This window comes from Neisseria shayeganii (assembly GCF_014054965.1).
GTDB lineage: Bacteria > Pseudomonadota > Gammaproteobacteria > Burkholderiales > Neisseriaceae > Eikenella > Eikenella shayeganii.
This window is the reverse complement of sequence record NZ_CP059567.1, coordinates 1,914,047-2,023,113: the sequence shown is the minus strand read 5'-3', so window position 1 is coordinate 2,023,113 and position 109,067 is coordinate 1,914,047. Positions and strand designations below refer to the sequence as shown.

Genomic DNA, 109,067 nt, shown 5'->3' with positions numbered 1-109,067 from the left:
AAGGTGCACAAAGAAGTGGCGCGTTTGGACGAGCAGGGCTATCAGATCATCATGATCGGCCATGCCGGCCACCCCGAAGTGGAAGGCACCATGGGCCAGCTGTCGCCGGGCGCCATGCTGCTGGTGGAAACCGTGGAAGACGTGGCCAAGCTGGCCGTGCGCGACAGCGAAAAGCTGGCTCATGTAAGCCAAACCACCTTGTCGGTGGACGAAACGCGCGACATCATTGAAGCGCTGAAAGCCCGTTTCCCGCACATCCGCAGCCCGCATAAAGAAGACATCTGCTACGCCACCACCAACCGCCAAGAAGCGGTGAAGCAACTGGCGGCCGACTGCGATATCGTGATAGTGGTGGGTTCGCCCAATTCCTCCAACAGCAACCGTTTGCGCGAAGTGGCCGCCCTGCGCGGCGTGGATGCCTATATGGTGGACAATGCGGGCTACCTGAAAGCCGAATGGTTTGCCGGCAAAAACCGCGTGGGCGTGACCGCGGGCGCGTCGGCGCCGGAAGTGCTGGTGCAGGAAGTGATCGCCACCATCCGCGGCTGGGGGCACGAAGCGGTTATCGAAGGCGAGGGCGAGGCGGAAAGCATTGTGTTTGTGCTGCCGAAAGAGCTGCGCTGATTGCCTTATGGATATGCAAGAGGCTACCTGAAAGGCTTTCAGGTAGCCTCTTTTGTTGGCGACTGCTTCTTAGGGCATCGGGCGGATGGTGAGAATCTGCTTGCTGTGGCCGAAGGGGCCGTGCAGGTCGTGCAGCACGCTGCTGGTGAGGCCGATGCCGTCGCTGCCGAACTGCTGGGTGGTTTGCAGACCGAGCCAAGCGCCTTGCGGACGGCGGTAGAGGTGGATTTGTAGGTCGATATTGGGGAAGGCCCAATCGCGGGCGGGCAGGCCGGTGCGCGGCACAATGCCGTTGGCGGTGTCCACCAAGCCCATCAGGCGCACGAAATCGTCGGTGGGCTCTCCTTCCACCATATCGGTTTGGTTGGTGAGCCAAACCAGGCCCTGGCCGTTGCGCCGGCCGCCGTCGCGCAGGCTGATGGAGCGGATGTAGCCGCCTTGCCAGTGGCCCATGTCCGGAAAATCGGGCAGCTCGTGCGGCAGGGCGACCGGGGTATCTTCCAAGCCGGCCACCGCGCGGGTGTCGCCGGTTTGCATGCGCCAGGCGCGGGCGGTAAGACAGGGGCGGCCGCCGGCTTCCATTTGCGCTTCGACCAGCTCGATGGTGCGGCCGGGGCGCAGGGTGCGGGTGACGATGCTGAATTCGCCGAAGGGAATCAGGCCGAGGATGTCGAGGCTGATGCGGCCGATGCGCAGATGATCGGCCGGGGCGTGGCGTTCGAGCTCGCGGGTGAGCAGGCCAGTGGCGGGCGCCATGTGCTGCTCGTGTTCGTTCCAAGCGCCTTGGGCGTGTTCGGTGCTGCGGTAATGGGCGACGCTGCTGCCGTCACTGCGCTGTTCGCGGCCGATGGCTTGGTAGTAGGCGGGCATGGTTTCTCCTTGTGAATAAAGCGGGGCTTTGTGGTCTCAGCCTGTGGCCGATGGCGCGGCAGGCTACCTGAAAACGGCAAGCGGTAGTCGGGCCGGTACTTAGCGGCGGCGTACCATTTCCCAGGCGGTCTGCACGGCGGCGAGCAGGCTGCCGCCGTCGGCACGGCCGCTGCCGGCGAGGCTGAGGGCGGTGCCGTGGTCGACCGAGGTGCGCACGAAGGGCAGGCCGAGGGTGATGTTGACGCCTTGGCCGAAGGAGGCGTATTTCAATACCGGCAGGCCTTGGTCGTGATACATGGCGAGCACAGCGTCGGCCTCCTGCAGCATAAAGGGTTGGAACAGGGTGTCGGCGGGGAAGGGGCCGCGGATGTCGCGGCCTTGGCGGCGCAACTCGGCCAGCTCGGGTTCGATGATGTCGATTTCTTCGCGCCCCAAATGCCCTTGTTCGCCGGCGTGCGGGTTGAGGCCAGCCACCAGAATCCGCGGTGCGGCCAGGCCGAATTTCCGCTGCAAATCATGATAAAGAATGTCGAGCACCGAGCGCAGCAATTGCCGGCTGAGGGCGGCGGGCACGTCTTTCAGCGGCAGGTGGGTGGTGGCCAGCGCCACGCGCAAGCCGCCGCCGGCCAGCATCATCACCACTTGCGGGGTGCTGCTTTTGTCGGCCAGGTATTCGGTGTGCCCGCTGAACGGCACGCCGGCGTCGTTGATGATGCCTTTGTGCAGCGGGGCGGTGACCATGCCGGCAAACAGGCCGCTGCGGATGCCGTCGTAGGCGCGGTCGAGCAGGGCCAAAACATAGGCTGCGTTGGCGGCATCCAACACGCCGGCCCGGCAGGGCGCGTGTAAGGGGGTGTGCAGCACTTCCAAAACGCCGGCGGGGGGGGCTTGTTCGGGGCGAAAAGGCCGGATGGCGGTGTTGAGGCCGAGCATGCGGGCGCGCTCGGCCAGCAGCTGTTGGTCGCCGAGCACCACGCAGCGGCAGGGCAGCTCGGCGGCGGCCAAGCCGAGACAGATGTCGGGGCCGATGCCGGCGGGTTCGCCGGAGGTAACGGCCAGAATGGGCGGGGATAGAGGCATGGGGCTACCTGAAACACAGTGATGAAGGCAGGAGAGGGTTTCAGGTAGCCTGCGCTCGAGTGGGGAGGCTACCTGAACACCGCCCGCCCGCGATGGGGCAAGGTATAGACGGCCAGGCCGGTATGCGTATGCTGGGGCGTTATTGTTGCGCCATTGGGGCAAACAGACAAGCGGTTTGCCCGCAAAGGAAGAGCCGGTTTGGCGTGCCGTGGCGCAAGGGGTGGCGGTCGGTTAGAATGTTTGCAAAATTTTGCCGCCCTCAGGCAGCCGGTTTGGCCTGGGCAGTGTGGATGATTTAGATGGACTGGCACAAGTTGGCCGCCAAGGTGTGGGAGAGATGATGCAAAAAACAGAAAAGCCGAGTTTGGCGGCGGTTTTGATTGTCAAAAACGAAGCTGCCGAGTTGGCGGCTTGTTTGGATACGGTGGCCGGCTGGGTGGATGAGATTGTCGTGTTTGATTCGGGCAGCACGGACAATACGCGAGAGATTGCTTTGCGCTACGGTGCGAAGTTCTATATGCAGCCGGATTGGCAGGGTTTCGGCCGCCAAAGGCGTTTGGCCCAGCAGTGTGCAGACAGCGATTATGTGTTTTGGTTGGATGCCGACGAGCGGGTTAGCCAGGCTTTAAAGTTGTCGGTGCAGCGGGTGCTGTCGCAGAACAAAAGCAATGTTGTCTATCGGGTAAACCGGCTGAACCACATATTCGGGCGGGCCATACGCCATTCTGGGTGGTATCCAGACAGGGTGGTGCGCTTATATCCCAAGGCATTGACTCAATATAGCGAAGCGGCGGTGCATGAATCCGTGGAAATTCCGGATGGGTGTGAAGTGTGTGATTTGGATGGGGATTTGATTCACTATACCTATCGGGATTTAAACCAATATTTGCGTAAATCCGCCCATTATGCCGATTTATGGTCGCAGGAGCGCCTGGCGCGCCAGCAGAAAGGGAGCCTGTGGGGCGCGGTGCTGCATGCGCTGGGAAACTTTTTCAAAATGTATGTTTTGAAAGCAGGGTTTTTGGACGGGCGTTACGGTTTTTTGCTGGCTGTTTTGTCGGCGCAATCGGTATTCGCCAAGTATGCTGCTTTGTGGTTGAAGCAGCAGGCCAACCGCCGTGCGCATATGGTGTTGCTGAGTCTTGCCAAAGGGTTTGGCGGAGGGGAGCGGCAGGCCGAGCAATTGCTGCGGGCGCTGCTTGAACAGTCCGGCGGTCGGACGGAGCTGGCATTTTTCGGCCGCAGGCAGGGTGAGCTGGCGCGGCGGTTGGCAGAGGGTTTGCCCGATGTGCGGCGCTTGAGCGGGTGGCGGTTATTGCGGTTGCTGTGGGGGCGGGAAAAGGTCGTCATTCACGCTTACGACGGCCGGAGCGTCCACTTGGGGGCCGTGCTGAAACTGTTAAGCGGCCGCCCTTTGGTGGTCACGAGGCATGTCAGCTTTCCCCTGAAGCGCCGTTTGTCGAGATGGAGTTACCGCTTGGCAGACAGATTGGTGTGTGTGAGCCGGCAAATAGAAAATACCATGCGGGTTCACCATCCGGCTTGCCAAACCGTTTACGGCTGTGTGGGCCGTTTGGAGGAGAATCTTGGTTTTGAAAAGACTTGGTTTGGCCCGCCTTCTCAACGACTGAAAATCGGCCATATCGGCAATTTCCAAGCGGTTAAAAACTTTCCGCTGACGATTGACTTGGCCAAGTTGCTGCCTGAAGCGGATTTTTATTTGATTGGTTCGGGGGAATTGGAAGAAGACCTGAAGAAACAGGCGGCCGGTTTGCCCAATGTATATTTTGTGCCGTTTACGCCTTATATGGGCAGCGTGTTGAAACATTTGGATGTGCAGATTGTGCCTTCTCATTCGGAAGGGTTGTCTATGGTGATTCTGGAGGGTTTTCAATACGGCGTGCCCGTTATCGCCCATGCGGTGGGCGGCATTCCGGAAATTGTTGCTGACGGCGAAACCGGCTGGTTGCTTGCAGATAATCAAGCAGAAGGCTACCTGAAAATATTGCAACATATTGTCAAGCATCCTGAGCAGCTGGCCGTATGCCGCGACAAGATTTTGAAAAATTGGGCCGCCTCTCCTTTTTCGTCAGAGCGGATGGCTGCCGAATACGAGGGCATTTATCGCCAGTTGTGGGGCCAAACCTAGGGCGTTGTGTCAGCATGCTCTGTTGGTTGGTAAAGCAGGTGCAACGGTGATTACCTTGCACCTGTCTTGTTTTCCGCTTATTTCCCGTCAGGACAATGCAAAATGGCCGCAGATGGGGGTTTTGCAAAGGTCTCAGGCTATCCGGCATACAGCACGAAAATGGCTGGCCGTTTGTGCAGATCGGGCAGTTGCGGCAGTTTTTTCCAGTCGGCCACGCTGCGGCTGACGATGGTTTGGCTCGGCAGGGTGAGGTCGCAGGCGGCGGTGAGGCGGGTGGCGGGGTGCAGCGCGGAGAGGGCGTCGGCCAAGAGGGCGTTGTTGCGGTAGGGCGTTTCGATGAAGATTTGGGTTTCGTTTTGCTCGCGCGAGCGTTTTTCCAGGGCTTTCAGGTAGCCTGTGCGTTCTTGTTTGTCGGTGGGCAGATAGCCTTTGAAGGCAAACGATTGGCCGTTGCTACCGGAAGCCATCAGGGCGAGCAGGATGCTGGAGGGGCCGACCAGGGGTTGCACGGCGAATCCGGCCTGATGGGCCAGCGCCACCAGCTGTGCGCCGGGGTCGGCCACGGCGGGGCAGCCGGCTTCGCTGAGCAGGCCGAGGCTGCGGCCTTGGTGCAGCGGTTGCAACAACTCGGGCAGGCTGCGCGGGTCAGTGTGTTCGTTTAAGGTGCGCAGATTGAGTTCGCGGATGGGGGTGTGCACGCCGAGGTGTTTCAGGTGGGCGCGGGCGGTTTTTTCGGCTTCGACGACGAAGTCGGTCAGGCCGGTAATCTGCGCCTGCTCTTGCGGCAGGAGGCAGGGGGTGTCGGGCGTGCCCAGCGGGGTGGGAATCAGATAGAGGGTGGGGGGCATTTCAGGTAGCCTTGTGCGGGGATGGGGTTGGATTTACAGCACGTCGATGCCTTCGGCATGCAGGAAGTCCACCAGTTTGAACACCGGCAGGCCGATGAGGGCGTTGGGGTCGGTGCTGTCGATGCGCTCGATCAGGGCGCTGCCCAGACCTTCGCTTTTGGCGGCGCCGGCGCAATAAACGGCGTCGGGTTCGCGTTTCAGGTAGCCTTCGATTTGCGCGGCGCTCAGCGGGCGCATGTGTACCACGGTGTGGTCGGTGTGCTGCTGTAGGCGGCCGCTTGCGCTGTTGAGGAGGCAGAGGGCGCTGTAAAATTCGATGCGGCGGCCGGATAATTCGGCCAGCATTTGTTGTGCTTTGGCGACGCTCATCGGTTTGCCGAGCTGGCGGCCGTTGCACCAGGCCACTTGGTCGGCGCCGATGATCAGGTGTTGCGGATAAGTTGCAGCCAGCGAGCGGGCTTTGCCGCAGGCCAGGCGCAGGGCGGTGTCGGCGGCCGATTCGCCCGGCAGCGGGGTTTCGTCGCAGTCGGGGCGGGCGGTATCGAAAGGCAGGCCGAGGGTGCGCAACTGTTGTTGGCGGAAGACGGAAGTGGAGGCCAAAATCAGGGGGAGCGGTGCAGACATGACGGCGGAAACGGAGCGGATGGGAAAGTGAAAAACATTTGACGCTAAAGCGGCAAAATTATATCATGGCGCGTTTATGTTAGACCCTATTTTGATTGATCCGGCCGCGTTTGCGCGCGAGCGGCAGAGCTTGGAAGGCGAAGTGGCGCTGGCCGATTTGCACGAGCGGGTGGCCGCACACGAATACCTGGCTTCCAATGAGGCCAAGGTGGCGTTCCGTTTGCAGGGCGGTGTGGACCGCTGGCAACGCCCTTATTTGGATTTGGCGGTGTCGGCCGATCTGCCTTTGGTTTGCCAGCGCTGTCTGCAGCCGATGTCTGTGGCTTTGGATGAGCAGGCGCACATTGTGCTGTTTGCCGACGAGGCGGCTCTCGATGAAGCGATGCTGGCCGACGATGAGTTGGAAGGCATGCTGTTGTCGCCCGAGCTGGATGTGGCGGAGCTGCTGGAAGACCAGCTGCTGATGGCGGTGCCCTATTCGCCGCGCCATGAAGACTGCAGCAATCAGGCATTGGCGGACATCAATCAAAACAACAAACCCAATCCTTTTGCCGTTTTGGCAGGGCTGAAAAACAGCCGCTAAGTATTTTTATTTTCAGGAGCTAGACATGGCCGTTCAACAAAACAAAAAATCTCCCTCTAAACGCGGTATGCACCGTTCTCACGATGCGCTGACTGCGCCTGCTCTGTCTGTGGACAGCGCCACCGGCGAAGTACACCGCCCGCACCACATTTCCCCCAACGGCATGTACCGCGGCCGTAAAGTGGTGAAAGCCAAGGACGAATAAGGCCTGATTGAAGGCAGCAAAAGCCAGAAGATTGCCCGTGCAATTGCTGGCTTTTTTGTATTCGGGCCGTTGCATTCGGCCGCACAGCGTTTCAGAACGAGGAAACCATCATGCCGGAAAAAATTTGGTATACCTACGACGACATTCACCGCGCCATCCGAAATCTGGCGGCAAAAGTGCAGGCATCCGGTACGGCCTACGATGCCATGATCGCCATCGGCGGCGGCGGTTTCATCCCGGCACGCATGCTGCGCTGCTATCTGAATATCCCGATTTATGCAGTGACCACCGCTTATTATCTGAATGATGCCGATTACGGCACACGCAATGAAATCAGCAAAATCCAATGGCTCGATCCGCTGCCGGAATGCCTGAAGGGTAAAAACGTGCTGGTGGTGGACGAGGTGGACGACAGCCGCGTAACGCTCGAATTCTGCCTGCGCGAGCTGCAAAAAGAAGATCTGGGCGTGATCGGCGTGGCCGTATTGCATGAGAAAATCAAAGCCAAAAAAGGCGTGCTGCCCGAAGGCTTGCCCTATTTCAGCGGCTTGGTAACCGAAGATTTGTGGATCAATTATCCGTGGGATGCCGAAGACATCGACGCCCATAATGCGCAGGCAGCGGCCGGCAAAGCGTCGGCCTGAGCGCTTTCATGTGCCTGAAACGGTTTTCAGGTAGCCTGAAGCGGCGCCGGGGTTCCGGCGCGACCAAACAAAACATGCACACGCTGTCCGGCATTCGGACAGTATTCGAACAGCAAGATGGATAATGCAATGATTACACTGGCAGTAGATGCCATGGGCGGTGACGAGGGCCTGCAGGTTACCCTGCCGGCGGTGACCGCATTTTTGGCCGAAAAAACCGATGTGTCGCTGGTGTTGGTGGGCGACGAAGCGCGTGTTCGGGCCGGTCTCGGCTCGCAGGCCGACCATCCCCGTCTAAGCATCGTGCATGCCGCCGAAGTGGTGGGCATGGACGAAGCGCCGCAGTCCGCATTGAAAAACAAGAAACATTCTTCCATGCGTTTGGCGGTGCAGCAGGTGAAAGACGGCCACGCCCAGGCGGCAGTGTCGGCCGGCAATACCGGTGCGTTAATGGCCACCGCCCGCTTTGTGTTGAAAACCCTGCCGGGCATCGACCGGCCGGCGATTGCCAAGTTTATGCCGTCCAAAGGCGGCAGCCTGACCTTGATGTTGGATTTGGGTGCCAATGTGGATTGCACTGCCGAACAGCTGGTGCAGTTTGCCGTGATGGGCGGCGAGCTGGTGGGTGCGTTGTATCCCGAACGCGGCCACCCGCGCATCGGCCTGCTCAATGTGGGCACCGAAGACATCAAAGGCAGCGGCGTGATTAAGGAAACCTACACCCTGCTGAACAACAGCCCGCTCAATTTCGTCGGCAATGTGGAAGGCAATGCCGTGTTTGGCGGCGAGGTGGACGTGGTGGTGTCCGACGGTTTTACCGGCAATGCTGTGTTGAAGGCCATTGAAGGGGCGGTAAAGTTTATCGGCGGCGTGATTAAAGAAGAGTTCAGCCGCAGCTGGCTTAACAAATTGGGCGCCTTATTGGCCTTGCCGACCTTGAAAGGTTTCAAAAACCGCTTGGACCCGCGCAAATTCAACGGCGCGATTTTCCTCGGCCTGCGAGGCATTGTGATCAAAAGCCACGGCGGCACCGATGCGGAAGGCTTCCGTTATGCTTTGTTGGAAGCTTACCACGAAGTGAAAGCCGGTTCGATGGCGAAAATCGAGCAGGGCGTGGCGGCCCAGTTGGCTCAGATGGAAGCCGCCAAAGCGGCGGCGGACGCAGCCGAATAGGCTACCTGAAAGCTTTGTGGCGAGCCTGTTGGCGCAACTTGACGGGCAGAGAATGGAAATGCTGCTTTGAGGCAGACAAAACCGCCGGCAGCGCCTACAATACGCGTTTTCGATTTTGACTCTAAGCACTATGACCTACGCCAAGATTCTCGGTACCGGCAGTTATCTGCCCGCCAAACGCATGAGCAATGACGATTTGGCCGAAATCGTTGAAACATCCGACGAATGGATTACCGCCCGCACCGGCATCAAGGCGCGCCATATTGCCGCGGCGGACGAAAAAACCAGCGATCTGGCCGCAGCAGCGGCACAACAGGCCCTGCGGGCCGCCGGCGTATCGGCGGAGGACATTGACCTGATTATTGTGGCCACCGCCACGCCCGATATGCAGTTTCCCGCCACCGCCACCATCGTGCAGCAGAAACTCGGCATCCACGGCTGCCCGGCTTTCGACATGCAGGCGGTGTGTGCCGGTTTTATGTATGCGCTGACCACGGCCAATGCCTACATCAAAAGCGGCATGGCGAAAAATGCGCTGGTGATTGGCGCCGAAATTTTCAGCCGCATTGTGGATTGGCAAGACCGCCGCACCTGCGTGTTGTTCGGTGACGGCGCCGGCGCGGTGGTATTGGGCGCATCTGAGGAAGCGGGCATTTTACACAGCATTCTGCGGGCCGACGGCCGCTACGGCCATCTCTTGCAGGTGCCCGGCCAGATTGCCGACGGCGGTATTGAGGGCCTGCCGTTTGTGCAGATGGACGGGCAGGGCGTGTTCAAATTTGCCGTAAAGGCCTTGGCCAAAGTAGGCGAAGAGGTGATGGCCGAGGCCGGCATCGGCGCCGAACAGGTGGACTGGGTGGTGCCGCATCAGGCCAACTACCGCATCATTGAGAGCACGGCCAAACACCTGAAACTGAGCATGGACAAAATCATCCTCACGGTGCAGGAGCACGGCAATACGTCCGCCGCGTCGATTCCGCTGGCTTTGGACCAAGGCATCCGCGACGGCCGCATCCGCCGCGGCCAAACCCTGCTGCTGGAAGGCATCGGCGGCGGCTTTGCCTGGGGCGCGGTGCTGTTGAAGTATTGAGGCACTGCACAGAACACCATACGATAACAACAGGCTACCTGAAACGCTTTCAGGTAGCCTGTTGCATGATACCGAGAACACAAACGCTTTATGAACAAACAAAAAAGACAAGAGATTTTCGAGCGGTGGCAGGCGGCCAATCCGCATCCGACCACCGAGCTGGTTTACCACAGCCCGTTTGAATTGCTGATTGCGGTGCTGCTGTCGGCACAGGCCACCGACGTGGGGGTCAACAAGGCCACCGCCAAGCTGTTTCCGGTGGCGAATACACCGCAGGCGATGTTGGATTTGGGCTTGGAGGGCGTGATGGCCTACACCAAAACCATTGGTCTGTACCAGACCAAGTCGAAACACATCATGGAAACCTGCCGCATTCTGCTGGAACGGCACGGAGGGGAAGTGCCGCAGACGCGCGAGGAGTTGGAGGCTTTGCCGGGAGTAGGGCGCAAGACGGCGAATGTGGTGTTGAACACCGCATTCGGCCAGCCGACCATGGCGGTGGATACGCATATTTTCCGAGTGGCGAACCGCATGAATTTGGCGCCCGGCAAGAATGTGCGGGAAGTGGAAGACAAGCTGCTGCGGGTGATTCCGAAAGTCTTTTTGCAGGATGCCCATCACTGGCTGATATTGCACGGCCGCTATGTTTGCAAGGCGCAGAAGCCGCAGTGCGAGTCTTGCATTGTAGCCGATTTGTGCGAGTACAAGGGTAAAACAGTGGCTGTGGTCAGTTGAAGAAAGGAGTAAAGGCTACCTGAAAGTTGTGATGCAGCTTTCAGGTAGCCTAGAGCAATTTCGATTTAATTCATTACATACCCAGCTGATTTGAAGTAATTGGCACACTCTTGAGCCGAGAACAGATCAACCAGCTGCCCCATGCGCTGCCACAGCGCACCCACCGTGCGCTCGCCCGCCCTGCGCAGCAGCGCCTTGAACTTGGCAAACAGCTTCTCGATGGGGTTCAAATCCGGCGAGTACGGCGGCAGATAGCGAATGCTGGCGCCCACGCCTTCGATGGCTTCTCGCACGCCCGCCACTTTGTGGCTGGAGAGGTTGTCGGCAATGACGATGTCGCCAGGGCGAAGTGTCGGGCACCGAAAGGTTTTGACCCACGCCAGAAACACGGCGCCATTGATGGGGCCATCGGTCACCATGGGGGCCGTCAGTGCATCACAGCGCAAGGCGGCAATGAAGGTGCTGGTCTTCCAGTGCCCATGCGGGGCGCTGGCCACGCAGCGTTGACCGCGCGGGGCGCGCCCGCGCAGCGGCGTCATGCAGGTGCTGCTCCAGGTCTCGTCCAGAAATACCAGGCGCCTGGCATCGAGCCGGGCCTGCTGCTGTATCCAGCTCGCCCGTGCCTGCTGCACGTCTTCACGTTCCTGCTCGCTGGCGTGCAGCGTTTTTTTTGAAGCTCAGCCGCCATTTGTTGAGCTGGTGCCACAAGGCCGAGGGTTTGATGCTGATGCCATGCTCGCCCAAACGCTCGCACATTTGCACCAAGGTCAGATCGGGATCGGCCTTGATCCAGTCGCGGATCATGCCCTCTACTGGCGCCAGTCGGGAGATGCGCTTGCCGCCTTGCTGCCTGCTGCTGCGCTCGCCTTCTTTTTCGAAGCGATCACGCACCCGATATACCCACATGCGGCTGACTTCATAACGACGGGCAATGGCGCTGGGGCGCTCTCCGCGCTCCAGCGCTCCCAGTACTCGATCTCGCAGGTCTTGCGAATAGGCGCGCATCTCATGCTCCGACTGCCAGAAAAAACCTATTATGTAACGTTTTTAGTCGAAGTTGCTCTAAGGCTTTTGCCAAACCCCATCTGCGGCGCATTTCTGCGTTGTGCGTTTATGCCCTATGGGTACTGCTCACTCGCTTGCCTATCTTCATGATATGTCTGTCCCACGGGGATTCCTGGCGTTCACGCTCGCTGCGCTGCTATGCCTTGAACTGCATCCACATCTGGGGGTTTTGAAAGGTCTCAGCCTGAGACCTTTGCAAAACCCCCATCTGCGGCGCATTTCTGCGTTGTGCGCTGCTCGCTCACTTGCCTATCTATATGATATGTCTGCGTTCGCTGCGCTGCTACGCCTTGAACTGCATCCACATCTGGAGGTTTTGCAAAGGTCTCAGCCTGTTTGATGAGACAGACGATGTGTTTGACCTCGCCGCCGAACGGCGTGTTTGCTCAGTATCTCAAAAACGGTTAGGCATAAAAACAGACCTCCAAACGGAGGTCTGTTTTTATGCCGGATCGTATCAGTGTACGTCTTTCCAGTATTCTTTCTTCAGGAAGTAGGCCAAAGGCAGCATTACGGCGAAGAGGAACAGCAGCACGATATAGCCGATTTGTTTGCGCTGGATTTGCGCCGGTTCGCCCATGTACACCATGTAGGCTACCAAATCTTTCATATCGTTGTCGTAATCGCGCGATACCACATCGCCGTTGGGCAGACGACGGCTCTTCAGACCGGTGGACTCCCAATACAGCTTGGGCACCATATTGCCGTGTGCGTCTTTTTCCATTACCGGATTGCCTTCTGCATCCAGTTCAACGGCGCGAATGCCTTGTTGCTCCCACAAGGGATGCGGCATGCCGACTTTGTCGAACACGGTGTTGTTCCAACCGGTGGCGCTGGTCGGGTCTTTATAGAAACCGCGCATATAGGCATACAGATAGTCGGCACCGCGGGAGCGGGCAATCAGGGTCAGATCGGGCGGCGCCTTGCCGAACCAGCGTTCGGCGTCTTTGGGATCCATGGCCGACTGCATCACTTCGCCGACTTTGTCGGTGGTGAACATCAGGTTTTTCTTGATTTCTTCTTCAGACAAACCCAAATCTTGCAAACGGTTGTAACGCATGCCGCTGGCCGAGTGGCAGGAGAGGCAATAGTTGGTGAAGATCTGTGCGCCGCGTTGCAGGCTGACTTGGTCGCCCAAGTCGATGTCTACGGGCTCGTAGTGGCCGCCGCCGGCGGCAAAGCTGCTTAAGGGTGCTGCCAGCAGGAGGGCAGCAAACCAGTTTTTCCAAGTTTTTTTCATTTGTGCCGCCCTCATCAAATCAGAATCGCAAACAGGTAAGAACCCACTACCGCAATGGCTACGTAAACGAAGAACATCACTTTGTTGCGGGTGGTGCTCATGGTTACGCGCTCAGGTACCTGACGGTCTTTGTCCATTTTGGTGTAAACGGGCATCAGCAGGAAGAAGGCGAAGTAGATGATGCTGAGGATTTGCGCCACAATGGTGCGGGTGTCGGTGGCCACTTTGGCCCCCAAAATACCCAAGCCGATGAAGGAAATGATGAACAAAACCAACATGGCCTTGAAGATGGGGCCGCGGTAACGCACGGATTTCACCGGCGAGCGGTCAAGCCAGGGCAGCAAGGCAATCAATACCACAGCGGCGCCCATGGCCAATACGCCCCATACTTGGGTGCCGGCGAAAGAAGGGACGGCACGCAGAATGGCATAGAAGGGGGTGAAATACCAAACCGGAGCGATGTGGGCCGGGGTTACCAAGGGGTTGGCCGGGTCGAAGTTCGGCGCTTCGAGGAAGTAGCCGCCGCCTTCGGGGGCGAAGAACATGATGGCGCTGAAAACGATCAGGAACACCACCACACCCAAAATGTCTTTGACGGTGTAGTAGGGATGGAAGGGGATGCCGTCCAAGGGAATGCCGTTTTCGTCTTTCAGTTTTTTGATTTCCACGCCGTCGGGGTTGTTGGAACCCACTTCGTGCAAGGCGATCAGGTGGGCGGCCACCAAGCCGACCAATACCAGCGGTACGGCAATCACGTGCAGGGCGAAGAAACGGTTCAAGGTGACGTCGGAAACGTTGAAGTCGCCGCGGATCCAGGTGGACAAATCGGGACCGATTACGGGAATGGCGGCAAACAGGTTAATGATTACCTGTGCGCCCCAGAACGACATCTGGCCCCAAGGCAGCAAATAGCCCATAAAGGCTTCGGCCATCAGCGCCAAGAAAATCAGGGAGCCGAACACCCACACCAACTCGCGCGGTTTTTTGAACGAGCCGTAAATCAGGCCGCGGAACATGTGCAGATACACCACCACGAAGAACATGGAGGCGCCGGTGGAGTGCATATAACGGATGATCCAGCCGCCGGAAACGTCGCGCATGATGTATTCCACGGCGGTGAAGGCGGCGGGGAGGTGGTATTGGTTCAGGTTGCCGTCGGGCTTGTAGTTCATGGTCAGGAAGATGCCGCTGACGATTTGGATCACCAGCACCAGCAAGGCCAGGGAACCGAAGAAATACCAAAAGTTGAAGTTTTTCGGCGCGTAATACTCGGTTACGTGCTCTTTCATCATTTTGGACAGGGGGAATCGGGCATCCACCCAGCCTAATAATGCTTTAGCCTTATTATTGGTTTGGTTTGTCATGATTTGCCCCTTGGATTAGTCTTCGCCCACCAAAATTGTGGTTTCGGAGAGGTATTTGTAAGGCGGGATGACCAGATTGGTCGGCGCGGGTACGCCTTTATAGACGCGGCCGGCCAAGTCGAATTTGGAGCCGTGGCAAGGACAGAAAAAGCCGCCTTTCCAGTCGGCGCCCAAGTCGGCCGGACCCAAGTCGGGACGGAAAGTCGGCGAGCAGCCCAAATGGGTGCAAATGCCGATGGCCACCCAGATTTTCTCTTTGCCTTCGATGGCGCGGGCGGGGTTTTTGCAGTATTCGGGTTGGTTGTCTGCCGCAGTGGAGTCGGGATCGACCAGTTGGCCGTCTAGAGAGGGCAGGTCTTTCAGTTGCTGTTCGGTGCGGTTGAGCACCCAAATCGGCTTGCCGCGCCATTCTGCGGTAACCAGTTGGCCGGCTTCAATTTTGCTGATGTCGATTTCGACGGGTGCACCGGCTGCTTTGGCCTTCTCCGAGGGGAAAAAGCTGAGCACGAACGGCGATGCAACGCCCAAACCGGCAGCGGCGCCCGCCCCGGCGGTAGCCAAGGTCAGAAACCGTCGCCGACCTTGATTGATTTCTTGATTATCCATTATCTCAGTCGTCCTAATACTGTGGAAATACCGAAGCTTTAAAACCCCGCAATTCTAACCGATTTTAAAGCGGGGCTTAAAGCAATATTTAAAATAAGGTAAAGTTTTGTGCCAAACTTTGATTTTAAGCAGGGTTTTGCTCGTCGAAAAAGCAGAAGTCCACCGCGAAATGTTGCTGCAGGCGGGCGCCCAGTGCCTGAATGCCGTAACGCTCAGTGGCGTGGTGGCCGGCGCTCACAAACAGGGCGCCGGTTTCGTTGGCCAGGTGATATTGGGCTTCGGAAATTTCGCCTGTCACAAAAGCATCTGCTCCCAGCTCGATGGCTTCTTGGAAGAAACCTTGTGCGCCGCCGGTGCACCACACCAGTTTTTCAATCGGCTTCGACCAGTCGCCGGCATGTACGACCGCTTGCTCCAGTTTGTCTGCCAAGCCCGCAATCAGTTGTTCGCCGGTTTGGGCTTGTGCCGGACGGCCGAACATCAGCAGGTTTTGTTCGCCGGTTTGGCCGTGTATTTGCCAATTCATCAAGGCGGCGAGCCGGGCGTTGTTGCCGACTTCCGGGTGGGCGTCCAGCGGCAGGTGATAGCCGGCCATATTGATGTTGTGGCGGATGAGGGCGGCGATGCGGCGGTGTTTCCAGCCGACAATCGGCACCGGTTCGCTTTTCCAGAACAGGCCGTGGTGAACCAGTAACAGGTCTGCGTTTTGCTCGGCGGCGAATTGAATGGCGGCCAGGCTGGCGGTAACCGAACCGACCACTTTGTTCACCGTATCGCGCCCTTCCACCTGTAGGCCGTTGGGGGCGTAGTCTTTGAAAGCGGAGACTTGCAGAAAGTCGTCGCACCAAGCCATGATTTCCTGACGGGCGGCCATGCTGTTTCCCTTTGCTCAAAATCGAAGCGTGATTATAGCCGAATCGCTGCCGCTGCTGAGAGAAAGCGGCGGCATGGTTCGCAGAGCAGGCTACCTGAAAGGTATGGTGCGGCGGCCGCTTGCGATACAATAGGCGCGGTTTTCCCAGACATCTCTATCATGCTGACTTACGTCCCGCCCGAACAACGTCCTGCTCCCCCCACTTACGAACGCCCTTGGCTGTTGCTCTTGCTGGCGTTTGCTTGGTTGTGGCCGGGGGTGTTCGGCCGTGATTTGTGGCCGGGCGAACCTTTGCTGTATGCGGTGATCGAGCAGGCGCAACACGATGGCTGGTGGTGGCTGCCGCAGGCCGACGGTTCGCCGCACTGGGAGACGCCGCCTTTGTATGTGTGGTTGTCGCTGCTGTTTCTGCGCGTGTTTGACGGCTGGCTGAATCCTTATGAAGCGGTGCGCTTGAGCAATGTGTTGCTGGCGGCGGTGTCGCTGGCGGCAATGGGCGGGGCGGGGCGCGCCTTGCTGGGGCGGCGCAACGGGCGCACGGTGGTGCTGGTGTTGATCGGTTGTCCCGGCTTGCTGATGATGAGCCACTTCATCGGCGGCCAGTTGGTGACTTTGTGCGGTTTGTGTTTGAGCTTTTATGCCTTGGCCTTGGCGCGGCAGAAAACCGTAAAGGCGGTGGCTTTGACCATGGCCGGCTGGTTGGTGTTGGGGCTTTCAGGTAGCCTGTTGCCCTTGGGAGCGGTGATGGCGGTAACCGCGCTGTTGGCGGCCCAAGCGGATTGGCGCAACAAGCGTTTTGTGTTGACCCTGCTGGCGGCTGCCGGTTTGGCCCTGCCTTTGCTGTTTGTTTGGCCGCTTTTCCTGCAGCGTTTGTCGCCGCAGGGCTTTGCGCTATGGTGGCAACAATATGCCTTGCTGCCGTTTGGCGGTTTCGAGCAATGGACGGTACGGTTTTCCGGCGGCTACTATTTGAAAAATCTGATTTGGTTCGCTTTCCCGGCCTGGCCGTTGGCGGTGTGGACGGCTTGGCGTTTACGCCTGCATCGCGAATGCTGGGGGCAGTTGTGCTTGTTGTGGCTGGGCGTTTTTGGCCTGCTGTTGTTGTGCTCGCCCCGTCGGGATGAGAATGATTTGTTGGTGTTGCTGCCGCCCTTGGCGGTGGTGGCGGCGGCGCAAACCGACCAGTTGCGTCGGGGGGCGGCGGCGTTTTTCAACTGGTTCGGCATCATGACTTTCGGTGTGCTGGCCGGCTTTATTTGGCTGGGCTTTTTTGCCATGAATTTCGGCTGGCCGGCCAAGCTGGCCGAGCGGGCGGCGTATTTCAGCCCCTATTACCGCAGCGACATCGACTATTTTCCGGTGTTGGTGGCGGTGTTGTTCACCCCTTTGTGGTTGTTGGCGATTACGCGCAAATATGTGCGCGGCCGGCAGGCGGTGACCAATTGGGCGGCGGGCTTGACCTTGTGTTGGTCGCTGATGCTGACCCTGTTTTTGCCGTGGCTGGATGCGGCCAAGAGCTACCGGCCGGTGGTGGTGCATTTGGAAGCCGCATTGCCTGCGCCGGGCTGTGTGTCGGCCACGGTGGAGAGCATCCGCTTGGCCTGGCCGCAATATGCGCAAACGGAGTTGGGCGGCGAAGACTGCCCTTATGTGGTTACGCTGCGCCAGCAGACGGTGCCGGACGGCTGGCAGCGGCTGGCAGAAGCGGGCCGCCCGCGCCAACGAGACGAAGTGCTGGTGCTGTGGCGCCGGCCGCTGTCGCCGCCATGATGGTGAATCCGCCGCTTCTCGCAGCGGGGTGCCTGTTGATTTTGAATTTTTGCAGGCTGCCGGCCGTTTTCAGGTAGCCTGATGTAGACAGAATACCGAGATACTGATTGGAAGGAATACCCATGAGCCAAACCAACCCCAATGTCGATGCCGCCGAAATCGACAAATTCAGCCAGCTTGCCCATCAGTGGTGGGACAAAACCGGCGAGTTCAAGCCGTTGCACGACATCAACCCGCTGCGCTTGCAGTTCGTGCGCGAACACGCCGACGGCTTAGCAGGCAAAACCGTGCTGGACGTGGGCTGCGGCGGCGGCATCCTGACCGAGTCGCTGGCGGCGGAGGCCGAGCACGCTACCGGCATCGATATGGCGGAAAAATCGCTTCAGGTAGCCGCTTTGCACGCTGAGCAGCAGGGCGTGACCAATATTGCCTACCGCTGCGTGAGCGTGGAAGATTTGGCGGCTGAGTCACCTGCTTCGTTTGATGTGGTCACCTGCATGGAAATGCTGGAGCACGTGCCCGACCCGGCCAGCGTGATCTGCGCCTGTGCCAAGCTGGTGAAGCCCGACGGCGTGGTGTTTTTTTCTACTCTCAACCGCAACACCAAATCTTATCTGCAGGCGATTGTGGCGGCCGAATACCTGCTTGGCTTGGTCAGCAAGGGCACGCACACTTGGCAGAAATTCATCGCCCCGGCCGAATTGGCGCGGATGTGCCGGCAGGCGCGGCTGGAGTTGGCCGCCACCTCGGGCATGAGCTACAACCTGCTGACACAGAAATATTTTCTGTGCGACAGCTTGGATGTGAATTATCTGATGGCCTGCCGGCCGTTGCCGGAGATGTGATGCCGCAAGCAAACAGGCTGTGAGACCTTTGCAAACCCCCATCTGCGGCGCATTTCTGCGTTGTGCGCTGCCCGCTCGCTTGCCTATCTAGATGATATGTCTGTCCCACGGGGATTCCTGACGTTCACGCTCGCTGCGCTGCTACGCCTTGAACTGCATCCACATCTGGGGGGTTTTGCAAAGGTCTCAGGCTGAGACCTTTGCAAAACCTCCATCTGCGGCGCATTTCTGCGTTGCGCGTTTATGCCCTATGGGTACTGCTCGCTCACTTGCCTATCTGTATGATATGTCTGTCCCACAGGGATTCCTGACGTTCACACTCGCTGCGCTGCTACGCCTTGAACTGCATCCACATCTGAGAGTTTTGCAAAGGTCTCAGGCTACCTGAACGGTTTCAGGTAGCCTGTTTGGGCTTCTTGGACAAGGCGGATTACTTGCCGGCTTTCACATTCAGCCACTGGTTGACCATCATGCGCAGGGCTTCGGGTTGCAGCGGAATCATGATGAAGCTGTTTTCCAAATCTCGGTCGGTGGGGAAGATGGAGGCATCTTGGCTGTATTGGCTTTCCATCAAATCGCGTGCCGGTACGCTCGAGGGGGCGTAGGTGACGAAATTGCCGTTTTGTGCGGCCACTTTGGGATCAAGCTGCCAGTTGATGTAGCGGTGGGCGTTCAATACATTGTGGGCATCGGCAGGAATCGCCCAGGAATCCACCCAAATGCCCACGCCTTCTTTGGGCATCATCACACGGATGGTGTGTTTGCTGCCGCTCTCTTCGGCGCGGCGCTTGGCAATGTTGAGGTCGCCGCCGAAGCCCACCACCACGCACAAATCGCCGCGTGCCATGCTGTCGATATAGCCGGAAGAGGAGAAGCGTTTCACATTCGGGCGGTTGGCGCGCAAAACGTCGGTGGCGGCTTGGATGTCTTCAGGTTTGTCGCTGTTGGGGTTGCGGCCCAGGTAGTTGAGCACCATCGGATACATTTCGGCCGGGCTGTCTAAATAGCTGATGCCGCAGCGTTTCAGCTTGCTGGTGTATTCCGGTTTGAAAACCAGATCCCATTGGTTGTCGGGCAGTTGGTCGGTGCCCAAGGCGCGGCGCACCTGTTCAACATTGATGGCAAACGTGTTGGTGCCCCAGAAAAACGGCACGGCGTAACGGTTGTCGGGGTCAACGTTTTGCAGCAGCTCCAGCAATTTGGGGTTGATGTGGCGGTAATTGGGAATCAGCGATTTGTCTACCGGCTGGTAGGCGCCGGCGGCAATTTGACGGCCGACGAAGGTATTGGACGGGCCGGCCAAGTCGTAACCGGAATTGCCGGTGAGCATTTTGGCTTCCAGGGTTTCGTCGCTGTCGTAATAGTTGTAGCTCACCCGCACATTGTATTTCTGTTCAAACTCTTTCACGGTGGCGGGGTCAACGTAATCCGACCAGTTGTAGATTTTCAACTCCTGCGTTTCCGCCAGTTGCGGCGCGGGTGCGGCCGCTTCGGGAGCGGAGGCGGCGGCCGCGGTTTCCGTGGGCGCGCTGGCGGCGGCAGATGATGAAGGCTCCTGTCCGCCGCAGGCGGCCAGGGCCAATAAAACCAAACCATATAAAAAGTTTTTTTGTGCGGTCAATTTGCGGTTCCTCTCTTTATTCATTCCGTGTTCAAATCAGGCAGATGCGAAGCCAGTATAAGGGATTCGCTTTGCTTTGAGTAGGCGCAGTACGGCAAAGAAGCGGACCGCCCGTTGCGCGGATGGCGTAGCGGGCGGCTTTGGTATAAGATATGCGCCATTTTTTCGCCTGTAATACAGAAGCGTATGCGGGCCGGACGGCCTGTTGCCAGTCCGCGCCGGTGGCGAGTTTTCAGGTAGCCTGCATCGGAAACAGGCTGCTTGTTCTTTAAAAAATATCCGATTTCCACCTATCTCACCGTTCAAACTTGATGAAACAGACTGCAAACCCATGAATACCAAACAACTGCGCCAAAAATTCCTTCAGTTTTTCGAAAGCAAAGGCCATCAGGTCGTGGCCTCCTCCTCGCTGGTGCCGCACGACGACCCCACCCTGCTGTTTACCAATGCCGGCATGAACCAGTTTAAAGACGTGTTCCTCGGCTTCGACAAACGCCCCTATAACCGCGCCACCACCGCGCAAAAATGCGTACGCGCCGGCGGCAAACACAACGACTTGGAAAACGTCGGCTACACCGCCCGCCACCACACCTTTTTTGAAATGATGGGCAACTTCTCCTTCGGCGATTATTTCAAACGCGATGCCATCCATTTTGCCTGGGAGTTTCTCACCTCGCCCGAATGGCTGAACCTGCCCCAAGAAAAACTGTTGGCCACCGTGTATGCCGAAGACGACGAAGCCTACGCCGTGTGGCGCGACGAAATCGGGCTACCTGAAAGCAAAATCATCCGCATCGGCGACAACAAGGGCGGCCGCTACGCTTCCGACAACTTCTGGCAAATGGGCGACACCGGCCCCTGCGGCCCCTGTTCCGAAATTTTCTACGACCACGGCGAACACATTTGGGGCGGTCCTCCGGGCAGCGCCGAAGAAGACGGCGACCGCTTTATCGAAATCTGGAACTGCGTATTCATGCAGTTCAACCGCGACGAACAAGGCAAGATGAACCCACTACCCAAGCCCAGCGTGGACACCGGCATGGGCCTGGAGCGCATGGCCGCCGTGATGCAGCATGTGAACAGCAACTACGAAATTGATTTGTTCCAAAACCTGCTCAAAGCCGCCGCCCGCGAAACCGGCACCGAATTCAGCATGGACGTGCCCAGCCTGAAAGTGATTGCCGACCACATCCGCGCCTGCGCGTTTCTGATTGCCGACGGCGTGCTGCCGAGCAACGAAGGCCGAGGCTATGTGCTGCGCCGCATCATCCGCCGCGCCGTGCGCCACGGCTACAAACTCGGCCAAAAAGGCGCGTTCTTCCACAAACTGGTGCCCGATTTGGTGGCCGAAATGGGAGAAGCCTACCCCGAATTGAAAGAGCGCCAAAGCCAAATCGAAGAAGCCTTGAAAAACGAAGAAACCCGCTTTGCCCAAACCTTGGAAACCGGCATGGCCTTGTTGGAAAACGCGCTTTCAGGTAGCCAAAACACGCTGGACGGCGAAATCATCTTCAAACTTTACGACACCTACGGCTTTCCCTACGACCTCACCGCCGACATCTGCCGCGAGCGCGGCATTGAGATGGATGAAGCCGGTTTCGAGCGCGAAATGGCCGCCCAACGCGCCCGCGCCCGCGCCGCGCAAAGTTTCAAGGCCGACACCCAGCTGGCCTACGAGGGCCAGGACACCGAATTCAGAGGCTATACCGAGCGCCAAACCGAAGCCAAAATCCTCGCCCTGTATCAAGACAGCGAACCAGTAAACGAATTGCACGAAGGCGATGTCGGCGCCGTGGTGCTGGACCACACTCCGTTCTACGCCGAAAGCGGCGGCCAGGTGGGCGATGTCGGCTATATTTTTGCCGGCGGCAACCGCTTTGAAGTGCGCGACACCCAAAAAATCAAAGCCGCCGTGTTCGGCCAGTTTGGCGTTTTGGTTTCAGGTAGCCTGAAAGTGGGCGATGCTGTGCGCGCCGAAATCGACAACGACATCCGCAACGCCAATATGCGCAACCACAGCGCCACCCATTTGATGCACCGCGCCCTGCGCGAAGTGCTCGGCAGCCATGTGGAGCAAAAAGGCTCGCTGGTGACCGCCGAGGTTACTCGCTTCGATATTTCCCATCCGCAGCCGGTTACCGCCGAAGAAATCGCCGAAGTCGAGCGTCGCGTCAATGCCGCTATTCTTGCCAATGTGGCGGTGGACGCCGAGATCATGAGCATGGAAGACGCGCAAAAAGCCGGCGCCATGATGCTGTTTGGCGAAAAATACGGCGACGAAGTGCGCGTGCTGAAAATGGGCGATTTCTCCACCGAATTGTGCGGCGGCACCCATGTGGCGCGGACGGGCGACATCGGCCTGTTCAAAATCATCAGCGAAGGCGGCATCGCCGCCGGCATCCGCCGCATCGAAGCCATCACCGGCCTCAACGCCCTGCAATGGGCGCAAAACCAAGAGCGTTTGGTGAAAGACATCATCGCCGAAGTCAAAGCGCAAACCGAGCGCGACGTATTGGGCAAAATCCAGGCCAATGCCGCCCAGAGCAAAGCGTTGGAAAAAGAGCTGGCCAAAGTCAAAGCCGAGCTGGCCGTGCACGCCGGCGCCAAACTTTTGGATAAGGCCCAAGACCTAGGCGCAGCCAAACTGGTGGTGGCCCAAATCGAAGCCGATGCCGCCGCCCTGCGCGAAATCGTCACCGACCTGACCGGCAAATCTGACCAAGCCATCGTGCTGCTCGCCGCAGTAAACGACGGCAAAGTGTCCCTGTGCGCCGGCGTGTCCAAACCCTTAACCGCTAAAGTGAAAGCCGGCGACTTGGTGAAATTTGTCGCCGAACAAATCGGCGGCAAAGGCGGCGGCCGTCCCGATTTGGCGCAGGCCGGCGGCGCCGACGCCGCTAAACTGCCGGAAGCGCTGAATAGCGTGGCCGATTGGGTGGGCGGCAAGCTGGCTTGATTTTGGTTTGATTGAAAAAGGCCGTCTGAATGTTTCAGACGGCCTTGTGAAATAAGTAAGCGTAGTAAGTGTAGGTTGGGTTGAAGCGCAGCGTAAACCCAACATGGCCATGTTTGCTTATTTTGACTCAATGTTGGTTTACGGCCTTTGGCCTAACTCAACCTACGCCATTTGCGTATTGGTGAAATTGCAGCGTCCGCCGCCGGAAATGCGGATTTTTTCGCCGATTTTCTGCGCATGATCCAGCAGCGCCACCGTCCGCCCGCACTGCCTGATACGCGCCGCACACATCATCCCCGCCGCATCGGCGCCGATGATGAGGGCATCGAAGTAAAGAGGGGACGAGGGCATGATGGGGCTTTCGGAGAAGATGGGGGAAGGGTTTCAGGTAGCCTGTGGCAGCTACCTGAAAGGCAGCAGTAGGTCGGATTCTTGAATCCGACAAAAGATTTGGGTTGACATAAAAGTCGGATACGAGTATCCGACCTACTGCTTCTGAGCCAGTTGAAAGCCCCAAATCGGGGCTTTCAGGTAGCCTTTACGTTAAGGAGTTGTGTGATGCCGCAAAACACCAAACCCATCAAACTCAAAAGCGCCGATTATCTGTATTTCAGCCGCTGCGGGCGCTATTTGGCTACCAGTAAAGTACAGGGGCGTATTGCGCTGTATGATGCGCTCGACGGCCGCCTGTTGTGGCAAAACAAGCCGCTGAAAAATATTGACATGCTGGCGTTTTCGCCATGCGGGCAGTGGCTTTCCGTGACTGCGGAAGGCGGCTATTGGTACGTGCTGGCGGTGGAAGACGCCGCGCAGGTGGCGGCAGGACGGCATCCGCGTCAAACACACGGTGTTTTCAACGCGCTGCATTTTTTGCCCGACGGCAGCGGCCTGTTTAATATTGAGCGTTATACCTATCTGGATAAGCAAGCCGCGCCGCCGCGCTGGGCAGACTGCCGGGAAGTCACTGCTTGGCGCTTTCCCGATGGCGTGTTGCAAGGCGTGCGGCAACTGGATTTGCCGTTTTCAAATTGTCAGGTATTTCAAAACCCGATAAGCGGCCGCTATGTGATGATGCACACGCTGCCTGCACCTTTGGAAAACGGCAACAGCACCGTTTCCTATGCACTGCATACTTGGCAGGGCAACCCGCTTACCGCTGAATTAGTCGATATTTCCCCGCCCGCCGTGGCTCGTGCGCCGGACGAAGCGCCGGGTGAGGGACGTTGGAAATGGATTGAGCATATCGGCTTTGCCGCCAACGGCGATATGGCGGTGCTGTTGCAACCCGGTTATGCCCATCCCGGTTACGCCTTGTTGCTTACCGACGGTGAAAATTTTGCTCCGCGTGCATTTGTCCCTTTGCCTGACTTGGAGGCAGGTTATTTTAAAAACTGCGCCGTGGGCACCGAAATCGTGGCGACGGCACATTATGCCGGCGAAACCGGCGGCGTGTATTTCCACCGCCGCGCCGATTTGTCCCTCATCGGCCACTGGCCTTATCCGGCAGGCATTACCGCCATTGCCTTTCATCCGGGCGGTACGGGCATGGCTTTGGCCGCCAGAGCAAAAAGCGTGTATTACCCCGATTTCCCGCAAAGCGAAACCGGCCTGATCGCTTGGTTGGGCAACGGGGCATAAACTAGAGCAACTTCGACTAAAAACGTTACATAATAGGTTTTTTCTGGCAGCCGGAGCATGAGATGCGCGCCTATTCGCAAGACCTGCGAGATCGAGTACTGAGAGCGCTGGAGCGCGGAGAGCGACCCAGCGCCATTGCCCGTCGTTATGAAGTCAGCCGCATGTGGGTATATCGCGTGCGTGCTCGCTTCGAAAAAGAAGGCGAGCGCAGCAGCAGGCAGCAAGGCGGCAAGCGCATCTCCCGGCTGGCGCCAGTAGAGGGCATGATCCGCGACTGGATCAAGGCCGATCCCGATCTGACCTTGGTGCAAATGTGCGAGCGTTTGGCCGGGCATGGCATCAGCATCAAACCCTCGGCCTTGTGGCACCAGCTCAACAAATGGCGGCTGAGCTTCAAAAAAAACGCTGCACGCCAGCGAGCAGGAACGTGAAGACGTGCAGCAGGCACGGGCGAGCTGGATACAGCAGCAGGCCCGGCTCGATGCCAGGCGCCTGGTATTTCTGGACGAGACCTGGAGCAGCACCTGCATGACGCCGCTGCGCGGGCGCGCCCCGCGCGGTCAACGCTGCGTGGCCAGCGCCCCGCATGGGCACTGGAAGACCAGCACCTTCATTGCCGCCTTGCGCTGTGATGCACTGACGGCCCCCATGGTGACCGATGGCCCCATCAATGGCGCCGTGTTTCTGGCGTGGGTCAAAACCTTTCGGTGCCCGACACTTCGCCCTGGCGACATCGTCATTGCCGACAACCTCTCCAGCCACAAAGTGGCGGGCGTGCGAGAAGCCATCGAAGGCGTGGGCGCCAGCATTCGCTATCTGCCGCCGTACTCGCCGGATTTGAACCCCATCGAGAAGCTGTTTGCCAAGTTCAAGGCGCTGCTGCGCAGGGCGGGCGAGCGCACGGTGGGTGCGCTGTGGCAGCGCATGGGGCAGCTGGTTGATTTGTTCTCGGCTCAAGAGTGTGCCAATTACTTCAAATCAGCTGGGTATGTAATGAATTAAATCGAAATTGCTCTAGCGTAGATATAAGGTCTCAGGCTACCTGAAAACCTTTCCAGGCGGGAAAGAATAAAAAAAGCGTGTGAACCGGGTTCACACGCTTTTTTTATCCATAAACCGGCCAAGCTCAAGGTTTCCAAGCTGCTACGTCGGCGCGCTCTTCGTCGGTCATTTGGGTGAGATTGCCCAGCGGCATGGTGTTGTTGGCGACGCGCTGTTTGAATTTGTCGGCCGCCATGCGGATTTCTTCCGGGGTTTCCAGCTTCATGCCCAAGGGCGGGGCGGCAAAGCCCAGTTTGGGGTCGGGCTTGGCGGCGTGGCAGCCTACGCAGCGCAGCTGGGAGATTTCCATGATGCGTTCGATGGGCACCGCTTCCGCTTGGGCCTGCTCTTGTCCGGCAGGCGCCGACGGCGGTTCTGGTTCTGTTTTCGGTGCGCAGATCCACACGATCAGCAGCAGGCAGGCGATGCCGAAGGCCCAATAGCCGTATTGTTTTTTGCCTTGGTGCATCACCACGAAGAATTGGCGGATGGAGGCGCCGGCAAAGATAAACAGCACCGCCACCACCCAAGACCAATCGGAGCCGTAGGTGACGGCGTAGTGGTTGCTCAGCATCAGGAACACCACCGGCAGGGTGAAGTAGGTGTTGTGTACCGAGCGCTGTTTGCCGCGTTTGCCGTCTAAGGCGTTGGGGGTTTGGCCTGAGCGCAGGGCGGCCACCATGCGGCGTTGGCCGGGGATGATCCAAAAGAACACGTTGGCGCTCATGCAGGTGGCCATGACTGCGCCGATGATCAGAAAGGCGGCTTTGCCGGAGAAAATATGGGTGGCCAAATAGGAGACGATGACCATCATCACCGCCACCGCCACGCTCAGAATGCCGTCGCGCGTCATATTGGGGCTGATCAGTTTGCACAATAGGTTGTACACCCACCAACCGCCGAATAAGAAGAGCAGGGTGACGAAGATTGCTTCGCCGTTGCTCATTCTCGCCGCCCAGCGCCACGGTGCGGACGGGTCGATCAGATTGAGTTGCGGATTGGAAAGGTACATCACGCTCAAGAGCGCAAAGCCGGACAGCCAGGTGGTGTAGGATTTCCAAAACGACCAATGTAAGTCGTCGGGCAGTTTTTCCGGGCTGGTGAGGTATTTTTGGTTGTGGTAGAAACCGCCGCCGTGTACGGCCCACATTTCGCCGCCCACGCCTTTGTCGCGGTCTGCTTGGGAGGCGGGTTTTTTCAGGCTGTTGTCGAGCATGACAAAATAAATCGACTCGCCCACCCATGCGATGGCGGCGATCACATGCAACCAACGCAAAAGCAGGCTGGCCATATCGGTCAGATAGGCGCTCATGGGTATTTCCTTGCAATAAAACAATAACCGTTTGCCGCGGGGCGTGTCCGAAAGCGGCGGAGGGTGCCCGGCGGTCAAACGGGATTTCGGGTTTCAGGTAGCCTTTAGCTGCCGCGGTAAGTGGAATACGTCCACGGTGTCACCACCAGTGGCACATGATAGTTTTGTGCGGCATCGGCCACGGCAAAGCGGATGGGGATGTCGTCGAGAAACGGCGGGAAAGATTGCAGGGCACCTTTGGCGGCAAAGTATTCGCCGGTGTAAAACACCAGTTCGTAACGGCCTTCGGTGAGGGTTTCGTTTTGCAGCAGCGGCTCGTCGCAGCGGCCGTCGTGGTTGGTGGTGGTGGTTTTCAGCAGGCTGCGCCCGTTTTGCTCCAAACGGTAAAGTTCGATACGCACGCCTTGAGCCGGACAGCCGTGAACGGTATCCAGCACATGGGTGGACAGTTTGCCCATCTGTTTTGCCTTTCTTATTGGTCGGGTGTTCCAATTGACAATATTGCCAACGGCTACTCATAATTGTCAACATATCGTAACATTCTTTCACAATCCCCCGGGAAGGCAGTCTGTATGAATCCTGATTATCCGCGCGACCTCGTCGGTTACGGCCGCAATGTTCCCCATGCCCAATGGCCGAATCAAGCCAAAATTGCCGTGCAGTTTGTACTGAATTATGAAGAAGGCGGCGAAAACAGCGTGTTGCACGGCGATCCGGCTTCCGAGCAGTTTTTGTCGGAGATCATCGGCGCGGCCGCTTATCCGGACCGGCATATGTCGATGGAGTCGGTCTATGAATACGGTTCGCGGGCCGGCGTGTGGCGGATTTTGAACGAGTTTGAGCGGCGCGGCCTGCCGTTGACGATTTTCGGTGTCGGCATGGCTTTGGAGCGCCATCCCGAGCTGACTCAAGCCTTTATCGACGGCGGCCACGAGCTGGCCTGCCACGGCTACCGTTGGATTCATTATCAAAACAAAAGCGAGGAAGAAGAACGGGCGCACATGCAGCAGTGCGTGGATTTGTTTACCCGCCTGCTCGGCCGCCATCCGGAAGGGTGGTACACCGGCCGCGACAGCCCCAATACCGCCCGCTTGGTGGCCGACGAGGGCGGCTTTCTGTATCACTCCGACTATTACGGCGATGATTTGCCCTTCTGGCAGCCGATTGCTAAAACCGACGGCAGCATCCATCCGCAGTTGGTGGTGCCCTATACTCTCGACAGCAACGATATGCGTTTTGCTAACGGTCAGGGCTTTATCAACGGCGACGACTTTTTCCATTATCTGAAAGACGCTTTCGATGTGCTCTACGCCGAAGGCGAAGACAAGCCGAAAATGATGAGCGTGGGCCTGCATTGCCGCCTGATCGGCCGCCCCGGCCGTTTCCTCGGTTTGCGCAAGTTTCTCGATTACATCCAAGGCCATGAGCGCGTGTGGGTGCCCACCCGTGCGCAAATCGCCCACCACTGGGCGGCCACCCATCCGTATCCGGGTTGATTTTGTACGCCATCAATATAAGCAAGAAGGGAGGCCGCATGGCCGTGACACTTGAGGAATTGAACCGGTTGCCGGTTGCCGAATTTACCGAAAAACTGGGCGCCATTTTCGAGCATTCGCCGTGGGTGGCCGAACAGGCCGCCGCCCGGCGTCCGTTTGCCGATGTGGCGGCGCTGCATGCGGCCATGGTGGACGTGATTGAAGCCGCCGGCGAAGAGGCGCAAGTGCGCCTCATCCGCGCCCACCCCGAATTGGGCGGCAAGCTCGCCATGCGCGGCGAGTTGACGGCGGAATCGACGCAGGAACAGGCCGGCGCGGGCCTGAACCAATGCTCGCCGGAAGAGTTTGCCGCACTGACCGATTTGAACCGCCGTTACGGCGAAAAATTCGGTTTCCCCTTTATTTTGGCCGTGCGCGGCCATAACCGCCAAAGCATCATCGGCGAATTCACCCGCCGCATCGAGTTGGCTCCTGAAGCCGAGCAGGCGGAGAGCCTGCGCCAAATTTATCGCATCGGTTTGTTCCGCTTGCAGGATTTGGTGCGAGATTAAACCGTATTCTGTCGGCCGCTGCTTTTCAGGTAGCCTTCCGATCTTTATCCATAAGGAAACATCATTATGTCGCAAACCCATCTGCCCGACGGCCACATCGTACAGGCCGATACCGTAGCCTTGCCCGAATTTGCCAGCCGTTTCGCCAATCTGGCCTCCGCCGATTTCGGCGCCAAAGTTTTGAGCTGTTCCGACGAGTGGTTTGCCGCCGCCCAACGCATGCTGCAGAGCGCGCCGCCGGTGTTTATCGTCGGCAAATTCGACGACCACGGCAAATGGATGGACGGCTGGGAAACCCGCCGCAAACGCTTTGAAGGCTACGACCATGCGGTGGTGCAGCTGGGCTTGCCCGGCCTCATTAAAGGCGTGGACATCGATACCAGCCACTTTACCGGCAATTTCCCGCCTGCGGCTTCCTTGGAGGCCTGTGCGGTGCAGGGCGAGCCCGACGCGCAAACCGAGTGGACCACCTTGGTGCCCGCCGTTGCGCTGCAAGGCAATTCGCACTGCTTCGTGGAAGTGGACAGCGAGCAGGTATGGACGCATGTGCGCCTCAATATCTACCCCGACGGCGGCGTGGCCCGCCTGCGCGTGTACGGGCTGCCCAAGGTGGATTGGCACAGCCGTCCCGCCGGCGAGGTGTATGAAACCTCGGCTTTGGCCAACGGCGGCCGCATCGTGGCGGTTTCTAACGCCCACTTCGGCGTGCCCTTCCGCCTCAATATGCCCGGCCGCGGCGTCAATATGGGCGACGGCTGGGAAACCGCCCGCCGCCGCGTGCCCGGTAATGAGTGGTGCATTATCGAGTTGGGCTGCAAAACCTTGGTGGAGAAAATCGAAGTCGATACCGCCCACTTCAAGGGCAATTATCCCGACAGCGTGAGTATTCAGGCAGCCGATGTGACTTTCGGTACCGACGAATCGGTGGTTACCCAGTCCATGTTCTGGCAGGAGTTGCTGCCGCCCAGTAAAACCGAGATGGACAAACAGCATTATTATGAGTCCGCCGATCTCAAAGACATCGGCCCGGTAACCCATGTGAAACTGAATCTCCACCCCGACGGCGGCGTGAGCCGGCTGCGTATTTGGGGCAAGCCGGTTTTGGAATAAGCGTTTCACGTTTTCAGGTAGCCTTTTGCGGCCCTAAACCTTGGCAACATCAGTAGGGGCGGTGGCATTGCCTATCCGCCCTACTGATGTTTTTGTTTCTGCCTGCGCGTTTTACAGGAGTACACCATGCAGGATTTAATGCTCGAACCCTTAAGTAAAGAAGCGTTCGCGCCGTTCGGCGACGTTATCGAAATCGACGGCAGCGATTGGTTCCATATCAACAACGGCACGACCGAGCGTTACCACCGCTTGGCCGATGTGGAAATTACCGGCAGCGACGGCCGCCCGATTATCAGCCTGGCACGGGGCGATGCCTTTGATGCGCCGCTGGTGGTGAAAATGCTGGAGCGCCATCCGCTCGGTTCGCAGGCGTGGATCCCGTTTAGTCGGGTGCCGTTTATCGTGGTGGTGGCACCCAACGGTGAGGACGACAAACCGGATACCTCGCGGATGCGGGCGTTTTACGCCGAAGGCAATCAAGGGGTGAACTATCATCAAGGCACGTGGCACCACCCGCTGATGAGTTTCCGCAGCCGGGGTGAATTTATCGTGGTGGACCGTGCCGGTACGGCGCCCAACTGCGACGAAGCGTTTTTCGACGATACCTGGCAGATACAGGGGCTACCTGAAAACGCATAGGCTTGGGATGTGTCGCCCGCAAGCGCTGCGCGGTCTTTGCTTGCGGCCTGAAACCTTTGCCAAACCGCCATCTGCGGTGCATTTCCGCGTTGTGCGCTGCTACGCCTCTGAAGGCATCCGCATCTGGGGGTGTTGCAAAGGTCTCGGTCTGGCAAATGCTGGCCGAGTATCCAAGCTGGCAGCTATTCCCGTCGCGTGTCCATGTTTTTTGTTTTACCCGCTTGCTGATGCCGCACTCTAAATAAATAGATGACATGCCTTAACTGAAATATTGACATATTTACACAGCTTAAATTAAAGTCAAACGCGCTTGAATACGGCTGCAAGCCGGTTGTGGCGGCTTTCCGAAACACTGGCCCGCGTCAAGCCCGCACATCGGATTGACTATCTTGTGCGCATTTTCTTTGTCCTCTTTCGGGATAAGGCAGCAGATGTGGACTGTGACCAAAAAGCCCGCATTAGGCGCATGGCCAACAGACCATAATCCTTTCCATCTTTTATTTTGTCCGGCGCGCTTCGCGGTCGGTTTCACACACTTTCGGGAGCCGTTATGTCCAAAACATCTTCCCCGTCGAATGGCGTTCATCCGGTAGACGAAAGACTGCCGAACGGCCAGCTTTTTGCCTTGGGTTTGCAGCACGTGCTGGTGATGTATGCCGGTGCGGTGGCCGTACCGCTGATTGTCGGGCGCGCCTTGCAGCTCTCGCCCCAAGAGGTGGCCATGCTGATTTCGGCCGACCTGTTTTGTTGCGGCATTGTTACCCTGATTCAGGCGGCCGGGGCCACGCGTTGGTTCGGCATCAAACTGCCGGTGATGATGGGCGTGACCTTTGCCGCCGTCGGCCCCATGGTGGCCATGGCCAATGTGCAGAGCGGCCCCGTGGGCGCACAATATATTTTCGGTGCCATCATCGGCGCGGGCATCTGTTCGATGCTGCTGGCTCCCTTGGTCAGCCGTATGCTGCGTTTCTTTCCGCCCGTGGTCACCGGCACCATCATCACGGTGATCGGCATCAGCCTGATGCGCGTGGGCATCAACTGGATTTTCGGCAACCCGTTCGGCCCGACTGCGCCTCAGGTGGTCAATCCCGAGCACGTCGCCTGGCTGGAAAGCGCCGCCCAAACTGCGGCCGCATCCATGCCGGAAGGTTTGAAACCGGCGCCTTCGGTCAACAATCCGCGCTATGCCCCCCTTTCCGGTATGGCCATTTCCGCCTTGGTGATGGTGGCGATTTTGCTGATTGTGAAATTTACCCGCGGTTTTTTGTCCAATATTTCCGTTTTGCTCGGCATTGTGCTGGGCTGCATCGTGGCCGCGACAACCGGTTTGATGCATTTCGACAAAGTGGCCGAAGCGCCTTGGTTCGGCATTGTGCTGCCTTTCCAGTTCGGCATGCCCATTTTTGACCCCATCATGATCGCCACCATGACCTTGGTGATGATTGTGGTGATGATTGAATCCACCGGTATGTTTCTGGCACTGGGCGAGATGACCGGCAAAGAGGTGAGCCGCGACGATCTGACCCGCGGCCTGCGCACCGACGGTTTGGGCACCTTGATCGGCGGTATTTTCAATGCCTTCCCCTATACCAGCTTCTCGCAAAACGTCGGCTTGGTGGCCGTTACCGGCGTGCGCAGCCGCTATGTGTGTATCGCCGGCGGCATCATTCTGCTGGTGTTGGGCCTGCTGCCGAAAATGAGCGCTTTGGTGGAATCCATTCCCACCGTGGTTTTGGGCGGCGCCGGTATTATCATGTTCGGCATGGTGGCCGCCACCGGCGTGCGCATTTTGGGCGCGGTGGATTTCAAAAACAACCACTACAACAGCCTGATCGTAGCCGCCTCCATCGGTATCGGCATGATTCCGCTGGTGGCTCCGAAATACGCGCAATGGCTGCCGCATTCGCTGCACCCGCTGATTGAATCGGGCATCGTACTGGCCTCCATCAGCGCCTTGCTGCTGAACGTGTTCTTTAACGGCGCCAAAGCCGACGAGCGGGAAATCATCGAAGCGGCCAAGCAGGCCGATGCGGGTTAAACCGCTACCAGTAGGTAAGCATAGGGCGGACGGCAGTGTCCGCCCTATATTTCAATCAAGATGGGTTAAATCAGTACCGAAAATACGGCCAAAATCGCAACAGGCTACCTGAAAACTGCTTTTCAGGTAGCCTGTTGTGCTGTCGTCAGCCTTACTGCCCGCCGTTGTTGCTGCGTGGATATTCGCTGGCGATGCCGTGCTGCTGCAACAGGGTTTGCAGGCGGACAATCTCCGCTTCCAGCTGCGGTTTGTTGGCCAGCAGTGCCCTGGTTGGAGCGAACACATAAGCCATTGAGCGGGCGCCGTCGCGCAGAACCACCTGCAGACGGCCGCTCGTCAGGCCAAAGTAATGGTGGCGGATAGAAAAGCGCACCTGCGCAATCTCGGCCAGTGGGTATTTTTTGCCCAAAGCGTTGTTGATCAACAGGTGGCCGTTTTCAATCACAAACGGGTCGAGATTCACGCCGTGTTTGAGGAGAAGGCGGTACGCCCCCCAGCCAATCGTGGCGCCAATCAGCAGAAGCCACACCACCATTTCGAAGGTATCGTTTTTCCGCCGGCTTTCGGCGGTGGCGATGATGTCGTGTTCGGCGGGCAGCAGCAGGCCTTCTTCTATCCAGCGATCAACGGTGTCGGTATTGGCGTGGCGCTGCTGCAGCTGTTCACGCAGCCGTTGTGGCTGTGGCACCAGATAAACGCCGCCGCCGCGGTGTTGGCTTCTTTCCAGCGTGTTGAAGTAATACACCGCCTCGCCTTTTTGCCACAAATGCCAATGCGGCTCGCCCCAGCGCTGCCAGCGGCCGGGGCCATCGTCGGCAAGGCGGGCAATTTGGGTGCGGTAGCCGGCTAGGCCGCTGCGCTGCGCCCAGTCTTCTTGCGACAGGAAGAAAATCAAATCACTGCCGTTGCTGCTCAAATAGCCGTCGTCGATTTCTTCAAAATCACGCCAAGGCAGGCGGTTGCCGGCCACTTTGCGGGCGCGGCGGCTTTCGTGGTCGTAGAAATACAGCCCCTTGGCATTGCTGAAAAACAGATGCTGGGCGTGAGAGTCGCTGCGGGAAAGCAGGCGGTAGGGCGGCCGGTCGGGGTTGAGGGCTTCGCCGTCCACAAACAGGGCGCCGCCCTGGGCGTGATAAAGCAGGTCAAAACCGCCCCGGGCTGCATAATGCAGCGTGCGCAGCGCCTCATCATCAGGCACATCCAGCAGGCGGGTTTGGTAAAACACGCGGCTGCCGTCGGTCAGATAAGGTGATGCGCGGGAATCAAGCCGTAGCGCTTCACGGCTGGCCGCCAGTGTTTGCGCTTCATAAGCGCGCGGTTCGTGACGACTGTCGATAATCGGGAAGGGTGTATGTTGCGCCTCGGCAATGGGTTCGCCGCGATAATAAAATCGGCTGCCGTCGGTGCTCAGCCACTGCGAATGCGGCAGTGCGCGGAAGGTTTTGCCAGCGTCGTCCAGCAGACGGAAAGGATAGTGATAATGGCTGATGTGCCGTCCTGCCGCGGCCTGGCGTACCGAGGCACCGATATAGCCCCAAAAGCCTGCCGAACGGCGTTCAGTGAAGTGGTCGCAGTAATAGGTACTGCGACCATCGCTGTAAAGATGGTTGCCGAGCGCCTGCACCGGCGGCTGCAAGCCCGGCAGCACTTGATGGCCGCAGAATACTTGCGTGGCATCCCAGCCAATTTGCGCATTCTCGCCGTTCAGCGCGGTGAAGCTTTCGGGGTCGGCCTCGGGCACCGGCAGCATGCCGTCGCTGGGCACCGAAACATAAATGCCGTTTGGGTGACGATAGAAATAAGAGCCGTTGACACGCTGATGGTTATGAAACCGGCTGCTGTCCAGCGAGCCGTTCTGCGGCTTGAAGAACAGGATCAGCATCGTCAGTCCCGCAAACAGCAGGGGCAGGACGAGGAGTATTCTCAGCGGGCGGACCAGGTTTCGGGTGTGGAGAGGCATGATGGCGGCGGAGCGGAGGGCGGTTTCAGGTAGCCTCGGTTGGGCTGGGCATTGGGGTTGGCTTAATCGTCGTCGCGATCGTCGCGGCCTCGTCTGCGGCGCCTGTCGTCGTCATCATCGTCATCGTCGCGGTCGCGGCGGTCGTAACGGTCATCGCGATCCCGTTCCCGGTCGTCATCGCGTTCGCGCCATTCGTCATCACGGCGGTCTTCATCGTATTCCCGTTCGTAGCGCGGTTCGTCGCGGTCTTCGCGCTCATGCCCGCCCATCCAGCCGCAGGCGGAAAGGACGGTGCAGAGGCCCATCAGGCAGAGTAGGGGGCGCAGGGGCATGGTGTGTTCCTTGTTGAAGTGTGGCGAAGGTGGATAGCTTATACCGAAACTGTGCAGCGGCGGCAATAGCTTAGGGCGGCTTAGTGTTTGCCAGCGGGGGCGGCCGTGTGTTAGGCTGCGCATCCGCGAAAGGCAGGCTACCTGAAAGCCTTGCCCGCGGGTTTGATTGACTGAATGAAGGAAAGTTTATGTCCAAACGCACCCAAATCAATAAAGGCCCGATTCGGGACAATGCCTTAAAGGCGCTGGTGAAATCCAATCTGTTCCGGCCCAAAATCCAGAAGCCGAAAAAAGGCAAAGGCGCATACAGCCGCAAAGGCCGCCAACCGTCAGGTTTTTTGATACCCTCAAAAAACCTGATTTTTTTATGGGGCTGAGCCATGGAATGGGTGCTTTGGGTGGCGGTGGCGGCGCTGCTGTTGCTGCCGGCGGCGGCCGAGGCGGGCATGGCCTACTACACGCGGGCGCGCTGTTTTGACGATTTGGCGGCGGTGCCGCCTTGTGATTATGCGTTGGTGTTGGGCACGGCCAAATATGTGGCCGGCGGCGGTCTCAACCGCTATTACCGCCACCGCATCGAGGCGGCGGCGGCTTTGTGGCAGGCGGGCAAAGTGGGCGCGGTGGTGGTGAGCGGCAGCGGTTTGGCCGAAACGCTGAGCGAAACCGTGTGTATGCAGGCCGATTTGGTGGCCTTGGGCGTGCCGGTGGCGGCGATTTGGCAGGATCCGGCCGGTCTGCGCACGCTAGACAGCGTGTTGCGCTACCGCGCCGCTTTCGGCGGGGCAACGGTGTGCGTGGTGTCGCAGCCGTTTCATAACCGCCGCGCCTTGGTGTTGGCGCGCGCCTGCGGGGCGGCGGCGGTGGCTTATCAGGCCCGCGCGGTGGGCATTCGGGGCGGTTGGCGCGTGCAGTTGCGCGAACGCTTTGCCCGCCTGCGTTTGTGGTACGATGTGCTCGCCCGCACCCCGCCGCGGCACAGCCTGGCTGCGGTGCCGATACGGCAGTATCCGGGCGGCGATGAGTAAAACGGGCTACCTGAAACCTGGATGGGGCTTTCAGGTAGCCTGCATAGAGAAAGAAAAGTATGAATCCGATTGAAATCGAATACCGGCGAGAAAGCGGCGTGGCCACGGTGTGGCTGAACCGGCCGGACAAGAAAAACGCCGTCGGCTTTGATGCGATGCGCGCTTTGGTGGCCGCCGCCGGCAAGCTGCGCGCCGACCGCAGCGTGCGCGCGGTGGTGTTGGCCGGCCGCGGCGGCACGTTTTGCGCGGGCATTGATTTGGCCGATTTGAACAATCCGGCCAACCGCAAAACGGCGGTGTGGGAGTTGATCAAACCGGGGCGCAGCCTGTTTCAGGCGGCAGCTTTGGTGTGGCAGGATTTGCCGGTGCCGGTCTTGTGCGCGGTGGAAGGGCATTGCCTGGGCGCGGGCGTGCAGTTGGCGCTGGGGGCGGACATCCGCTTCGCCACGCCGCAGAGCCAGTGGGCGGTGTTGGAAGCGCGGTGGGGAATTGTGCCGGATATGGGCATCAGCCGCACGGCGCAAGGCGTGGTGCGCCAGGATATTCTGCGCGAGCTGACTTACAGCGGCCGTGTGTTCAGCGGCGAGCAGGCGGCGGCCTACGGCTTGGTGACGCATTTGAGCGAGCAGCCTTTGGCAGCGGCTTATGATTTGGCGGCGGAATTGGCGCAGCGTTCGCCCGATGCCCATGTGGGCGCCAAGCGCATTGTGCAGACCATGCAGCACAAGCCACTGAAAACCCTGCGCATGGAAAAGATTTGGCAGCTCAAGCTGCTGTTGGGCAAAAACCAGCGGCGGGCGGTGAAAAAAGACCGCGATCCGCACACCGAGTTTCTGCCGCGCCAGTTTGATTGAACCAAGCATCCTGTTTTTCAGGTAGCCTGTGCAGCGGTGCAGGCTACCTGAAAACATATTGGAGACTTTTGCAAAACCCCCATCTGCGGCGCATTTCTGCGTTGTGCGTTTATGCCCTATGGGTACTGCTCGCTCGCTTGCCTATCCATGTGATATGTCTGTCCCACAGGGATTCCTGACGTTCACGCTCGCTGCGCTGCTACGCCTTGAACTGCATTCACATCTGGGGGTTTTGCAAAGGTCTCATTGGGGATTTATTCCTGCGGCTCCTGCGGCGGCTGGCGGATGTCGAGCTGTTTGTCGGCCAGCCACACCAAAAACAGAATCGGCACGCCGAGGGCGGCGGTAAAGGTGAAGAAGCCGTCGTAGCCGATGTTGTCGACGATGGCGCCCGAATAGCCGCCCAGGGTTTTAGGCAGCAGGGTCATGATGGAGCTGAACAGCGCGTATTGCACGGCGGTGAAGCGGATGTTGGTCAGCGCGGAGAGGAAGGCCACGAACACAGTGCCGGCCAGGCCGGCGGCGAAGTTGTCGAAGCCGACCGCCAGATACATGACGGCGTTGTTGTGCCCCGCCCAGGCCAGCAGCACAAACAGCAGATTGGTGGCCGCCGCCAATACGGCGCCCAGCATCATCATTTTCATGATGGGGAAACGCTGCGCCAACAGGCCGCCGGCAAAGCCGCCCACAATCGACATCAGCACGCCGAAGGTTTTCACCGCATCGGCGATTTCGTCTTTACTGAAGCCCAAATCGGCATAAAACACATTGGAAATCACGCCGGCCACGATGTCGGAAATGCGGTAGAGGCCGATGAGGGCGAGCAGCAGCACCGCGCGTTTGCCGTAGCGGCGGAAAAAGTCGGCCAGTGGCTCGATCCAGGTTTGTCGCACCACGTGCGCGGGCACGATGTTGGCGGCGGTGGCCAGCCAGCCGGTACCGATGGCGGCGGCGGCGGCCGAACCCAGGCGCAGGGTTTCCAGCAGCAGGGCATTCAGCGGCGTGCTGCTTTCAGGTAGCCAGGCGCCGACGGTGCGGAAGGCGAACACAAACACGCTCACGGCCAGCACAAACATCAACAGCAGGCGCAGATTGTCGGCCGCACCGAAGCGGTGTTTGGGCGCGGCATTGCCGGCGGGCTCGCGGATCACGAGGGTGGTGAGCACGCCCAGCCCCATCACGGCGGCCATGATCCAATAGGTGTCGCGCCAGGCTTCGTATAGGTAGTGCTCTTTGGCCGAGCCGAACCAGGTGGCCAGATACAGCGAGCCGGCGCCGGCCACAATCATGCCGATGCGGTAGCCGGCGTTGTAGGTGGCGGACATCACGGATTGCAGGGCGTTGTCGTTGGGGGCGGCTTCGATGCGGTAGGCGTCGATCAGCACGTCTTGGGTGGCGGAGGAAAAACCCAGCAGCACGGCGCCGGCGGCCATAAACGCCAAGGCATTGCCCTGAGCGGGGTCCACCGCCGCCATGCAGAGAATGGCGGTGATGATGAGCAGCTGGGCCAACAACAGCCAGCCGCGGCGTTTGCCCAAGCGGCGCGACAAAATGGGCAGGGGCAGGGCGTCGATCAGCGGCGCCCACACGAATTTGAAGGAATAGCCCAAGGCGGCCCAGCTGAACATGGTCACCGTTTTGCGCTCCACCCCCGCTTCACCCAGCCACAGAGACAGGCTGGAGAAAATCAGCAGAATCGGTACGCCGGCGGAAAAGCCGAGCGCCAGCATGATCCAGGCGCGGCGGTCGGCATAATTGCGCCAAGCCTGCCGGCGCTCGGTGGGGCGGGAAACGGTTGGGCTCATGGCGGGCCTCGTGGCAAACAAAGCGGGCATTATAAACAGATGACCGCACAGGGGATAGCCGGCTTGTATTCGGGCGGGCCCTCGGTTAGCATGGCGGCAGTGTTTTCGCCGCAGCGGCCGCAGCAGCGGGCCGGGCGGGAATCGGGCTTCTTGCCGGTTGCTGCCCAGGCATATGCAAAGCGGCCGGCGAACCACATCCATCCGTTTTATCCGGACACGCCCGAACAGCCGGCGCGTGACGACTGCATTTGAGGAGGCAAAGCCATGAATATCTGTATCAACGGCCAAACCGGCGATTTCCCCGGCCGCACCTTGGCCGAACTGATTGAACTGCACCGGCCCGCCAGCCCGTTTGCGGTGGCGTTGAATACCGAATTCGTGCCCAGAAGCGCCTATGCGCACACTGTGTTGAAAGACGGCGACCGGGTGGACATTGTGCGGCCGGTGGTGGGAGGGTAACAAGTCATGCCGGCGGTGCTTTCAGGTAGCCTGCCGGCCGGCATTCTTTTTGATAGATAGGCACGGAATGCTGTTTCAGATTCAGGCTGGACCTTTGCAAAACCCCCATCTGCGGCGCATTTCTGCGTTGTGCGTTTATGCCCTATGGGACTGCTCGCTCGCTTAGCCTTGTAGATGATAGGTCTGTCCCACGGGGATTCCTGGCGCTCACGCTCGCTGTGCTGCTACGCCTTGAACTGCATCCACATCTGGGGGTTTTGCAAAGGTCTCAGGCTACCTGAAAGCCGTGCGCATGAAAAAAGCAGACCCTTTTCGGGGTCTGCTTTTTGTTCGGCCGCGGCTTAGTGGCGGAAATGGCGCACGCCGGTGAGCACCATGGCGATGCCGTGTTCGTCTGCAGCGGCAAACACTTCTTCGTCGCGCACCGAGCCGCCGGGGTGGATGATGGCTTTGATGCCTTGTTCGGCAATCACGTCCACACCGTCGCGGAAGGGGAAGAAGGCGTCGGAAGCGGCGCAGGCGCCGTTGAGGTCGAAGCCGCCGTCTTGGGCTTTGCGCGCGGCGATGCGGGTGGAATCGACGCGGCTCATCTGGCCGGCGCCGATGCCGTAGGTTTGGCCGCCTTTACCGAATACGATGGCGTTGGATTTGACGAATTTGGCCACGTTCCACACAAACAGCAAATCATGCCATTCCTGCTCGGTAGGCTGGCGTTGGGACACCACGCGCAAATCTTCGCGGCGGATGCGGTGCAGGTCGGGGGTTTGCACCAGCAGGCCGCCGCCGACGCGTTTGAGTTCGAAGCGGTTGGCGCCGGCCAAAAGCGGCACTTCCAGCACGCGCACGTTTTTCTTGGCGGCGATGATTTCTTTGGCTTTGTCGGTGAATTTGGGCGCCATCAGCACTTCGAGGAACTGGCCGGTAACGGCTTCCACGGTGTCGGCGTCCACTTCGCGGTTGAAGGCGATGATGCCGCCGAAGGCGCTGGTGGTGTCGGTGGCGAAGGCCAGTTTGTAGGCGTTGAGCGGGGTGTCGGCCACGGCCACGCCGCAGGGGTTGGCGTGTTTCACGATCACGCAGGCGGGCGCGTCGAAGGCTTTGACCGCTTCCCAAGCCGCGTCGGCATCGGCGATGTTGTTGTAAGACAGCTCTTTGCCTTGCAGTTGTTGGTAGGCGGCCAGGCTGCCGGCGGCGGGGTAGAGGTCGCGGTAGAAGGCGGCGTGTTGGTGCGGGTTTTCGCCGTAGCGCATTTCCTGCACTTTCACCCAGCTTTGGTTGAACTGGGCCGGGAATTCGCCCACATTGGGCTCGCCGGAAAGTTTGCTGTCGGCCACGCTGGTGAGGTAGTTGGAAATCATGCCGTCGTATTGGGCGGTGTGGCTGAAGGCTTTGCAGGAGAGGCGGAAGCGGGTTTGCTCGGAGAGGCTACCTGAAGCCTGTAGTTCTGCAACCACGGCGCCGAAATCGGCATTGTCGGTAACAATGGCGACGTGGCGCCAGTTTTTGGCGGCGGAGCGCACCATGGTGGGGCCGCCGATGTCGATGTTTTCAATCGCGTCTTCCAGGGTGCAGCCGGGTTTGGCGATGGTGGCGGCGAAGGGGTAGAGGTTTACGCACACCAGGTCGATGTTGCCGATGCCGTGCTCTTCCATTTTGGCCACGTGCTCGCTCAGGTCGCGGCGGCCGAGGATGCCGCCGTGGATTTTGGGGTGCAGGGTTTTCACGCGACCGTCGAGCATTTCGGGAAAGCCAGTGTAGTCGGCCACTTCGATCACGGGCACGCCGGCATCGGCCAGGAGTTTGGCGGTGCCGCCGGTGGAGAGGATTTCCACGCCCAGCGCGTGCAGGGCTTGGGCGAATTCGACGGCGCCGGTTTTGTCGGACAGGCTGATCAGGGCGCGTTGGAGAGTGGACATGGGGGTTCCTTTATTGAAAGTAAGGGTCTGACATCAGGAAAGGGTATTCGGCCAGCCAGCCATCGGCAAGGGCGGCCGTCGGGCCGTGCGGTTTCGGCCGGTGGCCGATCAGGTGCAGGGCGTTGTGGTGCAGCATGGCTTCCATGTGTTCGGGGTGTTGGTACCAGCCGATTTCTGCTTCGCCGGCCGGCACTAAGGCGAATCCGGCCTGCAGTAGGGCGCGATGCAGCTGCCGGCGTTGGTCGGCGCTGAAATGCGGCGCCGATGTGGGAATCAGCCAAAAGTCTTGCATAAGCGGCGGCAGGCTACCTGAAAGCGGGAATGGGCGTAACCGAAATGAAAGCCATGCGGTATTCGCTTGGCCGCTCAGCGTTGCCGGCGCACCCGCTCCAGCTCTTTGAGCAGCGGGAGGTAGCGTGGGTAAAGCGGGGCGATGCGGGCACGGTTGTCGGGCGTGCAGAAACGGGCGGTTTCGGCCGCGTCGTGCGATTTGGGGTAGGGCGCGAGAAAGGCCTCTTTTTCCGCGCCCCGCAAACGCAGATCGGGGCAGCGGTTGAATGCTTCATTGCTGATGCGGCTGTTGAGTTCGCCGAGGGCATACCAGGCAATGATGGCGTGCTGCCGCGTTTGCTCGTTGGATTCGGTTTCGCAGTAGCGGCTGTCGTAATACATGTCGGCCGCATCGCGCAGCACTTGGCGGCATTCGTTTTCCGTCATCGGTTTGACGAATGAAATCTCGGCGTGGGCGGCACCGGCGGCGGCCAGCAGCAGGCAGAATACGGTTTTTTTCATTTTTCGGCGGCGTAGGGGAGGGGTGTCGGCGTAGAAGCTCGGTCGGGTTTTAATCCAGCAGGCCGTGCTCCAGCAGTTTTTTGCGCAGGGTGTTGCGGTTCAGGCCCAACATGGCGGCCGCCTTGCTTTGGTTGCCGCCGCATTGCGCCATCACGCAGCGCAGCAGCGGCGGTTCGACTTGGTTCAAAACGAGCCGGTACACATCGTGGGCCGGTTCGCCGTCTAGGTGGGCGAAGTAGCGCTTGAGATTGTGTTCGATGCAGTGGGCGATGTCGTGATTCTGGCTCATGGTGTCCGGTTCTTTTTTGTAGACGGTTTTAGGCCGTGCGCCAGGCGCAGGGCCAGTATTCGAGGGCGGTACGGCCGAGGAAGTCGGCCACGGCCCGGTATTGTGCCGCCTCGCTGTCCAGCGTGTTGATGTGGCGGCGGGCGGTTTCTCCTTGCGGCAGGGCGGCCAGATACCAGCCGATGTGTTTGCGGGCGATGCGCAGGCCGGCGGTGTTGCCGTAAAAGGCATACATGGCCTGCAGGTGGCCGAGCAGGGTGTCGCAGGCTACCTGAAAGGGCAGCGGCGGCGGCAGGCTGCCGTGGGCCAGATAATGCGCCACATCGGCAAACAGCCAGGGCTGGCCTTGGGCGGCGCGGCCGATCATCACGCCGTCGGCGCCGGTTTCGGCCAGCACGCGGGCGGCTTTCTGCGGGCTGTCGATGTCGCCGTTAACCCACAGCGGAATGCCGATGTCGCGCTTGACTTCGGCAATCAGCCCGTATTCGGCTTGGCCTTTATACATCTGCGTGCGCGTGCGGCCGTGCACGGCCAGGGCGGCGATGCCGGCGTCTTCGGCCAGGCGGGCGACGGTGCGGATGTTGCGGTTGTCATCGTTCCAGCCCAAACGGGTTTTCAGGGTAACCGGCACGTCCACCGCTTCCACCACGGCGTGCAGGATGTCGGCCACCAGCGCTTCGTTTTGCAGCAGGGCGCTGCCGGCGGCCACATTGCACACTTTTTTGGCCGGGCAGCCCATATTGATGTCGATCACCTGCGCTCCGCGCGCCACGTTGAGGCGGGCGGCTTCGGCCAGTTGGGCGGGGTCGCTGCCGGCAATCTGCACCGCAATGGTGCCCGGCTCGCCGCTGTGGTCGGCCCGGCTCAGGGTTTTGCGGGTGTGCTGGAGGCCGGGGTCGCTGGTCATCATTTCGCCCACCGCCCAGCCGGCGCCGAAACGGCGGGCGAGAATGCGGAAGGGTTTGTCGGTGATGCCGGCCATCGGCGCCAGCGCCACGGCGGGGGCGGCGGTGTAGGGGCCGATTTGCATGGTGTGGGATAAGGTAAAGACGAAGAGCAGATTGTACGGTTTTTAGGCAGCTGCCGCCAAGTATTGACAAGTTTGGCTTTCAGGTAGCCTTATGATTTGTTTTTGAAAACAGGAACGGTGGGCTGAATTGCGGGCGGTTTGGTGCCAGGCGGTGGAATCTGTAAAGTTTTGTTGCGGCTGCAAAACGACGGCGGCGGGCCGGCGGCCGTTTATTTGGCATACGGATCGGCTTCGCCTTCCGGGCGGGTTTTGAAGCGTTTGTGCAGCCAGAAATACTGAGCCGGCTGTTCGCGCACGCGCGCTTCGATAAAGTCGTTCATGCGCTGGGCGTCGGCTTCTGCTGAGTCGGAGGGGAAGTGTGCCCACGCGGGGTAGAAGCGCAGGGTGACCGTGCCGTCGGTTTCGCGGGTGGGGATGGCGGGGATGACTTTGGCGCGGGTGAGCGCGGCGATGCGGCTGAGGCCGGCGATGGTGGCGGTGGGGATGCCGAAAAAGCCAACAAATACGGAATCTTTGCGGCCGAAATCCTGATCGGGCAGGTAGAGAAAGGGGGCGGGCGAGGCTTTGATCTGCTTGATGATGGCGCGCAGCCCTTCGGTGCGGCCGATGAGGAAGACATTGTTGTAGCGGTGGCGGCCTTGGAGGATTTGTTCGTCCAAGGTTTTGTTTTTCTGGTGTGAATACATGCTGATCAGCGGCACGTCTTGGTTGAGGGCGTAAACGGCCAGCTCGAAGGCGGTGAAGTGGGGGTAGAGCAGAATCACTTTTTCGCCGGCGGCCAGGGCTTGGTCGAGATGGTGTTTGTCTTGATAGCGCACCAGCGATTTGAGCCTGGCGGCGGGAGCGTACCAATACAGGCCGTATTCCAGCACCAGCTTGGCCATGTGGCGGAAGTGGCGTTTGAGCAGGCGGCGGCGTTCGGCTTCGCGCCATTCGGGAAAACACAGGCGCAGATTGATTTCGCCCACCCGGCGGCGCGGCCGCACGGCGTAATAGGCCAGTGTGCCCACGGCGTCGGCCAGTTTCTGCAGCACGGTAAAGGGCAGCAGTTGCAGGAGGTAAAGCAGGAAAACGGCGGCTTTCATGGGCGGTTGGCGCGAAGAGGAGAAGGAAGGGAAGCGGCTGATTATAAGTGCTTTGCCAGGATTTGTGGTTTTCGGCATAATCCGCGCTTTGCATATTTTTGCAGAACTTGGCACGGTTTTCAGGTAGCTCTTGCCATGCGGCAGGCTAGCTGAACGGTTTGCGCCGTTCCCGACCGGGGCGGCTGTTTTGAACGGGCAGGAAGCAAAGGAGAAAAGAAAATATGTTCCGCCAACTGACTTTATTGAGCGTGCGCTTGGTGCAGCAATGGCTGCCCTCGCCGTTTGTTTTTTGTATTCTGCTGACGCTGGTGGTGTATGCCGCGGCGGTGGCGCTGACCGGCTAAGACCTGTTGGCGGCGGCCGGCTCTTGGGGCAAAGGCCTGTGGTCTTTGTTGGGCTTTTCCATGCAGATGGCGCTGATTTTGGTGACCGGCCATGTGCTGGCCAAGGCGCCGTTTGTCGGCCGCCAGCTGGACCGGCTGGCCGGTAGAATCCAAAGCCCGAAGGCAGCGGTGTTTGCCGTGACGTTGGTGGCCTTGGCCGGCTGCTGGTTAAACTGGGGCTTCGGCCTGATTGTGGGCGCGGTGTTTGCCAAAGCTTTGGCCCGCCAAGTGAAAGGGGTGGATTATCCGCTGTTGGTGGCGGCTGCCTATTCGGGCTTTTTGGTGTGGCACGGCGGCTTATCCGGCTCGATTCCGCTGGCGCTGGCCACCGACGGCCCTGATCTGGCCAAAATCAGTGGCGGCACGGTGGAAGCGGCGATTCCGGTGGCGCAAACCCTGTTTTCGCCCCTGAATCTGTTTATCGTGCTGGCGCTGTTCGTCGGCTTGCCGTTGCTCAATATGCTGATGATGCCGGCCAAGCCGGTGGTGGCCGATCCGGCCAAATTGGCCGAGCCGGAGCCGCCGCTGCCGCCTTTGGACACGCCCGCCCAAAAATGGGACGACAGCCGCCTGATGGCTTGGCTGTTGGTGGCGATGGGTGCGGTGTATCTATACGGGCATTTCAGTCAGGCCGGTTTCAATTTGGCGCTGAACGTGGTCATCGGCCTGTTCCTGTTTGTCGGCTTGCTGGCACACGGCACCCCTGAGCGCTACAGCCGGGCGGTGGAAGACAGTGCCAAAGGCATTGCCGGCATTGTGCTGCTGTTTCCGTTTTACGGCGGCATCATGGGCTTGATGACCAGCGCGCCTGAAGGCGGTGCCTCGTTGGCGGCCATGATCAGCCAATCTTTTGTGGCGGCTTCAACCGAGCGTACCTTCCCGCTGCTGGCTTTTCTGAGCGCAGGTTTGGTGAATGTGTTTGTGCCTTCCGGCGGCGGCCAATGGGCGGTGCAGGGCCCGATTATGCTGCCTGCGGGTGCGGCTTTGGGCGTGGCGCCGGAAGTGTCGGCCATGGCGGTGGCGTGGGGCGATGCGTGGACCAATATGATCCAGCCGTTTTGGGCCTTGTCGCTGTTGGGCATTGTCGGCTTGGATGCACGCGCGGTGATGGGCTACTGCCTGATGGCCTTGTTGTATTCGGGTGCGGTTATCGCCGCGGCATTTTTGATTTTTGCCTGATAACAACGGCTGCCGTGACAGACAAACGGCAGCCGTTTTTGTTTTTCGGCAGTGCCGACGGGACGCTGCCCCCTTTCAGATGCTGAGACCTTTGCAAAACTCCCATCTGCGGCGCATTTCTGCGTTGTGCGCTGCTCGCTCACTTGCCTATCTGTATGATATGTCTGTCCCACTGGGATTCCTAGCGTTCACGTTCGCTGCGCTGCTACGCCTTGAACTGCATCCACATCTGAGGGTTTTGCAAAGGTCTCAGGCTTTAAGACAAAGGAGTGGAAGATGAAGATTGTGATTGCGCCCGACTCATTTAAAGAAAGCCTGAGCGCCAAACAGGCGGCCGAAGCGATCCGGCGCGGGTTTGCCGCGGTTTTCCCCCAAGCGGCGTATGTGTGTGTGCCGATGGCGGACGGGGGAGAGGGTACGGCGGCGGCAGTGGTGGCGTCGGCCGGTGGCGAATGGGTGTCGGTGGCGGTGGACGGCCCGCTCGGCGCAGCGGTTACCGCGCGCTACGGCCTGTTACCGGACGGCACCGCGGTGATGGAGATGGCGGAGGCTTCGGGCCTGCATTTGGTGCCGCCTGCCGAACGCAATCCGCTGCTCACTTCCACCTACGGCACCGGCCAGATGATGGCCGATGCTTTACGGCGCGGGGTACGCCGCATCATGCTCGGCATCGGCGGCTCGGCCACTAACGACGGCGGGGTGGGTATGTTGCAGGCCTTGGGGTTCCGTTTGTTGGACCAAAGCGGGGCGGAACTGCCGCGCGGCGGGGCGGCTTTGGCCGGTTTGGCCGCCATCGACTGTTCGGCGGCGTTGCCTGAGTTGGCGGACTGCCGAATTGTGGCGGCCTGTGATGTGGACAATCCTTTGTGCGGCGATTTGGGCGCCAGCGCGGTGTTCGGCCCGCAGAAAGGGGCGGATGCGGCGCAAGTGCGGCGCTTGGATGCGGCGTTGGCGCATTATGCTGATGTGCTGGCGGCCAGCGGCCTGCCGGATTGCCGCGAGGAGGCAGGCAGCGGAGCGGCCGGCGGTTTGGGTTTCGGTTTGCGGACGGTGTTGGCTGCCGAATTGCGGCGCGGTGTCGATTGGATGGTGGCGGCCACCGGCTTGGCCGAGCAGTTGGCGGGCGCGGATTTGGTGATTACCGGCGAAGGGCGGATGGACGGTCAGACCGCCTTCGGCAAGGTGCCGCTGGGCGTATTGGCTGCTGCGCAGGCGCAAGGTGTGCCGGTGATTGCCTTAGCCGGCAGCGTAGGCCCGGATGTGGGGGAGCTGGCGGCGCACGGGTTTTGCGCGGTTTTCCCTTCGGTGGCGCGGGCGGCGGATTTGGCCGAGGTGTTGGCGGAGGCGGAGGCGCAGTTGGAACGGACGGCCAGGGAGGTGGCGGCGGTGTGGCGTTTGGGACGGGAGCAGGGGCGGAAAGCGGCGGTTTGATCAGGCTGAGGCCTTGGCAAAACCCATCTGAGGCGTATTTCTGCGGTGTGCGCTGCTCGCTTGCCTATCGTGTGATATGTTTGTCCCACAGGGATTCTTGGCGTTCACGCTCACTGCGCTGCTACGTCTTGAACGGCATCCACATCTGACGGTTTTGCCAAGGTCTCAGGCTTATTTTTCTCAAGCTGCGGTGTAAGTAACCCTTTTAATTTCTAAAGTTAATTTCTACATCTAAGATTTCAGGTAGCCTGTGCGCCCTGTTCGGCGGTTTACGTCTGCACCAAATAAGGCAAACCGCTCTCTGCGTCGCCCGCCGGCACCGTGCCGCCGCCGGTCAAGGCCAACACCAAACGCACCGCTGCCGCGCTTACCGCCGGCGCAATCATAAAGCCGTGGCGGAACAGGCCGTTTACCTCCACCAGCCGTGCGGCCGGCCGATAACGGATTTCGGGATTGTGGTGGTTGAGCGTCGGGCGCAGATTGGCCGCCAACTCCACAATTTGGGCTTCGCCGAAAGCCGGGCTGACGGCATACAGCGCCGACATCAATTCCAAACTGGAGCGCACACTCACCGGCGCCGTGCTTTCGCTTTCCAGTTGCGTCGCCCCGATCACAAACAGATGGTTTTCCTTGGGCGCGATATACAACGGATAACGCGGATGCAGCAGGCGCACCGGCCGCCGCAGCGACACTTCCGGCGCATACACGCGCGCCACTTCGCCGCGCACGCCGCGCAGACGGCTGCCGCCCGCAGACCCCCATACGCTTTTGGCGCCGATGCCTCGGCAGTCCACACACCAATCGGCATCTTTCAATTGCGCCGGCTCGGTCGCCGTCTGCCAATGGCAAGCCACGCCTTCGGCTTCCAAAGCGGCGGCCAATGCGCTCAACAATTGGCGGTTGTCCAACTGCCCTTCCCCGGGCAGAAACAGCCCTTCGGCAAAACGCCCCGCCAGTTGCGGCTCCTGTGCCGCCATTTCCGCGCCGCGCCATTGCGCTAAGGGCGCCTCGCCGGCATGCGCCCTGTGCAGATGGCGCACAAAACGGTCGGCCAAGGCTTTGTCTTGCGCGTGCCACACAATCAGGCTGCCGTTTTCCTGCATAAACACCGGCTCCGGCAGCGTCGGCAGCAGCGCGCGCCACAGCGGCAGACTCTGATAACCCAAGGCCACCACTTCGGGCGTGGCTTCCGCCGCTTCGGCCAAAGGCGCTAACATGGCCGCCGCCACATAAGCCGCCGCCCCGGCACCCGAGCGCGGGCCTTGTTCATACAGTGAAACGCGGCAACCGCTGCGGGCCAACTGCAGCGCAATCAGTCGGCCGGCCAAACCGCCGCCGACCACGGCAATGCTATTCATAAAAGATTCCATCCAACAAAAATCATGAAAACAGTGGATTTGCACAGTCTGCGTCAACACACCTCCGACTGAGGACAGCAAACCACAAACCGCAACGGCGGCTCAACAGGCCCGGGCGCTCTCACCCGCAGCCGCTATGCCTTGCCAGGCATCCACATCTGAGGGTTTTGCCAAGACGTCAAGGCACAAAACACCCGCTTCAAAAAACGTTCAGGCTACCTGAAACCTTTTTCAGGTAGCCTGAACGGCTGCTTGCCGCAGACGCTGGTGCCTCAAGCCGTTTCTTCATCTTCGGCATCCGTCGCAGCCGCCACCGTATCGGCCCCGCCGCCCATCACCGCTTTCAGGGCCTGATAGAGCGCGCGGAAGTTTTTCGGCGGCTTGTTCAGCTCGCGCTCTTTGCGCGTGTTGCGGATCAGGGTGCGCAGTTCGCCGGCATCGGCCGCCGGGTAATCGCGCATAAAATCGGTGAGCGCGGCATCGTCGGCCAACAGCTTTTCGCGTGCCTGCTCCACCCTTTGCAAAAAGGCGTTGTGGGCGGCGTTTTCACCGCGCAATTGAGCCAAAAACAGGCGGATCGGCTCGGGATCGACATCGCGCATCAGGCGGCCGATGTATTGGGTTTGCCGCTTGAGCGCGCCGTTGGCGGTGATTTTTTTATGCGCCTGCACCGCTTCGTACAACTCCTCGGGCAGTGCCATTTTTTTCAGAGTGTCGTTCGACAGCCGCGTCAGCGCCACGCCCAAATCCTGTAATTCATTCATCTCTTTTTTGCGGCGGGTTTTGCTGACCCATTCCTGATCGTGTTCGGGTGTGCTCATCTGTGGCTCGGAAAATCAATCTGCAAACGACGGCATTTTAACAAAGAATGCCGCCGGACTGCGCGCATTTCATTGATGCATCTCGGGCTACCTGAACACGCTTCAGGTAGCCCGAAACCTTTGCGCCACAGCCGCAGTCTGTATGGCCGATGCCGCCGGACACGTATGGCGCGGAGGTTTAACCGCCCTTACCGGCCTGTTCAATCAAAACAATGGCACATTCGTTTTCCGCATAAGGCTGATGACGCACCCCTTTGCTCAGCACAAACAATTCACCGGCACGGATGCGCACATCGTCACGCCCATCGGCAAAGCGCACGCCCATTTCGCCGGACAGCACCAAAATCACTTTATCGCTGCCGGCATGGCTGTGCCATTCGAAATCGCCAGCAAACTTAACCAGCCGAAAACCGAAGTCGCCTTGTTCGAATAGGGCAGGCTGCCAATAATCCCGGAGTTTTTCCAGCTCGGCGTATAAAGAAAGCGGGGCATGCATAAGGAAACGCTCCTAAAAATGTGGCTCTGCTGACCGCCAATCAATTAACAGCAGCGCAAATTTAGATGTCTTCTACCCGCTGGCCGGTAAGGGCGCGCTGGATATTGCGATCCATACGGCGGGCGGCGAATTCGTCGGTGGCCTGCGCCAGCATTTGCGTGGCGTGGCGGATGGCTTCGGCGCTGTCTTCAAAACGGTTTCGCAGCGCGGTAACCGCCTGCTCCACCGCAGCCAACTCGTCGACCTGCAGCAAATCGCTATCTAAGGCCAAAGCAGCCGACACCGCGGCAATCAGGCCTTCGGCTTCCACTTGGGCTTCGGCTCGGGCGCGCACGGCGGCATCGTCGCGGGCGTGCGAGAGGCTGTCTTTCAGCATGCGGGTGATGGTTTCGTCGTCCAAGCCGTAGGACGGTTTCACTTCGATTTGTGCCTGCACGCCGGTGCTTTCTTCGCGGGCGGAAACCGACAGCAGGCCGTCGGCATCTACTTGGAAAGTGACGCGGATGCGGGCGGCGCCGGCCACCATCGGCGGGATGCCGCGCAGGGTGAATTTGGCCAGGCTGCGGCAGTCGGCCACCAGCTCGCGCTCGCCTTGCACCACGTGAATGGTCATGGCGGTTTGACCGTCTTTGAAAGTGGTGAATTCCTGGGCGCGGGCGGTGGGCAGCGTGCTGTTGCGCGGAATGATTTTTTCGGCCAGGCCGCCGTAGGTTTCGAGGCCGAGCGACAAGGGGGTCACGTCCAGCAGCAGCCATTCTTCTTCGTTTTTGTTGCCGGCCAGCACATTGGCCTGCATGGCCGCGCCCAAAGCCACCACTTGGTCGGGATTGAGGTTGTTGAGCGGGGTTTGGCCGAAGAAGGCGGCCACCGCCTGCTGCACATGCGGCATGCGGGTGGCGCCGCCCACCATGATCACGCCTTTGATGTCGGCCTTGCCGACGCCGGCGTCTTTCATCGCCTGCTTCACCGGCTCCAAGGTTTTGGCCACCAGATGCTGGGTAAGCGCGTGAAATTCGGTGCGGGTGATCACGGTGTCAATGGTTTTGCCGCTGCTGAGAACCGCCTGAATGCGGGTTTCAGGTAGCCTGCTCAGGGTTTCTTTGGCTTCGCGGGCCAAAGACAGCAGCAGTTGGGCATCGTGATCGTCGGTAATCGACAAGCCGTTGGCTTCAATCAGATGGCAAAACAGGCGGTGGTCGAAATCGTTGCCGCCCAAGGCGCTGTTGCCGCCGGTGGCCTTCACTTCAAACAGCCCTTTGGACAGCTGGAGCACGGATACGTCAAACGTGCCGCCGCCCAAATCGTACACCACAAACGTGCCTTCGGAACGGTTGTCGAGGCCGTAGGCGATGGCGGCGGCGGTGGGCTCGTTGAGCAGGCGCAGCACATTGATGCCGGCCAGCCGCGCCGCGTCTTTGGTGGCCTGGCGCTGGGCCTCGTCGAAATAGGCGGGCACGGTGATGACGGCGCCCACCAAATCGCCGCCCAAACTCTCTTCTGCGCGCTGTTTCAACACGCGCAGAATGTCGGCGGAAACATCAATCGGGGTCTTCAAGCCTTGGCGGGTATGGATTTCGATCAGGCGCTCAGACGGGCCGAAACGGTAGGGCAGATGGCTTGTATCGATGTCCTCCAACTTGCGCCCGATCAGGCGCTTGGCCGAGCTCACGGTGTGTGCGGGGTCGCTTTTTTGGGCGGTCAACGCTTCGTAACCGGCCGCCACCGCCCCGTCGGGCAGATAACGCACCACCGAAGGCAGCGAGGCCCGCCCCTCGGCATCGGCCAAACAAACGGCGCTGCCGCTTTTCACGGTGGCCACCAAGCTGTTGGTGGTGCCTAAATCGATGCCTGCGGCGAGGCGGTGTTGGTGCGGAGCGGCAGACAGGCCCGGCTCGGCGATTTGAAGCAATGCCATAGATCTTTAGGGTGTGGAAAACCGTGGTCAAAAAACGGACGCATTCTAGCACACATATCCGAGTGTTTCGGTCGGAATTTAGCCAGTTCATCTTGCTCTTAGGACTGACACAGGCGTCAGAAACACTTGGCCAATCTCCACGCCAGCTTATGCTTGCATAATTGGGAGGAATATATGCTCCAATCAAACATAACCATCATACTGGTTACATTTTCCATAACAATTTAATTTTAAATAAATAAAAATGCTTTCTCATGGAATTGCAACATGATAACATCGCTTCAATTTGTTAAGTTTAATTAAGAAAAACTGTCTATTAAGAGGTGAGGCAATGCTGTGGATTATCGTGCTCCCACAATTTAATGTGGTAAAACTCGAAGGTAAAGAGTTGAAATTAGCCAATGAAATGGAAAAAAATGCCGGGAAATGTGTGAAATTCAAGAAATTATGGTTTTTGACACCTTAGTCTAAATTTTTAATTTTTGTTAATTATCTGCTGTTACCTATTCGTTTAAAGTTAAGGCCTGCCCGCAATACTCTCGGACAGGCCTTTCCATCAATTATACGAGGCCGATGGCCTGTTGGAAGATTCGCCTCAACACCCCGCCACAGTCATTTCCGCAATCAGGATGGAACCCACTTTATTCGCCGAACGGCGCAAGGCGTCATCGGCCACACCCGCAATGCTCGGCAACATATCTTGCAGGCGCGAAGCAATGGTAATTTCCTCCACCGGATAGGCAATCACGCCGTTTTCTACCCAGAAACCGGCGGCGCCGCGCGAATAGTCGCCGGTAATCGGATTCACCCCCTGCCCCATCAACTCGGTCACCAACAGACCGCTGCCCATTTCGCGCAGTAGGGCGGCTTGGTCGGCGTGGGTGTGGTTGAGCATCAAGTTGTGGGCGCCGCCTGCGTTGGCGGTGGTGGTCATGCCGAGTTTGCGGGCGCTGTAACTGCTGAGGAAATAGCCCTGAATCACGCCGTTTTCAATCACAAAACGCGGACGGGTACCGACGCCTTCGGCATCGAAATAAGTGCTGCCCAAGGCTTTGGGCAGATGCGGTTCTTCGCGCAGGCTGAGCGTAGGCGGCAGGATGGCGCGGCCGATGCTGTCGGGCAGAAAGCTGGTTTGGCGGTAGAGGGCGCCGCCGCTGAGGGCGCCGACCAAATGGCCGATTAGGCTGCCGGCCACGGTGGTGTCGAACAACACCGGATAGCTGCCGGTGGGCAGACTGCGGGCATTCAGACGGCGCACGGTACGTTCGGCGGCCAGGCGGCCGACGGCTTCCGGGCTGTCCAAATCGGCCGGGTCACGGGCGAGGTCGAACCAATAATCGCGCTGCATCCGCCCGTCGCTGCCGGCGGCCACCATGCTGCAAGACAGGCTGTGGCGCGAACCCTGGCGGTGTTGCAGAAAGCCGTGGCTGTTGCTGTAAACAAATTGATAATGGCCGGTTTGCACGCCGGCGCCTTCGGAGTTGGAAATGCGGGCATCGGCGCTTTGGGCCGCCGCTTCGCAACGGCGGGCCAATTCTATCGCTTCGTCGGTTTCCAACGGCCATTCGAAATAGCTGGCCAAATCGCCTGTTTCGGTGGCCATCAGCTCGGCATCGGCCAAGCCGGCGCAGTCGTCTTCGGCGGTGTAGCGGGCGATGTCGATGGCCGCGCGCACGGTGTCGGCCAGCGCGGCGGGTGAAAAATCGCCGGTGCTGGCCCGGCCTTTGCGCTGCCCCACATACACGGTAATGTCCAGCGATTTGTCCTGCTGGTATTCGATCTGCTCGATTTCCTGCAGGCGCACCTGCACCGACTGCCCCACCGATTCACTGATGTCGGCCTCGGCCGCAGTGGCGCCGCCGGCGCGGGCCAGGGAAAGCACCTGCTCGCACAGGGCCGATAATTCTGATTTAGAGTGGTTGAACATGCTGTGTTGTGCCTGCCAAAAAGAAAAGCCGCATTGTACCCGAGAGCGGCCATGGCCGGTATCGAACAGGCTACCTGAAAGAGCTCGCGCGGCGCAGAAACCTGCTTTGCTTGTTTTCAGGTAGCCTGTTTCGCACTTGCGGCTCATGCGGCCAGAATTTTCTCAACGATTTCGCGCGTGTCTTTCGACAAATCGGGCGCTTGCGCCAGCGCCTGCAACTCTTGGCGCATCAGGTTTTGGCGCCCGGCTTCGAGGCGGCGGCACAGATTGAATGCCTGCACCAGACGCGCAGCCACTTGCGGGTTGAAGGCGTCGATTCGGCGCACCTGTTCCGCAATAAAGGCATAGCCCGAGCCGTCTGCGGCATGGAAATGCGGCACGTTGCGGCTGAATGCGCCGAGCAGGGCGCGCGCCTTGTTCGGATTTTCCAGGCTGAACTGCGGATGCTGCAGGGCGGCCCGCACCTGTGCCGGCGTATCGGCGCGGCGGCTGGCGGCAATCAGGGTGAAGTATTTGTCCATCACCAGCGCCTGATCGCTGAATTTTTCGGCAAAGCGGTTCAACAGCGCATCGCGTTGCGGGCCGGGATGGTGGTTGGCCGCGCTCAACAGCCCCCATTCGTGGGTCATATTGCCGGCCAGTTCGGCGTAGCGTTCGGCCACGGTGTCGATGTGTTGCGGCTCGGCCCGCAGAATCAAGGCGCGGCAGACGTTGCGCAGGTTGCGCCAAGCCGCCAGCTTGGGCGTGTATTCGTAGCGCACCGCTGCATCGGCCTGCGCTTCCTGCTGCGCCGCTTCTTGCTCCAGCGCGTGAAGCTGCGGCAGGAAACGCACGGCCAGCGCGTCCAACAGCGCTTCGCGGGCGCGGTGTACCAGCAATGGATCGATGTTTTCGCGCTCCGCCCACAATTCGGCTTCGGGCGGCACCTGCAACAGCAGGGCGCGGAAGCCGGCCGCCAAATCGGCCGCCAACACTTCTGCCAAGGCCTGCATCAGCACTTCGTGCGCCGGCAGCGGGCTACCTGAAAGCAGCGCCGCTTCGTTGGCGGTCACCGCACGGCGGTACAGGGTTTGGCCGGCCTCCCAGCGGGCGAACGCATCGCTGTCGTAGGCCAAGAGCAGGCTCAAATCGGCATCGCTGTAAGGGTAGTCCAGCTGCACGGGGGCGGAAAAGCCGCGCAGCAGGGAAGGTACCACGGCCCGGCCCACGCCCTGCAAGACAAATTCCTGCTCGGCTTGATGCAACACCAGCACGGCCTCGCGGCAGGCTTCGCTGCTTTCAGGTAGCCTGAATTCGGTTTGCTCGCCCAGAGTGTCGGTTTCCGCGCTGAACAAGGCCACTTTCAGCGGCATCATCATCGGCTGTTTGTCGGCCATGTCGGGCGTGGGCGGAATGCTTTGTTTGACGGTCAGCACATAGTCGCCGTTGTCTTTCAGGTAGCCTGACGCCTGCAGCACGGGCGTGCCGGCCTGGCTGTACCACAGGGCGAACTGCCCGAAATCGCGGCCGTTGGCATCGGCCATGGCGGCTCGGAAATCGTCGCAGGTCACGGCTTGGCCGTCGTGGCGTTCGAAATACCGCCGCATCCCGCGTTGGAAGCCTGCCTCACCCAAAAAGCTGTGGTACATGCGCACCACTTCGGCGCCTTTTTCATACACGGTCATGGTGTAGAAATTGTTCATTTCCACATAGCTGGCGGGGCGCACCGGATGAGCGGTGGGGCCGGCGTCTTCGGGAAACTGGTGCTGGCGCAGCAGCGACACGTTTTCGATGCGGGTAAGCGCGCCGGCGCGGTCGGCGGAAAATTCCTGGTCGCGGAACACGGTCAGCCCTTCTTTCAGCGAGAGCTGAAACCAATCGCGGCAGGTCACGCGGTTGCCCGTCCAATTGTGGAAATATTCGTGGGCGATCACGCTTTCCACGCCGGCAAAATCGGCGTCGGTGGCGGTGCGGCTGTCGGCCAGCACATATTTGGTGTTGAAAATGTTCAAGCCCTTGTTTTCCATCGCGCCCATATTAAAGTCGCCGACGGCCACCACCATATAGATGTCCAAGTCGTATTCCAGGCCGAAGCGCGTTTCGTCCCACGCCATCGCGTGTTTGAGCGACTGCACGGCGAAATTCACCTTGTCGGCGTCTTCGGCACGGGTGTAAAACTCAATCGCCACTTCGCGCCCGCTCAGGGTGGTAAAGGTGTCGCGCGTGCACTGCAAATCGCCGGCCACCAGCGCAAACAGATAGCTGGGCTTGGCGAAGGGGTCGGCCCATTTCGCCCAATGGCGGCCGTTTTCGAGCAGGCCGCCGTCTGTCTTATTGCCGTTGGACAGCAGCACGGGATAACGGGCGGCGTCGGCGCTCAGGGTGGTGGTGAAGCGGCCCATCACATCGGGGCGGTCGGGGTGGAAGGTGATTTTGCGGAAGCCTTCCGGCTCGCACTGGGTATAGAGATTGCCGCCGCTGGCATACAGCCCCATCAGCGTTTTATTGTCCTGCGGATACAGGCGGGTGCGCACTTCCAGCACAAACGGTTCGGCAGGCGCGTCGGGCAGGGTCAGCGTTTCGCCGTCCAGCGTATAGCGGCTCTCGGCCAGCGGCTCGCCGTTGAGGTGTAGCGACAGCAGCTCGGCCGACCCCTGCAGCACCAAGTCGGCCCGCCCCTGCTGCGGCTCGATGTGCAAGCAGGCAGCGACATCGGTGTGGTTGTCGAAAATATCGAACGCCAAATCCAGTTGCGGCACTTGGTGCGCGGGCGCGCGGTAATCTTTCAGATAGTGGACGGTTTGCGGCACGACGGGCTACTTTCATCAAAAAACAAAAGCCGCATTCTAGCGGCTTTCGGCGGGGCATGAAATCATGCGCCCGTTTTGGTTGAGTAAGCAGGAAACAGGCAGAGAAGAGAAGAAATCTCAAGTGTGAACGCAGCGGTGGCGTGCTTTACTGCCAATGTGTCCTCGTTTTTTGCAAAAACGGGGTTGTAAGCAGGCGCAGAAGTGGCGGCGGACAGCGGACACCCCTCGATTTTTCCTGCTCTATTTTTTCGCCAACAGCCACCAAGCCAATGCGCCACAACACGCCCCAACAAAGAAAAGAACAAAATAAGAGCCATCAAGAATGACACAGGCAAGCAATCCCCCGATTACCTGAAAAGCCAATAAGCCAACAAGCCCGGCATCAGAAAATATAGATGCGCTTAAATGACGCAATCCCACCCTCTTGCCCATCAAAATAGAGACCGTTGATGCCATGCATAATGCATACCCAAGGACCAACAGAATCTTCTTAATGAAAAGAAAAACACCTTCATTCAGCGGCGTCAAGAGCATGGCGGCCGCAATGAAAGCCAAGCCCGCAAATCCCAGCTTTCTTGAGTTATTTTTCCCGTTTTCCATGATTGATCACCATCTCATGTGTCTGATTCTTGCATTGGCAAAGCAGTGGCTACCTGAAAGCTTTTCAGGTAGCCACTGCTTTGCGACGGGCTTGCCCGATCAATCCAGATTGCCCAACACGATGCGCAACATGCGGCGCAGCGGCTCGGCGGCACCCCACAGCAGCTGGTCGCCCACGGTGAAGGCGCTGATGTATTCGCCGCCCATGGCCAGCTTGCGGATGCGGCCGACCGGAGTGGTCAGCGTGCCGGTCACCGCGGCGGGGGTGAGATCGCGCATGCTGGCTTCTTTGGTGTTGGGCACCACTTTCACCCAATCGTTGGCGCCGGCGAGCAGGCTTTCGATTTCGGCCAGCGGCAAATCCTGTTTCAGCTTCAGGGTCAACGCCTGGCTGTGGCAGCGCATGGCGCCGATGCGCACGCACAGGCCTTCCACCACCACGCCGTCGGCCTGGCCGAGGATTTTGTTGGTTTCCACGCCGCCCTTCCATTCTTCTTTCGACTGGCCGTTGCCCAAGTCGGCATCGATCCACGGAATCAGGCTGCCGGCCAGCGGTACGCCGAAGTTTTCTTTCGGATAGGCTTCGCTGCGCAGAAAGTCGGACACTTTGCGGTCGATGTCCAAAATCGCGCTGGCCGGATCGGCCAATTCGCTGTGTACTTGGTCGCGGATGGCGCCCATGCCGCTGATCAGCTCGCGCATGTTTTTGGCGCCGGCGCCGGAAGCGGCCTGGTAAGTCATGCTGGAGGCCCACTCCACCAAACCGTTTTGGAACAGGCCGCCCAAGGCCATCAGCATCAGCGAAACGGTGCAGTTGCCGCCGATGTAGTTTTTCACGCCGTTTTGCAGGCCGGCATCGATCACGCCGCGGTTGACCGGATCCAGCACAATGATGGACTCGGCATCCATGCGCAGGGTGGAAGCCGCGTCAATCCAATAGCCGTGCCAGCCGCTCTCGCGCAGGGGCTGGAACACCGATTTGGTGTAATCGCCGCCCTGGCAGGTCACGATGATGTCCATCTCGGCCAACTGGGCAAGGTTGTTGGCATCCAGCAGGGTTTTCGCCGCCTGACCGAAGTCGGGCGCCGCGCCGCCGGGGTTGGAAGTGGTGAAGAAATACGCTTCGGGAATGTGGGCGAAGTCGTTTTCTTCGCGCATGCGCTGCATCAAAACCGAGCCGACCATGCCGCGCCAGCCGATAAAGCCTACTTTTTTCATACTGTGTTGTGCTCCTGAATCAATCATCTTTCTTGCCGGCCTCAGGCTACCTGAAAGCCGTCTGCCGCCCGCACTCCGGCGCCTGCCTCGGCGGCCGCTTTCCTTATATAAACGGTTTGCCGTCTCTTGAGGGCAAAAGCCACTCTCCGGCAGGCCGCAGAGGACGCCCTAAAAACCGGTTCCGTTTTAACGCTGCGCCGCACAAAAGTAAAGTATTTTCTCCGCCGAAACGGAGCGCAATTTGCCGACTAAGTGGCTAAAAATAATAAGTAACTGATATTTATAATTTTATAGTGAGAAAATTTCGCCCACAGCACCGAAGATTCCACTATGCGAAATAAACCTTCTGATTTTCAAATGCTTGTATTGATATTTTTTCTAAAAATATGCTAATGAAGATTTACAAACCGCGGAAAGCAGGGTAAAAGCCTGTTTATCCCCAGCCGCCTCACTCCAACGGCCGGCAGGGGCATCGAGCGGGCTGCACCGGGCAGCGGTGGCACCGTCCGGCAAGTTTACAATTTGAGGATTGAAAAATGAGTAACCATCATTTAGCCAAAGTTCTTGGCAAAAAAGAGGCGTTCATGCTGGCCTTCGGCGCCATGATCGGCTGGGGCTGGATTGTTCTGTCCGGCGGCTGGGTGCAGGAGGCCGGCAGCATCGGTGCGCCGCTGGCCTTGGCGCTGGGCGCAGGCATCATCATGGTCATCGGCCTGTGTTACGCAGAACTCTGTTCCGCCATGCCCTATGAAGGCGGCGAGCACGTATTCAGCTACCGCGCCATGGGCCATGCCGCATCTTTTCTGTGCACTTGGGCCATGATTTTGGGCTATGTATCGGTGGTGGCCTTCGAAGCCGTTGCCCTGCCTACGGTGCTCGACAACCTGATTCCCGGTTACCAAGTGGGCTACCTGTGGAACCTGATGGGCCAAGAGCAAAACACGGAAGACCTCGTGGCCGGCATCCGCGGCGGCGATGTGTATTTCACTTGGGCGTTGGTGGGCATGGCCGGCACCGTGGTGGTGACTTGGCTCAACTACATCGGCATCAAAACCGCTGCCCGTTTCCAAACCTTTGTGACCTATCTGATTTTGCTGGTCGGCTTGGTGTTCATCATCGCCGCGCCCATCAGTGGAGATGCCGCCAATCTGCAGCCGCTGTTTAACGAAACCCCGGTGGAAGGCAGCGTATTTTCGCCGATGATGGCCGGTATGCTGGCTGTCTTGCTGATTGTGCCCTTTATGTTTGTGGGTTTTGACGTGATCCCGCAGGCGGCGGCGGAAATCAATCTGCCGCAAAAAGACATCGGCAAAATGTTGTTGTTGTCTGTGGCTGCCGCCACCATCTTCTACTGCGCCATTACCTTCGGCGTGGGCATCGCCCTGAATGAGCAACAGTTGAACGATGCCTCTTTGCCCACCGCCACCGCGATGGAAGTGGTGTTCAACAGCCCGCTGGCTGCCAAAATCATGATTCTGGCGGGTGTCGCCGGCATCATCACCAGCTGGAACGCCTTCTTTATCGGCGGCAGCCGTGCCATCTATGCCATGGCGCACGCCAAAATGCTGCCCGCTTTCTTGGCGAAAACCCATCCGAAATACAAAACCCCGCACAATGCGGTGTTGCTGATCGGCGCGGCCACCCTGTTCGCTCCCTTCTTGGGCCGCAAAGCACTGGTGTGGTTTGTCGATGCCGGCAGCCTCTCCATTGTGATCGCTTATTTCATGGTGTGTATGTCGCTGCTGGTGCTGCGCCGCCGCGCCCCCAATATGCCCCGTCCCTTCCGTCTGAAAAAAGGCATTTTCATCGGTGCGGCCGGCTGCTGCTTGAGCCTGTTCTTGGGCTATATGTACCTGCCTTTCAGCCCCGCCGCGCTGACCAAAGAAGAATGGTGGATTTTCGGCGGCTGGATGGTATTCGGCTTCATCCTCTACTCCATCGCCCGCAGCAAATACGGCACAGAGGAATCCGACCGCATCATGGAAGCGGAGTGGGCCAACGAACATGAAATGGCTGCCGCACAAGCCAAGCAAAACGCCCAATAATCCGGCTGCACAAAGCAAACAGGCTACCTGAAAGTTTCAGGTAGCCTGTTTTTATGCAACGCTGTCAATACTCAACTCCCAACCTTAGATCTTGGCAAAACCGGCAGATGTGTGGATGCCGTTCAGGCGTAGCAGCACAGCGGGCGTGAACGCACAACGCAGAAATGCGCCGCAGATGGGGGTTTTGAAAGGTCTCAGAGTATTCCGGGCATCCGTGCTTAGAGCCTCGAAGCGCTTGGCAAGTTGGAGAACGGCACACTTCAAGGTGTGCATTCCCTCGACCTGGCTGTTGTATTTTTGCTGTTGCGCTGCAACAAATACCTGTCTTCAAAACGGTAATATGTTAAAATTTTTCGCTTTCTACCCTTTCTTTGGCCTGCTGCCGGGTTTGCCGGCGCGGGCGTTTGTTTCCTAAGGAGCACCACGATGAATATGAAAAAATGGCTGGCCACCGTCTTGGCTTGTTCTGCCGTTGCTTTAAGCGGCTGCGGCGACAACTCTTCCAACCAAACTGCGGCGCCGGCTCCTGCTTCCGATGCCTCATCCGCACCGGTGGCGGAAGCAAAAGTATTGCGCGTTGGCATGAATGCCGAATTTCCGCCGTTTGAGTCGCAAGACGCGCAAGGCCAGGTACACGGTTTTGATGTGGACTTGCTGAATGCTTTGGCCAAAGAAGGCGGCTTCCAGGTGGAATTTAAAAACCAGCCTTGGGACAGCCTGTTCAACAGCCTGAAAAACGGCGATGTGGACGTGTTGGCCTCTGCGGTTACCATCACCGAAGAGCGTATGCAGAGCATGGCGTTTACCGACCCCTATTTCCAAATCAGCCAAGTGGTGTTGGTGCAGGGCGATAAAAACATCGCCTCGGTGGAAGATTTGAAAAACCTGAGCCGTGTCGGCGTGGTGACCGGTAACACCGGCGATTTGGCCGCCGGCAAGATTTTGGGTGCCACCAATCCGAAAATCGCCCGCTTCGAAAACTTGCCCCTGCTGTTGAAAGAATTGGAAAACGGCGGTTTGGAAGCCGCCATCAGCGACAGCTCTGTGGTGATGGAGTTCATCAAAAACAACAGCGGCAAGAGCTTTTCGATGATTGAAATTCCCGATTTCGATACCGAAAACTACGGTTTGGCCGTGCGTAAAGACGATGCCGCCACTTTGGATATGCTCAACAAAGCGCTGGCCGCCATCCGTGCCAACGGCGAATACGACCGCATCCACAGCCAGTATTTCGCCAAGCCCGACGCGCCGACTGCCGCATCCGAAGCCGCTGCTTCCGAAGCGAAATAATTGTCCGCGTCCCGCACAATGATGGGCGACAGGCTACCTGAACAGCTTTCAGGTAGCCTGTTTTGCTACCGGGGCGCAAATGGCAAAATCCTGCAAACACGGGCGGTGGCCGCGTAAATTTTGTTATACTCCGTGCCGTTTTTTCCAACTTGTTTTTACCCGATTATGAATAAACGCAATCTATTGTCGGTACTGTCTTTATCGGCTTTGTTGGCCGCCTGCGGCGGCACGGCCGAAACTTCCGTGGTGGCCGGTGCGTCTGACGCTTCCGTGCCCGCTGCTGCGACGTCTGCCGCAGGCCAGCAATTGGTCTCCAGCGACGGTGCGGTGGTGTGGCAGGTGGCTGAAGGCTTCGGCGAACTGCCCGCCGAAGCGGACAAACTCTTGGAGGGCATGCCGAAGGACGCGCTCACGTTGCGCCATCATCACAGCGGATCGGACATCACGATTTATGTCGGCCAGGCCGGCGAACCCAAACAAGCTGCCGACGCTTATTTCGCCAAGCTGGCGGAAACGGTGAAAGCGGCGCCGGGTTTGGATGATGTGGTGGTGGACGCCCCCGCAGCCGACCATTTGGCTTACCGTTTCAGCCGCAGCGAAAACGGCGGCAGCTTGAACGAGAGCTGCAAAGTGCTGTACAGCGCCGGTGGCATTTACCACGCCTGTGCCGTCAGCCCCAGCGCCGATTTGGCTGAGCTGGATGCGGTGGTGGCCGGTGCCGCTTTGAAAGCCGAATAAGTCTTTGCCGGCCATTGCTATCTTCCGTCTTCAGGCTACCTGAAAGCACAGCCGTGTTTCAGGTAGCCTGAAGGCCATCTGCCTGCCGTAGCAGGCGTGAATGCTGTTGATTTTCCGCTGTCGCGATCCCGATGTCTGCTCCCGACCGTTCTTCCCGTCTGCTGGCCGAACTCGTGCGCTTGTTGCACGAGCGCGGCCATGTGTTTGCCACCGATCCCGCAGTGTTGGATCGGGCCTTGGCGCAATCTGCCGAGCCGCCCGAAGTGCGGATTGCGCAGCGGGCGCGTATGTTGGACCGCGACGGTGCGTTGGCGGCGGCGCTGGCCCGCACCGAGCAGCGCGCCCGCCTGTTGCGCTCCTTGCTGACCGCTTTGGCCGCATTCAGCGGCTTTGCCGCCGCCGCCGCCATCATGCAGCAAAGCGGTTTGAACTTTTTCTTGGTGCTGGTGGGCGTGTTGGGCATGAACACGCTGACGCTGCTGTTGTGGTTGGCGGCGGTGTATGGCCTGCGCCGCCGGCCGGCCGTGCTGCTGCCGCCGGCTTGGTTGGTGCGCGGCAACAGCCATTTTCAGGAAGCCTTGCTGGCGCTTTACACCGCGGAATGGCAGCAGCCGGCCGCGCGCTGGCAGGCCGGTGCGTTAAGCCACCGTTTTTGGTCGGCTTCCTTGGCCGGCATGGCGGCGGCGGTGCTGCTGTTTTTGAGTGTGCGCCAATACACGTTCAATTGGGAAAGCACGCTGCTGTCCGATCACAGCCTGGTGCAGTTGGTGGGCGCTTTGGCTTGGCTGCCGGAGCGGCTTGGTTTTCCCGTGCCCGATACGCAGGCTGTTTTGGACAGCCGTCTGCGGCACCACACGGCCAGTGCGCAGCAATGGGGCAGTTTGCTGCTCGGCAGCCTGCTGTGTTACGGCCTGTTGCCCCGCCTGCTGGCTTGGGGTGCTTGTGTGTTGCTGGCCCGCAGCCGGCCCGCCGGCCTGCCGTTGTCGTTGCCTTATTACCGCCAGCTGTTGCGCGGTTGGCAGCGTCGGATTGTGGATGCCGACGATGATTACCGGGCCGATGCGGTGCCGGTGCTGCCCCCGCCGCTGCCTACCGGCGGTGAGGCCGAGGCATGGGCGGTGATGCTGGAGCGGCCGTGGCCCGATGCGGCGTGGCACCGCCATGTGCTCGGGCGGGTGTGGCAGGATGGCGGCGTGGCCGACAGCCGCGACAGCGTTGCCGTGCTGCTCGATGATTTGACACGCCAGCCGGTGCAGCTCTTGCTCGGTGTCCGTGCCGTCAGCCTGCCCGACCGCGGTCTGCTGCGCCAAATCGACCGTTTGGCCCAAGCGGCGCAGGGCGGTGTGGTGGTGCAGCTGTTGTCCGTGGAATCCGAACACGACGCTTTGGCCGAGGCGGTGCCGCAATGGCAGGCCGCTTTGCAGGCGCGCGGTCTGCCCGTTTTACTTCCTCCTCATTTGTCCCAACAGGGTTTCAGGTAGCCTATGTCTTCCCCGCTGCAACTGGCCGTGGTCGGCCATACCAATACCGGCAAAACGTCTTTGCTGCGCACCCTGCTGCGCGACAGCGCCTTCGGCGAAGTGCGCCATGCGCCGGCCACCACCCGCCATGTGGAAGCCGCCGAAATCGCCGACGGCGGCCAAACCTTGGTGACGCTGTATGACACGCCGGGCTTGGAGGATGCCGGCGGGGTGCTGGATTGGTTGGAGGAGCACACTTCCGCCCGTGCCGACGGCGTAGAGCGTTTGCAGTCGTTTTTGGCTTCGCCCGAAGCCGCCGGTGAATTTGCCCAGGAGGCCAAAGTGCTGCGCCAGTTGTTGCGCAGCGACATGGCGCTGTATGTGGTGGACGCGCGCGAGCCGGTGCTGCCCAAATACAAAGACGAGCTGACCGTGTTGTCGTGGTGCGCCAAGCCTTTGATGCCGGTGTTCAACTTTATCCAAGGCCAAGATGTGCAGGTATGGAGCGAGATGCTGGCCCGCCGAAGCTTACACGTTTGGAGCGGTTTCGATACGGTGGCTTTTGACTTCGAAGGCGAAATCCGTTTGTGGGACAATCTGGCCACCATGCTGCCGGAGCGGACGGTGCTCGACCGGCTCACCGATTTGCGCCGCCGGGAATGGCGCGAACTCGACCGCGAGGCGCGCGAAGAAATCGCCCATTTTCTGCTCGACATGGCCGCTTATGCGGTGGAAACCGATGCCGAAGACGATCCGGAGTCGCATTGGTGCACTATGCAGCAGGAAGTGCGGGCCGCCGAAGCCGCTTTCCAGCAACGCCTGTTCCGCCTCTACCGTTTCTACCAAGACGATTACCGGCCCGACCATGATTGGGTGCTCCAGCCTTTCCGCCAAGATCCTTTCGACAGCGAACTGTTGAAAGAATACGGCATCCGCACCACCAAAGGCGCGGCCACCGGCGCCTTGATCGGCCTCGGCGTGGACGTGCTTACCCTCGGCACCTCTTTCGGCCTCGGCACCACCCTCGGCGGCCTGATCGGCGGTGTGTTGCCGAATGTGCAAACCCTGTCCGATACTTTCAGCGGCCGCCAACGGCTGCATATTGCGCCGGAAACGCTGACGCTGTTGGCCGCCCGTGCCCAGGCCTTGTTGTCGGTGTTGCAAACCCGCGGTCATGCGGCCCAAAGCGCCGTCAGCCTGCCGCCGCGCCGCACCCCATGGTCTGCGGAACGCCTGCCTTACGGCTTGGGCAAAGCACGCCGCCAGCCGCACTGGTCGGCGCTCAACGGTTACAGCGAGGAAGCCGCCCGCCAGGCCCGCAGCGAAGCGGCCGCCGGTTTGGCCGCCAAGCTGGTTCTGTCCGCCTGAGCCGGGTGCTTGGTACGCGGCACTGTGCATGGAGGCAGTGCTGTTTTACTGTGGCGCGGCGTCTTTCAGGTAGCCTGGCTTGGCGATACAATGCCGGCCTTGAACGGATTGGAAAGGAAATGGCATGATTGGCCGATTATCGGGCAAGTTGGTAGAAAAGCACCCGCCGCAACTGCTGATTGATGTGGGCGGGGTGGGGTATGAGGTGGACGTGTCGATGCAGACCTTCTATGCGCTGCCGTCCACCGGCGAGCCGGTGACCCTCTATACCCAGCTGATTGTGCGCGAGGATGCGCATTTGCTGTTCGGTTTCGGCAGCACGGCCGAAAGGGCGACTTTCCGCCAATTGTTGAAAGTGGGCGGCATCGGCGCCAAAACGGCTTTGGGTATTTTGTCGGCCATGAGCGCGGATGAGTTGGCGCAGGCGGTGGCGGCGGAAGACGTGAAAAAGTTGTCGTCGGCGCCGGGTATCGGCAAGAAAACGGCCGAGCGCATGGTGTTGGAGTTGCGCGGCAAGCTGGTGGCGGCGGATGTGCCGGCCTTGGCGCTGCCGGAAGCGGCGGCGGACAGCAGCGAAGACATTGTCAGCACTTTGCTGGCTTTGGGCTATAACGAACGCGAAGCCCGTGCGGCGGCAAAGGGGATTCCGTCGGATACGGAGGTGGGCGAAGGCGTGCGTTTGGCCTTGAAGAATTTGCTGAAGTAGCAGCCGGCTCGCTATCGGGCTACCTGAAATCTCGCTCCATCCATTACCGACAGCGCCTGTTTGCGTGATGCCCTAAAGGGGTGATGTTGATCGCTTGCTTATCTGTCTTTGGGATGGGGGTTTTGCAAAGGTCTCAGGCTACCTGAAAGGTGTTTGCGGCAGGCCGGCAAAGGCTGATAAAAAACCGCCCGTGATGAAACGGGCGGTTTGGTTTGCTTTCGGCTTAGCGTTTTTTGCCGGTAACGGTGGCAACGGCCAGGTTGCTGTTGCGGCGCAGGGCGGTGCTTTGCACGCCTTCAGGGTAGTTGACGTCAGACAGGTGCAGAATGTCGCCGGCCACCACTTTTTCGCAATCCAGCTCGAGGGCGGCGGGGATGTTTTTCGGATCCACCAGTACTTCTACGGAGCTGTTCAGCAGAGAAACACGGCCGCTTTGCAGTTTAACGGCTTGGGATTTCTCGGCATTGACAATGTGCAGCGGGATGCGGATTTTCAGCGGTTTGTCCAGTTCCACCACTTGGAAGTCGATGTGTTGCACTTCGCGGCGGAAGGGGTGCATTTGGAAATCGCGCACGATGACATCGTATTCTTTGCCGTCCAGGCTCAGTTTGACGATGGCGGTGTGGAACGCTTCTTTTTCCAGAGCATAGAACACGGTTTTGTGGTCTACGCTTACGGCCAGAGGCTGTTGGTTTTCGCCGTATACCACGGCAGGCAGTTTGCCTTCGCTGCGCAGGCGGCGGCTCGCACCGGAACCTTGTTGTTCGCGCACTTGGGCTTCGATTTTGAATGACATAAAACACTCCAAAGTGAGTAAAAAGTGAAAGCCGTCTGCCGGGCTGCGACCAACCCTGACGGCCGGGGGTTACGGGAGGAATAAGGCTCCCGGAGCAGTGACGTCCTCGTTGAAGAGGTACGACACGGATTCTTCGTTGCTGATGCGGCGCACGGTTTCGGCCAAGAGGCCGGCAATGGTGACTTGGCGGATGCGGTCGCAATTTTTGGCGGCCTCGGACAGCGGGATGGTGTCGGTGACCACCACTTGGTCGATGTCGGAAGAGGCGATGCGGCTGACGGCTTCGCCGGAAAAAACCGGATGGGAAGCATAGGCCAACACGCGCTCGGCGCCGCGCTCTTTCAGGGCGGAGGCCGCTTTGCACAGGGTGTTGGCGGTGTCGATCATGTCGTCCACAATCATGCAGGTGCGGCCTTGGATGTCGCCGATGATGTTCATCACTTCGGCCACATTGGCTTTGGGGCGGCGTTTGTCGATGATGGCCAAATCGGCGTTCAATACTTTGGCCACGGCGCGGGCGCGCACCACGCCGCCGATGTCGGGGCTGACCACGGTCAGGTTGTCGATGCGCTGCTGCAGGATGTCGTGAATCAGAATCGGGGTGGCGTAGATGTTGTCCACCGGAATATCGAAAAAGCCTTGGATTTGGTCGGCGTGCAAGTCAACGGTCAGCACGCGGTCTACGCCTGCGGAAGACAGCATATTGGCCACCAGTTTGGCGGAAATCGGCACGCGCACCGAGCGCGGGCGGCGGTCTTGGCGGGCATAGCCGAAATAGGGGATGGCGGCGGTAATCCGGCCGGCCGATGCGCGCTTGAGGGCGTCGGCCATGGTGAGGATTTCCATCAGGTTGTCATTGGTGGGCGCACAAGTGGGCTGCAGGATGAAGACGTCGCGGCCGCGTACGTTTTCCAGCAGTTCCACCGCGATTTCGCCGTCGGAAAACTTGCCGACGCTGGCGCGGCCGAGAGAGATATCCAAATGTTTCACCATATTGGCGGCCAGTTCGGGGTTGGCGTTGCCGGTGAATACCATCAAGCTGTCGTATGCTGCCATGTCTTCGTTACCTTGGTTGTTCGCGGGGTGGCGGATGCTTGGAAACATATTGCTTCCTTTTTGCACGGTTTGCGCGGGGAAAGCGGCAATTATACGCCGCTCGGCTGCGCCCATCAAAATTATGTGTTGGGTTGGTGCGGATAGGGTGGCGCGGCTGTTGTGTTTTGTACAGGGCCGCGGCCGGCAGGGTTTTGGCCGTGCCACACGTTTTCAGGTAGCCTGCGGCGGCCACTGTTGCTTGAACCGTGTTTTCCGGTGTTTCTGCCTGCTTCTTAAGCAGGCTGTATCCAGCAAAAAAAGCGTGTAATGCTTACACGCTTTTTTAAAATTTTGGCTGGGGATGTAGGATTCGAACCTACGAATGCCGGAATCAAAATCCGGTGCCTTAACCAACTTGGCGAATCCCCAACGCTTTATAAAAGTGGGTGGCTGGGGATGTAGGATTCGAACCTACGAATGCCGGAATCAAAATCCGGTGCCTTAACCAACTTGGCGAATCCCCAACGTTTACATATCAAGCATAGGATGGCGATCTAGGCCGCGTATGCAGTATGCCTGATGTGTTTGAGCAACTGTTTTATATACCGATTCCGCTGTTTCTTGTTCTGCAAAGCTGAGAAAAATACAGGCGCCAGAGCCGGTCATCAAAGGCGTGCCGTATCGGCGCATCAGCTCAAACACTTGCTTGACTTCGGTATATTCCTTCAAAACAACCGCCTGCATATCGTTGCGGAAAGGTTGTAGTGATTGGAAGCTCGGTATTATGCTGGGTTCGGAATCGCGTGTCAAGTCCGGATGAGAAAAAATCACGGCGGTGCTGACATGCACACTTGGTTTGACCACCACATACCATTGGGCGGGCAGGGCGATTTCGCTCAGTTGTTCGCCGATGCCGCGCACAAAGGCGTTGCGGCCGAAAATGAAAAACGGCACGTCGGCGCCCAGCTGCAGGCCGAGCGGCATCAACTGTTCGGCGGTCAGGCCGCATTGCCACAGGCGGTTGAGTGCCATCAAAACCGTGGCGGCATCCGAGCTGCCGCCGCCCATGCCGCCGCCCATGGGGATGCGTTTTTCCAGCCAGATGTCGGCGCCTTGCCGGCTACCTGAAACCCGCTGCAGCAGAGCAGCGGCGCGGTAAGTCAGGTCTTGTTGCGGCAGTACGCCGTCGGCGGGGGTGTGCAGCTGGATTTGGCCGTCCGGGCGCGGCAGCAGGTGGACGGTGTCGCACAAATCCACCAGGCGGAAAATGCTTTCCAATAAGTGGTAGCCGTCGGCACGGCGGCCGACAATGCGTAAATCGAGATTGAGCTTGGCCGGGGCGGGAAAGGCTTGGGCGGCAGCGGGAATCGGCGTATTCATAAAGTTTAGGGTGAGGGGCAGGCGGCGGGCGGGTTTTCAGGTAGCCCGATGTGGTCGAACACTAGGCGCAGGCTGAGGCCGGCGCGTTCGAGCAGCAGCATACGAACTTGGCCGTTGTCGCCCAGGTTGCGCTGGATGCGCCAGCCCAGTTGCTGCAGGCGGCCGTCGGGCAGGGTTTGGTAGGGTTCGCCGGCCACGCGCAGGCCGTTGGCCCAGCGGTCGATGTGGGCGATGGGCAGGTCGTAGCCGAGCAGTTGGCGGCTCAGTTCGGCGGCGTTGTCGGCGCGGTAGCGACGGCCGTCGGCGGCCACGGCTTGGACGCCGCTGCCGTCTTCGCACAGGTGGCCCAGGCTGTTGCCGAGCGGAGTTTTGACTTCAAAGAGTTGGACTTCGGCGGTGCGCAGCCAGTCGAAATTGGCGTAGCTGCCGCGTTCGTTTTCTTTGACGCCCATGCGGCCGGCGGCTTCGAAGGCGGGGACGTTGCCGTCTTCGCGCCAGGCGTCGGCGGCCATTTGGGTGCCGGTGCCGGCACAGGCGGCGAGGAGGAGGGCGGTGCCGGCGGCGGTAATGCGTTTGAGTCGGGTCATGGGGCTGTTCGCTGCGGCTACCTGAAAACACAAACCGGGCGGAATGTGTTTTCAGGTAGCCTTTTGGTTATTGACGGGCTTGATCGGCAGGCGTGAGTTCGACGCCCAGCCGTTGCAGGGTATCTTGCAATACTTTTTGGTTGCCGCCTTTGCCGGCAACGGTTTGCCAGATTTGGCGGGCTTCGTCGCGGCGGCCGAGCTGCCACAGCACTTCGCCCAAGTGGGCGCCGACTTCCGCTTCGGGCAGGGCGCGGTAGGCGGCTTCCAGATGGGGCAGGGCGGCGCGGGCGTCGCCTTGTTTGAACAACACCCAGCCCAAGCTGTCGCGGATGGCCGGCGATTGCGGGTCCAGCCGGTGGGCCTGCTCGATGTGGCGGCGGGCTTCGGCCAGATCGGCATCGGGCAGGGCGAGCATGGTGTAGCCCAGTGCGTTCAAAGTGTCGGCGTGTTTGGGGAAGAGGCGCAAGGCCTCGCGCAGGTCGGCCACGGCTTTATCGGGCTGCTCCAGCCGGTCGGCATACAGTAAGGCGCGGCTGTAGAGAACAGCGGCGGCCGATTCGGCGGAGCCGGCATCGGCGTTGCCGTGCTGTCGGTGCAGGCCGTTTAGGCGGTGCAGGGCCTCGGTGAGCGGCAGCTTGGCGGCAATATTGAGCTGGGCTTGTAACAGGTCGGCCGGGCCGTACAGGCCGTTTTCGTGCGGGTGCAGGGATTCGGCGCGCAGCAGCAGGTCGTCGGCGGCCGTCCAGTTTTCAGCGGCGGTTTCGATGTGGGCGGCCACCATTAGGCGGTCGAAAGCAGACTCGGGTGCTTCCATGCGGGTGTTCCACAAGCGGGCGGTCTCGAAGTCTTTTTCTTCCAATGCCCGGGTGGCGGCAAACAGGGCGGCGCGGCTTTTCTGCTGGCTGGTGCCCAATAGATAGGCTTTGTCGAAATAGTTGAGCGAAACGGCGGCGGGTTCTTTGCGTCGGGTGGACAATACGCCGGCCTGAATATAAAAGTCGGGATCGGGATTTTTGGCCAGCAGGCTTTGCAGCAGGCTGTAGGCTTCGTTTTCGCGGCCGGAGTGGATGAGGCTGTCCACTTTCAAACCCTGCCACATGGGGCTGAGGCGGTGGTCGTCGGTGCCGGCGAAAAAGTGGTGCAGTACTTCGGGGCTGCGGCGGGCGATCAGGCCTAGGGTGAGGCGGGTGGTGGGACGGATGTCGGTATCCAGCTGGGCCAGCCGGTTGAGTGCGGCGGCGGCGTCGCGTTTGCGGTTCTGTTGCGCCGAATAGATGGCGTCGGTCATCGCGGCTTCGGGCAGGGTGGGGAAGCGGAGGGCGGCTTCGTGCACCAGGCGGGCGTTGCGCGCATTGGCCACTTCAGGCTGACGCAGGGCCAGTTGGGCCAAACGCAGAAAGACGCCGCGCATGCGGTTGCGGTCGTCTTGAGCCAGCACTTCGGGCAGATTGGCTTCCACGGTGTTCAGGTCGCCTTTGGCGGCGGCCACCATCCAGCGCATGCGTTTCTGCTCGGGCGAGGGCTGCGGTTCGGCGCGCTGCCAGCGTTCCAGCATCTGTTCGGCCAGGCGGATGTTGCCGGCGAGGGCGATTTCGACGGCGCGTTCGGCCACGGCGGGGTCTTTGCTGCGCTCGAAAACGCGCAGGTAGCCGGCCAAGGCGGTGCCGCCCTGATTTTGCTGCAGGCTCATTTCGGCGGCTAAGGCGGTCATCATATTGTTGGCACGGTCGATGATGTCGCGGTGGGACATCTGCCCGCCGTCCGGCGATTTGCCGGCAGGTGCGCTCCAAACGGGCGCGGAAACGGCCAGGCAGGCCGCGAGCAGCGGAATCATGCGTTTTCGCCAAGACAGCATCGGTTCGTCCTCAACTTCAAATCAAACACGGTAAAGGGGCGTTACTTTAGCAGCAAGCGCCGGCAGCGGCCAGAATTCTTGCATGGTTTTGCGCTTGGCCGCGGCGGTGGAGAGGCTACCTGAAAAGCGGGTTTTCAGGTAGCCTTGGCGGCCTATTTGAACCTCTGATTAAGGAGTGGGTAAGTGGAATATCGTGAATACCGCCGTTATGATGCGGTGGGCTTGGCCGCTTTGATCCGTGCGGGCGAGGTGTCGTCGGACGAAGTGTTGCAGGCGGCGCTGGCGAGGCTGGACGAGGTGAACCCAAAGCTCAATCTGCTGGCGCACGATTTGCGCGAACGGGCGTTTGCCGACAGCCATCCGCAAGGCGGCGGCGCGGTGTTGGCGGGGGTGCCGTTTTTGCTGAAAGATTTGCTGGCCGACTGGGCAGGTGCGCCCACTTGGTCGGGCTCGCGCATGATGCAGCAGTATGTGGCCGCGCAAAACAGCGATTTGACGCAGGCTTATTTGGACGCCGGCCTGCGGGTGTTCGGCAAAACCACCACCCCGGAATGGGGCGCGTATCCGGTAACCGAAGCCGAAGTGTACGGCATCACGCGCAATCCCTGGCATCTGGCCTACACCCCGGGCGGCAGCAGCGGCGGTTCGGCGGCAGCGGTGGCGGCGGGCGTGGTGCCGGTGGCCCACGGCGGCGACGGCGGCGGCTCCATCCGTCTGCCGGCGCACAATTGCGGCCTGTTCGGCCTCAAGCCCACGCGCGGGCGCAGCAGTGCCGGGCCGTTGCTGGCGGAAGGTTGGCAGGGCATGGTGTGCGAGCATGTGTTGAGCCGCAGTGTGCGCGACAGTGCGCTGATGTTGGACATCGCTGCGCGCACTCAGCCTAAGGCCCTGTATGCCTGCCCGCCGCCGCCGGCAAACGGCTTTTCAGGTAGCCTGCAGAAGGAAACCGGGCGTCTGAAAGTCGCTTTTTGGCGGCGCGACTGGTTGTGCGGCGGCGGCAACGATGCCGGCACGGAAGCGGCTTTGGCGCACAGCCTGAAGCTGCTGGCCGATGCGGGACACGAGTTGGAGGAGGCATCGCCCGAGTTTGCCGCGCCCGAACTGCTCAACCGTGCGGCGCGGGTGTTGGTGATGGGCGAAACCGCCAAACTGTTTTACCACTACCGCCGCCAAGCCGGCCGCAAACTGCCGCACCGCCTGCTTGAGCCGGTAACGTGGGCCTTGATGGTGCAGGGGCGGCAGATCAGCGCCGGCGAAATGGCGTGGGCGCGCGATGTGATGTTGGCACAAGAGGGGGCGGTGCGGGCGTTTTTCGAGCGTTTCGATGTGCTGGCCACGCCGGTTTGCCCGCGCACCACGCCGAAAATCGGCGAAATGCTGCCGCCGCCGGCCGCGCAAAAGTGGATGCGTTTGTTGTTCGGCACGCTGGGCTTCGGTTTCCTTTTGAAGAATAATCCTTTTGTGGAAAAAGAAGCCGCCGTCACGCTCAATTATGTCGGCTACACTTCGCCCTTCAATATGAGCGGCAATCCGGCCATGAGCGTGCCGCTGTATTGGCACCAAGGCATGCCGGTGGGCACTCAGTTTGCCGCGGCGCATGGTCGGGAAGATGTGTTGCTGCGCTTGGCGGCTCAGTTGGAGCAGATGCAGCCTTGGGCGGAACGCGAGCCGCCGCTGTCATTCGGCTGACACGGTTTGGCGGTATAAGCGTGCTTTTAGGGCGCGCTTTCGGTTTGCTGCCCCCGCTGTTAAAATGCCTGTCTTTACCGAGGAGTGCCGAATGAGCCAATCCGCTTTGCTGGATGCCGTGAAATGGGACAACCAAGGGCTGGTGTGTGCGATTGCGCAAGATGCCGACAGTGGCCGCGTGCTGATGGTGGCGTGGATGAATGCCGAAGCCTTGCAGAAAACTGCAGAAACGGGTTTCGCCCACTATTACAGCCGTTCGCGGCAGAAACAGTGGATGAAGGGCGAGGAATCCGGCCACACGCAGCGGGTGTTGGCGTTGCGCCTGGATTGCGACGGCGATGCGGTGGTGATGCTGATCAAGCAGCAGGGCGGCATTGCCTGCCATACCGGCCGCGAAAGCTGTTTTTACCGCGTTTGGCAAAACGGCGGCTGGCAGGTGGCGGATGCGGTGCTGAAAAGCGAAGCCGAAATTTACGGCCAAACCAAGGAGTGAGACATGGGTGTGGTAAACGATCATGTGTTGACAGAAATCGCCGATGTGATTGAAGTGCGCAAAGATGCGGCCGCCGGCAGCTCTTATGTGTCGCAGCTGATGCACTTGGGCGAAGACGCGATTTTGAAAAAGGTCATCGAGGAGGCGGGCGAAGTGCTGATGGCCTCGAAAGACGGCAACCGCCTGCACATCATCAAAGAAGTGGCCGATGTGTGGTTTCATACCATGGTGCTGCTGTCTTACCACGGGGTGCGTGCGGAAGACGTGCTGATGGAATTGCGCCGCCGCCAGAGCATTTCGGGCTTGGATGAAAAAGCATCGCGCAAAAAGCCGTCTTAAACTGTGTAGCCGGCCATTGGCCGATCCGGCTTTCAGGTAGCCTGAGGCTACCTGAAACGCCATCTGAATATTGTGTGAGGAAAGAATCATGGGTTTTTCAAGCTGGGCGCATTGGCTGGTGATCTTGGTGGTGGTGGTGCTGATTTTCGGCACCAAGAAACTGCGCAACGTCGGCAAAGATTTGGGCGGTGCGGTGCACGACTTTAAAAAAGGCCTCAACGAAGGCAGCGAAGCCGACAAAACCACGGCGGCCGAGCAGCCGGCCCGCAACGAAGAAGACGCCGGCAAATCGGGCTAAGCCATGTTTGATTTCGCGTTCAGCGAAATGCTGCTGGCCGCGCTGGTGGCGCTGGTGGTGCTCGGCCCCGAGCGCCTGCCCAAAGTGGCACGCACCTTGGGCCGCTGGCTGGGCCGCCTGCAGCAGTTTGTGGGCAATATGAAAAGCGAGCTGGCGCAGCAGGCCGATTTGGCCGAATGGCAGCAGATGAAGGCAGACTGGTCGGCCACCGCCGGCCAGCTGCGCGAAGAAATGCAGCAGCTGCGCGAAGCGGCCGACCTGCCGGCTTGGGAGCGCTTGCCCGAGCAGCGCACGCCGGCCGATTTCGGTTTGGCCGACGACGGCTCGCCCTTACCGAAAACGCCGCAGACGGCCGGCTTCCGCCCGGTGTCGCTGCGGCGTCAGGCTTTGGCGCGCCGCCGCCAAGTGCGGCTGAAGCCGCAGGCGGCACCGCGTTTGCGGGCCCGTTCGGGGCGGCGCTGAGCGGTTTTCAGGTAGCCTGCCCTTGGAACCTTGGAACCTTGGAACATTATCTGTTGTGTTGGCGATCACTTTTAAGACGATGAATGTTCTTGGTGTTTTGTATGTAATCTGTGTGTTGATGACGTATGCGCTGTGTTTTTTCATGACGGCAAAAATTGCCCTCTTGTTTAAACGGGCGCAAGGCGATGCCTCGCCGCTTTTTCAGATCCCCAAAGGTTTTCCAAGATTCAAAACCAAGTGGTTGGACAGGTTGATTTCGTTTTTGATTTTGAATCTTATGAGCTTATTTGCCATGTTTTCGATGGGGCGTATTTTTGGAGGCACCGCCATTCCTATCTCTGTTTTTCAGAAAAATATCGGGTTTTACCTTCTGACGATTGCTACGATCAATGCGCTCAGCTTGAGCTTGATGCTTCTCTTTAATAAAACCGAATTCCTTATATTGAAGAAGTTAAACATCGCGTGGTATTACGAAGCGGTTTTGTGGACATTATTGTTGTTGCTGACCCTATATTCGGGGCTTTCCCTGCAAGCCGAAATAGAGGCGATGATGGTATGAAGATTGTAGGAAGGGATGGTTTTGAGGCTACCTGAAAACCTGTTTTGCTTTATGTATCCTGTACGGTCAAACTGTTATGTCTGATGTGCCGCAATCTGCCGCCGAAACCGCCGCTGCCGACGGGCAGACTTTGGTGGCGCATTTGAGCGAGCTGCGCCGCCGCCTGATGTATATGGCGGCCGGCGTTTTGTTGTGTTTGGCGGTGGCGCTGCCGTTTGCCAACGAGCTGTATACGCTGGCGGCGCTGCCGTTGATGGCCAATCTGCCGGCAGGCTCCAAAATGCAGGCGATCGATATTGTGGCGCCGTTTTTCGTGCCGCTGAAAGTGGCGGCGATGACGGCGTTCTTGGTGTCGCTGCCGCACACGCTTTATCAGCTGTGGGCGTTTGTGGCGCCGGCGCTGTACCGCCACGAAAAGCGGCTGGTGCTGCCTTTGGTGGTGTCCAGCGTGTTGCTGTTTGCGGCGGGGATGGCGTTTTGCTACTTCGCCGTGTTTCCGGTGATGTTCAAGTTTCTGCCGGCCACGGCGCCGGAGGGGATTCAGGTAGCCCCCGATATCGGCAGTTATCTGTCGTTGATTTTGGGTTTGTTTCTGGCCTTCGGGGTCACGTTTGAAGTGCCGGTATTGGTGATTTTGCTGTACCGCATGGGGGTGGTGGAATTGGCCACGCTGCGGGCGGCCCGGCCTTATGTGGTGGTGGCTGCGTTTGTGGTGGCGGGGATTTTGACGCCGCCGGATGTGTTGTCGCAATTTATGATGGCGGTGCCTCTGTTGGTGTTGTATGAAGCGGGGCTGTGGATGTGCCGCTGGATGAAGGTTCGCGCACCGGAGGAAACGGCCTAAGCGGGCGGCGTGCAGCGGAAAGACGGGATGAAAACATGCAAGTGAGTCGGAAAACCGCCCAATATTGGGCGGTATTCGGTTTGGTGGCGCTGATGGCGATCAGTCTGGCGTGGGAATTGTGGCTGGCGCCTTTGCGGCCGGGCGGCTCGTGGCTGGCGCTCAAGGCGCTGCCTCTGTGTCTGCCGTTGGCGGGCACGCTCAAAGGCAAGCTTTACACGTTTCAATACAGTTCGATGCTGGTATTGCCGTATTTGGCGGAAGCCATCATGCGTTTGTTCGATGCGGCGCCGGCTTCGCGCTGGTGCGCGGCGGCGGCCCTGGCGGCGGGCGCGGTGTGGTTTGTTGCCTGCCTGCTGTTTGTGCGGGCGGTGCGGCGGGAGCAGCGGCATGTTTAAGCCGCTGCGGCAGTCTGGAGTGATGTGGGCGGGCATGCTGCTGTTGGCGGTGGTGCCGTTTTTGTCTTCTTGGCGCACGGGGCCCCAGGGCGGTTGGCTGATTGAAAGCGGCTCTTTGCTGTTTGCCATGCTGTTTGTGCTGCTGACGGCGGTGCAGGGCGGGCGGCTGCGTTTGCCGGCGGTGTCGTGGTATTTTCTGGCGCTGGCCGTGTTTTGGGCGGTGCAGGCGCGGGTGTTGGCGCTGCCGTATGCGGAGATGTCGGACCTGACGGCGGCGGTTTGGCTGGGTATGGCTTTGCTGGCGTGGGCATGCCGCGTTCAGGTAGCCCGTTTAGGCCAACTGAAGGCGGCGGATATTTTTGCCTGGGCCTTGTTGGCGGGCGGGTTGCTGCAGGCGCTGGTGTGTGTGTTGCAGTTCGGCGAGTGGACCGCGTGGCTGCCGGGGCTGATGAATGCGCCGGGGCGTTATTTTGTGTTCGGCCAGCTCGGGCAGCGCAACCATTTGGGCCACTATATGATGTGGGGCGTGTTGGCGGCGGCCTATTTGTGGAGCCGCAAACAACTGCCGAACGGATGGGCGGCAGGGTGTACCTTATTGCTGTTGGGCGTGGTCGGGCTGATTACGTCGCGCACCATGCTGCTGTATTTGGCTGCGCTGGCCGCTCTATTGCCCGTGCTGTATTGGCGCGGCGGGCCGGCATTGAAACGTTGGTGCTTGCTGACGGGCTTGATGCTGTTGGGCGTGCTGTTGGCGCAGTGGCTGGTGATGCCGCTGCTGTCGGCGTTGCTGGACAGCGGCGGCAGCATAGGCGAGGCTTCCGGTTTGAACCGCATGGCAGGCGGCAATACGGCCAGCCCGGGGCGGGCGGCGGAATGGGCGAAGGCGTGGCAGGTGTTTTTGGCGCATCCCGTATTGGGCGTGGGCTGGCAGGGCTATTCGCATGAGAGTTTTGCCTGGGTGATGCGTGACGGCAGTTTCCGCGATTACGACCCCGGCGTGCTGTTCACCCACAGCCACAACAGTTTTCTGCAAATTCTGGCCGAGATGGGCTGGGTGGGCGGTTTGTTGGTGTTCGGCGGCTGGATCGCGGTGGTGTCGGGCTACCTGAAACGGCCTGTCAACGAAGCCTCGGCTTGGATGCTGTGCCTGATGACGGTGTCGCTGTGCCACAGTTTGCTGGAATATCCGCTGTGGTATGTGTATTTTCTGGCTCCGTTTGTGGTGATGATGAGTTTGACACCGGTGAAAGAGGCATTTGCCGGAGAGAACTCAGCATCGGCTGGGCGTTGGCTTTGGGGCGGCTTGGCAGCCCTGGTCGCGGCGCTGACGCTGTATTACGGCGTTGCCTATTACCGCTTGGCGCACGCCTACGGCAAACCGAGCGCCGAATGGCCGCATGAGCGGCAACTGGCCCAACTCGAGCGCATCGAGCGCTGGGATTACTTTCTGCGCTATTACGCCCACATGGGTTTGCTGCGCAAAGTGGATATTCAGCGCAAGCCGCTGCCGGCTTGGGGGCGGGAAGCTGCGCTGCGGGCCTCCCGATTCCGTCCTTATGCCAACACGGCGGTGCGGGCGTTTTATCTGGATCAGGAAGGCCAAGAACAGGAAGCCGCCGCCTGGCTATTGAATATGGGCCGCTATTACCCCACCATGATGCAACGCTATTTGGACGCCGCCACCGCTTACGGTGTATCCGAAGCCGTGGTCTTGCCCTTGCGGCAAGCGTGCTGGCGTTACCGTGAAACCGCCGCCGCTGCGCTGAAATGCGGTGGAGCAAATCAGTAAATATCTGAAATGAAGCATGATAAAGAGGCTGTGCCACGGCTTGCGCCTGGGGTATGCTTTCCCCGTCTATGCAAAGATGAGCAAAAACATTTGGCTTGCGTGTTGGTATCAGGCAAAGTGTTAAGATTGTTGAAAACACAAGAGAATAAATCCATTGTGTTTCAGGTAGCCTAACTGAAGGAGCGAATAATGAACCGAGTGTTACTGGTGGACGACGATGCCCTGCTCACCGAGCTGTTGACCGAATACCTGAGTGCCGAAGGCCTGGAAGTGCACAGCGTGGGTGACGGCGAAGCCGGCGTCAGCGAAATTTTGGGCGGCAACTATAATGTAGTGGTGTTGGATTCGATGATGCCCAAGATGACCGGTTTGGACGTGCTGAAAACCGTGCGTCAGCAGAGCAAAATCCCCATCATCATGCTCACCGCCAAAGGCGACGACATCGACCGCATCATCGGCCTCGAAATGGGCGCCGACGACTATGTGCCCAAACCCTGCCAGCCGCGCGAACTGCTGGCCCGCATCAATGCCATTTTGCGCCGCACCCGCCAAGCCGAGCCGGATGCCGCGCCGAACGTGATCTCGGTGAGCAACGTTACCCTCTACCCGGCCAAGCGCCAAGCCACCATCGGCGATGCGCCGCTGGAGTTGACCAGCACCGAATTCAACCTGCTGGAAGTGCTGATGCGCCATGCCGGCCAGGTAGTGAATAAAGAAACCCTGTCGATTGAGGCGCTCGACCGCAAACTGGCCAAATTCGACCGCAGCATCGACGTTCACATTTCCAGCATCCGCCACAAACTGGGCGATGCTTCGCTGATTCAAACCGTGCGCGGTTTGGGCTATCTGTTTGTGAAAAACTGATGCCGATGATGGCCGTATCTGCCGATCATCCGTTTGGCGCGTATTGCACGTGCGGGGCGGTGGTCGGCTTGCTTATGCGCGGTCAAGCCCGTTTCGGCCATACACATACAAGAGCGGGTCGAGTGGTTGGTTTGTTTTCAGGTAGCCTGATATGAAGTTGTTTCAGCGGATTTTTCTGACTTTTTTCGTGGTCATCATCGGCGGCATCATGGTGGCCAGCTTTTCGTTTTGGCTGGTGCAGGATACCGTGGCCGAGAGCCGTTTCCGCCAGCAGCGGGCATTTGAAACCGGCCTGCTCAACAGCGCGGTGACCGTTTTCCAAACCCGCGGCCTGCCGGGGGTGCGCGAAACGCTGCAGGACTGGAACAATACGCCGACGTTCGACAATATCCTGGTGATTGCCGGCGACAGCAAAACCGATGTTTTCAAACGCGATATTGATCCCGCACACATTTTTTCCGCCCGCAAATTCGCCGCCCGCCATCCGGAAACCCGTTTGGTTCGGATTGCGTACGACCGCTTGGGTGAAGAGTACATTTTCATGCTGCGCGATTGGGACAAGCAGCAGGCTTCCCGCCCGCCGCCGCCTTTGATGATTCCCGGCGTGGAGATGGCGCCGGTGTGGCACGAGTTCGTCATTCTCAGCTTCGTGGTGGTGATCGGCCTCTTGTTGGCCTACATTTTGGCCAACAATATTTCCAAGCCCATCAATATTCTCGAGCGCGGGATGAACCGTCTGGCCGGCGGCGATCTGGAAACGCGTATTGCCCACCAGCTGGTCGGCCGGCGCGACGAATTGGCCAATTTGGCGGTACAGTTCGACAGCATGGCGGGGCAGTTGCAAAAGTTGGTAGAGAAAGAGCGCCACCTGCTGCACCATGTGTCGCACGAAATGCGCTCCCCGTTGGCGAGAATGCAGGCCTTATTGGCGCTGATGCAGCTGCAGCCGCAAAAGCAGGAACAGAATATGCAGCGGCTCGAATCGGAATTGGGGCGCATGGATACGTTGGTCGGCGAGCTGCTGACGCTGTCGCGTTTGGAAACCGCCCATGCCGGCATGGAAAAAGACCCGCTCAAGCTGGTGCCGTTTCTGGAAAACCTGGTGGAAGACTCGCGTGCGGTGGCTTTGCAAAACCGGCAAACCATCGAGCTGCATTACAAACCTTCGGATGCAGGGGCGTTGGTCAGCGCGCATGAAGGCTATTTGTACCGCGCGTTCGACAATGTGCTGCGCAACGCCATGGCCTACAGCCCCTTGGGCGGCACCATTCGGGTCAACCTGTCTTCGCAGCGGCAGAACTGGGTGGTGGACATCGTGGACAACGGGCCCGGGGTGGACGAACAGCAGCTGCCGCATATTTTCACCGCCTTCTACCGCGCCGACAGCGGTGCGCACAAACAGGGCACCGGTTTGGGTTTGGCCATTGCCCGTCATGTAATCGGCCAGCATTGCGGCAAAGTGATGGCCTACAATGTGCAGCCGCACGGTTTAAACATCCGCTTTGAATTGCCGAAATTGAAGCCTGGCGCGGCCAAAGCGGATTGCGGCGACAAAGAAAAAGACAAGGAAGCCGAATAGGCCGCCCAAGGTTTTGCATGGCCGAATGGGTAAAACGGCATTCAGCCGCCGATACGGGAACGCCGTATCGGCGGCTTTTGCGTGCGGAGCGGGTAGAACTTTTTCAGGTAGCCAGAGGGGAATCAGTTGAACCTCAGGCTGAGACCTTTGCACCCCCCCCATCTGTGGCGCATTTCTGCGTTGTGCGTTTATGCCCTATGGGTACTGCTCGCTCGCTTGCCTATCGTGTGATATGTCTGTCCCACAGGGATTCCTGACGTTCACGCTTGCTGCGCTGCTACGCCTTGAACTGCATCCACATCTGAGGGTTTTGCAAAGGTCTCAGGCTACCTGAAGAGATCAGGCCGGGCTGGCCAGCCAGATAGCGCTGAGCATACGGCCGGTTTGGCCGTCGCGGCGGTAGGAGAAGAAAGTATCGCGTTCGAGCACGGTGCAGTGGTCGCCGCCGTAGATTTGGCCGATGCCTTCGCGTTGCAGTACCAGGCGGGCGAGGGCGTAGATATCGGCCAAGTATTTGCCGTTGCCGATGTCTTGAAAGGTGGCTTCCGCCGCATGGCCCAAGGGCAGGCAGAAGGCTTCCCAGACGTCCCGGCCGACTTCGAAAGCGTCGGGGCCGATGGCGGGGCCGAGCCAGGCCATGATTTCCAAGGGCGGCACCTGCATGGCGGCGACGGTGTTTTGCAGAATACCGCCGGCCAGCCCGCGCCAGCCGGCGTGGGCGGCGGCCACCACGCTGCCGGCGCGGTCGCAAAGCAAGACCGGCAAGCAGTCGGCGGTCATCACCGCGCAGGCGGCTTGTCCGCTGCGGTCGAAGGCGGCATCGGCATGGATCGGGGCGGCCACGCTGTCGGCGGCGGCCACCACGCGGTTGCTGTGGGTTTGTTCCAGATAAGCTAAGGGCAGCGGCACGGCTGCTTGTACGCGGCGGCGGTTTTCGGCCACGTCGGCCGGCCGGTCGCCGACATGGGCGCCCAAGTTCAGGCCGGCAAATACGCCTTGGCTGACACCGCCCCGGCGGGTGGTGATCAGGGTGCGGACGTTGGACGGCGCGGGCCAGTCGGCTTGCAGGAAGCCGTGGGTGTTTTCAGGTAGCCCTAAGGCGCTGTGCAGGGTTTTGTCGGGCAGCATGGGGTATCTCGGCAAGCGTGGCGGCGGATCGGGCGGGTTCTGGGGCTTATTCCGATGCGGGCGGGACGGGTTTGGAGGGCAGCAGGCCGGCTTCGCGCAGGCGTTTTTGCTGGGCGTCGTAGGCGGCTTTTTCTTTGCGGTAGATTTCTTGGATGCAGGCGTCGCCGCATTCGCTGCCGCAGCATTCCCAATCGGCGGGGGCTTCGGGTTCGGGCAGTAGCGGTTCGCCGGCAACAGAGGGCTGTTCGGGCTCAGTCATGGTCGTATCCTGCGGCAATGTCGAGCACCGCACTGTTGAATTCGATGGTGTCGCCGGCGCGGATTTTGGCGGTTTTGCGGGTTTCGATGCTGCCGTTGCGGCAGACCAAACCTTCGGCAATCAGGGCTTTGGCCTGTCCGCCGCTGTCGGCCAGGCCGGCCAGTTTCAGCAGGTCGCACAGGGCGATGTATTCTTGGTCTTCGAGATAAACGGTGGCGTGCATGATGTGTGGCGCTCGGGGGCTACCTGAAAACCTTCAGGTAGCCCGCATGGGGTCTTAATGGGGCTGGAGCAGGCTTTGATCCAGCGTGAGTTCGTCGTTTTTGTTGATGCCGATGTGGCGCTGGAGGATGTTTTCGGCGATTTGGTGCGCTTCGGCCAAAGAATGCATTTGGTAGGTGCCGCATTGGTATTCGTTGAGTTCGGGAATGCGGTTTTGGTCTTGCACGGCCAAAACGTCCTGCATGGCGGCCCGCCAGGCGGCGGCCACGCGCTCTTCGCTGGGGGTGCCGATCAGGCTCATGTAGAAGCCGGTGCGGCAGCCCATGGGGGAGATGTCGATGATTTCCACGTCGTCGCCGTTGAGGTGGTCGCGCATGAAGCCGGCAAACAGGTGCTCTAAGGTGTGGATGCCTTTTTCGGGCAGGATTTCCTGATTGGGCACGCAAAAGCGCAGGTCGTAAACGGTGATGTCGTCGCCTTTGGGGGTGCGCATGTTTTTGGCAACGCGCACGGCGGGGGCGTGCATACGGGTGTGGTCAACGGTGAAGCTGTCGAGCAGGGGCATGGCGGGGTTCCTTAATGGGGTGGATGGGGCGGCATCATAGCACAAGCGGTGGTGCCGGCTAATGAGGCCGAGGCCTTCGCAAAATCCCCATCTGCGGCGCATTTCTGCGTTGTGCGCTGCTCACTCGCTTGCCTATCTATCTGATATGTATGAACTCGCTGCGCTGCTACGCCTTGAACTGCATCCACATCTGGGGGTTTTGCAAAGGTCTCAGGCCTTAAGATTGGGCCGACGGCCAGGAGGAATAGGGGTGTTTGCTTAGATAAGCGTTGGTGTAATGGCCGTGGCTGGTGATTTCTTCGCCCAGCCAGGCCGGGCGGGGATAGGGGGTGTTTTCGTCGGGCAGCTCCAGTTCGGCCACTACCAGAGGGGCGTTTTCGCCGAGATATTCGTCGATTTCGAAGGTGAAGCCTTGGTAAGAGACGGTGTAGCGGTGCTTTTCCAGTTTAAACGGGCACAGGCCGGACAAAATGGCTTCGGCGTCGGCCAAGGGAATCGGGTATTCGAATTCGCTGCGGCTCACGTCGGAAAGATAGCCTTTTAGGGTGAGCCAGGCTTGGCTGCCGCTGATGCGCACGCGGATGCTGCACGCTTTGTCCACTTTCAGGTAGCCTTGGCGCAGGATTTGCGGGGCGCCGGCCAAGGCGCGCCAGTCGTTGTTGGCCAGCAGAAAGCGGCGTTCGATTTCTATGCTCATGATTTGAAGGCTCAGAAGGGTTTGTACACCACCAAATACAGCGCGAAGGCCATGATGAACACCGGAATTTCGTTGAATACGCGGTACCAGCGGTGGGAGTAGCGGTTGCGGTTGTCTTGGAAATCGAGCAGCAGGCGGTAACAGTAGAAGTGGTAGCCCAAAAGCACCACGGCCAGCGTGAGCTTGGTGTGCACCCAGCCTTGGCCCCACCAGCCGGTAACAAACGGAATGGCGAAGCCGGTGATAACGGCGCCGATGCCCAGCGGCGTCATGAATTTGAACAGGCGCTCGGCCATGCCGAGCAGATGGCGGTATTCTGTGCTGCCCGTGCCCACGGCGGCGAGGTTCACATAAATGCGCGGCAGGTAAAACAGGCCGGCAAACCAGGCGATGATGAAGAAAATATGCAGCAGTTTGAGCAGAAGATACATGGTCAGGCTACCTGAAAGGGAAGGCGGCTATTGTAGCCGAAGCGGGTGTGTGTCTGCCACGGCGGGGCCGGCATGGGGTGGGGATTAAGAAACGATGCGCCCCAGATATTCGCCGAGCCGCCACCATTGGAACACCATCAACGACACCACTTCGCCGGCCATGAATTTCAGACCTGTGCGCCCGTGATAGCGGCTGGTGGGCGTGGCTTCGGTTTGGTAGTTGAGGCCGGCGTAGCTGGCCATGGCGGCGGCGCGGGCCAGATGGTGGGGGTCGCTGACGATGATCACGCTGTCCAAACCGTTGCGGCGCAACAGATCGCGGGTATTGAGCAGGTTTTGCAGGGTGTCGCGCGAGGTGTTTTCATACAGAATGTCGCGCTCGGGAATGCCTTGGGCCAAAGCGTAGCGGCGGCCGACTTCGGCTTCGGTCATGAAGCCGGCTTTGGGTGTGCCGCCGGTGAAAATGAGTTTGCCCACCCGCCCGCTGCGGTAGAGCGTGATGCCGTGCTTGATGCGTTCGCGGAACACGGGAGAAGGGTTTTTGTCCCAAGCGGCCGCACCCAAAACCACCGCGGCATCGGCGCGGCCGGCGGTTTGCCCGGCGTAGTGCTGCACCTGCCAAACGCACCACACCGCCTGCGTCAGCACCAAGAGGAGGCTGATTTTGATGCCGCGCCAAAAATGGCGCCGCAGGCCGGAGCGGGGGAGTCGGGGCATGGCGGCTCAGTCGAACAGGGCGGTGATGTTGTCCAGCGGCCGGCCGATGGCGGCGCGTTGCCGGTACACCGCAATCGGGCGTTCGATCAATGCCGGATGGCGGTGCATGGCGCGGATGAGGGCGGCGTTGTCGGCACCTTCGAGGCCGAGTTCGGCAAACAGGCTGTCTTGGCGGCGCATCATCTGGGCGGCGTCGGTGAAACCGAGCTGCGCGAGTAAAGCCGCCAGTTCGGCTTCGGAGGGCGGCTGTTTCTGGTAGTCAATCACTTGAACGGGGGCGGAGCTGTGCTGTTGCAGCCAATCGAGGGCGGCACGCGATTTGGAGCAGCGCGGATTGTGATAAAGCAGGACGGTGTCGTTCATAATGTGAAGTCTGAAGAAAAAACGGAATATATCGTACAATACCTGCCGTGTTCAGGCTACCTGAAGGAGTGGATGATGCGCAAAAGCATCAGAATCGTGGCGTGTGCCGTTTGGCTGGCCGCAGCGGCTGCAGCGCAGAGTGCGGATTTGGTTGAGCACCGCAGCAACCGAAGCGTGTCTTTGGATGACGGCGGTAAACGGATTCAAGTGGTGAATGTTTGGGCCACTTGGTGCGTGCCTTGCCGTAAAGAGATGCCTTTGTTGTCCCGTTGGTATGGCCGCCAGCAGCCGGCACGAGTGCAGATGGTGGGCGTGGCTTTGGACAATGCGGCCAATGTGAGCCGTTTTCTGCAAAGCACGCCGGTGCGCTACCCGATTTGGCGTTACACCGGCGGCGACAGTACGGCTTGGATGAAGCAGTTGGGCAATCCGGTCGGCGCCCTGCCGTTTACCTTGGTGCGGGTGCAAGGTTGCCGCCATCAGCAGCCTTTGTTGGGCGAGGTGGACGAAGCCAAGCTGACGCAGGCGGTCAATGAAGTGGCGGCTCGTTGCCGCCTGTAATTGAAATGAAAAAAGAGGCTACCTGAAATGCTTTCAGGTAGCCTCTTGATCATTGGCGCCGCTTATTTTTTCAAAGAGTCGCGGATTTCGCGCAGCAGCAATACTTCTTCGGAAGGCGCGGCCGGGGCTTCTTCTACCGCCGGGGCTTCGCGTTTCATTTTGTTGATCAGTTTCACCACCACGAAAATAGCGGAAGCCACAATCAGGAAGCTGATGAGGGTGTTGATGAACAGGCCCACATTTAGGGTTACCGCGCCGTCGGCTTGGGCGGCCGCCAAGGTGGCGTAGCCGTCGGCAGGGGCGGATACGCCGTTTTTCAGGGTCAGGAACAGATTGGAAAAGTCCACGCCGCCGAGCAAAAGGCCGATGGGCGGCATGATGACGTCGTCCACCAAAGATTTGACGATGCCGGAAAAGGCGGTGCCCACCACCATACCCACGGCCAAATCAATGACGTTGCCGCGCATAATAAATTCTTTAAATTCTTGACGTAAAGACATAGATCTTCCCTCTTTCTAAAATAAAATATCCGTGGGCGCGCATCATAAAGCGTTTTGTGTTGGTTGCGGTTTGCTCGGGTTAAGGTTTGTTATTGAGTGGGCCTGTGGCATGGCGGGTGAATGGATGGGAAGGATAGGGCGTGCGACACCCGAGGTTCGAGAATATGGACACAAGTGAGGGCGGCGGCTAGAACGCCTGTGGATTGGTCTGTGAGAAATCTTTCCGTAATGTGTGACGCCGCAGTTCAGTCAAACTCACGCAGACGCCTCGGAAGCCTTGCCCTGCAAGGCGCGTTGCACGCCGTAGATGGCGCACAGCACCAGCCCGAAGCCCAGCAGCGCGGGCAGGCTCAGGCGCTGGTCAAGAAACACCCAGCCCAGCGCGAAGGCGCATACCGGGCTGAGCAGGCCCAGCGAGGACACCACCGCAGGCGGCAGCAGGCGGATGCCGCGGAAAAACAGCGCATAGGCCAGCACCGCGCCCACCAGGCACAAATACAGGTAGCCGCCCCAGTGGCGCAGGGTCAGCGCCGGCAGCGGCGCTTCCAGCCACAGCGCCAGCGGCAACAGGAACAAGCCGCCAGCCACCAGCTGCCAACCGGTAAAAGCCAGCAGCGGCATGGACGACTGCCAGCGCTTGGAAAACCACAGCCCCAGCGCCATCGAGGCCGCCCCGGCCAGCGCCGCGACCATGCCCAGCGCATCGAACCGCGCCTGCGGCGAATACACCAGCAGCGCAATACCGGCCACGCCCGCCAGCGCCCAATACCACGCCGCCCTGGGCTGCGGCTGCCGCCCCAACAGCCAGGACAGCGCCAGCACCATCAGGATTTGCGTCGAAGTGAGAATGGCCGCCAGCCCGCCCGGCAGGCGATAGGCGGCCACAAACAGCATGGCCTGAAACAGGCCGATATTGAGCACGCCCAACAGCAGCAAGCGCAGCCACTCGCCGCGCTGCGGCCAGCGCCGCGTCCACAACAACAGCAACAGCCCGGCGGGCAGACAGCGCAGCAAAGCCGCGTAAAAAGGCCGATCCGGCGGCAGAAATTCAGTGGTGACCAAATAAGTGCTGCCCCAGATCAGCGGCGCCAGCGCCGTGGTCATGAGCAGCAGGGGATAACGGGCGGGAGGCGGGTTCATGGAGGCTCCTGTCGATTTATCTTCAACTAAAGACAAATCCATTCTGCTCGCCATTTATCTTTAAGTCAAGATAAAATGACGACCTGTTGCCCGCCAAGGAACCGCCCATGAAGCCCCAACCCGATTACGAAGCAACGCCCGATGCCGTGGACGCCATCGTCGCCCAATGGCAGCGCGAGCTGCCTGAACTGCCCACCGCCGACATGGCGCTGATCGGCCGCCTCAAACGCTGCGCCGCGCTGATCCAGCCCCGGCTTGAAGCCGTCTTTGCCGAACATGGCCTGAGCAGCGGCGGCTTTGACGTGCTCGCCACCCTGCGCCGCAGCGGCGCGCCCTATACGCTAAGCCCCACCGCCCTGTTCGCGGCGCTGATGATCACCTCCGGCACCATGACCCAGCGCCTCAAACACTTGGAAGCGCAAGGCTGGATCCGCCGCCTGCCCAACCCCGACGACGCCCGCAGCCTGCTGGTGCAGCTGACCGACAGCGGCAAGGCGCTGATCGAAGCCGCCCTCCCCCCCCACGTGGACAACGAATCCCGCCTGCTCGCCGCCCTGTCGCCCGACGCCCGCCAGCAACTGGATGCCGGCCTCGCCGCCCTGCTGCGGGTGTTGGAAGAAAAAGGCTGATGCCCGCACAAAGCACTTTGCAGGCAGTCCCTCTCTTCATGCCGGCCTTGCCGGCGCCTGGCAACCGCCGGCAGGGGCAGGCACGGGGGCGTCGGCGTGGCTCGTGGCTCAGGCGCTTTGGCGCCGCGCTTGCTGGATGCGCTGGACACAGGCTGTGCGCTGTCGGCCAGTTCCAGCACATGCGGCAGCTTGGGAACACCTGGCCAGCCCGATGGCAGGGTGTGGGGATGCGTGGACGGGCCGCCGCTTTCGCTCAGCGGGACGCCGCTGCTGGCGTGCACCGCGAAGCATGAGCCGAGACCTTTGCAAAACCCCCATCTGCGGCGCATTTCTGCGTTGTGCGCTGCTACGCCTTGAACTGCATCCACATCTGGGGGTTTTGCAAAGGTCTTAGCCGCGGCAAGCTGCGCAGCTGCAGGGTTTTGATTTGCTGTCCGTCCCAGTCGCTGGACAGCAGCAGGCGCTCGTTGATCAGGGCGTAGTGGGTGCGCTTGCGCAGATGGGCATCGACCTAGAAGCGCCTCAGCATGAGATACAGCCCCAGGCCCGCGAAGATCAGGCCAAACAGCGGGATCAGCCCATCCCCCTCTTTCATTTGCAGCGCCTGCCATTCCCAGAAGATGGCAAAGCCGTCCCTCAGACAGGAGAAGGGGATGGCCCACGCATCGGCGCGCCGCAGCAGGGGCTGGGCGGCCCAGGTGGCCAGGCGGTAGAGCACGCGGATCATGGCAACGCGGCGGCGGACAAAGGGCTGGGCGTTGGCGCATCGCCGCCCACATCCGCCACCACCAATGCCGGTCCATCGCCGGGCGCTTGGGCCAGGCACTGCCCTTGCGGCCCCCAAATGGCCGATTGACCCACGGCGACGTAAGGTCCCGTGGAGCCGCCAAAGTTGGCCATGAGTACGTGCCAACCATAGCGCACGGCGTGGCGGCGAAGCTGGGCACTGTCGGCCTGCACCCCTGTGGCGGTGGTCAGAATGCCCGCGCTGTATAGGCGTGCGCCTTGTTCAGCGGCACGCTGGGCGTGGATAGGGTGATTGGCGTCGGCGCAAATGGCCAGTCCCACCGCCGTGCCGCCCAGCGCCACCACGCAGACAGGAGCATGGCCCGGTTGGGCAAAGGCGTCTTCCCCCGCGTGCAGGTGGTGCTTGCGGTACACGGTGCGGCCGCCATCGGCGTGCAACAGCACAGCGCCTATCCACGGCTTGGCGCCCGCTGGGGCAGCGCAGGCCAGTGGCAAACCCACCACGGTGTTTAGACGCAGGCGCTGCGCAGCTTGCGACAGGGCGTTCAGTACGGAGCTGTCGGGGGGCAGTGCGCAAGCAGCCAGGTACCCGGGTTCATAACCCGTCAGTGAAAGCTCGGGAAACTGCAACCACTGCGCCCCCTGCTCCGCCGCCTGTTCCATCCAGCGCAAGTGGTCTTGCACATTGGCCGCCACATCGCCCGCCACGGGCAGGGTCTGAGCTACGGCCACGCGGTGCAAAGCAAGGCTGGGCATGGCCAGGTATTTCGCGCGATCGACGCGGGCAGTTTTGCCCGGCGTGTTGATGTTTTCGATGTCGATTTTGTCGTCAGGCATGGAGCTTTTCCTTGATGGCAATGGGCGGATTTTTGAAGCCCATGCCTATCCACGCGCCCAATAGCTTGGCGTAAAACCCCAGCGATTGTTTGGGCAGATTGGGCAAGTCGTCGGGCAGCGCCGAGGCGTCGGCCAGGTCGCTCGCCATGGTGCGCATTTGCGGCTTGGGGCGGGAAGCCGCCGGCCACAGATGCAGGTAAATATCCAGCCAGTGCGCGCCCTTGAGCTCCATGAACATGGGCGTGTTGCAGCAGGTGGCGACCACGCGCCGGGTGCCTGAGTCGTCAGTGAGGCGAAATTCGGCCAGACGGTCAAAGCCCTCCACAAAGCGCACGCGGTCTTTGCGATACAGGGCGGTTGCCGTCGCGCCCAGAGGGGTGAGCAGGTTCTGCGCTTGCGGAAGAGCCGCCAAACGTCCGGCGGCCGCGCGGCAGCTGTTGCACAGGCATTCGGTCACCATGAACGGCGCGCCGACGACCTCGATGCGCGTCTGGCCGCAGCGGCAGGCCAGTGGAGTGAATGGGGTCATGAATGTTTCTCCTTCTGTGTTAAGGGCTGCCTGAAGCGCTTTCAAGCAGCGGTGCGCGGTCACGTTTGCGGTGCACCGTAAGTTTTCAGGTAGCCTGACGCAGCCACCAATACGTGGTGCTCGATATGCGTCCCATGGCAAGCACTGTCTGATCTGCCCCGACCAATGGACGCTGCAATATGCCGACAGGCGGCTCTTCTGGCAAGGGCGCAGTTTGGCAGACCCTTGCCACCGTGCTGGTAGTCAGGCCAACACTGGGCAATCTGGGCATAAGTCAACCGCTAAGTGTGCTGCCGGGTCACTGTGTATTCGAGCTGGCCAGTATTACGACACCGAGAGGACGTGAGCTTCGATCCAACAGACGCTCGTTTGGGCTTCTTCACCAAACGGCAGCCACATCTTGAGGGGCAAAAGATTCAGGCTACCTGAAAAATGTTCAGGTAGCCTGAATTTTTGTCTATATCGTTTGCGGCATTGAGACATGAGCGCAAAATATTCCATCTTGGTGCAAGTTTTTGTCTGCAGACGGCATACATCGGCCGCCCTGTTTAGCCGCTGCGCAAGCCATATCGCTGCCTCGGCGACAAGTCTCAAAGTGGATGCGCTTTATAAAGCAGAAAAACTAAAGCAGGAAAACAGTGGCCAAGCCGAGGAAAATCAGAAAGCCGCCGGAGTCGGTAACTGCGGTAATCAGCACGCTGCTGCCCAAGGCGGGGTCGCGCCCGCATTTGTCCATGATGACCGGAATCAGCACGCCGACGGTGGCGGCCAGCAGCAGGTTGAGCGTCATGGCCGCCACCATCACCAGGCCGATGCCCGGACTGTCATACAGCAACCAGGCAACCAGCCCCATGACGCCGCCCCAGATCAAGCCGTTGACCAAGGCCACGCTGACCTCTTTTTTCAACAGGTGGATGGCTTGGCTGCCGGTGAGTTGGCCCATGGCCATGGCGCGCACAATCATGGTGATGGTTTGGTTGCCCGAGTTGCCGCCGATGCCGGCCACGATCGGCATCAGGGCGGCCAAGGCGACGATTTTTTCGATGCTGCCTTCAAAGGCGCCGATGACGCGGCTGGCGAGAAAGGCGGTACACAGATTGATGGCCAGCCACATCCAGCGGTTTTTTACCGAGTCGAAAACAGGAGCGAACAGGTCTTCCTCTTCCTGCAAACCGGCCATGTTCAACATATCGGCCTCGGTTTCTTCGCGGATCACGTCCACCATTTCGTCCACCGTCAGGCGGCCGATGAGTTTGCCGTCGGCGTCGATGACGGGGGCGGTCACCAAGTCGTAGCGTTCGAAGGCTTGGGCTGCTTCTTCGGTGTCGTCTTCGGGGTGGAAGCGCACCACGTCGCGCGCCATGATGTGTTCCACCAGCTCGTCGGGGTCGGCAATCAGCAGGCGGCGGATGGGCAGCACGCCTTGCAGGATATCGTGGTCGTCCACCACGAAGATTTTGTCGGTGTGGTCGGGCAGGCTGTCGAAGCGGCGCAGGTAGCGCAGCACCACTTCGCAGGTAACGTCGGCGCGGATGCTGAGCAGTTCGAAGTCCATGATGGCCCCGACTTGGTCGTCTGCAAACGACATGGCGGCCTGTACTTGTGCGCGCTCTTCTTCGTCACGGGTTTGCAGGACTTCGGCGATGACTTGGTGCGGCAAGTCGTCGGCCAGCTCGGCCAGATCATCGGCATCCATGTCTTCCACCGCCGCCAGCAGCTCTTGGTTGCCCATGCTTTCGATCAGGGTTTCGCGTACGGCGTCGGACACTTCCAGCAGCACGTCGCCGTCGTCTTCGGGCGCAGCCAGCTTCCAGGCCAACACCCGCTCTTGGAGCGGCAGGGACTCGAGCACGGCGGCCATGTCGGCAGGGTGCAGTTCGTGCAGGGTGCGGGTGAGTTCGTTCAGGTAGCCGTTGAGGCGTTCGTCGGCCAGGGAGCCGCCGGGTTGGATGTCGGTATAAAAAGGCAGCAGGCGGTCGGCCAGCTCATGGATGCGGTCGATGTCGACGTTGAGGCGTTCAGCGATGGATGGGGTCGGGGTCATGCAGGCTCCGTTGCCGTGCGGCAGGAGCCGGACACGGTATTAAATGGTCTGGGTCGGAGAAAGAAAGGCGATGATCAATGAACTGGGAAGGTCCATAAATGAATGGCCCGTCCTAAACGGGCGTGATGAAAAAACGGGCAGTATTTTACACCTTTTTGTATGGCTGCGACACATCTTGTTTGATGGAGGTGGGCTGGATAGTTTCGTTTGACGAAATGTTGAGAAACATTGATTTTAGTAAATTGATTTTACAGAGAAGAATATTTCAAGTGCTTATTTAAAGAACGGCAGAGCTGCTGCAATTAAATCAAAATAAGAATTATTATCATATAAGATGGTGAAAAGATTGCCGTTTTTGGTGGTTTGTTTTGAAAGGGAGGCAGAAATTGGGTACAATGCCGCCCGTTTTACCAACATTTTCCGAAAAGGTGTGCACATATCATGTTGGCGAATTATTTTCCCGTCCTGATTTTTCTTTTGGTCGGCTTGGTAGCCGGCATATTGTTCTTAACATTGGGCAATCTGCTCGGCCCGAAACGCCACTATGCTGAAAAAGACGCGCCTTTCGAGTGCGGTTTCGAGGCTTTTGAAAACGCGCGGATGAAGTTCGACGTGCGCTACTACTTGGTGGCGATTCTGTTTATCTTGTTTGATTTGGAAGTGGCATTCATGATTCCGTGGGCCGTGGTGTTTAAAGACCTGATGGTTTCCCACGGGCAGTTTGCCTTCTGGTCGATGTTTGTGTTCATTGTGGTGCTCACGGTGGGCTTTATCTACGAATGGAAAAAAGGTGCGCTGGAATGGGAATAGAAGGCGTTTTGAATAAAGGCTTCGTAACCGCCAGCGCGGATACGGTGTTGAATTATGTGCGCACAGGCTCGTTGTGGCCGGTAACTTTCGGCTTGGCATGCTGTGCGGTAGAAATGATGCAGGCAGGTGCGTCGCGTTACGACCTCGACCGTTTCGGTATTATTTTCCGCCCGTCTCCGCGCCAGTCCGACCTGATGATTGTGGCCGGAACCTTGTGCAACAAAATGGCGCCCGCTTTACGCCGCGTATACGATCAAATGGCCGAGCCGCGCTGGGTGTTGTCGATGGGATCGTGTGCCAACGGCGGCGGCTACTACCACTATTCTTATTCAGTAGTCCGCGGTTGCGACCGCATCGTGCCGGTAGACGTATATGTGCCCGGCTGTCCGCCGACTGCCGAAGCCTTGATTTACGGCCTGATTCAGCTGCAAGGCAAAATCAAACGCACTTACACCATTGCCCGTAACTAGGAGAACAAGATGCACGTAAACGATTTGTATCCGGTTGTCCAAAACGTGTTGGGCGATAAAGCAAGCAAAGTGATCTTGGCTTTAGATGAAATTACCGTTGAATGCCAACCCGAGCACTACCTGAATATCATGACCACGCTGCGTGATCATGCCGACCTGCACTTCGAATCGTTGGTAGATTTATGCGGTGTCGATTACAGCACCTATAAAAACGAACCGTGGGAAGGCAAGCGCTTTGCCGTAGTCAGCCAGTTGGTGTCAATAAAAAACAACCAGCGCATCCGCGTGCGCGTGTGGGCGGCAGATGACGATTTTCCTGTTGTCGATTCCGTTACCGATATCTACAACAGCGCCGACTGGTACGAGCGCGAAGCCTTCGACCTGTTCGGTATTCTGTTTAACAACCACCCCGATTTGCGCCGCATTCTCACCGACTACGGTTTTGTCGGTCATCCTTTCCGCAAAGATTTCCCGATTTCCGGCTATGTAGAAATGCGCTACGACGAAGCCGAAAAACGCGTGATTTACCAACCCGTAACCATCGAGCCGCGCGAAATTACCCCGCGCATCGTCCGCGAGGAGAACTACGGTGGCTAATAAATTAAGAAACTATACCATCAACTTCGGCCCGCAGCACCCTGCCGCACACGGCGTATTGCGTATGATTTTGGAGCTGGAAGGCGAAACCATCGTCCGTGCCGACCCGCATATCGGCCTCCTGCACCGCGGTACCGAAAAACTGGCCGAAACCCGCACCTACCTGCAAGCCCTGCCTTATATGGATCGCTTGGACTACGTTTCCATGATGGTAAACGAGCAGGCGTATTGTTTGGCAGTAGAAAAGCTGACCGGTGTCGAAGTTCCTATCCGCGCCCAATACATCCGTGTGATGTTTGCCGAAGTAACCCGAATTTTGAACCACCTGATGGGTATCGGTTCCCATGCACTCGATATCGGTGCGATGACTGTATTCCTCTATGCTTTCCGCGAGCGCGAAGAGTTGATGGACTTATACGAAGCCGTATCCGGCGCCCGTATGCACGCGGCTTATTTCCGCCCCGGTGGTGTATATCGCGATTTGCCCGACTTCATGCCTAAATACGAATCGAGCAAATTCCGCAATGCCAAAGTGCTGAAGAAACTCAACGAAGCCCGCGAAGGTACCATGCTCGATTTTATCGAAGCTTTCACCGAACGCTTCCCTTCTTGTGTAGACGAATACGAAAGCCTGCTTACCGACAACCGTATTTGGAAACAGCGTACCGTCGGCATCGGCGTGGTTTCGCCCGAACGCGCCCTGCAAAAAGGCTTTACCGGCGTGATGCTGCGCGGTTCGGGCATCGAATGGGATATCCGCAAAAAAGCCCCTTATGATGCCTATGCCAACGTCGATTTCGATATTCCCGTCGGCGTAAACGGCGACTGCTACGACCGCTATCTGTGCCGCATCAACGAAATGCGCGAATCCAACCGCATTATCAAACAGTGCGTGCAATGGCTCAAAGCCAACCCCGGCCCCGTGATTGTCGATAACCACAAAGTCGCTCCGCCCAAACGCACCGAAATGAAAATGGGTATGGAAGACTTGATTCACCACTTCAAACTGTTTACCGAAGGCATGCATGTGCCCGAAGGCGAAACCTATGCCGCAGTCGAGCACCCCAAAGGCGAGTTTGGCATTTATATGATTTCAGACGGCGCCAACAAACCTTACCGCCTGAAAATCCGTGCGCCCGGCTTTGCCCACCTGCAAGGCATGGACGAAATGGCACGCGGCCACATGTTGGCCGACGTGGTAGCCATCATCGGTACGCAAGACATCGTATTCGGAGAGGTAGACCGATAATGTTATCCGCAGAATCTTTAAAACTGATAGATGTTGAATTGGCGAAATACCCTGCCGACCAACGCCGTTCCGCCATCATGGGTGCATTACGCATTGCCCAAGAAGAAAAACGCTGGCTCACGCCCGAAACCATAGAGTTTGTGGCCGATTATGTAGGCATCGCACCGGCAGCCGCTTACGAAGTCGCCACTTTCTACAATATGTACGACCTCGCCCCCGTAGGCAAATACAAACTCACCGTCTGCACCAACCTGCCTTGCGCTCTGCGCGGCGGAGTGAATGCCGCCGAATACCTGAAACAGAAACTCGGCATCGGCTTTGGCGAAACCACTTCAGACGGCCTCTATACCTTAATGGAAGGCGAGTGCATGGGCGCATGCGGCGATGCCCCCGTGATGCTGGTGAACAATCACAAAATGTGCAGTTTTATGACTGAAGAAGCGATTGAGCAAAAATTGGCGGAATTGCAGTAAGGGCTACCTGAAAGGCCGCCTGAAAAGAAAGGAAGCAAAAATGGAAGCAAAATGCTTGTGTGGTGTCGTATCCATAAAAGTTGAAGCTGACTGCAAGCTGCACGCCTGCCATTGCGGCAAATGCCGTACTTGGGGTAGTGGTGCAAGTTTTACCTTGACGGCCAAAAAACCTGAAATCAGTGGCAGCGAACATATCGGCCGCTACTGCTCGTCCGAATGGGCGCAACGCTGTTTCTGCAAACAATGCGGCACGCACCTGTTTGTTCAGGTGGGCGACGATTATTACATCAATGCGGGATTATTTGCCGATAACGCCGATTTTAAGCTGGAAAGCCAAATTTTTATCGACTGCAAAGCACCGTATTACGATTTGGCCAACGATACGCCGAAACTGACCGAGCATGAGTTTTTAGCCATGATTGGCGCGGAGAAATAACGGGCAGCAGGCCGTAGGTCGAATTCTTGAATCCGACGTTAGCAAGGTTGCAACTCGGAAAAATGTCGGATTAATGTCGGATTCAAGAATCCGACCTACAAAACCTTAAAGGCGTTTGAATCCGATACGGCGAAGCATTTTAAACACTTTAAAAAATCCCTTTTCAGACGGCCTCAATAAGGCTACCTGAACGGCCGTCTGAAAACCCAAACCGTATGGCAGCCATGCCAATACACAAACCAAAGGAAAACGCATGAGCCACCAAATTGTCCGCAGTGCCAAATTTACCGCCGAACGCGCATGGGGTGCTTTGGATATTGCCAATATGAACGGCACAACCGTGCGCCTGCATTGGACCGACCGGCCATACAAATGGCACATTAACGATGGCGAAGAAGTGTTCGCCGTGATGAGCGGCACGGTGGATATGCACTACCGCGAACACGGGCAGGAGCAAGTGGTGCGTTTGCAGGCCGGCGATATTTTCTTTGCCGGCATCGGTATGGAACACGTTGCCCACCCGCAAGGCGAAGCACGGATTTTGGTGGTGGAAAAAGAAGGCAGTGTGTAGAACAGGCCGTCTGAAAAAACTTTCAGACAGGCCTAACAAAACAAAGAATAGGTATATACGCACAACAGAATCCGACCTACAAAACATTGAAGGCATTTGAATCCGATACGGCGAAGCATTTTAAACACTTTAAAAACCCCTTTTCAGACGGCCTCAACAAGGCTACCTGAAAAGCCGTCTGAAAACCCTTCAGACAGGCATGTAAACAAAATATCAGCGCATAACCGCATCAGGCGGTTGGGCGGCAAAACAAAAGATTGAAGAAGATTAACCGATTAGGGCTAAGCAAATGGCTATTTTCCAATCAGGCGTGATTTTTGAAAACGTCGATACCCGTAATCCCGACTGTTGGCACTTGGAAGCATACCAAGCGCGCGGCGGCTACCAAGCGCTGCGTAAAATCCTGACTGAAAACATGTCGCAAGACGACGTGATTGCCGAAGTTAAAACTTCGGGCTTGCGCGGGCGCGGCGGTGCGGGCTTCCCCACCGGTTTGAAATGGAGCTTTATGCCCCGTTCCTTCCCCGGTGCGAAATACGTTGTCTGCAACACCGACGAAGGCGAACCCGGCACATTCAAAGACCGCGATATCATCAACTTCAACCCCCATGCGTTGATCGAGGGCATGATTATTGCCGGATACGCAATGGGCGCGGAAGCGGGCTACAACTATATCCACGGCGAAATCTTCGAAGGTTACCAGCGTTTTGAAGAAGCCTTAGCCGAAGCCCGCCAAGCCGGTTTCTTGGGTAAAAACATCATGGGAACGGATTTCAGCTTCGAGTTGTTTGCCGCCCACGGTTACGGCGCATATATCTGCGGCGAAGAAACCGCCTTGCTGGAGTCGCTCGAAGGCAAGAAAGGCCAACCGCGCTTCAAACCGCCGTTCCCCGCTTCATACGGCCTGTACGGAAAACCCACCACCATCAACAACACCGAAACCTTTGCTTCGGTGCCGTTCATTATCCGTGACGGCGGACAAACCTTTGCCGACAAAGGCATCGAAAACGCAGGCGGCACCAAGCTGTTTTCCATTTCCGGCCACGTTGAACGCCCCGGCAACTACGAAGTGCCGTTGGGTACGCCGTTTGCCAAACTGCTGGAAATGGCCGGCGGCATGAAAGACGGCAAAAAACTCAAAGCCGTGATTCCCGGCGGCTCGTCTGCGCCCGTACTGCCCGGCGAAGTGATGATGACCTTGAATATGGATTACGATTCCATAGCCAAAGCAGGTTCCATGCTCGGTTCGGGCGCGATTATCGTGATGGACGAAGACGTGTGCATGGTCAAAGCCCTCGAACGCTTGAGCTACTTCTACCACGAAGAATCCTGCGGCCAATGCACCCCCTGCCGCGAAGGTACCGGCTGGCTTTACCGCGTGGTGCACCGCATTGCCGAAGGCAAAGGCCGCCCCGAAGATTTGGACTTGCTCGATTCGGTCGGCAACAACATGGCCGGCCGCACCATCTGCGCCTTGGCCGATGCCGCCGTATTCCCCGTGCGCAGCTTTACCAAGCATTTCCGTCACGAGTTTGAACACTATATCGAGTACGGAAAACCGGCTAAAGAGCATAAGTGGTGTTGAGATGGGGTTGATGTAATTGAAAATGAAGAATAGCAATATGCCGGGTTGAACAATCCAGTTGGCTTAAACTAAAAACTGTTTAAAAAAACAAAATACAAAAATGCGCCACAGTACCCGTAATCCCGCATTGCAGCAAAATGCGCGTGAATTAAGGCGGAATATGACCTTGGCCGAGCGGCGGCTTTGGCAGTGTTTGCGGGGCAGGCAGCTAAACGGTATCAAGTTTCGCCGTCAGCAGAGCATAGGCAGCTATATTGTTGATTTTGTCAGCATGGAACATAGGCTGGTGGTTGAGTTAGACGGCGGGCAGCATGCGGAGCGAACTGAATACGACAATAAACGCACAGAATTTCTCAACAACCAAGGTTATCGGGTAGTGCGCTTTTGGAATAATGAAGTTTTGCAACAGACAGAAGCAGTGCTGGATAAAATTGTTGGAATGTGCGGTGGTTGGGAAAAATAGTTTTTATTAGCATAGCAAGCATATAATAAAGGCCGTTTGAAAATGAAAGCATGATAAAAAGCGGTTTGAAAACAAGGTAAACAATAAAATAACCGGCAGCATATTCCCCTTCCCGCCGGCGGGAAGGGGTTAGGGGAAGGGTGGTATGTTAGCGTTTCTGTAACAGAATTACGGAGCATGCTCTGTTAAGGAAACGTAAGGCAGAAAGTAGTAAGGCAAACCGCAATGTAAACACCCCCCACCCCAACCCTCCCCCGCAAGCGGGAGAGGGAGCAGACCACCGAAGCCCTGAATATTTCAGACGGCCTCATGAAGTTTTTAAAAAACCGTAACTAGGAACATTAACCATGTTACAAATTGAAATCGACGGTAAACAGATTGCAGTCAAGCAGGGTGCGACCGTAATGGAAGCGGCGCACGAGCTGGGCACTTATATCCCGCATTTCTGCTACCACAAAAAATTATCCATTGCCGCCAACTGCCGCATGTGCTTGGTGGAGGTGGAAAAAGCCCCCAAACCCCTTCCTGCCTGTGCCACGCCGGTAACAGACGGCATGGTGGTGCATACCCATTCCGCCAAGGCCAAGCAGGCTCAGGAAGGCGTGATGGAATTTCTGCTCATCAACCACCCGCTGGATTGCCCGATTTGCGACCAGGGCGGTGAGTGTCAGTTGCAGGATTTGGCCGTGGGTTACGGTAAATCGTCGAGCCGTTATCAAGAAGAAAAACGCTCGGTTGTGCCCAAAGATATGGGGCCGTTGGTGTCGGCGGAAGAAATGAGCCGCTGTATCCACTGCACCCGCTGTGTGCGCTTTACCGAAGAGATTGCCGGTTTGCAGGAAATCGCTATGGCTAATCGCGGTGAGTTTTCCGAAATCATGCCGTTTATCGGCAAAGCGGTGGAAACCGAATTGTCCGGCAACGTGATTGATTTGTGTCCGGTGGGTGCCTTAACCAGCAAACCGTTCCGCTACGATGCCCGCTCTTGGGAATTGAGCCGCCGTAAAACCATTTCCGCGCATGATGCTTTGGGCAGCAATTTAATTGTGCAAACCAAAGACCACACCGTACGCCGCGTGTTGCCGTTGGAAAACGAAGCTGTGAACGAATGCTGGATTTCCGACCGCGACCGCTTCGCCTACGAAGGCCTGTATCACGAAAGCCGTCTGAAAACCCCGAAAATCAAAAACGGCGGCCAATGGCATGAAGTGGATTGGCAAACCGCGCTCGAATATGTGCGTAAAACCTTAGATTGCATTCAAAAAGAAGACGGCCAAGATGCGGTAGGTATTTGGGCCAACCCGATGAATACCGTTGAAGAACTGTATCTGGCCAAAAAACTTTCAGACGGCCTCAATATCAAGCATTTCGACACACGCCTGATGCAGCAAGACAGCCGCCTTGCGGGCAGCTTGAAAGGTGCGCAATGGCTGGGTCAAAACATTGAAAGTTTGGGCAATGCCGATGCCGTGCTGGTTGTAGGCGCGAATCTGCGCAAAGAACAACCGCTGCTGACTGCCCGTTTGCGCCGTGCCGCCAAGTCTTATATGGCTTTGAGCATCATCGCGAGCAGCAAAGAAGAATTGCACATGCCTTTGTTGGCGCAAGAAGCCGTGCACCCGAACGAATGGGCAGGCCGTCTGAAAAATATGGCGCAAGACCTTGAAAACGCCGTTTCAGGTAGCCTGAAAAATGCCGAAAAAGCGGCAATCGTGTTGGGTGCCGAAGTGCAAAACCACCCTGATTATTCTGCGGTTTATGCTGCCGCTCAGGAATTGGCCGATGCCACCGGTGCGGTTTTGGGTGTTCTGCCGCAAGCCGCCAACAGCGTGGGTGCGGATGTGTTGGGCGTGAACCGCGGCAACAGCATTCAAGAAATGTTGGCGCAACCGAAAAAAGCCGTGTTGCTGTTGAATGTAGAGCCTGAAATCGATGTGGCAAACGGCGGTAAAGCGGTCGCTGCATTGAAGCAAGCCCAAAGCGTGATGGCATTTACGCCGTTTGAAAGCGAAACCTTGCGCGAAGTGTGCGATGTGATGTTGCCGATTGCGCCGTTTACCGAAACATCGGGCAGCTTCATCAGCATGGAAGGCCGTCTGCAATCGTTCCACGGTGTGGTAAAAGGCTTTGCCGATTCGCGTCCGTTGTGGAAAGTTTTGCGTGTGCTGGGCAATGTGTTCGAGCTGGAAGGCTTCGAATACGACAGCAGCGAGCAGGTGTTGAGAGAAGCGGTAAACAAAGAAAGCCTGCCTGAAAAACTCAACAACCGCACTACTTGGCAAGGCGAAGCCGTTCAGACGGCCTCCGGTTTGGTGCGCGTAGGCGGTGTGGGCATCTACCATACCGATGCGATTGTGCGCCGCTCCGCTCCGTTGCAAGCGACTTCACATGCACAAGTGCCTGCCGCCCGTATTCATCCGAACACCTTGGCTGCTTTGGGCTTGCAAGACGGCGAGGCCGTGCAGGCAGGGCAGGGCGGCGCAACGGTTGGTGTGCGTGTAAGCGCCGATGCGGGCTTGCCTGAAAATGTTGTGTATCTGCCGCTGCATACTGAAAATGCTGCGTCGGGTGCGTTGATGAACACTATCGAACTGACGCGGGGTTAATCATGCAGGAATGGTTCCAAGCCTTGTTGGGTAATGAGATCGGCTTAATCGTTTCGATTGTGCTGAAAATCGTGATTATCTTGATCCCGTTGATTTTGACGGTGGCGTATCTTACCTACTTCGAGCGTAAGGTAATCGGCTATATGCAGCTGCGCGTCGGCCCGAACGTAACCGGCCCGTTTGGTTTGATTCAGCCGTTTGCCGACGTGTTGAAGTTGCTGTTTAAAGAAGTTACCCGCCCCAAACTGTCGAATAAGGCATTGTTTTATATCGGCCCGATGATGTCGCTGATGCCTGCGTTTGCAGCTTGGGCGGTGATTCCGTTTTCTGATGAATGGCTGCTGACCAATGTGGATGCGGGTTTGCTGTATATTCTGATGATTACCTCTTTATCGGTGTATGGTGTGATCATTGCGGGTTGGGCTTCCAACTCCAAATATTCGTTCTTAGGTGCCATGCGTTCTTCAGCCCAAACCATTTCTTACGAAATTGCCATGGGTGCGGCATTGGTATGCGTGGTAATGGTTTCGGGCAGCATGAATTTCAAAGAAATTGTTGCCAGCCAAGCCCAAGGCATTGCCGGCGGTTCGATTTTCTCTTGGAACTGGTTTGCTTTGTTCCCCGTATTCATCGTGTATCTGATCTCCGCCGTAGCCGAAACCAACCGTGCACCGTTCGACGTTGCCGAAGGCGAGTCGGAAATCGTGGCCGGTTTCCATGTGGAGTATTCGGGCTTTGCATTTGCCCTGTTCTTCCTTGCCGAATATATTTTCATGATTCTGATCGGTGCGCTTACCGCCATCATGTTCTTGGGCGGTTGGCTGTCTCCGTTCCCGCAAAGCTGGGGCCTTATCGGTACGCCGAGCGCATTTTGGATGTTCTTGAAAATGGCCTTTATCCTTTACGGCTATTTGTGGATTCGTGCCACTTTCCCGCGCTACCGTTACGACCAAATTATGCGTTTGGGCTGGAAAGTGCTGATTCCGGTAACTTTTGTGTGCATCGTATTGCTCGGCTTGTGGATGATTTCGCCCTTGAGTTTGTGGAAATAAGGGAGAGAGTGAATTATGGCTAATTTAGTAAAAACCTTCCTGCTCGGCGAATTGGTAAAAGGCATGGGCGTTACGCTCAAGAACTTTTTCGCCCGAAAAGAAACGATTATGTTCCCCGAAGAAAAAACGCCGCAGTCGGTGCGTTTTCGCGGCTTGCATGCCCAGCGTCGCTATCCGAACGGGGAAGAACGCTGCATTGCCTGCAAACTGTGTGAAGCGGTTTGCCCGGCAATGGCGATTAATATCGAAAGTGAACAACGCGAAGACGGCAGCCGCCGTACCACCCGTTACGATATCGATTTGACCAAGTGCATTTTTTGCGGCTTTTGCGAAGAAGCCTGCCCGACCGATGCCATTGTGGAAACCCATATTCTCGAATACCACGGTGAGAAGCGCGGCGATTTGCACTACACCAAACCCATGCTGCTGGCGATTGGCGACAAATACGAGGCCGAAATCGCCAAACGCAAAGCGGCCGACGCGCCTTACCGTTAAGCAAAAATGCGGTGTACGGTTTCAGACGGCCTAAGCTGTTTGAATATCCGTAACAAAAGAAGAGGGCGGGAAATGGAACAGCACATCAACTTTATTACTTTGGGCGTAGACGATTTGGCAGTATCGCGTCGTTTTTACGGCAAGGTGTTTGGTTGGTGCGAAACGGAAGACGGCAATGAAAACATTGCATTCTTTGAGGCGGGGCGCGGTTTGTTGTTTGCCCTGTTCGATAAAAATGCGTTGGCCGCAGATGCACAAGTGCCGTCTGAAAGCAGCGGCTTCCCCCGTTTTTCTTTGGCGCACAATGTCGGTAGTCAAAATGAAGTAGATGCACTGTTTGAACGTCTGATTGCCGCAGGTGCGCAGGAAGTGAAAAAGCCCCAAAAAGTGTTTTGGGGCGGTTACAGCGGTTATATCGCAGATCCCGATGGTTTTTTGTGGGAAATTGCGTTTAATCCGTTTTTGAAAACATTGCGTTGAGATAAGAAACAGGCCGTCTGAAAACCTTTTCAGGTAGCCCGAACCGCCAAGAAAGATTTAAAAAACCAACCGAGAAAGAGTACGTTTTATGACCTTCTCCCTAATCATGTTTTATGTGCTGGCCGCCGTGATACTGTTCGGCGCGGTGAAAACCGTTACCGCCAAAAACCCCGTGCACGCATCGCTTTATCTGGTGCTGACCTTCTGTATGTCGGCCATGATGTGGATGCTGATGCAGGCCGAATTTTTGGGCATTACCTTGGTAGTGGTATATGTGGGTGCAGTAATGGTGCTGTTCCTGTTTGTGGTGATGATGTTGAACATCGACATCGAAGAAATGCGCGCGGGCTTTTGGCGCAATGCCCCCGTGGCATTTACCGTAGGCGTGTTGATGGCAGTAGCGCTTATTTTGATTTTGGTTGCACCTGATACCAATTTGGCCGCATTCGGCCCCATGAAAGATATTCCCGCCGATTACAGCAACGTGCGCGATTTGGGCAGCCAAATTTACACCACTTATTTGCTGCCGTTCGAATTGGCTGCGGTGCTGTTGGTGTTGGGCATGGTGGCAGCGATTGCATTGGTACACCGCAAAACGGTTAACCCAAAATATATTAATCCTGCCGATCAAGTGAAAGTGAATGCCAAAGAAGGCCGTATGCGTATGGTGAAAATGGAAGCTGTGGTGCATAAGCCCGTACAGCCTGAAACAGATTCAGACGGCCCGGCAGAGGAGGGCAAAGCATGATTACGATTACGCATTATTTGGTGCTCGCCGCCTTGCTGTTCGGCATCAGTGCGATGGGTATCTTTATGAACCGCAAAAACGTGTTGGTATTGTTGATGTCGATCGAGTTGATGCTGTTGGCAGTGAATTTTAACTTTATCGCATTTTCACAATACCTTGGCGATACCGCGGGGCAGATTTTCGTGTTTTTCGTGCTAACTGTTGCGGCAGCCGAGTCTGCCATCGGTTTGGCGATTATGGTATTGGTATTCCGTAACCGCAACACGATTAATGTAGCGGATTTGAACAGTTTGAAGGGTTAATCGGGAGAAATAAGAAAAATGAACGATATGAGCTTATATCTGGCGATTGCTCTGATTCCGCTGGCAGGTTCTCTGCTGGCCGGTTTGTTCGGCAATAAAATCGGCCGTGCCGGTGCGCACACGGTAACCATTTTAGGCGTAGCCGTTTCCGCCGTATTATCGGCTTATGTGTTGTGGGGCTTTATTAACGGCTCGCGCACCAAATTCGATGAAAATGTATACACATGGTTAACCATGGGCGGGATAGATTTTTCTGTCGGATTTTTAGTAGACACTTTAACAGCCATGATGATGGTGGTGGTAACCAGCGTTTCATTAATGGTGCATATCTATACCATCGGTTATATGCACGACGAGAAAGTAGGCTACCAACGCTTCTTTAGTTATATCTCGTTGTTTACATTCAGCATGTTGATGCTGGTGATGAGCAATAACTTCATTCAGTTGTTTTTCGGTTGGGAAGCCGTAGGTTTGGTTTCTTATCTGCTCATCGGTTTTTATTTCAAACGTGAAAGCGCGATTTTTGCAAACTTGAAGGCTTTTCTGGTTAACCGCGTAGGTGACTTCGGTTTCATCTTAGGTATCGGTTTGGTATTGGCTTATTTCGGCGGCAGCTTGCGTTATGCCGATGTGTTTGCTTATTTGCCAAATGTAGTAGGCATGCAGATTTTCGGTTGGGATTTAATTACCGTAACCTGCCTGCTTTTATTTGTGGGTGCGATGGGTAAATCTGCCCAGTTCCCGCTGCATGTTTGGCTGCCCGATTCGATGGAAGGTCCGACACCTATTTCTGCATTGATTCATGCGGCAACTATGGTAACGGCCGGTTTGTTTATGGTATCGCGCATGTCGCCGATTTATGAATTGTCTACTACGGCACTTTCGGTGATTATGGTAATCGGTGCGATTACTGCGCTCTTTATGGGCTTTCTCGGTACGATCCAAAACGATATTAAACGCGTGGTGGCTTATTCTACCTTGTCTCAATTAGGTTATATGACTGTGGCCTTGGGCGTGTCTGCCTACTCAATCGCCATGTTCCATGTGATGACCCATGCTTTCTTCAAAGCATTGCTGTTCTTGGCAGCGGGTAGTGCCATTATCGGTATGCATCACGACCAAGATATGCGCCATATGGGCAATCTGAAAAAATACATGCCGATTACCTGGATCACTATGTTGATTGGTAACTTGTCTCTTATCGGCACGCCGCTGTTTTCAGGTTTCTATTCGAAAGATTCGATTATTGAAGCCGTGCATTTTAGCGATCTGCCCGGTAGCGGCTTTGCTTACTTTGCCGTGCTCGCCAGCGTATTCGTTACAGCTTTTTATGCATTCCGCCAATACTTTATGGTTTTCCACGGTAAAGAAAAGTGGCGTGAAATCCATCATGAACACCATTCAGACGGCCACGATGACGGTCACCATCACGGCTTGGGTAAAAACGACAATCCGCACGAAAGCCCTTGGGTGGTTACTTTGCCGCTGATTTTGTTGGCGATTCCGTCGGTAATCATCGGTTATATTGCCATCGAACCTATGCTATACGGCGATTTCTTCAAAGATGTGATTTATGTCAACCATGAAGCGCATCCGGTTATGGCGCAAATGAAAGAAGCATTCCACGGCCCATTAGCTATGGTTTCACACAGTTTGCAGACACCGGTTTTATATTTGGCAATCGGCGGTGTTGTAGCAGCATGGTTTCTGTATGTGCAAGCGCCCCATTTGCCGGCCAAGATTGCTTCGGCATTCAGCCCGATCTATAAACTTTTGGATAATAAATACTATTTAGATACGATTTACTACAACGTATTTGCCAAAGGCAGCCGCGCATTGGGCAACTTCTTTTGGAAGGTTGGTGACACAGCCATTATCGATAATGGTATTGTCAATAATTCAGCCAAGCTGGTGGGTGCGGTTTCCGCACGGGTTCGCAAAATGCAAACCGGCTTTATTTATACCTACGCTACGGTGATGGTGTTTGGGTTGTTGGTGCTGATTGCCATCTTCTTTAAAGACTTGCTGATGAAGTAACGGTAGGGATTCAATTTCAATTATCAGGTTATGAATATGTACGATCACTTACTCAGTCTGGCCATTTGGGTGCCGATAGCAGCCGGCGTGCTGGTCTTGGCTACCGGCGGCGATCAGCGAGCCGGCCTGGCTCGCATCTTGGCCTTTATCGGTTCGTTGGCCGGCTTTCTGGTTACCATTCCGCTGTTTACCGGCTTTGACCGTTTACACGGCGGCTATCAGTTTGTCGAAAAACTGGCTTGGATCCCCTCATTGAACATCCACTATGCTTTGGGCGTAGACGGTATTTCTGTGTTGTTCGTGATTCTGAATGCTTTTATTACCCTGATGGTGGTGTTGGCCGGATGGCAGGTGATTCAGAAACGGGTGGCGCAGTATATGGGTGCCTTCCTGATGATGTCAGGTTTGATCAATGGCGCTTTTTCCGCCCAGGATGCCATTCTGTTTTATGTGTTTTTCGAAGGCATGCTGATTCCGCTGTATCTGATCATCGGCGTGTGGGGCGGCCCGCGCCGTGTGTACGCTTCCATTAAGCTGTTCCTCTACACCTTGCTCGGCTCCCTGTTGATGCTGGTGGCTTTGATTTATCTGTCTACACAGGCTGACGGCAGCTTTGCGATTACCGATTTGCAGCGCATCGCCAAAATTGACTTGCCGGTGCAGCAATGGTTGTTTGTGGCCTTTTTCCTTTCTTTTGCGGTGAAAGTGCCGATGTGGCCGGTGCACACTTGGTTGCCCGATGCCCACGTGGAAGCGCCGACCGGCGGCTCCATGGTGTTGGCGGCGATTACCCTCAAAGTGGGCGCTTACGGCTTTTTGCGTTTTATCCTGCCGATTCTGCCGGATGCCGCGCGTTTCTTTGCGCCGGTAGTGGTGGTGTTGTCGCTGATTGCCGTGATTTATATCGGCATGGTGGCCTTGGTGCAGACCGACATGAAAAAATTGGTGGCCTATTCTTCCATCAGCCATATGGGTTTTGTGACCTTGGGCATCTTTATGTTCAGCGGCATCTTTTCAGGTAGCCCTTTGGGCGAACTGAACCGCTGGGGCTTGGAAGGTGCGATTGTGCAAATGATCTCCCACGGTTTTGTGTCGGCCGCTATGTTTATGTGCATCGGCGTGATGTATGACCGCCTGCATACCCGCAATATTGCCGATTACGGCGGCGTGGTGAACGTGATGCCGAAATTTGCCGCTTTCATGATGTTGTTCGGCATGGCCAATGCTGGCTTGCCCGCCACTTCCGGCTTTGTGGGCGAGTTTATGGTGATCATGGGCGCGGTGCAGGTGAATTTCTGGGTGGGCGCTTTGGCGGCGCTGACCCTGATTTACGGCGCAGCCTATACTTTGTGGATGTACAAACGCACCATTTTCGGCGACATCACCAATCCCGAAGTGAGGGAAATGAAAGACATTAACTGCCGTGAATTTGCCATTCTGGCGATTTTGGCGGTGGCCGTACTCGGCATGGGCCTGTGGCCCCAGCCCTTTATCGAGGTGGTGCATCAGGCGGCCAACGATTTGATCGCCCAAGTGGCCCAAAGCAAGATTTGAGGTGTGTGAATGAACTGGACTGATTTGAATTTAAACATCGCCATGCCTGAAATCGTCTTGTTGACGGCATTGTGCGTGGTATTGCTGGTGGATTTGTGGCTGTCGGATGCCAAGCGCGGCGTCACCGCCCTATTGGCCATGTTGGCCGTGGCGGTAACCGCTGTGGTTCAGGTAGCCGTTTGGCCGGGTGAAGCGGCTTTGGCTTTCAATGGCATGTTTGTGCTCGACGGCTTGTCGCTGGTGGCCAAATTGGCCATGTATGCTGCGGTTTTCATGTTGTTTGTGATGTCGCAAGGCTACCTGAAAGGCCGGCAAATCTATAAAGGCGAATTTTACACTTTGAGCCTGTTTGCCTTGCTCGGCATGTGTGTGATGGCCAGTGCCACCCATTTCCTGACCTTGTATATCGGCTTGGAGATCCTGTCGCTGTCGCTGTATGCCCTGATTGCCCTGCGCCGTGAGGATGCCTTTGCCAGCGAGGCGGCGCTCAAGTATTTCGTACTGGGCGCTTTGGCTTCCGGTCTGCTGCTGTACGGTATTTCCATGATTTACGGCGCCACCGGCACCTTGTCGTTGCCGGATGTGTTGTCTGTTTCGCACAATCTGCTGATGGTCGACGGCCAAGCCGCCAGCCCGTGGTTGTTGAAGCTGGGGTTGGTGTTTGTGGTGGTGGCCATTGCTTTCAAGCTGGGTGCCGTACCTTTCCATATGTGGGTGCCCGATGTGTATGAAGGTGCCAGCACCGCG

At 58.4% G+C, this 109,067-nt stretch carries 114 protein-coding genes, 2 tRNA genes and 5 pseudogenes (2 of these 121 running past the window's edge); 70 read left to right on the top strand and 51 right to left on the bottom strand.

Annotated features, from left to right (window positions below; translation table 11 throughout):
- A protein-coding gene (gene ispH / locus H3L94_RS09915; protein ID WP_182121886.1) for a 4-hydroxy-3-methylbut-2-enyl diphosphate reductase crosses the window boundary here: on the top strand, positions 1-624 show its 3' portion. Its footprint begins 306 nt before the window's first position; 624 of the gene's 930 nt are visible here — the last part of the coding sequence; its start codon lies beyond the left edge, outside the window; the stop codon is at positions 622-624.
- A gap of 69 nt (positions 625-693) precedes the next feature.
- Here ispH and H3L94_RS09910 read toward each other — a convergent pair whose 3' ends face one another.
- Positions 694-1,494 (bottom strand): thioesterase family protein, encoded by an 801-nt coding sequence (locus H3L94_RS09910; RefSeq protein WP_182121885.1) that lies wholly within the window; start codon positions 1,492-1,494, stop codon positions 694-696.
- A 99-nt stretch (positions 1,495-1,593) separates the two neighbouring features.
- A complete protein-coding gene (pdxA, locus tag H3L94_RS09905) occupies positions 1,594-2,574 on the bottom strand; it encodes a 4-hydroxythreonine-4-phosphate dehydrogenase PdxA (protein ID WP_182121884.1) in 981 nt (326 codons plus the stop codon).
- 337 nt (positions 2,575-2,911) lie between these two features.
- On the opposite strand from pdxA, the gene H3L94_RS12650 reads away from it, so the two are divergent.
- A complete protein-coding gene (locus tag H3L94_RS12650) occupies positions 2,912-4,723 on the top strand; it encodes a glycosyltransferase (protein WP_244958752.1) in 1,812 nt (603 codons plus the stop codon).
- Positions 4,724-4,860: 137 nt separating this feature from the next.
- Here H3L94_RS12650 and H3L94_RS09895 read toward each other — a convergent pair whose 3' ends face one another.
- A complete protein-coding gene (locus H3L94_RS09895; RefSeq protein WP_182121883.1) occupies positions 4,861-5,571 on the bottom strand; it encodes an SAM-dependent methyltransferase in 711 nt (236 codons plus the stop codon).
- A gap of 33 nt (positions 5,572-5,604) precedes the next feature.
- Positions 5,605-6,195, bottom strand: coding sequence for a Maf family protein (locus H3L94_RS09890; protein WP_182121882.1), 591 nt, complete (start codon positions 6,193-6,195; stop codon positions 5,605-5,607).
- A 76-nt stretch (positions 6,196-6,271) separates the two neighbouring features.
- Between H3L94_RS09890 and H3L94_RS09885 the strand changes: the two genes are divergently transcribed.
- The 6 genes from H3L94_RS09885 (at position 6,272) to nth (ending at position 10,625) form a co-directional block, all read left to right on the top strand.
- Positions 6,272-6,778: a YceD family protein gene (locus H3L94_RS09885; protein WP_182121881.1), complete on the top strand. Its 507-nt coding sequence runs from the start codon at positions 6,272-6,274 to the stop codon at positions 6,776-6,778.
- Between the two features lie 25 nt (positions 6,779-6,803).
- Entirely contained in the window at positions 6,804-6,983 is a 180-nt protein-coding gene (gene rpmF, locus H3L94_RS09880; RefSeq protein ID WP_009118910.1) for a 50S ribosomal protein L32, read from the top strand.
- Between the two features lie 110 nt (positions 6,984-7,093).
- Positions 7,094-7,627, top strand: coding sequence for a phosphoribosyltransferase (locus H3L94_RS09875; RefSeq protein ID WP_182121880.1), 534 nt, complete (start codon positions 7,094-7,096; stop codon positions 7,625-7,627).
- Between the two features lie 129 nt (positions 7,628-7,756).
- Positions 7,757-8,800: a phosphate acyltransferase PlsX gene (gene plsX / locus H3L94_RS09870; RefSeq protein ID WP_182121879.1), complete on the top strand. Its 1,044-nt coding sequence runs from the start codon at positions 7,757-7,759 to the stop codon at positions 8,798-8,800.
- A 130-nt stretch (positions 8,801-8,930) separates the two neighbouring features.
- A complete protein-coding gene (locus H3L94_RS09865; protein WP_182121878.1) occupies positions 8,931-9,890 on the top strand; it encodes a beta-ketoacyl-ACP synthase III in 960 nt (319 codons plus the stop codon).
- A gap of 90 nt (positions 9,891-9,980) precedes the next feature.
- Positions 9,981-10,625, top strand: coding sequence for an endonuclease III (nth, locus tag H3L94_RS09860; RefSeq protein WP_182121877.1), 645 nt, complete (start codon positions 9,981-9,983; stop codon positions 10,623-10,625).
- A gap of 65 nt (positions 10,626-10,690) precedes the next feature.
- Here the strand turns inward: nth and H3L94_RS13090 are convergent.
- Positions 10,691-11,630 (bottom strand): IS630 family transposase gene (locus H3L94_RS13090; RefSeq protein WP_182121299.1). Its coding sequence is split into 2 segments (ribosomal slippage): positions 10,691-11,296 and positions 11,298-11,630, totalling 939 coding nucleotides; the frame shifts between segments, so codons are not numbered across the junction.
- A 253-nt stretch (positions 11,631-11,883) separates the two neighbouring features.
- Here H3L94_RS13090 and H3L94_RS09850 point away from each other — a divergent pair.
- Positions 11,884-12,030, top strand: a complete 147-nt coding sequence (locus tag H3L94_RS09850) for a lipoprotein signal peptidase (protein ID WP_182123156.1) — start codon at positions 11,884-11,886, stop codon at positions 12,028-12,030.
- 117 nt (positions 12,031-12,147) lie between these two features.
- On the opposite strand, the gene H3L94_RS09845 is transcribed toward H3L94_RS09850, so the two are convergent.
- The 4 genes from H3L94_RS09845 to H3L94_RS09830 form a co-directional block, all read right to left on the bottom strand.
- Positions 12,148-12,930 (bottom strand): cytochrome c1, encoded by a 783-nt coding sequence (locus H3L94_RS09845; RefSeq protein WP_182121876.1) that lies wholly within the window; start codon positions 12,928-12,930, stop codon positions 12,148-12,150.
- Positions 12,931-12,944: 14 nt separating this feature from the next.
- Positions 12,945-14,294: a cytochrome b gene (locus tag H3L94_RS09840; RefSeq protein ID WP_182121875.1), complete on the bottom strand. Its 1,350-nt coding sequence runs from the start codon at positions 14,292-14,294 to the stop codon at positions 12,945-12,947.
- A 15-nt stretch (positions 14,295-14,309) separates the two neighbouring features.
- Complete coding sequence (petA, locus tag H3L94_RS09835; RefSeq protein ID WP_009118902.1) at positions 14,310-14,900, bottom strand: ubiquinol-cytochrome c reductase iron-sulfur subunit; 591 nt, start codon at positions 14,898-14,900, stop codon at positions 14,310-14,312.
- Between the two features lie 124 nt (positions 14,901-15,024).
- Entirely contained in the window at positions 15,025-15,774 is a 750-nt protein-coding gene (locus tag H3L94_RS09830) for a Nif3-like dinuclear metal center hexameric protein (protein WP_182121874.1), read from the bottom strand.
- A gap of 159 nt (positions 15,775-15,933) precedes the next feature.
- Between H3L94_RS09830 and H3L94_RS09825 the strand changes: the two genes are divergently transcribed.
- From H3L94_RS09825 to H3L94_RS12890, 4 genes and pseudogenes are all read left to right on the top strand, one after another.
- A complete protein-coding gene (locus H3L94_RS09825; RefSeq protein ID WP_182121873.1) occupies positions 15,934-17,544 on the top strand; it encodes an ArnT family glycosyltransferase in 1,611 nt (536 codons plus the stop codon).
- A 122-nt stretch (positions 17,545-17,666) separates the two neighbouring features.
- A complete protein-coding gene (ubiG, locus tag H3L94_RS09820; RefSeq protein WP_182121872.1) occupies positions 17,667-18,389 on the top strand; it encodes a bifunctional 2-polyprenyl-6-hydroxyphenol methylase/3-demethylubiquinol 3-O-methyltransferase UbiG in 723 nt (240 codons plus the stop codon).
- A 42-nt stretch (positions 18,390-18,431) separates the two neighbouring features.
- Positions 18,432-18,579: pseudogene (locus tag H3L94_RS13085) on the top strand (ATP-dependent exonuclease); the annotation flags it as partial.
- A 10-nt stretch (positions 18,580-18,589) separates the two neighbouring features.
- Positions 18,590-18,777, top strand: a pseudogene (locus tag H3L94_RS12890) (ATP-dependent exonuclease).
- Positions 18,778-18,819: 42 nt separating this feature from the next.
- On the opposite strand, the gene H3L94_RS09815 reads toward H3L94_RS12890, so the two are convergent.
- The gene (locus tag H3L94_RS09815; protein WP_244958751.1) at positions 18,820-20,034 is read right to left on the bottom strand and encodes a polyamine ABC transporter substrate-binding protein; all 1,215 of its coding nucleotides are present in this window, start codon (positions 20,032-20,034) and stop codon (positions 18,820-18,822) included.
- A 307-nt stretch (positions 20,035-20,341) separates the two neighbouring features.
- On the opposite strand from H3L94_RS09815, the gene alaS reads away from it, so the two are divergent.
- Entirely contained in the window at positions 20,342-22,966 is a 2,625-nt protein-coding gene (gene alaS, locus H3L94_RS09810) for an alanine--tRNA ligase (protein ID WP_182121871.1), read from the top strand.
- A gap of 162 nt (positions 22,967-23,128) precedes the next feature.
- Here alaS and H3L94_RS09805 read toward each other — a convergent pair whose 3' ends face one another.
- Positions 23,129-23,317: an NAD(P)/FAD-dependent oxidoreductase gene (locus H3L94_RS09805; RefSeq protein ID WP_009118893.1), complete on the bottom strand. Its 189-nt coding sequence runs from the start codon at positions 23,315-23,317 to the stop codon at positions 23,129-23,131.
- A 207-nt stretch (positions 23,318-23,524) separates the two neighbouring features.
- On the opposite strand from H3L94_RS09805, the gene H3L94_RS09800 reads away from it, so the two are divergent.
- Both H3L94_RS09800 and H3L94_RS13080 read left to right on the top strand, forming a co-directional pair.
- The gene (locus H3L94_RS09800; RefSeq protein WP_182121870.1) at positions 23,525-24,604 is read left to right on the top strand and encodes a WD40 repeat domain-containing protein; all 1,080 of its coding nucleotides are present in this window, start codon (positions 23,525-23,527) and stop codon (positions 24,602-24,604) included.
- Between the two features lie 62 nt (positions 24,605-24,666).
- A protein-coding gene (locus H3L94_RS13080; RefSeq protein WP_425325918.1) for an IS630 family transposase occupies positions 24,667-25,606 on the top strand; the annotation gives its coding sequence in 2 pieces (ribosomal slippage) (positions 24,667-24,999 and positions 25,001-25,606; 939 coding nt in all).
- 124 nt (positions 25,607-25,730) lie between these two features.
- Here the strand turns inward: H3L94_RS13080 and H3L94_RS09790 are convergent.
- Together H3L94_RS09790 and uraH are read right to left on the bottom strand one after the other, a co-directional pair.
- Positions 25,731-26,957, bottom strand: a complete 1,227-nt coding sequence (locus H3L94_RS09790; protein WP_182121868.1) for a urate hydroxylase PuuD — start codon at positions 26,955-26,957, stop codon at positions 25,731-25,733.
- A gap of 104 nt (positions 26,958-27,061) precedes the next feature.
- Positions 27,062-27,415, bottom strand: coding sequence for a hydroxyisourate hydrolase (gene uraH, locus H3L94_RS09785; protein ID WP_182121867.1), 354 nt, complete (start codon positions 27,413-27,415; stop codon positions 27,062-27,064).
- A gap of 114 nt (positions 27,416-27,529) precedes the next feature.
- On the opposite strand from uraH, the gene puuE reads away from it, so the two are divergent.
- The 5 genes from puuE (at position 27,530) to H3L94_RS09760 (ending at position 32,791) form a co-directional block, all read left to right on the top strand.
- Positions 27,530-28,453, top strand: coding sequence for an allantoinase PuuE (gene puuE / locus H3L94_RS09780; protein ID WP_182121866.1), 924 nt, complete (start codon positions 27,530-27,532; stop codon positions 28,451-28,453).
- A 38-nt stretch (positions 28,454-28,491) separates the two neighbouring features.
- A complete protein-coding gene (uraD, locus tag H3L94_RS09775) occupies positions 28,492-29,004 on the top strand; it encodes a 2-oxo-4-hydroxy-4-carboxy-5-ureidoimidazoline decarboxylase (protein WP_182121865.1) in 513 nt (170 codons plus the stop codon).
- Between the two features lie 66 nt (positions 29,005-29,070).
- On the top strand, positions 29,071-30,114 hold the full coding sequence (gene alc, locus H3L94_RS09770; protein ID WP_182121864.1) for an allantoicase: 1,044 nt from the start codon (positions 29,071-29,073) through the stop codon (positions 30,112-30,114).
- Between the two features lie 126 nt (positions 30,115-30,240).
- Positions 30,241-30,753 (top strand): ureidoglycolate lyase, encoded by a 513-nt coding sequence (locus tag H3L94_RS09765; protein WP_182121863.1) that lies wholly within the window; start codon positions 30,241-30,243, stop codon positions 30,751-30,753.
- A 550-nt stretch (positions 30,754-31,303) separates the two neighbouring features.
- Complete coding sequence (locus H3L94_RS09760) at positions 31,304-32,791, top strand: nucleobase:cation symporter-2 family protein (protein ID WP_182121862.1); 1,488 nt, start codon at positions 31,304-31,306, stop codon at positions 32,789-32,791.
- Positions 32,792-32,942: 151 nt separating this feature from the next.
- Here the strand turns inward: H3L94_RS09760 and H3L94_RS09755 are convergent, their stop codons facing one another.
- On the bottom strand, positions 32,943-34,673 hold the full coding sequence (locus H3L94_RS09755) for a DKNYY domain-containing protein (protein WP_182121861.1): 1,731 nt from the start codon (positions 34,671-34,673) through the stop codon (positions 32,943-32,945).
- A gap of 140 nt (positions 34,674-34,813) precedes the next feature.
- Entirely contained in the window at positions 34,814-35,083 is a 270-nt protein-coding gene (locus H3L94_RS09750; RefSeq protein WP_182121860.1) for a hypothetical protein, read from the bottom strand.
- Between the two features lie 188 nt (positions 35,084-35,271).
- Between H3L94_RS09750 and H3L94_RS09745 the strand changes: the two genes are divergently transcribed.
- From H3L94_RS09745 to H3L94_RS12640, 4 genes and pseudogenes are all read left to right on the top strand, one after another.
- The gene (locus H3L94_RS09745) at positions 35,272-35,460 is read left to right on the top strand and encodes a ribosome alternative rescue factor ArfA (protein ID WP_009118874.1); all 189 of its coding nucleotides are present in this window, start codon (positions 35,272-35,274) and stop codon (positions 35,458-35,460) included.
- A gap of 3 nt (positions 35,461-35,463) precedes the next feature.
- On the top strand, positions 35,464-36,108 hold the full coding sequence (locus H3L94_RS09740; protein WP_182121859.1) for a SanA/YdcF family protein: 645 nt from the start codon (positions 35,464-35,466) through the stop codon (positions 36,106-36,108).
- 59 nt (positions 36,109-36,167) lie between these two features.
- A complete protein-coding gene (locus H3L94_RS09735) occupies positions 36,168-36,962 on the top strand; it encodes a crotonase/enoyl-CoA hydratase family protein (RefSeq protein WP_182121858.1) in 795 nt (264 codons plus the stop codon).
- A gap of 68 nt (positions 36,963-37,030) precedes the next feature.
- Positions 37,031-37,311 (top strand): annotated as a pseudogene (locus H3L94_RS12640) (hypothetical protein).
- On the opposite strand, the gene H3L94_RS09730 reads toward H3L94_RS12640, so the two are convergent.
- Complete coding sequence (locus H3L94_RS09730; RefSeq protein WP_182121857.1) at positions 37,217-38,767, bottom strand: AmpG family muropeptide MFS transporter; 1,551 nt, start codon at positions 38,765-38,767, stop codon at positions 37,217-37,219. The pseudogene H3L94_RS12640 and the gene H3L94_RS09730 sit on opposite strands and share 95 nt — an antisense overlap.
- A 264-nt stretch (positions 38,768-39,031) precedes the next feature.
- Between H3L94_RS09730 and thiS the strand changes: the two genes are divergently transcribed.
- Both thiS and H3L94_RS12635 read left to right on the top strand, forming a co-directional pair.
- A complete protein-coding gene (gene thiS, locus H3L94_RS09725; protein WP_009118869.1) occupies positions 39,032-39,226 on the top strand; it encodes a sulfur carrier protein ThiS in 195 nt (64 codons plus the stop codon).
- 94 nt (positions 39,227-39,320) lie between these two features.
- Positions 39,321-39,507, top strand: a pseudogene (locus tag H3L94_RS12635) (ATP-dependent exonuclease).
- A gap of 60 nt (positions 39,508-39,567) precedes the next feature.
- Here the strand turns inward: H3L94_RS12635 and purH are convergent.
- The 6 genes from purH to H3L94_RS09695 form a co-directional block, all read right to left on the bottom strand.
- Complete coding sequence (gene purH, locus H3L94_RS09720) at positions 39,568-41,142, bottom strand: bifunctional phosphoribosylaminoimidazolecarboxamide formyltransferase/IMP cyclohydrolase (protein ID WP_182121856.1); 1,575 nt, start codon at positions 41,140-41,142, stop codon at positions 39,568-39,570.
- Positions 41,143-41,152: 10 nt separating this feature from the next.
- Positions 41,153-41,434: a hypothetical protein gene (locus H3L94_RS09715; protein WP_182121855.1), complete on the bottom strand. Its 282-nt coding sequence runs from the start codon at positions 41,432-41,434 to the stop codon at positions 41,153-41,155.
- A 74-nt stretch (positions 41,435-41,508) separates the two neighbouring features.
- Entirely contained in the window at positions 41,509-41,934 is a 426-nt protein-coding gene (locus H3L94_RS09710; protein WP_182121854.1) for a hypothetical protein, read from the bottom strand.
- Between the two features lie 49 nt (positions 41,935-41,983).
- A complete protein-coding gene (locus H3L94_RS09705) occupies positions 41,984-42,223 on the bottom strand; it encodes a Fis family transcriptional regulator (RefSeq protein ID WP_009118865.1) in 240 nt (79 codons plus the stop codon).
- 28 nt (positions 42,224-42,251) lie between these two features.
- Positions 42,252-43,250, bottom strand: coding sequence for a tRNA dihydrouridine synthase DusB (gene dusB, locus H3L94_RS09700; protein ID WP_182121853.1), 999 nt, complete (start codon positions 43,248-43,250; stop codon positions 42,252-42,254).
- Between the two features lie 209 nt (positions 43,251-43,459).
- A complete protein-coding gene (locus H3L94_RS09695; RefSeq protein ID WP_182123154.1) occupies positions 43,460-44,335 on the bottom strand; it encodes a lipid A biosynthesis lauroyl acyltransferase in 876 nt (291 codons plus the stop codon).
- Between the two features lie 221 nt (positions 44,336-44,556).
- Here H3L94_RS09695 and H3L94_RS12885 point away from each other — a divergent pair, with 221 nt between their 5' ends.
- From H3L94_RS12885 to H3L94_RS09685, 4 genes are all read left to right on the top strand, one after another.
- Positions 44,557-44,679 carry a TIGR00366 family protein gene (locus H3L94_RS12885; protein ID WP_220457303.1) on the top strand — a complete coding sequence of 41 codons (123 nt, stop codon included), beginning with the start codon at positions 44,557-44,559 and terminating at the stop codon, positions 44,677-44,679.
- A 6-nt stretch (positions 44,680-44,685) separates the two neighbouring features.
- Positions 44,686-45,897 carry a short-chain fatty acid transporter gene (locus H3L94_RS09690; RefSeq protein ID WP_220457302.1) on the top strand — a complete coding sequence of 404 codons (1,212 nt, stop codon included), beginning with the start codon at positions 44,686-44,688 and terminating at the stop codon, positions 45,895-45,897.
- 79 nt (positions 45,898-45,976) lie between these two features.
- Positions 45,977-46,177, top strand: coding sequence for a DUF3292 domain-containing protein (locus H3L94_RS12630; protein WP_244958750.1), 201 nt, complete (start codon positions 45,977-45,979; stop codon positions 46,175-46,177).
- The gene (locus H3L94_RS09685) at positions 46,174-47,328 is read left to right on the top strand and encodes a glycerate kinase (protein WP_182121852.1); all 1,155 of its coding nucleotides are present in this window, start codon (positions 46,174-46,176) and stop codon (positions 47,326-47,328) included. The genes H3L94_RS12630 and H3L94_RS09685 overlap by 4 nt, the downstream gene beginning before the upstream one ends.
- A gap of 269 nt (positions 47,329-47,597) precedes the next feature.
- On the opposite strand, the gene H3L94_RS09680 is transcribed toward H3L94_RS09685, so the two are convergent.
- The 8 genes from H3L94_RS09680 to asd all read right to left on the bottom strand — a co-directional run bounded on the left by H3L94_RS09680 (position 47,598) and on the right by asd (position 58,452).
- Positions 47,598-48,686, bottom strand: a complete 1,089-nt coding sequence (locus H3L94_RS09680; protein ID WP_182121851.1) for an FAD-dependent oxidoreductase — start codon at positions 48,684-48,686, stop codon at positions 47,598-47,600.
- A gap of 272 nt (positions 48,687-48,958) precedes the next feature.
- Positions 48,959-49,507, bottom strand: a complete 549-nt coding sequence (gene yjgA / locus H3L94_RS09675; RefSeq protein ID WP_182121850.1) for a ribosome biogenesis factor YjgA — start codon at positions 49,505-49,507, stop codon at positions 48,959-48,961.
- A gap of 178 nt (positions 49,508-49,685) precedes the next feature.
- Complete coding sequence (locus tag H3L94_RS09670; RefSeq protein WP_182121849.1) at positions 49,686-50,003, bottom strand: cupin domain-containing protein; 318 nt, start codon at positions 50,001-50,003, stop codon at positions 49,686-49,688.
- 61 nt (positions 50,004-50,064) lie between these two features.
- A complete protein-coding gene (hscA, locus tag H3L94_RS09665; RefSeq protein WP_182121848.1) occupies positions 50,065-51,918 on the bottom strand; it encodes a Fe-S protein assembly chaperone HscA in 1,854 nt (617 codons plus the stop codon).
- Between the two features lie 595 nt (positions 51,919-52,513).
- Positions 52,514-53,845: a metalloprotease PmbA gene (pmbA, locus tag H3L94_RS09660; protein WP_182121847.1), complete on the bottom strand. Its 1,332-nt coding sequence runs from the start codon at positions 53,843-53,845 to the stop codon at positions 52,514-52,516.
- Between the two features lie 143 nt (positions 53,846-53,988).
- Positions 53,989-56,634 (bottom strand): aminopeptidase N, encoded by a 2,646-nt coding sequence (gene pepN, locus H3L94_RS09655; protein WP_182121846.1) that lies wholly within the window; start codon positions 56,632-56,634, stop codon positions 53,989-53,991.
- 240 nt (positions 56,635-56,874) lie between these two features.
- On the bottom strand, positions 56,875-57,234 hold the full coding sequence (locus tag H3L94_RS09650) for a hypothetical protein (RefSeq protein ID WP_182121845.1): 360 nt from the start codon (positions 57,232-57,234) through the stop codon (positions 56,875-56,877).
- Positions 57,235-57,333: 99 nt separating this feature from the next.
- A complete protein-coding gene (asd, locus tag H3L94_RS09645; protein WP_182121844.1) occupies positions 57,334-58,452 on the bottom strand; it encodes an aspartate-semialdehyde dehydrogenase in 1,119 nt (372 codons plus the stop codon).
- Between the two features lie 536 nt (positions 58,453-58,988).
- Between asd and H3L94_RS09640 the strand changes: the two genes are divergently transcribed.
- From H3L94_RS09640 to ruvA, 6 genes are all read left to right on the top strand, one after another.
- The gene (locus H3L94_RS09640; protein ID WP_182121843.1) at positions 58,989-60,497 is read left to right on the top strand and encodes an APC family permease; all 1,509 of its coding nucleotides are present in this window, start codon (positions 58,989-58,991) and stop codon (positions 60,495-60,497) included.
- Between the two features lie 426 nt (positions 60,498-60,923).
- A complete protein-coding gene (locus H3L94_RS09635) occupies positions 60,924-61,787 on the top strand; it encodes a basic amino acid ABC transporter substrate-binding protein (RefSeq protein WP_182121842.1) in 864 nt (287 codons plus the stop codon).
- A gap of 165 nt (positions 61,788-61,952) precedes the next feature.
- A complete protein-coding gene (locus H3L94_RS09630) occupies positions 61,953-62,525 on the top strand; it encodes a hypothetical protein (protein ID WP_182121841.1) in 573 nt (190 codons plus the stop codon).
- Positions 62,526-62,656: 131 nt separating this feature from the next.
- On the top strand, positions 62,657-64,006 hold the full coding sequence (locus H3L94_RS09625) for a DUF2868 domain-containing protein (protein WP_182121840.1): 1,350 nt from the start codon (positions 62,657-62,659) through the stop codon (positions 64,004-64,006).
- Between the two features lie 3 nt (positions 64,007-64,009).
- A complete protein-coding gene (locus tag H3L94_RS09620) occupies positions 64,010-65,353 on the top strand; it encodes a DUF3482 domain-containing protein (protein ID WP_182121839.1) in 1,344 nt (447 codons plus the stop codon).
- Between the two features lie 124 nt (positions 65,354-65,477).
- A complete protein-coding gene (ruvA, locus tag H3L94_RS09615; RefSeq protein ID WP_009119681.1) occupies positions 65,478-66,059 on the top strand; it encodes a Holliday junction branch migration protein RuvA in 582 nt (193 codons plus the stop codon).
- A gap of 223 nt (positions 66,060-66,282) precedes the next feature.
- On the opposite strand, the gene H3L94_RS09610 is transcribed toward ruvA, so the two are convergent.
- The 7 genes from H3L94_RS09610 to H3L94_RS09580 form a co-directional block, all read right to left on the bottom strand.
- A complete protein-coding gene (locus H3L94_RS09610) occupies positions 66,283-66,855 on the bottom strand; it encodes a 50S ribosomal protein L25/general stress protein Ctc (protein WP_182121838.1) in 573 nt (190 codons plus the stop codon).
- 69 nt (positions 66,856-66,924) lie between these two features.
- Positions 66,925-67,911, bottom strand: a complete 987-nt coding sequence (locus tag H3L94_RS09605) for a ribose-phosphate pyrophosphokinase (protein ID WP_156787055.1) — start codon at positions 67,909-67,911, stop codon at positions 66,925-66,927.
- A 331-nt stretch (positions 67,912-68,242) separates the two neighbouring features.
- Positions 68,243-68,319, bottom strand: a tRNA-Gln gene (locus H3L94_RS09600).
- Positions 68,320-68,337: 18 nt separating this feature from the next.
- Positions 68,338-68,414 (bottom strand) — tRNA-Gln (locus tag H3L94_RS09595).
- A 4-nt stretch (positions 68,415-68,418) separates the two neighbouring features.
- A complete protein-coding gene (gene ispE / locus H3L94_RS09590) occupies positions 68,419-69,270 on the bottom strand; it encodes a 4-(cytidine 5'-diphospho)-2-C-methyl-D-erythritol kinase (RefSeq protein ID WP_182121837.1) in 852 nt (283 codons plus the stop codon).
- 5 nt (positions 69,271-69,275) lie between these two features.
- On the bottom strand, positions 69,276-69,857 hold the full coding sequence (locus H3L94_RS09585) for an outer membrane lipoprotein LolB (RefSeq protein WP_182121836.1): 582 nt from the start codon (positions 69,855-69,857) through the stop codon (positions 69,276-69,278).
- A 67-nt stretch (positions 69,858-69,924) separates the two neighbouring features.
- Complete coding sequence (locus H3L94_RS09580; protein ID WP_182121835.1) at positions 69,925-71,691, bottom strand: tetratricopeptide repeat protein; 1,767 nt, start codon at positions 71,689-71,691, stop codon at positions 69,925-69,927.
- 204 nt (positions 71,692-71,895) lie between these two features.
- Here H3L94_RS09580 and H3L94_RS09575 point away from each other — a divergent pair, with 204 nt between their 5' ends.
- From H3L94_RS09575 to H3L94_RS13075, 12 genes and pseudogenes are all read left to right on the top strand, one after another.
- Positions 71,896-73,401: an amidase gene (locus H3L94_RS09575; RefSeq protein WP_182121834.1), complete on the top strand. Its 1,506-nt coding sequence runs from the start codon at positions 71,896-71,898 to the stop codon at positions 73,399-73,401.
- A 91-nt stretch (positions 73,402-73,492) separates the two neighbouring features.
- On the top strand, positions 73,493-73,894 hold the full coding sequence (hisI, locus tag H3L94_RS09570) for a phosphoribosyl-AMP cyclohydrolase (protein WP_182121833.1): 402 nt from the start codon (positions 73,493-73,495) through the stop codon (positions 73,892-73,894).
- A gap of 3 nt (positions 73,895-73,897) precedes the next feature.
- Positions 73,898-74,233 carry a phosphoribosyl-ATP diphosphatase gene (locus H3L94_RS09565; protein WP_182121832.1) on the top strand — a complete coding sequence of 112 codons (336 nt, stop codon included), beginning with the start codon at positions 73,898-73,900 and terminating at the stop codon, positions 74,231-74,233.
- 88 nt (positions 74,234-74,321) lie between these two features.
- Positions 74,322-74,531 (top strand): Sec-independent protein translocase subunit TatA, encoded by a 210-nt coding sequence (gene tatA, locus H3L94_RS09560; protein ID WP_182121831.1) that lies wholly within the window; start codon positions 74,322-74,324, stop codon positions 74,529-74,531.
- Positions 74,532-74,534: 3 nt separating this feature from the next.
- Positions 74,535-74,993: a Sec-independent protein translocase protein TatB gene (gene tatB / locus H3L94_RS09555; RefSeq protein ID WP_182121830.1), complete on the top strand. Its 459-nt coding sequence runs from the start codon at positions 74,535-74,537 to the stop codon at positions 74,991-74,993.
- Between the two features lie 22 nt (positions 74,994-75,015).
- A complete protein-coding gene (locus tag H3L94_RS09550) occupies positions 75,016-75,552 on the top strand; it encodes a beta-carotene 15,15'-monooxygenase (protein WP_244958749.1) in 537 nt (178 codons plus the stop codon).
- Positions 75,553-75,628: 76 nt separating this feature from the next.
- Positions 75,629-76,396 (top strand): twin-arginine translocase subunit TatC, encoded by a 768-nt coding sequence (gene tatC / locus H3L94_RS09545; RefSeq protein WP_182121829.1) that lies wholly within the window; start codon positions 75,629-75,631, stop codon positions 76,394-76,396.
- A gap of 41 nt (positions 76,397-76,437) precedes the next feature.
- Positions 76,438-76,791 (top strand): DUF2069 domain-containing protein, encoded by a 354-nt coding sequence (locus H3L94_RS09540; protein ID WP_425325942.1) that lies wholly within the window; start codon positions 76,438-76,440, stop codon positions 76,789-76,791.
- Positions 76,784-78,580 carry a PglL family O-oligosaccharyltransferase gene (locus H3L94_RS09535; RefSeq protein ID WP_182121827.1) on the top strand — a complete coding sequence of 599 codons (1,797 nt, stop codon included), beginning with the start codon at positions 76,784-76,786 and terminating at the stop codon, positions 78,578-78,580. The genes H3L94_RS09540 and H3L94_RS09535 overlap by 8 nt, the downstream gene beginning before the upstream one ends.
- A gap of 189 nt (positions 78,581-78,769) precedes the next feature.
- Positions 78,770-79,444: a response regulator transcription factor gene (locus H3L94_RS09530; RefSeq protein ID WP_009119663.1), complete on the top strand. Its 675-nt coding sequence runs from the start codon at positions 78,770-78,772 to the stop codon at positions 79,442-79,444.
- Positions 79,445-79,595: 151 nt separating this feature from the next.
- Complete coding sequence (locus tag H3L94_RS09525; protein ID WP_182121826.1) at positions 79,596-81,023, top strand: HAMP domain-containing sensor histidine kinase; 1,428 nt, start codon at positions 79,596-79,598, stop codon at positions 81,021-81,023.
- Positions 81,024-81,170: 147 nt separating this feature from the next.
- Positions 81,171-81,357: pseudogene (locus H3L94_RS13075) on the top strand (ATP-dependent exonuclease).
- Between the two features lie 5 nt (positions 81,358-81,362).
- Here the strand turns inward: H3L94_RS13075 and pgeF are convergent.
- From pgeF to luxS, 4 genes are read right to left on the bottom strand one after another with little or no spacing between them, the layout of a single operon-like run.
- Complete coding sequence (gene pgeF / locus H3L94_RS09520; protein ID WP_182121825.1) at positions 81,363-82,151, bottom strand: peptidoglycan editing factor PgeF; 789 nt, start codon at positions 82,149-82,151, stop codon at positions 81,363-81,365.
- Between the two features lie 46 nt (positions 82,152-82,197).
- Entirely contained in the window at positions 82,198-82,410 is a 213-nt protein-coding gene (locus tag H3L94_RS09515) for an oxidoreductase-like domain-containing protein (protein ID WP_182121824.1), read from the bottom strand.
- Positions 82,403-82,633: an RNA-binding S4 domain-containing protein gene (locus H3L94_RS09510; RefSeq protein WP_182121823.1), complete on the bottom strand. Its 231-nt coding sequence runs from the start codon at positions 82,631-82,633 to the stop codon at positions 82,403-82,405. The genes H3L94_RS09515 and H3L94_RS09510 overlap by 8 nt, the downstream gene beginning before the upstream one ends.
- Before the next feature lie 54 nt (positions 82,634-82,687).
- Positions 82,688-83,197 carry an S-ribosylhomocysteine lyase gene (luxS, locus tag H3L94_RS09505; RefSeq protein ID WP_182121822.1) on the bottom strand — a complete coding sequence of 170 codons (510 nt, stop codon included), beginning with the start codon at positions 83,195-83,197 and terminating at the stop codon, positions 82,688-82,690.
- Positions 83,198-83,258: 61 nt separating this feature from the next.
- On the opposite strand from luxS, the gene H3L94_RS12625 reads away from it, so the two are divergent.
- Entirely contained in the window at positions 83,259-83,459 is a 201-nt protein-coding gene (locus tag H3L94_RS12625; protein WP_244958748.1) for a lipoprotein signal peptidase, read from the top strand.
- On the opposite strand, the gene H3L94_RS09500 is transcribed toward H3L94_RS12625, so the two are convergent.
- The 4 genes from H3L94_RS09500 to arsC form a co-directional block, all read right to left on the bottom strand.
- A complete protein-coding gene (locus H3L94_RS09500) occupies positions 83,415-83,894 on the bottom strand; it encodes a CYTH domain-containing protein (RefSeq protein WP_182121821.1) in 480 nt (159 codons plus the stop codon). The genes H3L94_RS12625 and H3L94_RS09500 overlap by 45 nt on opposite strands.
- An 11-nt stretch (positions 83,895-83,905) precedes the next feature.
- Positions 83,906-84,325, bottom strand: a complete 420-nt coding sequence (locus tag H3L94_RS09495) for a CopD family protein (protein ID WP_182121820.1) — start codon at positions 84,323-84,325, stop codon at positions 83,906-83,908.
- Positions 84,326-84,409: 84 nt separating this feature from the next.
- Positions 84,410-85,042 (bottom strand): YdcF family protein, encoded by a 633-nt coding sequence (locus H3L94_RS09490; protein ID WP_182121819.1) that lies wholly within the window; start codon positions 85,040-85,042, stop codon positions 84,410-84,412.
- Between the two features lie 6 nt (positions 85,043-85,048).
- Positions 85,049-85,405, bottom strand: coding sequence for an arsenate reductase (glutaredoxin) (arsC, locus tag H3L94_RS09485; protein WP_182121818.1), 357 nt, complete (start codon positions 85,403-85,405; stop codon positions 85,049-85,051).
- Between the two features lie 75 nt (positions 85,406-85,480).
- Between arsC and H3L94_RS09480 the strand changes: the two genes are divergently transcribed.
- Positions 85,481-85,966: a TlpA disulfide reductase family protein gene (locus H3L94_RS09480; RefSeq protein WP_244958747.1), complete on the top strand. Its 486-nt coding sequence runs from the start codon at positions 85,481-85,483 to the stop codon at positions 85,964-85,966.
- Positions 85,967-86,028: 62 nt separating this feature from the next.
- Here H3L94_RS09480 and mscL read toward each other — a convergent pair whose 3' ends face one another.
- Both mscL and H3L94_RS09470 read right to left on the bottom strand, forming a co-directional pair.
- Positions 86,029-86,466 carry a large conductance mechanosensitive channel protein MscL gene (gene mscL / locus H3L94_RS09475; protein WP_009119564.1) on the bottom strand — a complete coding sequence of 146 codons (438 nt, stop codon included), beginning with the start codon at positions 86,464-86,466 and terminating at the stop codon, positions 86,029-86,031.
- Between the two features lie 255 nt (positions 86,467-86,721).
- Positions 86,722-87,606 carry an EamA family transporter gene (locus tag H3L94_RS09470; protein ID WP_182121816.1) on the bottom strand — a complete coding sequence of 295 codons (885 nt, stop codon included), beginning with the start codon at positions 87,604-87,606 and terminating at the stop codon, positions 86,722-86,724.
- Between the two features lie 107 nt (positions 87,607-87,713).
- On the opposite strand from H3L94_RS09470, the gene H3L94_RS09465 reads away from it, so the two are divergent.
- Complete coding sequence (locus H3L94_RS09465) at positions 87,714-88,235, top strand: MarR family winged helix-turn-helix transcriptional regulator (RefSeq protein ID WP_182121815.1); 522 nt, start codon at positions 87,714-87,716, stop codon at positions 88,233-88,235.
- Positions 88,236-88,746: 511 nt separating this feature from the next.
- On the opposite strand, the gene H3L94_RS09460 is transcribed toward H3L94_RS09465, so the two are convergent.
- From H3L94_RS09460 to mgtE, 4 genes are all read right to left on the bottom strand, one after another.
- The gene (locus H3L94_RS09460) at positions 88,747-88,962 is read right to left on the bottom strand and encodes a hypothetical protein (protein ID WP_182121814.1); all 216 of its coding nucleotides are present in this window, start codon (positions 88,960-88,962) and stop codon (positions 88,747-88,749) included.
- Entirely contained in the window at positions 88,959-89,819 is an 861-nt protein-coding gene (locus H3L94_RS09455; RefSeq protein ID WP_220457301.1) for a carbon-nitrogen hydrolase family protein, read from the bottom strand. The genes H3L94_RS09460 and H3L94_RS09455 overlap by 4 nt, the downstream gene beginning before the upstream one ends.
- A complete protein-coding gene (locus tag H3L94_RS09450) occupies positions 89,812-90,348 on the bottom strand; it encodes a GFA family protein (RefSeq protein ID WP_182121813.1) in 537 nt (178 codons plus the stop codon). The genes H3L94_RS09455 and H3L94_RS09450 overlap by 8 nt, the downstream gene beginning before the upstream one ends.
- 622 nt (positions 90,349-90,970) lie before the next feature.
- Positions 90,971-92,392 (bottom strand): magnesium transporter, encoded by a 1,422-nt coding sequence (mgtE, locus tag H3L94_RS09445; RefSeq protein ID WP_009119556.1) that lies wholly within the window; start codon positions 92,390-92,392, stop codon positions 90,971-90,973.
- Positions 92,393-92,833: 441 nt separating this feature from the next.
- Between mgtE and H3L94_RS09440 the strand changes: the two genes are divergently transcribed.
- The 18 genes from H3L94_RS09440 to nuoN all read left to right on the top strand — a co-directional run.
- The gene (locus H3L94_RS09440) at positions 92,834-93,202 is read left to right on the top strand and encodes an NADH-quinone oxidoreductase subunit A (protein WP_009119554.1); all 369 of its coding nucleotides are present in this window, start codon (positions 92,834-92,836) and stop codon (positions 93,200-93,202) included.
- The gene (locus H3L94_RS09435) at positions 93,193-93,672 is read left to right on the top strand and encodes a NuoB/complex I 20 kDa subunit family protein (RefSeq protein WP_009115715.1); all 480 of its coding nucleotides are present in this window, start codon (positions 93,193-93,195) and stop codon (positions 93,670-93,672) included. Before H3L94_RS09440 ends, H3L94_RS09435 begins: the two co-directional genes overlap by 10 nt.
- 9 nt (positions 93,673-93,681) lie before the next feature.
- Positions 93,682-94,269 (top strand): NADH-quinone oxidoreductase subunit C, encoded by a 588-nt coding sequence (locus tag H3L94_RS09430; RefSeq protein WP_054599409.1) that lies wholly within the window; start codon positions 93,682-93,684, stop codon positions 94,267-94,269.
- Positions 94,262-95,518, top strand: a complete 1,257-nt coding sequence (nuoD, locus tag H3L94_RS09425; protein WP_054599410.1) for an NADH dehydrogenase (quinone) subunit D — start codon at positions 94,262-94,264, stop codon at positions 95,516-95,518. Before H3L94_RS09430 ends, nuoD begins: the two co-directional genes overlap by 8 nt.
- Positions 95,518-95,991, top strand: a complete 474-nt coding sequence (nuoE, locus tag H3L94_RS09420; protein ID WP_054599411.1) for an NADH-quinone oxidoreductase subunit NuoE — start codon at positions 95,518-95,520, stop codon at positions 95,989-95,991. Before nuoD ends, nuoE begins: the two co-directional genes overlap by 1 nt.
- 40 nt (positions 95,992-96,031) lie before the next feature.
- Positions 96,032-96,427 carry a GFA family protein gene (locus tag H3L94_RS09415; protein ID WP_182123151.1) on the top strand — a complete coding sequence of 132 codons (396 nt, stop codon included), beginning with the start codon at positions 96,032-96,034 and terminating at the stop codon, positions 96,425-96,427.
- A gap of 253 nt (positions 96,428-96,680) precedes the next feature.
- Positions 96,681-96,998: a cupin domain-containing protein gene (locus H3L94_RS09410; protein ID WP_182121812.1), complete on the top strand. Its 318-nt coding sequence runs from the start codon at positions 96,681-96,683 to the stop codon at positions 96,996-96,998.
- A gap of 289 nt (positions 96,999-97,287) precedes the next feature.
- Positions 97,288-98,583, top strand: a complete 1,296-nt coding sequence (nuoF, locus tag H3L94_RS09405; protein WP_182121811.1) for an NADH-quinone oxidoreductase subunit NuoF — start codon at positions 97,288-97,290, stop codon at positions 98,581-98,583.
- Between the two features lie 100 nt (positions 98,584-98,683).
- On the top strand, positions 98,684-99,046 hold the full coding sequence (locus tag H3L94_RS09400) for an endonuclease domain-containing protein (RefSeq protein WP_182121810.1): 363 nt from the start codon (positions 98,684-98,686) through the stop codon (positions 99,044-99,046).
- Positions 99,047-99,393: 347 nt separating this feature from the next.
- Complete coding sequence (nuoG, locus tag H3L94_RS09395) at positions 99,394-101,652, top strand: NADH-quinone oxidoreductase subunit NuoG (protein ID WP_182121809.1); 2,259 nt, start codon at positions 99,394-99,396, stop codon at positions 101,650-101,652.
- 2 nt (positions 101,653-101,654) lie between these two features.
- A complete protein-coding gene (gene nuoH, locus H3L94_RS09390) occupies positions 101,655-102,704 on the top strand; it encodes an NADH-quinone oxidoreductase subunit NuoH (protein WP_115134100.1) in 1,050 nt (349 codons plus the stop codon).
- A gap of 15 nt (positions 102,705-102,719) precedes the next feature.
- On the top strand, positions 102,720-103,199 hold the full coding sequence (gene nuoI, locus H3L94_RS09385) for an NADH-quinone oxidoreductase subunit NuoI (RefSeq protein ID WP_009115726.1): 480 nt from the start codon (positions 102,720-102,722) through the stop codon (positions 103,197-103,199).
- A gap of 72 nt (positions 103,200-103,271) precedes the next feature.
- On the top strand, positions 103,272-103,679 hold the full coding sequence (locus tag H3L94_RS09380; RefSeq protein WP_182121808.1) for a VOC family protein: 408 nt from the start codon (positions 103,272-103,274) through the stop codon (positions 103,677-103,679).
- 88 nt (positions 103,680-103,767) lie between these two features.
- Complete coding sequence (locus tag H3L94_RS09375) at positions 103,768-104,427, top strand: NADH-quinone oxidoreductase subunit J (RefSeq protein WP_182121807.1); 660 nt, start codon at positions 103,768-103,770, stop codon at positions 104,425-104,427.
- Complete coding sequence (gene nuoK / locus H3L94_RS09370; protein ID WP_009115728.1) at positions 104,424-104,729, top strand: NADH-quinone oxidoreductase subunit NuoK; 306 nt, start codon at positions 104,424-104,426, stop codon at positions 104,727-104,729. The genes H3L94_RS09375 and nuoK overlap by 4 nt, the downstream gene beginning before the upstream one ends.
- 18 nt (positions 104,730-104,747) lie before the next feature.
- A complete protein-coding gene (nuoL, locus tag H3L94_RS09365) occupies positions 104,748-106,766 on the top strand; it encodes an NADH-quinone oxidoreductase subunit L (RefSeq protein WP_182121806.1) in 2,019 nt (672 codons plus the stop codon).
- 36 nt (positions 106,767-106,802) lie between these two features.
- Positions 106,803-108,320 (top strand): NADH-quinone oxidoreductase subunit M, encoded by a 1,518-nt coding sequence (locus tag H3L94_RS09360; RefSeq protein WP_182121805.1) that lies wholly within the window; start codon positions 106,803-106,805, stop codon positions 108,318-108,320.
- A gap of 9 nt (positions 108,321-108,329) precedes the next feature.
- Positions 108,330-109,067, top strand: the 5' portion of a protein-coding gene (nuoN, locus tag H3L94_RS09355) for an NADH-quinone oxidoreductase subunit NuoN (RefSeq protein WP_182121804.1). 723 nt of this gene lie beyond the right edge of the window; the window shows 738 of its 1,461 coding nt (coding positions 1-738); its start codon is at positions 108,330-108,332; the stop codon falls past the right edge of the window.

Excerpts from the sequence above, each read along its gene's own strand:
- H3L94_RS09910 (WP_182121885.1), bottom strand. The coding sequence starts at position 1,494 with ATGCCCGCCTACTACCAAGCCATCGGCCGCGAACAGCGCAGTGACGGC.
- pdxA (WP_182121884.1), bottom strand. The coding sequence starts at position 2,574 with ATGCCTCTATCCCCGCCCATTCTGGCCGTTACCTCCGGCGAACCCGCC.
- H3L94_RS12650 (WP_244958752.1), top strand. The coding sequence starts at position 2,912 with ATGATGCAAAAAACAGAAAAGCCGAGTTTGGCGGCGGTTTTGATTGTC.
- H3L94_RS09895 (WP_182121883.1), bottom strand. The coding sequence starts at position 5,571 with ATGCCCCCCACCCTCTATCTGATTCCCACCCCGCTGGGCACGCCCGAC.
- H3L94_RS09890 (WP_182121882.1), bottom strand. The coding sequence starts at position 6,195 with ATGTCTGCACCGCTCCCCCTGATTTTGGCCTCCACTTCCGTCTTCCGC.
- H3L94_RS09885 (WP_182121881.1), top strand. The coding sequence starts at position 6,272 with ATGTTAGACCCTATTTTGATTGATCCGGCCGCGTTTGCGCGCGAGCGG.
- rpmF (WP_009118910.1), top strand. The coding sequence starts at position 6,804 with ATGGCCGTTCAACAAAACAAAAAATCTCCCTCTAAACGCGGTATGCAC.
- H3L94_RS09875 (WP_182121880.1), top strand. The coding sequence starts at position 7,094 with ATGCCGGAAAAAATTTGGTATACCTACGACGACATTCACCGCGCCATC.
- plsX (WP_182121879.1), top strand. The coding sequence starts at position 7,757 with ATGATTACACTGGCAGTAGATGCCATGGGCGGTGACGAGGGCCTGCAG.
- H3L94_RS09865 (WP_182121878.1), top strand. The coding sequence starts at position 8,931 with ATGACCTACGCCAAGATTCTCGGTACCGGCAGTTATCTGCCCGCCAAA.
- nth (WP_182121877.1), top strand. The coding sequence starts at position 9,981 with ATGAACAAACAAAAAAGACAAGAGATTTTCGAGCGGTGGCAGGCGGCC.
- H3L94_RS09845 (WP_182121876.1), bottom strand. The coding sequence starts at position 12,930 with ATGAAAAAAACTTGGAAAAACTGGTTTGCTGCCCTCCTGCTGGCAGCA.
- H3L94_RS09840 (WP_182121875.1), bottom strand. The coding sequence starts at position 14,294 with ATGACAAACCAAACCAATAATAAGGCTAAAGCATTATTAGGCTGGGTG.
- petA (WP_009118902.1), bottom strand. The coding sequence starts at position 14,900 with ATGGATAATCAAGAAATCAATCAAGGTCGGCGACGGTTTCTGACCTTG.
- H3L94_RS09830 (WP_182121874.1), bottom strand. The coding sequence starts at position 15,774 with ATGGCCGCCCGTCAGGAAATCATGGCTTGGTGCGACGACTTTCTGCAA.
- H3L94_RS09825 (WP_182121873.1), top strand. The coding sequence starts at position 15,934 with ATGCTGACTTACGTCCCGCCCGAACAACGTCCTGCTCCCCCCACTTAC.
- ubiG (WP_182121872.1), top strand. The coding sequence starts at position 17,667 with ATGAGCCAAACCAACCCCAATGTCGATGCCGCCGAAATCGACAAATTC.
- H3L94_RS09815 (WP_244958751.1), bottom strand. The coding sequence starts at position 20,034 with ATGAATAAAGAGAGGAACCGCAAATTGACCGCACAAAAAAACTTTTTA.
- alaS (WP_182121871.1), top strand. The coding sequence starts at position 20,342 with ATGAATACCAAACAACTGCGCCAAAAATTCCTTCAGTTTTTCGAAAGC.
- H3L94_RS09805 (WP_009118893.1), bottom strand. The coding sequence starts at position 23,317 with ATGCCCTCGTCCCCTCTTTACTTCGATGCCCTCATCATCGGCGCCGAT.
- H3L94_RS09800 (WP_182121870.1), top strand. The coding sequence starts at position 23,525 with ATGCCGCAAAACACCAAACCCATCAAACTCAAAAGCGCCGATTATCTG.
- H3L94_RS09790 (WP_182121868.1), bottom strand. The coding sequence starts at position 26,957 with ATGAGCGCCTATCTGACCGATATGGCCAGCCTGCTTTTGCGTTGGTTG.
- uraH (WP_182121867.1), bottom strand. The coding sequence starts at position 27,415 with ATGGGCAAACTGTCCACCCATGTGCTGGATACCGTTCACGGCTGTCCG.
- puuE (WP_182121866.1), top strand. The coding sequence starts at position 27,530 with ATGAATCCTGATTATCCGCGCGACCTCGTCGGTTACGGCCGCAATGTT.
- uraD (WP_182121865.1), top strand. The coding sequence starts at position 28,492 with ATGGCCGTGACACTTGAGGAATTGAACCGGTTGCCGGTTGCCGAATTT.
- alc (WP_182121864.1), top strand. The coding sequence starts at position 29,071 with ATGTCGCAAACCCATCTGCCCGACGGCCACATCGTACAGGCCGATACC.
- H3L94_RS09765 (WP_182121863.1), top strand. The coding sequence starts at position 30,241 with ATGCAGGATTTAATGCTCGAACCCTTAAGTAAAGAAGCGTTCGCGCCG.
- H3L94_RS09760 (WP_182121862.1), top strand. The coding sequence starts at position 31,304 with ATGTCCAAAACATCTTCCCCGTCGAATGGCGTTCATCCGGTAGACGAA.
- H3L94_RS09755 (WP_182121861.1), bottom strand. The coding sequence starts at position 34,673 with ATGCTGATCCTGTTCTTCAAGCCGCAGAACGGCTCGCTGGACAGCAGC.
- H3L94_RS09750 (WP_182121860.1), bottom strand. The coding sequence starts at position 35,083 with ATGCCCCTGCGCCCCCTACTCTGCCTGATGGGCCTCTGCACCGTCCTT.
- H3L94_RS09745 (WP_009118874.1), top strand. The coding sequence starts at position 35,272 with ATGTCCAAACGCACCCAAATCAATAAAGGCCCGATTCGGGACAATGCC.
- H3L94_RS09740 (WP_182121859.1), top strand. The coding sequence starts at position 35,464 with ATGGAATGGGTGCTTTGGGTGGCGGTGGCGGCGCTGCTGTTGCTGCCG.
- H3L94_RS09735 (WP_182121858.1), top strand. The coding sequence starts at position 36,168 with ATGAATCCGATTGAAATCGAATACCGGCGAGAAAGCGGCGTGGCCACG.
- H3L94_RS09730 (WP_182121857.1), bottom strand. The coding sequence starts at position 38,767 with ATGAGCCCAACCGTTTCCCGCCCCACCGAGCGCCGGCAGGCTTGGCGC.
- thiS (WP_009118869.1), top strand. The coding sequence starts at position 39,032 with ATGAATATCTGTATCAACGGCCAAACCGGCGATTTCCCCGGCCGCACC.
- purH (WP_182121856.1), bottom strand. The coding sequence starts at position 41,142 with ATGTCCACTCTCCAACGCGCCCTGATCAGCCTGTCCGACAAAACCGGC.
- H3L94_RS09715 (WP_182121855.1), bottom strand. The coding sequence starts at position 41,434 with ATGCAAGACTTTTGGCTGATTCCCACATCGGCGCCGCATTTCAGCGCC.
- H3L94_RS09710 (WP_182121854.1), bottom strand. The coding sequence starts at position 41,934 with ATGAAAAAAACCGTATTCTGCCTGCTGCTGGCCGCCGCCGGTGCCGCC.
- H3L94_RS09705 (WP_009118865.1), bottom strand. The coding sequence starts at position 42,223 with ATGAGCCAGAATCACGACATCGCCCACTGCATCGAACACAATCTCAAG.
- dusB (WP_182121853.1), bottom strand. The coding sequence starts at position 43,250 with ATGCAAATCGGCCCCTACACCGCCGCCCCCGCCGTGGCGCTGGCGCCG.
- H3L94_RS09695 (WP_182123154.1), bottom strand. The coding sequence starts at position 44,335 with ATGAAAGCCGCCGTTTTCCTGCTTTACCTCCTGCAACTGCTGCCCTTT.
- H3L94_RS12885 (WP_220457303.1), top strand. The coding sequence starts at position 44,557 with ATGTTCCGCCAACTGACTTTATTGAGCGTGCGCTTGGTGCAGCAATGG.
- H3L94_RS12630 (WP_244958750.1), top strand. The coding sequence starts at position 45,977 with ATGCTGAGACCTTTGCAAAACTCCCATCTGCGGCGCATTTCTGCGTTG.
- H3L94_RS09685 (WP_182121852.1), top strand. The coding sequence starts at position 46,174 with ATGAAGATTGTGATTGCGCCCGACTCATTTAAAGAAAGCCTGAGCGCC.
- H3L94_RS09680 (WP_182121851.1), bottom strand. The coding sequence starts at position 48,686 with ATGAATAGCATTGCCGTGGTCGGCGGCGGTTTGGCCGGCCGACTGATT.
- yjgA (WP_182121850.1), bottom strand. The coding sequence starts at position 49,507 with ATGAGCACACCCGAACACGATCAGGAATGGGTCAGCAAAACCCGCCGC.
- H3L94_RS09670 (WP_182121849.1), bottom strand. The coding sequence starts at position 50,003 with ATGCATGCCCCGCTTTCTTTATACGCCGAGCTGGAAAAACTCCGGGAT.
- hscA (WP_182121848.1), bottom strand. The coding sequence starts at position 51,918 with ATGGCATTGCTTCAAATCGCCGAGCCGGGCCTGTCTGCCGCTCCGCAC.
- pmbA (WP_182121847.1), bottom strand. The coding sequence starts at position 53,845 with ATGTTCAACCACTCTAAATCAGAATTATCGGCCCTGTGCGAGCAGGTG.
- H3L94_RS09650 (WP_182121845.1), bottom strand. The coding sequence starts at position 57,234 with ATGGAAAACGGGAAAAATAACTCAAGAAAGCTGGGATTTGCGGGCTTG.
- asd (WP_182121844.1), bottom strand. The coding sequence starts at position 58,452 with ATGAAAAAAGTAGGCTTTATCGGCTGGCGCGGCATGGTCGGCTCGGTT.
- H3L94_RS09640 (WP_182121843.1), top strand. The coding sequence starts at position 58,989 with ATGAGTAACCATCATTTAGCCAAAGTTCTTGGCAAAAAAGAGGCGTTC.
- H3L94_RS09635 (WP_182121842.1), top strand. The coding sequence starts at position 60,924 with ATGAATATGAAAAAATGGCTGGCCACCGTCTTGGCTTGTTCTGCCGTT.
- H3L94_RS09630 (WP_182121841.1), top strand. The coding sequence starts at position 61,953 with ATGAATAAACGCAATCTATTGTCGGTACTGTCTTTATCGGCTTTGTTG.
- H3L94_RS09625 (WP_182121840.1), top strand. The coding sequence starts at position 62,657 with ATGTCTGCTCCCGACCGTTCTTCCCGTCTGCTGGCCGAACTCGTGCGC.
- H3L94_RS09620 (WP_182121839.1), top strand. The coding sequence starts at position 64,010 with ATGTCTTCCCCGCTGCAACTGGCCGTGGTCGGCCATACCAATACCGGC.
- ruvA (WP_009119681.1), top strand. The coding sequence starts at position 65,478 with ATGATTGGCCGATTATCGGGCAAGTTGGTAGAAAAGCACCCGCCGCAA.
- H3L94_RS09610 (WP_182121838.1), bottom strand. The coding sequence starts at position 66,855 with ATGTCATTCAAAATCGAAGCCCAAGTGCGCGAACAACAAGGTTCCGGT.
- H3L94_RS09605 (WP_156787055.1), bottom strand. The coding sequence starts at position 67,911 with ATGGCAGCATACGACAGCTTGATGGTATTCACCGGCAACGCCAACCCC.
- ispE (WP_182121837.1), bottom strand. The coding sequence starts at position 69,270 with ATGAATACGCCGATTCCCGCTGCCGCCCAAGCCTTTCCCGCCCCGGCC.
- H3L94_RS09585 (WP_182121836.1), bottom strand. The coding sequence starts at position 69,857 with ATGACCCGACTCAAACGCATTACCGCCGCCGGCACCGCCCTCCTCCTC.
- H3L94_RS09580 (WP_182121835.1), bottom strand. The coding sequence starts at position 71,691 with ATGATTCCGCTGCTCGCGGCCTGCCTGGCCGTTTCCGCGCCCGTTTGG.
- hisI (WP_182121833.1), top strand. The coding sequence starts at position 73,493 with ATGAGCCAATCCGCTTTGCTGGATGCCGTGAAATGGGACAACCAAGGG.
- H3L94_RS09565 (WP_182121832.1), top strand. The coding sequence starts at position 73,898 with ATGGGTGTGGTAAACGATCATGTGTTGACAGAAATCGCCGATGTGATT.
- tatA (WP_182121831.1), top strand. The coding sequence starts at position 74,322 with ATGGGTTTTTCAAGCTGGGCGCATTGGCTGGTGATCTTGGTGGTGGTG.
- tatB (WP_182121830.1), top strand. The coding sequence starts at position 74,535 with ATGTTTGATTTCGCGTTCAGCGAAATGCTGCTGGCCGCGCTGGTGGCG.
- tatC (WP_182121829.1), top strand. The coding sequence starts at position 75,629 with ATGTCTGATGTGCCGCAATCTGCCGCCGAAACCGCCGCTGCCGACGGG.
- H3L94_RS09535 (WP_182121827.1), top strand. The coding sequence starts at position 76,784 with ATGTTTAAGCCGCTGCGGCAGTCTGGAGTGATGTGGGCGGGCATGCTG.
- H3L94_RS09530 (WP_009119663.1), top strand. The coding sequence starts at position 78,770 with ATGAACCGAGTGTTACTGGTGGACGACGATGCCCTGCTCACCGAGCTG.
- H3L94_RS09525 (WP_182121826.1), top strand. The coding sequence starts at position 79,596 with ATGAAGTTGTTTCAGCGGATTTTTCTGACTTTTTTCGTGGTCATCATC.
- pgeF (WP_182121825.1), bottom strand. The coding sequence starts at position 82,151 with ATGCTGCCCGACAAAACCCTGCACAGCGCCTTAGGGCTACCTGAAAAC.
- H3L94_RS09515 (WP_182121824.1), bottom strand. The coding sequence starts at position 82,410 with ATGACTGAGCCCGAACAGCCCTCTGTTGCCGGCGAACCGCTACTGCCC.
- H3L94_RS09510 (WP_182121823.1), bottom strand. The coding sequence starts at position 82,633 with ATGCACGCCACCGTTTATCTCGAAGACCAAGAATACATCGCCCTGTGC.
- luxS (WP_182121822.1), bottom strand. The coding sequence starts at position 83,197 with ATGCCCCTGCTCGACAGCTTCACCGTTGACCACACCCGTATGCACGCC.
- H3L94_RS12625 (WP_244958748.1), top strand. The coding sequence starts at position 83,259 with ATGAGGCCGAGGCCTTCGCAAAATCCCCATCTGCGGCGCATTTCTGCG.
- H3L94_RS09500 (WP_182121821.1), bottom strand. The coding sequence starts at position 83,894 with ATGAGCATAGAAATCGAACGCCGCTTTCTGCTGGCCAACAACGACTGG.
- H3L94_RS09495 (WP_182121820.1), bottom strand. The coding sequence starts at position 84,325 with ATGTATCTTCTGCTCAAACTGCTGCATATTTTCTTCATCATCGCCTGG.
- H3L94_RS09490 (WP_182121819.1), bottom strand. The coding sequence starts at position 85,042 with ATGCCCCGACTCCCCCGCTCCGGCCTGCGGCGCCATTTTTGGCGCGGC.
- arsC (WP_182121818.1), bottom strand. The coding sequence starts at position 85,405 with ATGAACGACACCGTCCTGCTTTATCACAATCCGCGCTGCTCCAAATCG.
- H3L94_RS09480 (WP_244958747.1), top strand. The coding sequence starts at position 85,481 with ATGCGCAAAAGCATCAGAATCGTGGCGTGTGCCGTTTGGCTGGCCGCA.
- mscL (WP_009119564.1), bottom strand. The coding sequence starts at position 86,466 with ATGTCTTTACGTCAAGAATTTAAAGAATTTATTATGCGCGGCAACGTC.
- H3L94_RS09470 (WP_182121816.1), bottom strand. The coding sequence starts at position 87,606 with ATGAACCCGCCTCCCGCCCGTTATCCCCTGCTGCTCATGACCACGGCG.
- H3L94_RS09465 (WP_182121815.1), top strand. The coding sequence starts at position 87,714 with ATGAAGCCCCAACCCGATTACGAAGCAACGCCCGATGCCGTGGACGCC.
- H3L94_RS09460 (WP_182121814.1), bottom strand. The coding sequence starts at position 88,962 with ATGATCCGCGTGCTCTACCGCCTGGCCACCTGGGCCGCCCAGCCCCTG.
- H3L94_RS09455 (WP_220457301.1), bottom strand. The coding sequence starts at position 89,819 with ATGCCTGACGACAAAATCGACATCGAAAACATCAACACGCCGGGCAAA.
- H3L94_RS09450 (WP_182121813.1), bottom strand. The coding sequence starts at position 90,348 with ATGACCCCATTCACTCCACTGGCCTGCCGCTGCGGCCAGACGCGCATC.
- mgtE (WP_009119556.1), bottom strand. The coding sequence starts at position 92,392 with ATGACCCCGACCCCATCCATCGCTGAACGCCTCAACGTCGACATCGAC.
- H3L94_RS09440 (WP_009119554.1), top strand. The coding sequence starts at position 92,834 with ATGTTGGCGAATTATTTTCCCGTCCTGATTTTTCTTTTGGTCGGCTTG.
- H3L94_RS09435 (WP_009115715.1), top strand. The coding sequence starts at position 93,193 with ATGGGAATAGAAGGCGTTTTGAATAAAGGCTTCGTAACCGCCAGCGCG.
- H3L94_RS09430 (WP_054599409.1), top strand. The coding sequence starts at position 93,682 with ATGCACGTAAACGATTTGTATCCGGTTGTCCAAAACGTGTTGGGCGAT.
- nuoE (WP_054599411.1), top strand. The coding sequence starts at position 95,518 with ATGTTATCCGCAGAATCTTTAAAACTGATAGATGTTGAATTGGCGAAA.
- H3L94_RS09415 (WP_182123151.1), top strand. The coding sequence starts at position 96,032 with ATGGAAGCAAAATGCTTGTGTGGTGTCGTATCCATAAAAGTTGAAGCT.
- H3L94_RS09410 (WP_182121812.1), top strand. The coding sequence starts at position 96,681 with ATGAGCCACCAAATTGTCCGCAGTGCCAAATTTACCGCCGAACGCGCA.
- nuoF (WP_182121811.1), top strand. The coding sequence starts at position 97,288 with ATGGCTATTTTCCAATCAGGCGTGATTTTTGAAAACGTCGATACCCGT.
- H3L94_RS09400 (WP_182121810.1), top strand. The coding sequence starts at position 98,684 with ATGCGCCACAGTACCCGTAATCCCGCATTGCAGCAAAATGCGCGTGAA.
- nuoG (WP_182121809.1), top strand. The coding sequence starts at position 99,394 with ATGTTACAAATTGAAATCGACGGTAAACAGATTGCAGTCAAGCAGGGT.
- nuoH (WP_115134100.1), top strand. The coding sequence starts at position 101,655 with ATGCAGGAATGGTTCCAAGCCTTGTTGGGTAATGAGATCGGCTTAATC.
- nuoI (WP_009115726.1), top strand. The coding sequence starts at position 102,720 with ATGGCTAATTTAGTAAAAACCTTCCTGCTCGGCGAATTGGTAAAAGGC.
- H3L94_RS09380 (WP_182121808.1), top strand. The coding sequence starts at position 103,272 with ATGGAACAGCACATCAACTTTATTACTTTGGGCGTAGACGATTTGGCA.
- H3L94_RS09375 (WP_182121807.1), top strand. The coding sequence starts at position 103,768 with ATGACCTTCTCCCTAATCATGTTTTATGTGCTGGCCGCCGTGATACTG.
- nuoK (WP_009115728.1), top strand. The coding sequence starts at position 104,424 with ATGATTACGATTACGCATTATTTGGTGCTCGCCGCCTTGCTGTTCGGC.
- nuoL (WP_182121806.1), top strand. The coding sequence starts at position 104,748 with ATGAACGATATGAGCTTATATCTGGCGATTGCTCTGATTCCGCTGGCA.
- H3L94_RS09360 (WP_182121805.1), top strand. The coding sequence starts at position 106,803 with ATGTACGATCACTTACTCAGTCTGGCCATTTGGGTGCCGATAGCAGCC.